This window comes from Pseudomonas palmensis (assembly GCF_049942755.1).
GTDB lineage: Bacteria > Pseudomonadota > Gammaproteobacteria > Pseudomonadales > Pseudomonadaceae > Aquipseudomonas > Aquipseudomonas palmensis.
Genome location: NZ_CP187958.1, coordinates 1941294 through 2053269 on the forward strand (window position 1 = coordinate 1941294; position 111976 = coordinate 2053269).

General features: G+C 65.4%; 104 protein-coding genes and 1 tRNA gene (2 of these 105 only partly in view). 54 read left to right on the plus strand and 51 right to left on the minus strand.

Annotated elements, in window-relative coordinates:
- Positions 1-340, minus strand: partial view of an MFS transporter gene (locus tag ACPRTJ_RS08860; RefSeq protein ID WP_426428620.1) — the start only. It extends 839 nt beyond the left edge of the window; 340 of the gene's 1179 nt are visible here — the first part of the coding sequence; its start codon is at positions 338-340; the stop codon falls past the left edge of the window.
- Between the two features lie 178 nt (positions 341-518).
- The gene (locus ACPRTJ_RS08865) at positions 519-1652 is read right to left on the minus strand and encodes an MFS transporter (protein ID WP_213606717.1); all 1134 of its coding nucleotides are present in this window, start codon (positions 1650-1652) and stop codon (positions 519-521) included.
- Positions 1653-1749: 97 nt separating this feature from the next.
- Here ACPRTJ_RS08865 and ACPRTJ_RS08870 point away from each other — a divergent pair, with 97 nt between their 5' ends.
- On the plus strand, positions 1750-2640 hold the full coding sequence (locus ACPRTJ_RS08870) for a LysR family transcriptional regulator (protein WP_078481583.1): 891 nt from the start codon (positions 1750-1752) through the stop codon (positions 2638-2640).
- A gap of 114 nt (positions 2641-2754) precedes the next feature.
- On the plus strand, positions 2755-4422 hold the full coding sequence (locus tag ACPRTJ_RS08875) for an FMN-binding glutamate synthase family protein (protein ID WP_054915933.1): 1668 nt from the start codon (positions 2755-2757) through the stop codon (positions 4420-4422).
- A gap of 27 nt (positions 4423-4449) precedes the next feature.
- Here ACPRTJ_RS08875 and ACPRTJ_RS08880 read toward each other — a convergent pair whose 3' ends face one another.
- Complete coding sequence (locus ACPRTJ_RS08880; protein WP_123753343.1) at positions 4450-5727, minus strand: OprD family porin; 1278 nt, start codon at positions 5725-5727, stop codon at positions 4450-4452.
- Positions 5728-6122: 395 nt separating this feature from the next.
- Between ACPRTJ_RS08880 and ACPRTJ_RS08885 the strand changes: the two genes are divergently transcribed.
- Positions 6123-8213, plus strand: a complete 2091-nt coding sequence (locus tag ACPRTJ_RS08885) for a TonB-dependent receptor (RefSeq protein ID WP_426428623.1) — start codon at positions 6123-6125, stop codon at positions 8211-8213.
- A 142-nt stretch (positions 8214-8355) separates the two neighbouring features.
- Here the strand turns inward: ACPRTJ_RS08885 and ACPRTJ_RS08890 are convergent, their stop codons facing one another.
- The 4 genes from ACPRTJ_RS08890 to ACPRTJ_RS08905 form a co-directional block, all read right to left on the minus strand.
- On the minus strand, positions 8356-8556 hold the full coding sequence (locus ACPRTJ_RS08890; protein ID WP_078481589.1) for a hypothetical protein: 201 nt from the start codon (positions 8554-8556) through the stop codon (positions 8356-8358).
- Positions 8557-8740: 184 nt separating this feature from the next.
- Positions 8741-9847 (minus strand): agmatine deiminase, encoded by a 1107-nt coding sequence (gene aguA / locus ACPRTJ_RS08895; protein ID WP_426428624.1) that lies wholly within the window; start codon positions 9845-9847, stop codon positions 8741-8743.
- 2 nt (positions 9848-9849) lie between these two features.
- Complete coding sequence (aguB, locus tag ACPRTJ_RS08900; RefSeq protein WP_043861659.1) at positions 9850-10728, minus strand: N-carbamoylputrescine amidase; 879 nt, start codon at positions 10726-10728, stop codon at positions 9850-9852.
- A 198-nt stretch (positions 10729-10926) separates the two neighbouring features.
- The gene (locus tag ACPRTJ_RS08905) at positions 10927-13812 is read right to left on the minus strand and encodes an aminotransferase (RefSeq protein WP_426428626.1); all 2886 of its coding nucleotides are present in this window, start codon (positions 13810-13812) and stop codon (positions 10927-10929) included.
- A gap of 392 nt (positions 13813-14204) precedes the next feature.
- Here ACPRTJ_RS08905 and rfbB point away from each other — a divergent pair, with 392 nt between their 5' ends.
- The 7 genes from rfbB to ACPRTJ_RS08940 all read left to right on the plus strand — a co-directional run bounded on the left by rfbB (position 14205) and on the right by ACPRTJ_RS08940 (position 21377).
- The gene (gene rfbB / locus ACPRTJ_RS08910) at positions 14205-15287 is read left to right on the plus strand and encodes a dTDP-glucose 4,6-dehydratase (protein ID WP_078481595.1); all 1083 of its coding nucleotides are present in this window, start codon (positions 14205-14207) and stop codon (positions 15285-15287) included.
- On the plus strand, positions 15284-16165 hold the full coding sequence (gene rfbA / locus ACPRTJ_RS08915) for a glucose-1-phosphate thymidylyltransferase RfbA (RefSeq protein WP_054915924.1): 882 nt from the start codon (positions 15284-15286) through the stop codon (positions 16163-16165). The genes rfbB and rfbA overlap by 4 nt, the downstream gene beginning before the upstream one ends.
- Positions 16156-16701 carry a dTDP-4-dehydrorhamnose 3,5-epimerase gene (gene rfbC, locus ACPRTJ_RS08920; protein ID WP_426428628.1) on the plus strand — a complete coding sequence of 182 codons (546 nt, stop codon included), beginning with the start codon at positions 16156-16158 and terminating at the stop codon, positions 16699-16701. Before rfbA ends, rfbC begins: the two co-directional genes overlap by 10 nt.
- Positions 16698-17558, plus strand: a complete 861-nt coding sequence (rfbD, locus tag ACPRTJ_RS08925) for a dTDP-4-dehydrorhamnose reductase (protein WP_054915923.1) — start codon at positions 16698-16700, stop codon at positions 17556-17558. The genes rfbC and rfbD overlap by 4 nt, the downstream gene beginning before the upstream one ends.
- A gap of 143 nt (positions 17559-17701) precedes the next feature.
- Entirely contained in the window at positions 17702-19516 is a 1815-nt protein-coding gene (locus ACPRTJ_RS08930; protein WP_081315192.1) for a sensor histidine kinase, read from the plus strand.
- Entirely contained in the window at positions 19513-20925 is a 1413-nt protein-coding gene (locus ACPRTJ_RS08935) for a sigma-54-dependent transcriptional regulator (RefSeq protein WP_043861648.1), read from the plus strand. Before ACPRTJ_RS08930 ends, ACPRTJ_RS08935 begins: the two co-directional genes overlap by 4 nt.
- Entirely contained in the window at positions 20925-21377 is a 453-nt protein-coding gene (locus ACPRTJ_RS08940; protein WP_426428631.1) for a YiiD C-terminal domain-containing protein, read from the plus strand. The genes ACPRTJ_RS08935 and ACPRTJ_RS08940 overlap by 1 nt, the downstream gene beginning before the upstream one ends.
- On the opposite strand, the gene cysQ is transcribed toward ACPRTJ_RS08940, so the two are convergent.
- Both cysQ and nudE read right to left on the minus strand, forming a co-directional pair.
- A complete protein-coding gene (cysQ, locus tag ACPRTJ_RS08945; protein WP_426428633.1) occupies positions 21366-22193 on the minus strand; it encodes a 3'(2'),5'-bisphosphate nucleotidase CysQ in 828 nt (275 codons plus the stop codon). The two genes, ACPRTJ_RS08940 and cysQ, sit on opposite strands and share 12 nt — an antisense overlap.
- A complete protein-coding gene (gene nudE, locus ACPRTJ_RS08950) occupies positions 22190-22756 on the minus strand; it encodes an ADP compounds hydrolase NudE (RefSeq protein ID WP_043861645.1) in 567 nt (188 codons plus the stop codon). The genes cysQ and nudE overlap by 4 nt, the downstream gene beginning before the upstream one ends.
- Before the next feature lie 73 nt (positions 22757-22829).
- On the opposite strand from nudE, the gene yrfG reads away from it, so the two are divergent.
- A complete protein-coding gene (yrfG, locus tag ACPRTJ_RS08955; RefSeq protein WP_058541678.1) occupies positions 22830-23492 on the plus strand; it encodes a GMP/IMP nucleotidase in 663 nt (220 codons plus the stop codon).
- 83 nt (positions 23493-23575) lie between these two features.
- Here the strand turns inward: yrfG and lysM are convergent, their stop codons facing one another.
- Positions 23576-24016, minus strand: coding sequence for a peptidoglycan-binding protein LysM (gene lysM / locus ACPRTJ_RS08960; protein ID WP_058541679.1), 441 nt, complete (start codon positions 24014-24016; stop codon positions 23576-23578).
- An 84-nt stretch (positions 24017-24100) separates the two neighbouring features.
- Between lysM and ACPRTJ_RS08965 the strand changes: the two genes are divergently transcribed.
- The 13 genes from ACPRTJ_RS08965 to ACPRTJ_RS09025 all read left to right on the plus strand — a co-directional run bounded on the left by ACPRTJ_RS08965 (position 24101) and on the right by ACPRTJ_RS09025 (position 37898).
- On the plus strand, positions 24101-24988 hold the full coding sequence (locus ACPRTJ_RS08965) for a LysR family transcriptional regulator (RefSeq protein ID WP_054915921.1): 888 nt from the start codon (positions 24101-24103) through the stop codon (positions 24986-24988).
- 94 nt (positions 24989-25082) lie between these two features.
- Positions 25083-25919, plus strand: coding sequence for a formate dehydrogenase accessory sulfurtransferase FdhD (fdhD, locus tag ACPRTJ_RS08970; RefSeq protein WP_054915920.1), 837 nt, complete (start codon positions 25083-25085; stop codon positions 25917-25919).
- Entirely contained in the window at positions 25916-28252 is a 2337-nt protein-coding gene (locus tag ACPRTJ_RS08975) for an FdhF/YdeP family oxidoreductase (protein WP_054915919.1), read from the plus strand. The genes fdhD and ACPRTJ_RS08975 overlap by 4 nt, the downstream gene beginning before the upstream one ends.
- 304 nt (positions 28253-28556) lie before the next feature.
- The gene (locus tag ACPRTJ_RS08980; RefSeq protein ID WP_043861639.1) at positions 28557-29036 is read left to right on the plus strand and encodes a glycine zipper domain-containing protein; all 480 of its coding nucleotides are present in this window, start codon (positions 28557-28559) and stop codon (positions 29034-29036) included.
- A 331-nt stretch (positions 29037-29367) separates the two neighbouring features.
- Entirely contained in the window at positions 29368-30438 is a 1071-nt protein-coding gene (locus tag ACPRTJ_RS08985) for a methyl-accepting chemotaxis protein (protein ID WP_278929881.1), read from the plus strand.
- Between the two features lie 17 nt (positions 30439-30455).
- Positions 30456-30821, plus strand: a complete 366-nt coding sequence (locus tag ACPRTJ_RS08990; RefSeq protein WP_043861637.1) for a response regulator — start codon at positions 30456-30458, stop codon at positions 30819-30821.
- A gap of 5 nt (positions 30822-30826) precedes the next feature.
- Positions 30827-31153, plus strand: coding sequence for an STAS domain-containing protein (locus ACPRTJ_RS08995; protein ID WP_315406163.1), 327 nt, complete (start codon positions 30827-30829; stop codon positions 31151-31153).
- 2 nt (positions 31154-31155) lie between these two features.
- The gene (locus tag ACPRTJ_RS09000) at positions 31156-33174 is read left to right on the plus strand and encodes a chemotaxis protein CheA (RefSeq protein WP_313326455.1); all 2019 of its coding nucleotides are present in this window, start codon (positions 31156-31158) and stop codon (positions 33172-33174) included.
- 2 nt (positions 33175-33176) lie between these two features.
- Positions 33177-34799, plus strand: coding sequence for a methyl-accepting chemotaxis protein (locus ACPRTJ_RS09005; protein ID WP_043861634.1), 1623 nt, complete (start codon positions 33177-33179; stop codon positions 34797-34799).
- 13 nt (positions 34800-34812) lie between these two features.
- Positions 34813-35325: a chemotaxis protein CheW gene (locus tag ACPRTJ_RS09010; protein ID WP_043861633.1), complete on the plus strand. Its 513-nt coding sequence runs from the start codon at positions 34813-34815 to the stop codon at positions 35323-35325.
- Positions 35326-36138 (plus strand): CheR family methyltransferase, encoded by an 813-nt coding sequence (locus ACPRTJ_RS09015; protein ID WP_088514116.1) that lies wholly within the window; start codon positions 35326-35328, stop codon positions 36136-36138.
- Entirely contained in the window at positions 36135-37202 is a 1068-nt protein-coding gene (locus ACPRTJ_RS09020; RefSeq protein ID WP_054915916.1) for a protein-glutamate methylesterase/protein-glutamine glutaminase, read from the plus strand. The genes ACPRTJ_RS09015 and ACPRTJ_RS09020 overlap by 4 nt, the downstream gene beginning before the upstream one ends.
- 39 nt (positions 37203-37241) lie before the next feature.
- Entirely contained in the window at positions 37242-37898 is a 657-nt protein-coding gene (locus tag ACPRTJ_RS09025) for a response regulator (RefSeq protein WP_043861630.1), read from the plus strand.
- Between the two features lie 12 nt (positions 37899-37910).
- On the opposite strand, the gene ACPRTJ_RS09030 is transcribed toward ACPRTJ_RS09025, so the two are convergent.
- Positions 37911-38165 (minus strand): hypothetical protein, encoded by a 255-nt coding sequence (locus tag ACPRTJ_RS09030; protein WP_426428638.1) that lies wholly within the window; start codon positions 38163-38165, stop codon positions 37911-37913.
- A 179-nt stretch (positions 38166-38344) separates the two neighbouring features.
- Between ACPRTJ_RS09030 and ACPRTJ_RS09035 the strand changes: the two genes are divergently transcribed.
- Together ACPRTJ_RS09035 and ACPRTJ_RS09040 are read left to right on the plus strand one after the other, a co-directional pair.
- Positions 38345-38659, plus strand: coding sequence for a hypothetical protein (locus ACPRTJ_RS09035; protein ID WP_043861628.1), 315 nt, complete (start codon positions 38345-38347; stop codon positions 38657-38659).
- Entirely contained in the window at positions 38659-38946 is a 288-nt protein-coding gene (locus tag ACPRTJ_RS09040) for a helix-turn-helix domain-containing protein (protein WP_058541716.1), read from the plus strand. The genes ACPRTJ_RS09035 and ACPRTJ_RS09040 overlap by 1 nt, the downstream gene beginning before the upstream one ends.
- A 63-nt stretch (positions 38947-39009) precedes the next feature.
- Here ACPRTJ_RS09040 and ACPRTJ_RS09045 read toward each other — a convergent pair whose 3' ends face one another.
- Positions 39010-40551, minus strand: coding sequence for a phosphoenolpyruvate carboxykinase (locus tag ACPRTJ_RS09045; protein ID WP_043861627.1), 1542 nt, complete (start codon positions 40549-40551; stop codon positions 39010-39012).
- A gap of 179 nt (positions 40552-40730) precedes the next feature.
- Positions 40731-41633: an Hsp33 family molecular chaperone HslO gene (gene hslO, locus ACPRTJ_RS09050; protein WP_043861626.1), complete on the minus strand. Its 903-nt coding sequence runs from the start codon at positions 41631-41633 to the stop codon at positions 40731-40733.
- A gap of 105 nt (positions 41634-41738) precedes the next feature.
- On the opposite strand from hslO, the gene ACPRTJ_RS09055 reads away from it, so the two are divergent.
- Positions 41739-42542 carry a phosphatase PAP2 family protein gene (locus ACPRTJ_RS09055; protein ID WP_043861625.1) on the plus strand — a complete coding sequence of 268 codons (804 nt, stop codon included), beginning with the start codon at positions 41739-41741 and terminating at the stop codon, positions 42540-42542.
- Here the strand turns inward: ACPRTJ_RS09055 and ACPRTJ_RS09060 are convergent.
- A complete protein-coding gene (locus ACPRTJ_RS09060; protein WP_043861624.1) occupies positions 42539-42940 on the minus strand; it encodes an RNA-binding S4 domain-containing protein in 402 nt (133 codons plus the stop codon). The two genes, ACPRTJ_RS09055 and ACPRTJ_RS09060, sit on opposite strands and share 4 nt — an antisense overlap.
- 109 nt (positions 42941-43049) lie before the next feature.
- Between ACPRTJ_RS09060 and ACPRTJ_RS09065 the strand changes: the two genes are divergently transcribed.
- Together ACPRTJ_RS09065 and rimK are read left to right on the plus strand one after the other, a co-directional pair.
- Positions 43050-43532, plus strand: a complete 483-nt coding sequence (locus ACPRTJ_RS09065; RefSeq protein WP_054915912.1) for an ATP-dependent zinc protease family protein — start codon at positions 43050-43052, stop codon at positions 43530-43532.
- Entirely contained in the window at positions 43529-44434 is a 906-nt protein-coding gene (rimK, locus tag ACPRTJ_RS09070; RefSeq protein ID WP_043861622.1) for a 30S ribosomal protein S6--L-glutamate ligase, read from the plus strand. The genes ACPRTJ_RS09065 and rimK overlap by 4 nt, the downstream gene beginning before the upstream one ends.
- A 12-nt stretch (positions 44435-44446) precedes the next feature.
- On the opposite strand, the gene ACPRTJ_RS09075 is transcribed toward rimK, so the two are convergent.
- Both ACPRTJ_RS09075 and ompR read right to left on the minus strand, forming a co-directional pair.
- On the minus strand, positions 44447-45760 hold the full coding sequence (locus ACPRTJ_RS09075; RefSeq protein ID WP_043861621.1) for an ATP-binding protein: 1314 nt from the start codon (positions 45758-45760) through the stop codon (positions 44447-44449).
- A 124-nt stretch (positions 45761-45884) separates the two neighbouring features.
- Positions 45885-46625, minus strand: a complete 741-nt coding sequence (ompR, locus tag ACPRTJ_RS09080; RefSeq protein WP_043861620.1) for a two-component system response regulator OmpR — start codon at positions 46623-46625, stop codon at positions 45885-45887.
- Between the two features lie 242 nt (positions 46626-46867).
- On the opposite strand from ompR, the gene ACPRTJ_RS09085 reads away from it, so the two are divergent.
- The 4 genes from ACPRTJ_RS09085 (at position 46868) to ACPRTJ_RS09100 (ending at position 51934) form a co-directional block, all read left to right on the plus strand.
- Positions 46868-49183 carry a Tex family protein gene (locus tag ACPRTJ_RS09085; RefSeq protein WP_058541685.1) on the plus strand — a complete coding sequence of 772 codons (2316 nt, stop codon included), beginning with the start codon at positions 46868-46870 and terminating at the stop codon, positions 49181-49183.
- On the plus strand, positions 49180-49566 hold the full coding sequence (locus ACPRTJ_RS09090) for a PaaI family thioesterase (RefSeq protein ID WP_052504261.1): 387 nt from the start codon (positions 49180-49182) through the stop codon (positions 49564-49566). The genes ACPRTJ_RS09085 and ACPRTJ_RS09090 overlap by 4 nt, the downstream gene beginning before the upstream one ends.
- Before the next feature lie 153 nt (positions 49567-49719).
- Complete coding sequence (gene gshA / locus ACPRTJ_RS09095) at positions 49720-51306, plus strand: glutamate--cysteine ligase (protein WP_426428645.1); 1587 nt, start codon at positions 49720-49722, stop codon at positions 51304-51306.
- Between the two features lies 1 nt (position 51307).
- Positions 51308-51934 carry a TetR/AcrR family transcriptional regulator gene (locus ACPRTJ_RS09100; RefSeq protein ID WP_043861617.1) on the plus strand — a complete coding sequence of 209 codons (627 nt, stop codon included), beginning with the start codon at positions 51308-51310 and terminating at the stop codon, positions 51932-51934.
- A gap of 106 nt (positions 51935-52040) precedes the next feature.
- Here ACPRTJ_RS09100 and ACPRTJ_RS09105 read toward each other — a convergent pair whose 3' ends face one another.
- From ACPRTJ_RS09105 to ACPRTJ_RS09140, 8 genes are all read right to left on the minus strand, one after another.
- On the minus strand, positions 52041-52256 hold the full coding sequence (locus tag ACPRTJ_RS09105; RefSeq protein WP_043861616.1) for a TOBE domain-containing protein: 216 nt from the start codon (positions 52254-52256) through the stop codon (positions 52041-52043).
- Between the two features lie 28 nt (positions 52257-52284).
- The gene (gene ssuB, locus ACPRTJ_RS09110; protein WP_043861615.1) at positions 52285-53097 is read right to left on the minus strand and encodes an aliphatic sulfonates ABC transporter ATP-binding protein; all 813 of its coding nucleotides are present in this window, start codon (positions 53095-53097) and stop codon (positions 52285-52287) included.
- A complete protein-coding gene (gene ssuC / locus ACPRTJ_RS09115) occupies positions 53094-53888 on the minus strand; it encodes an aliphatic sulfonate ABC transporter permease SsuC (protein WP_043861614.1) in 795 nt (264 codons plus the stop codon). The genes ssuB and ssuC overlap by 4 nt, the downstream gene beginning before the upstream one ends.
- Before the next feature lie 10 nt (positions 53889-53898).
- The gene (ssuD, locus tag ACPRTJ_RS09120) at positions 53899-55047 is read right to left on the minus strand and encodes an FMNH2-dependent alkanesulfonate monooxygenase (RefSeq protein WP_078481609.1); all 1149 of its coding nucleotides are present in this window, start codon (positions 55045-55047) and stop codon (positions 53899-53901) included.
- Positions 55048-55105: 58 nt separating this feature from the next.
- Positions 55106-56071: a sulfonate ABC transporter substrate-binding protein gene (locus tag ACPRTJ_RS09125; protein WP_054915910.1), complete on the minus strand. Its 966-nt coding sequence runs from the start codon at positions 56069-56071 to the stop codon at positions 55106-55108.
- 96 nt (positions 56072-56167) lie between these two features.
- A complete protein-coding gene (ssuE, locus tag ACPRTJ_RS09130) occupies positions 56168-56761 on the minus strand; it encodes an NADPH-dependent FMN reductase (protein ID WP_043861611.1) in 594 nt (197 codons plus the stop codon).
- A gap of 277 nt (positions 56762-57038) precedes the next feature.
- On the minus strand, positions 57039-57677 hold the full coding sequence (locus tag ACPRTJ_RS09135) for a peroxiredoxin (RefSeq protein WP_054915909.1): 639 nt from the start codon (positions 57675-57677) through the stop codon (positions 57039-57041).
- A 160-nt stretch (positions 57678-57837) separates the two neighbouring features.
- Positions 57838-59178: an OprD family porin gene (locus ACPRTJ_RS09140; protein WP_426428649.1), complete on the minus strand. Its 1341-nt coding sequence runs from the start codon at positions 59176-59178 to the stop codon at positions 57838-57840.
- Between the two features lie 490 nt (positions 59179-59668).
- Here ACPRTJ_RS09140 and tauA point away from each other — a divergent pair, with 490 nt between their 5' ends.
- The 4 genes from tauA to tauD are packed head-to-tail and all read left to right on the plus strand — an operon-like array spanning position 59669 to position 63147.
- Entirely contained in the window at positions 59669-60646 is a 978-nt protein-coding gene (gene tauA / locus ACPRTJ_RS09145; RefSeq protein WP_043861608.1) for a taurine ABC transporter substrate-binding protein, read from the plus strand.
- A 15-nt stretch (positions 60647-60661) separates the two neighbouring features.
- On the plus strand, positions 60662-61456 hold the full coding sequence (tauB, locus tag ACPRTJ_RS09150; RefSeq protein ID WP_043861607.1) for a taurine ABC transporter ATP-binding subunit: 795 nt from the start codon (positions 60662-60664) through the stop codon (positions 61454-61456).
- Positions 61453-62292, plus strand: a complete 840-nt coding sequence (gene tauC / locus ACPRTJ_RS09155; RefSeq protein ID WP_088514105.1) for a taurine ABC transporter permease TauC — start codon at positions 61453-61455, stop codon at positions 62290-62292. The genes tauB and tauC overlap by 4 nt, the downstream gene beginning before the upstream one ends.
- A gap of 21 nt (positions 62293-62313) precedes the next feature.
- Positions 62314-63147 carry a taurine dioxygenase gene (gene tauD / locus ACPRTJ_RS09160; protein ID WP_054915908.1) on the plus strand — a complete coding sequence of 278 codons (834 nt, stop codon included), beginning with the start codon at positions 62314-62316 and terminating at the stop codon, positions 63145-63147.
- A 150-nt stretch (positions 63148-63297) separates the two neighbouring features.
- Here the strand turns inward: tauD and betT are convergent, their stop codons facing one another.
- A complete protein-coding gene (betT, locus tag ACPRTJ_RS09165; protein ID WP_210014772.1) occupies positions 63298-65256 on the minus strand; it encodes a choline BCCT transporter BetT in 1959 nt (652 codons plus the stop codon).
- A gap of 275 nt (positions 65257-65531) precedes the next feature.
- Positions 65532-66464 (minus strand): serine O-acetyltransferase EpsC, encoded by a 933-nt coding sequence (gene epsC / locus ACPRTJ_RS09170; RefSeq protein WP_043861603.1) that lies wholly within the window; start codon positions 66462-66464, stop codon positions 65532-65534.
- A gap of 193 nt (positions 66465-66657) precedes the next feature.
- On the opposite strand from epsC, the gene ACPRTJ_RS09175 reads away from it, so the two are divergent.
- The 12 genes from ACPRTJ_RS09175 to ACPRTJ_RS09230 all read left to right on the plus strand — a co-directional run bounded on the left by ACPRTJ_RS09175 (position 66658) and on the right by ACPRTJ_RS09230 (position 78041).
- Complete coding sequence (locus tag ACPRTJ_RS09175) at positions 66658-67671, plus strand: D-cysteine desulfhydrase (protein WP_426428653.1); 1014 nt, start codon at positions 66658-66660, stop codon at positions 67669-67671.
- A 21-nt stretch (positions 67672-67692) separates the two neighbouring features.
- Positions 67693-68487 carry a cystine ABC transporter substrate-binding protein gene (gene tcyJ, locus ACPRTJ_RS09180; RefSeq protein ID WP_426428655.1) on the plus strand — a complete coding sequence of 265 codons (795 nt, stop codon included), beginning with the start codon at positions 67693-67695 and terminating at the stop codon, positions 68485-68487.
- Positions 68484-69152: a cystine ABC transporter permease gene (gene tcyL / locus ACPRTJ_RS09185; RefSeq protein WP_088514101.1), complete on the plus strand. Its 669-nt coding sequence runs from the start codon at positions 68484-68486 to the stop codon at positions 69150-69152. Before tcyJ ends, tcyL begins: the two co-directional genes overlap by 4 nt.
- 3 nt (positions 69153-69155) lie before the next feature.
- Positions 69156-69917, plus strand: coding sequence for an L-cystine ABC transporter ATP-binding protein TcyN (gene tcyN / locus ACPRTJ_RS09190; protein WP_058541691.1), 762 nt, complete (start codon positions 69156-69158; stop codon positions 69915-69917).
- A 182-nt stretch (positions 69918-70099) separates the two neighbouring features.
- Entirely contained in the window at positions 70100-70825 is a 726-nt protein-coding gene (locus ACPRTJ_RS09195; protein ID WP_278929040.1) for a hypothetical protein, read from the plus strand.
- A gap of 183 nt (positions 70826-71008) precedes the next feature.
- Positions 71009-72250: an SfnB family sulfur acquisition oxidoreductase gene (locus tag ACPRTJ_RS09200; RefSeq protein WP_426428657.1), complete on the plus strand. Its 1242-nt coding sequence runs from the start codon at positions 71009-71011 to the stop codon at positions 72248-72250.
- Positions 72251-72271: 21 nt separating this feature from the next.
- Positions 72272-73477: an SfnB family sulfur acquisition oxidoreductase gene (locus ACPRTJ_RS09205; RefSeq protein WP_058541693.1), complete on the plus strand. Its 1206-nt coding sequence runs from the start codon at positions 72272-72274 to the stop codon at positions 73475-73477.
- Positions 73477-74859, plus strand: coding sequence for an LLM class flavin-dependent oxidoreductase (locus ACPRTJ_RS09210; RefSeq protein ID WP_054915902.1), 1383 nt, complete (start codon positions 73477-73479; stop codon positions 74857-74859). The genes ACPRTJ_RS09205 and ACPRTJ_RS09210 overlap by 1 nt, the downstream gene beginning before the upstream one ends.
- Positions 74852-75658, plus strand: a complete 807-nt coding sequence (locus ACPRTJ_RS09215; protein WP_426428660.1) for a MetQ/NlpA family ABC transporter substrate-binding protein — start codon at positions 74852-74854, stop codon at positions 75656-75658. The genes ACPRTJ_RS09210 and ACPRTJ_RS09215 overlap by 8 nt, the downstream gene beginning before the upstream one ends.
- 1 nt (position 75659) lies before the next feature.
- Positions 75660-76781, plus strand: coding sequence for a methionine ABC transporter ATP-binding protein (locus tag ACPRTJ_RS09220; RefSeq protein ID WP_426428662.1), 1122 nt, complete (start codon positions 75660-75662; stop codon positions 76779-76781).
- Positions 76771-77415 (plus strand): methionine ABC transporter permease, encoded by a 645-nt coding sequence (locus tag ACPRTJ_RS09225; protein WP_054915900.1) that lies wholly within the window; start codon positions 76771-76773, stop codon positions 77413-77415. The genes ACPRTJ_RS09220 and ACPRTJ_RS09225 overlap by 11 nt, the downstream gene beginning before the upstream one ends.
- Before the next feature lie 170 nt (positions 77416-77585).
- Positions 77586-78041, plus strand: a complete 456-nt coding sequence (locus ACPRTJ_RS09230; protein ID WP_043861589.1) for an REP-associated tyrosine transposase — start codon at positions 77586-77588, stop codon at positions 78039-78041.
- A gap of 85 nt (positions 78042-78126) precedes the next feature.
- Here the strand turns inward: ACPRTJ_RS09230 and ACPRTJ_RS09235 are convergent, their stop codons facing one another.
- The 14 genes from ACPRTJ_RS09235 to ACPRTJ_RS09300 all read right to left on the minus strand — a co-directional run bounded on the left by ACPRTJ_RS09235 (position 78127) and on the right by ACPRTJ_RS09300 (position 94394).
- Positions 78127-81174, minus strand: a complete 3048-nt coding sequence (locus tag ACPRTJ_RS09235) for an efflux RND transporter permease subunit (RefSeq protein WP_043861588.1) — start codon at positions 81172-81174, stop codon at positions 78127-78129.
- Entirely contained in the window at positions 81171-82238 is a 1068-nt protein-coding gene (locus ACPRTJ_RS09240) for an efflux RND transporter periplasmic adaptor subunit (RefSeq protein ID WP_043861587.1), read from the minus strand. Before ACPRTJ_RS09240 ends, ACPRTJ_RS09235 begins: the two co-directional genes overlap by 4 nt.
- The gene (locus ACPRTJ_RS09245) at positions 82235-83323 is read right to left on the minus strand and encodes an efflux RND transporter periplasmic adaptor subunit (RefSeq protein WP_043861586.1); all 1089 of its coding nucleotides are present in this window, start codon (positions 83321-83323) and stop codon (positions 82235-82237) included. Before ACPRTJ_RS09245 ends, ACPRTJ_RS09240 begins: the two co-directional genes overlap by 4 nt.
- A gap of 355 nt (positions 83324-83678) precedes the next feature.
- Complete coding sequence (locus ACPRTJ_RS09250) at positions 83679-84557, minus strand: transporter substrate-binding domain-containing protein (protein WP_054915897.1); 879 nt, start codon at positions 84555-84557, stop codon at positions 83679-83681.
- The gene (locus ACPRTJ_RS09255) at positions 84554-85327 is read right to left on the minus strand and encodes an amino acid ABC transporter ATP-binding protein (protein ID WP_043859913.1); all 774 of its coding nucleotides are present in this window, start codon (positions 85325-85327) and stop codon (positions 84554-84556) included. Before ACPRTJ_RS09255 ends, ACPRTJ_RS09250 begins: the two co-directional genes overlap by 4 nt.
- A complete protein-coding gene (locus ACPRTJ_RS09260) occupies positions 85324-85983 on the minus strand; it encodes an amino acid ABC transporter permease (protein WP_043859912.1) in 660 nt (219 codons plus the stop codon). Before ACPRTJ_RS09260 ends, ACPRTJ_RS09255 begins: the two co-directional genes overlap by 4 nt.
- Positions 85964-86629, minus strand: a complete 666-nt coding sequence (locus tag ACPRTJ_RS09265) for an amino acid ABC transporter permease (RefSeq protein WP_043859911.1) — start codon at positions 86627-86629, stop codon at positions 85964-85966. The genes ACPRTJ_RS09260 and ACPRTJ_RS09265 overlap by 20 nt, the downstream gene beginning before the upstream one ends.
- A gap of 450 nt (positions 86630-87079) precedes the next feature.
- On the minus strand, positions 87080-87865 hold the full coding sequence (locus ACPRTJ_RS09270; RefSeq protein ID WP_043859910.1) for a MetQ/NlpA family ABC transporter substrate-binding protein: 786 nt from the start codon (positions 87863-87865) through the stop codon (positions 87080-87082).
- 162 nt (positions 87866-88027) lie between these two features.
- Positions 88028-88972, minus strand: a complete 945-nt coding sequence (locus ACPRTJ_RS09275; RefSeq protein ID WP_058541698.1) for a sigma 54-interacting transcriptional regulator — start codon at positions 88970-88972, stop codon at positions 88028-88030.
- Between the two features lie 66 nt (positions 88973-89038).
- Complete coding sequence (locus tag ACPRTJ_RS09280; protein WP_043859907.1) at positions 89039-89620, minus strand: alpha/beta hydrolase; 582 nt, start codon at positions 89618-89620, stop codon at positions 89039-89041.
- A gap of 226 nt (positions 89621-89846) precedes the next feature.
- Positions 89847-90248, minus strand: a complete 402-nt coding sequence (locus tag ACPRTJ_RS09285; RefSeq protein WP_043859906.1) for an ExbD/TolR family protein — start codon at positions 90246-90248, stop codon at positions 89847-89849.
- Between the two features lies 1 nt (position 90249).
- Positions 90250-90972, minus strand: coding sequence for a MotA/TolQ/ExbB proton channel family protein (locus tag ACPRTJ_RS09290; RefSeq protein WP_043859905.1), 723 nt, complete (start codon positions 90970-90972; stop codon positions 90250-90252).
- A gap of 29 nt (positions 90973-91001) precedes the next feature.
- Positions 91002-91802: an energy transducer TonB gene (locus tag ACPRTJ_RS09295; protein ID WP_426428668.1), complete on the minus strand. Its 801-nt coding sequence runs from the start codon at positions 91800-91802 to the stop codon at positions 91002-91004.
- Positions 91803-92054: 252 nt separating this feature from the next.
- Positions 92055-94394 (minus strand): TonB-dependent receptor, encoded by a 2340-nt coding sequence (locus ACPRTJ_RS09300; protein ID WP_123753364.1) that lies wholly within the window; start codon positions 94392-94394, stop codon positions 92055-92057.
- Positions 94395-94538: 144 nt separating this feature from the next.
- Between ACPRTJ_RS09300 and ACPRTJ_RS09305 the strand changes: the two genes are divergently transcribed.
- Positions 94539-95483 carry a LysR family transcriptional regulator gene (locus ACPRTJ_RS09305; protein WP_043859902.1) on the plus strand — a complete coding sequence of 315 codons (945 nt, stop codon included), beginning with the start codon at positions 94539-94541 and terminating at the stop codon, positions 95481-95483.
- Positions 95484-95583: 100 nt separating this feature from the next.
- Positions 95584-97182 carry an alkaline phosphatase family protein gene (locus tag ACPRTJ_RS09310; protein WP_426428670.1) on the plus strand — a complete coding sequence of 533 codons (1599 nt, stop codon included), beginning with the start codon at positions 95584-95586 and terminating at the stop codon, positions 97180-97182.
- Between the two features lie 119 nt (positions 97183-97301).
- Here ACPRTJ_RS09310 and ACPRTJ_RS09315 read toward each other — a convergent pair whose 3' ends face one another.
- The 6 genes from ACPRTJ_RS09315 to dibA form a co-directional block, all read right to left on the minus strand.
- Entirely contained in the window at positions 97302-98291 is a 990-nt protein-coding gene (locus tag ACPRTJ_RS09315; protein ID WP_054915893.1) for a sulfate/molybdate ABC transporter ATP-binding protein, read from the minus strand.
- Between the two features lie 3 nt (positions 98292-98294).
- On the minus strand, positions 98295-99167 hold the full coding sequence (cysW, locus tag ACPRTJ_RS09320) for a sulfate ABC transporter permease subunit CysW (RefSeq protein ID WP_043859899.1): 873 nt from the start codon (positions 99165-99167) through the stop codon (positions 98295-98297).
- Positions 99168-99181: 14 nt separating this feature from the next.
- On the minus strand, positions 99182-100000 hold the full coding sequence (gene cysT / locus ACPRTJ_RS09325) for a sulfate ABC transporter permease subunit CysT (RefSeq protein WP_043859898.1): 819 nt from the start codon (positions 99998-100000) through the stop codon (positions 99182-99184).
- An 87-nt stretch (positions 100001-100087) separates the two neighbouring features.
- On the minus strand, positions 100088-101095 hold the full coding sequence (locus ACPRTJ_RS09330; protein WP_043861301.1) for a sulfate ABC transporter substrate-binding protein: 1008 nt from the start codon (positions 101093-101095) through the stop codon (positions 100088-100090).
- Positions 101096-101141: 46 nt separating this feature from the next.
- The gene (gene oscA, locus ACPRTJ_RS09335; RefSeq protein ID WP_007941032.1) at positions 101142-101324 is read right to left on the minus strand and encodes a sulfur starvation response protein OscA; all 183 of its coding nucleotides are present in this window, start codon (positions 101322-101324) and stop codon (positions 101142-101144) included.
- A 236-nt stretch (positions 101325-101560) separates the two neighbouring features.
- Positions 101561-103456 carry a phosphodiesterase DibA gene (dibA, locus tag ACPRTJ_RS09340; RefSeq protein ID WP_043861302.1) on the minus strand — a complete coding sequence of 632 codons (1896 nt, stop codon included), beginning with the start codon at positions 103454-103456 and terminating at the stop codon, positions 101561-101563.
- Between the two features lie 150 nt (positions 103457-103606).
- Between dibA and desA the strand changes: the two genes are divergently transcribed.
- A complete protein-coding gene (gene desA / locus ACPRTJ_RS09345; RefSeq protein ID WP_043861303.1) occupies positions 103607-104791 on the plus strand; it encodes a delta-9 fatty acid desaturase DesA in 1185 nt (394 codons plus the stop codon).
- A gap of 150 nt (positions 104792-104941) precedes the next feature.
- Positions 104942-105931 (plus strand): sensor domain-containing diguanylate cyclase, encoded by a 990-nt coding sequence (locus ACPRTJ_RS09350; protein WP_058541701.1) that lies wholly within the window; start codon positions 104942-104944, stop codon positions 105929-105931.
- 97 nt (positions 105932-106028) lie between these two features.
- On the opposite strand, the gene ACPRTJ_RS09355 is transcribed toward ACPRTJ_RS09350, so the two are convergent.
- From ACPRTJ_RS09355 to gabD, 3 genes are all read right to left on the minus strand, one after another.
- A complete protein-coding gene (locus tag ACPRTJ_RS09355) occupies positions 106029-107231 on the minus strand; it encodes a response regulator (protein ID WP_043861305.1) in 1203 nt (400 codons plus the stop codon).
- A gap of 136 nt (positions 107232-107367) precedes the next feature.
- Complete coding sequence (gabT, locus tag ACPRTJ_RS09360; RefSeq protein ID WP_054915891.1) at positions 107368-108648, minus strand: 4-aminobutyrate--2-oxoglutarate transaminase; 1281 nt, start codon at positions 108646-108648, stop codon at positions 107368-107370.
- Positions 108649-108830: 182 nt separating this feature from the next.
- Entirely contained in the window at positions 108831-110273 is a 1443-nt protein-coding gene (gene gabD, locus ACPRTJ_RS09365) for an NADP-dependent succinate-semialdehyde dehydrogenase (protein WP_043861307.1), read from the minus strand.
- A gap of 262 nt (positions 110274-110535) precedes the next feature.
- On the opposite strand from gabD, the gene ACPRTJ_RS09370 reads away from it, so the two are divergent.
- Positions 110536-110612 (plus strand) — tRNA-Arg (locus tag ACPRTJ_RS09370).
- A 69-nt stretch (positions 110613-110681) separates the two neighbouring features.
- Here ACPRTJ_RS09370 and ACPRTJ_RS09375 read toward each other — a convergent pair.
- A complete protein-coding gene (locus tag ACPRTJ_RS09375) occupies positions 110682-111587 on the minus strand; it encodes a hypothetical protein (RefSeq protein ID WP_043861308.1) in 906 nt (301 codons plus the stop codon).
- Positions 111588-111718: 131 nt separating this feature from the next.
- Positions 111719-111976, minus strand: partial view of a hypothetical protein gene (locus tag ACPRTJ_RS09380; protein WP_213606685.1) — the 3' portion only. The gene runs 360 nt beyond the window's last position; 258 of the gene's 618 nt are visible here — the last part of the coding sequence; its start codon lies beyond the right edge, outside the window — the gene reads right to left on this strand; it ends in the stop codon at positions 111719-111721.

A 111976-nucleotide genomic window follows, 5' to 3' on the forward strand; every position in this document is an offset into this window, starting at 1 on the left:
TGTAGAACGCGCCCCAGCCCAGGCCCAGCAGCAGGCCGCACAGCCACAGGCTGAAGTCGACACCGGGTACCAGGGCAAAGCCCAGGCAGGCGCCGATCAGGCACAGCGCCGACTGCGCGATGGCGCGGGCGGTGCCGAGCCAGTCGGCGAGATGGCCGCTGCCGAGCACGGCGATCACGGTGCTGAGCATGGCGATGGCGATGATGCTGCCGGCGTCCTGTTCGTTGCCACCTCGGGAAGTGACCAGCAGCGAGAGCAGAAAGGTCGAGCCGTAGGACAGCGACAGCAGGTAGCTGGCCAGGCACAGCAGGCCGAAATGCGGGGTGGTTGTTTTTGTCATGGTGGGTCCGCCGATGGGTATGGCTGTTTTAGCATGGGGATTGGCGGTGGCAGTTGTGCATGTACCGGAGTTGGGATCTGTGCCGACCGGACTAACGCATCGCGGGTCAAGCCCGCTCCCACAAGGATCCCCGCTGTCCTTGTGGGAGCGGGCTTGACCCGCGAAGGGGCCGAAGGGTTCAGCGCCAGCCCACCCGCCCGATCAACATGAACACCGCCTGAAACCCCAGAATCAGCACCACGCACCCGGTCCAGCCCCACTGCTGCCACAGCACCGCCGGCAACAGCGCGCCGGCACTCCCGCCCAGGTAATAGCAGGTCAGGTAGCGCCCGATCGCCCCGGCCTTGTTCGCGCCGGCCGTGGTCGCAATGAAGGTGTTGGCCGCCGCCTGCGCCAGGAACACCCCGGTCGAGCTCAACGCCAGCCCCAGCACGATCACCCACAGCGTGGGCACAAGCGTCAGGCCGATGCCCACCGCGCCGACAACGCCCGCCACCATCAGCAGGTGCAACGGCGGGCGAGCCCTGGCCAGGCGGCCGGCAATCGGCGTGACCACCAGCGCCAGCAGAAACACCGCATAGATCGACCCCAGCGCCGCCGCCCCCAGCCCGAACGGCGCCCGGCTCAGGTGCAGCCCCGCATAGGTGAACGACGCCACCTGTGAAAACAGCACGCAGAACCCCACCGCACACGCCGACCACAATGGCCAGCCAAACCGTGGTGGCGCACTGGCCCTGCGCCTGCTCGCCGGCACCGGTTCGAGCACCAGCAGCCAGCGAATCCCCAGCCCCATCAGCAGCACCACCAGCGCCAGCACTTCGAACGCTTCGCGCCAGCCCCAGTACTCGGTCACCCACGCCACCACGAAGCGCCCGGCAAAGCCGCCCAGGATGGTGCCGGTCACGTACAGGCTGGTGACCTCGGTCACGCTCGCGCCCTGCCACCGCTCACCAATCAGCGCCACGCTGCAGGCGAAGATCACCGGTATCAGCAAACCCTGCACCGCCCGCCACAGCAGCAGCTCGGCAAAGCTGCCCACCGTGGCCATCAGCAGCACCGGGGTGGCCAGCAGCAACGCCGCCACCACGATCAGCGTCACCGGCGACCAGCGCCGCGCCAGCCAGCCGACCCAGGGCGCAGTCAACGCCACCATCAGGGTGGTGATGGTCAGGCTCCAGCTCACCTGGCCAATGTCCACGGCAAACTGCCGGGCCAGTTGCGCGAGGATGCCCTGGGTGGCGTACAAGGGGAGGAACGCCGCGCAGCCGCACAACAACATCGCGACCCGCGCAGCCGAAGAAGGCGCCTGCATGGCAAAACTCGTTAAAGTGTGTGGCGCCCTTTATACGGCGCCCCACTCGCCCCGGGCCAATACCGATTTCGGACCGATCGATACCTCAAGGTGCACCATGCTCGACCTCCGCAAACTGCGCTATTTCCTGGCCGTGGCCCAGGCCCTGCATTTCGGCCGCGCCGCCCAGGCCCTGCACCTGGCCCAGCCCGCGCTGACCCGGCAGATCTCGGCGCTGGAAGCCCAGCTGGGGTTCAGCCTGTTCGAGCGCAGCAGCCGCAACGTCAGCCTCACCGTGCAGGGCCAGGCCTTCGTGCCCTATGCACGCAACGTGATCGAGCAACTGGCGCTGGCCGAAACCATGGCCGCCAGGCTCGCCAGCGGCATGGCCGGCCACCTGAGCCTGGGCTATGCCAGCTCCGTAGCCCTGAGCGACCGCTTTACCCAGGCCATCCAGCGCTTCGCCCAGGCCTTCCCCGAGGTGCAGTTGAACCTGATCGAACAGGCGTCGATGAACCAGTGGGCGCAGCTGCGCGACGGCACCCTGGACATCGGCCTGAGCCGCCTGCCGCCCCCCGCCGAGCACAACCTGCACACCGACACCCTGGAGCACGAACCCCTGCTGCTGGCGCTGCCGGTCAGCGACCCGCTCAGTGACCAGGCGCAGGTCAGCCTGGCGCAGTTGCAGCAGCGCCCGGTGATCCTCTACCCCGAGCAGCACGGCACCGGCCTCAACCTGGCCATCGAGACCCTGTTCGCCAACGCCGGCCTGGCGCTGCACCGCGGCCCCAGCGGCCAGCAGACCACCACCATCATCGCCCTGGTCGCCGCCGGCCAGGGCGTGGCGGTGGTGCCGGCCTGCACCAGCGCGCTGGAACGCAAGGGCGTGTGCTACCGCCCGCTCAGCGATGCCGATGCACACATCGCGCTGCATGCCATCAGCCGCCGGCACGGCCGTTCGCGGGCGGCCGAGGCGTTCCTGGCGATCATCAACCAGCCGGGCCCATGAGCCCCGGCGCCTGGCAAGCACGGCGCGGATAAAACTGTTTTACCGAAACCGCGGGTTTTCCGCCGCGGTGCTTTGCCTATCCTAGGCGCGACAAACATCATCAGCGGAAGATTCATGCGCCTCTCGTTTCCCAGCCGTTATGCCTGCCTGGCGGCGTGCCTCACGTTCAGCCTGGCCAGCCTGCCGTTTCTTGCCACTCACGCCTGGCTCTGGCCATTGACCCTGATCGGCACGCTGCTCTCGCTGGTGGGCCTGAACGACCTGCGCCAGCGCCAGCACGCAGTGCGGCGCAACTACCCGATCCTGGGCAACCTGCGCTACCTGATCGAGACCATCCGACCCGAGATCCGCCAGTACCTGCTCGAAGGCGACGACGACAAGCTGCCCTTCTCCCGCGCGCAGCGCTCGCTGGTGTACGCACGGGCCAAGAACGAAAGCGCCGAGAAAGCCTTCGGCACGCTCAATGACGTGTACCGCCCGGGCTTCGAGTTCATCAGCCATTCGATGCTGCCGGTCAACACCCCCGACCCGGCCTCGTTTCGCATCGCCATCGGCGGCCCGCAATGCCGCCAGCCTTACTCGGCGTCGATCTTCAACATTTCGGCCATGAGCTTCGGCGCCCTCAGCGCCAACGCCATCGGCGCGCTGAACAAGGGCGCCAGCCTTGGCCGTTTTGCCCACGACACCGGCGAGGGCAGCATCAGCCCCTACCACCGCGAACATGGCGGCGACCTGATCTGGGAAATCGGCAGCGGCTATTTCGGCTGCCGCGACGCCCACGGCCGCTTCGACCCGCAGCGCTTCGCCGAACAGGCCCGCGACCCGCAGGTGAAGATGATCGAGATCAAGCTCAGCCAGGGCGCCAAGCCCGGCCACGGCGGCATCCTGCCGGGGCACAAGGTGAGCGCCGAGATCGCCGCCACGCGCGGTGTGGCGCCCGGCGAAGACTGCATCTCGCCCGCCGCCCACAGCGCCTTCAGCACGCCGGTGGGGTTGCTCGAGTTCGTGGCGCAGTTGCGCGAGCTGTCCGGCGGCAAACCGGTGGGCTTCAAGTTCTGCCTGGGCCACCCCTGGGAGTTCATGGGCATCGCCAAGGCCATGCTGGCCACCCAGATCGTGCCCGACTTCATCGTGGTCGACGGCAAGGAAGGGGGCACCGGCGCTGCGCCACGCGAATTCAGCGACAACATCGGCGTGCCCATGCGCGAGGGCCTGATGTTCGTGCACAACACCCTGGTGGGCCTGAACCTGCGCCACAAGGTGCGCATCGGCGCCGCCGGCAAGATCGTCAGCGCGTTCGACATCGCCGGCGTGCTGGCCCTGGGCGCCGACTGGGTGAACTCGGCGCGCGGCTTCATGTTCGCCATCGGCTGCATCCAGTCGCAAAGCTGCCACACCAACCAGTGCCCCACCGGCGTGGCCACCCAGGACCCGTTGCGCCAGCGTGCACTGGTGGTGCCCGACAAGGCCGAACGGGTGTTCAGCTTTCATCGCAATACCCTGCATGCGCTGGCCGAGATGCTCGCGGCCGCCGGCCTCGAGCACCCCAGCGAACTCAAGCCCAAGCACCTGGTGCGCCGCGTCAGCGCCAGCGAGATCCGGCTGTTTTCGCAGTTGCACGTGTTCCTCAAGCCCGGCGAATTGCTCAGCGGCTCGATCGACAGCGAATTCTATGCACGGATGTGGCGGATGGCCCGCAGCGACAGCTTCGCGCCGCAATTGCAGGATGCGCCCGTGGCGCCGGCGAATGCGGTACGCCGAAAACAAACAACCCCGGCCTAGGCCGGGGTTGTTTGAAGGTCGAATCGATCAGAGGATGCTGATCGGGTACTCGACGAACACGCGGACTTCGTTGCCGTCGGTGTCCAGATTGGTGCTGCCACGCAGGAACGAACTACGCAGTTTGACGGACAGGTCCTTGGCAGGGCCTTCCTGAACCACGTACTTGAACTGGTTGAAGATTTCGCGCTCTTTGCCTTCACCGGCACCGTGAGTGTTGATGTTGTCACCACGCACGTAGGCCACGTTGTAGGTCAGGCCCGGTACGCCGAAGGCGCTGAAGTCCAGGCCGTAGCCGATCTGCCACGAACGCTCGTCTTCGGCGTTGAAGTCGGACCAGTAGGAGTTGGCCAGGAAGATGGTCGAACCACCGTCACCTACGCCGCCACGACGATTCTGGTACCAGCCGTACTGGTAGCCGGTGTCACCAGTGCTGCGCTGGTGCGCCAGGGTCAGCGAGTGCGGGCCGAAAGCGTAAGTCGCTGCCAGGCTCCAGATGGTGTTGTTGTCGCCCGCCAGGTCTGCACTGTTGACGAACTTCTTGTCGATATCCGACTTGTAGCCGTTGAAGTCCAGGGTCAGCGACTGATCGTCCGCGATGGCGTGAACGTAGTTCAGGCCCAGGTAGTGCTTCTTCATCACATCTTCGATGTCAGAAGTGTACAGCGCTGCGCTGAAGCTCTTGGTGAAGGCGTACTTGCCGCCGAACACGTTGATCGACTTCAGGCCACCGCTATCACGCCCTTCGGCGCTTTTACGTGCTTCCTGGGTGAAACGGCCAGCGGTCAGTTCCAGGCCTTCGATCTCCTTGGAGGTGATCGAGGTGCCGGTGAAGCTTTCTGGCAACAGACGGCCGTCGTCGTAGTTCAGTACCGGCAAGGTCGGCATCTGGTCACCGTAGGTCAGTACGGTATTGGAGACGCGGAACTTGATCGCAGCACCGGCACGCGCCAGGTTGTGCGGGGAGTTGCTCGGTTCGGTATCGCTTGGCTTGAAGAAGTCAATACCCTGGCCGCCGTTACGACCCTTGCCGCCGTCCAGGCGGATGGCGTACAGGCCGAAGGCATCGACGCCCACGCCCACGGTGCCCTGGGTGAAGCCCGACGAGAACTTGCCGATGAAGGCCTGGCCCCACTCGGACTGGTCACTGTTGCCATGCTTCTTGTCACGATTGATGAACGCGTTGCGCAGCAGAACGCTGGCCTTGCTGTCTTCCTGGAAACCGTTCGACGCGGCCTGGTCGTTGGCCATTGCCTGAGTCGCCGCCATAAGCCCCAGCGCGATCAGACTGATCCGTGTTTTCAACATGTTATTTTCCTTATTTCGGAGTGTTTTACGCTCTGCGACCAACGCCAGGAACCACGCCCCCTGCGTGGGTTGACGCTCACGGGTCTGCAAATAAAAAGCCCGCCTGCAACAAGGGTGCAGCGGGCCTTTTCTTGGGACTCTTGGCCGATGGGCCTACAGGCGTTGGGTCCGATCCTAGCCGTGCGTACAAGGCCATGTCAAAAATTCGTGAAAACGACAAGTCATATGGCCATTACGCCGTCTTCAGCGGCGCAGACAAGGCAACCCGCAATCGGTTGCGCCCCGGTGGAAATACCTGGATACGACCGCACCACAAAGGTGCGTAAATAGCGCTAACATTTGGGAATGCAAAGCATTACCATTCGCACCCTTTTCATCACCAAGTACCTTTGCCGATGCGTGCCACGCCTGTCCCTTGCCGTCTTTCCCCTGTGTCTCTGGGGCTTTGCGCCCTGTTCAGCTCCAGCCTGGCGTGTGCTGCCAGCACCACGTTGCCCGAGCTGTCGGTAACCGCCGACAGCGACCGGGATGACCCTCGGGTCAAGGAAGTGACCACCGCCACCCGCACCTCCACCCCGGCGCGCTACGTGCCCCAGGCCATCGATTCGATCAAGACCGCCAGCGTGCACGACTACGGCACCCATGACCTGGGCAAGGCCCTGAGCGGCATCCCCAACGTCAGCAACAGCGCCGACACCCGCTTCGACAGCCTGCGCATCCGAGGCTTCGACGCCAGCAACGACTTCTACCTGGACGGCATCCGCGACGACAGCCAGTACGTGCGCGACCTGTACAACATCGAACGGATCGAGGTGCTCAAGGGGCCGGCGGCGGTGCTGTACGGCCGCGGCAGCCAGGGCGGTATCATCAACCGCGTGAGCAAGGCGCCCGAAGCCGGCCGACACTCCAGCATCGAGGCCCAGGGCGGCAGCGACGACCTGCGCAGCCTGTATGCCGACCTCAGTGCCGACCCCAGCGACACCCTCAGCCTGCGCCTGAACATGGGCAACCGCGACAACAACAGCTTCCGCCACGGCATCGACGGCAGCCGCCAGCTGTTCGCGCCCTCGATGAGCTGGCAGCTCAGCCCGGACCTGAACTGGCTGGTGCAGTACGAATACAGCCGCTACAACCGCACGCCCGACCGCGGTATCCCCGGCGATCCGCGCACCGGTCGCCCGGTGGATGTCAGCCGCAGCACCACCTATGGCGACCCGCAGCGCGACTACATCGACGACACCGCGCAGTCGCTGCGCTCGCGCCTGAACTACCAGCTCAACGATGCCTGGCAACTGCGCCATACCCTGGGCCTGTTCCAGCTCGACAGCGACTTCGACAACACCTACCTCACCGGCTACAACGCCAGCACCGGCCTGGTCGGGCGCCAGCGCTGGCAGCAGGACCTGAACACGCGCAACCTGTTCAACACCGTGGAAATCGAAGGCAACGTGTCGACCTTCGGCCTGGAGCACACCCTGCTCACGGGGCTCGAACTGGGCGAGCAGCGCCGTCACTCGCTGCTGCGCAGCGGCAAGGGCGTGCCGGGCGTCGACCTGTTCAACCCGGACCGCGACCAGCAACACAACGGCGTGCTGGCGGTGTCCAGCAACAACCATACAGACGTGCACAGCCGTGGCCTGTATGTGCAGGACCAGGTCCGCCTGAACGATCAGTGGCAACTGCTCGTCGGCCTGCGCCATGACCGGTTCGAGGTGGACACCACCAGCAAGGTCAGCGGCCTGAGCGAAAAGCAGCAGAGCAACAGCACCAGCCCGCGCCTGGGTGTGGTGTGGACGCCGCTCAGGGACCACGCTTTCTATGCCTCGTGGAGCAAGACCTTTTCCCCGGTGGGTGGCGGCCTGATCGGCATCACCCCGGGGGCGGCGGGCAACGCCAACGAAACCGGGCCTGAACATACCCGGCAGAAGGAGATCGGGGTCAAGAGCGAGTGGCTGGACGAGCGCCTGAGCACCACCCTGGCGGTGTACGAGCTGGAGCTGTACGACCGCCGCAGCCGCGACCCGGACAACGCCGACCGCTACATCCTCACCGGCCTGCAGCGCTCGCGCGGGGTCGAACTGACCGCCACCGGCAAGCTGGGAGGCAACTGGTATGTGCGCGGGGGCATCGGCCTGCAGGACGCCACCATCGTCGAGGACACCGAAGGCAATGCCGGCAACCGCATCAACGACGTGGCGCGGCGCAACGCCAGCCTGTTCGTCACCTGGAAACCGGAAATGGGCTGGTACGCCGAAACGGGTGTGACACTGGTGGGGCAGCGTTATGCCGATACCAAGAACACCATCGTGCTGCCGGGGTATGGCAGCTGGGACGCGCTGGTCGGCTGGCGCACGCAGGATTGGGATGTGCGCGCGGCGCTGAGCAACATTGCCGACAAGACCTACTACAGTTCGGCGACCAGTGCCGGGCAGATCCAGTTCGGTGATCCGCGCAGCCTGGTGGTGACGGGTACCTACAACTTCTAGAACTGCGGTGCTGCCATCGCGGGTCAAGCCCGCTCCCACAAAGACCGCGCCACCCCCTGTGGGAGCGGGCTTGACCCGCGATGAGGCCAGTACAGCCTCCACAAAAAAGGGCACCACCGCAATCGGTGGCGCCCTTTCCAGTTCAGCGGTAGCACACCCCCAGCAGCGCATCGAGCTCTGCCTCGGTGATCAACCCCTGTGGATAACGTTCCACCAGTGCACGTCGTGGATCGGTCTTCCTGACCCGGAGGGTTCCATGGTGTTTCAACCACTGCGCCACTGCCTCAAGCGCCTCGAGGTTCACCACCGACGGGTGCGAAACCGGTTCACTTGTCGCATTCATTTCCACACGTACTCCCCAGAAGTGTGAGCGGCTACCTTAATCAAACTTTGTGACAGAACTGCGCCGTCGTACTTGCTTGAAATACAAGGCAAAACGAATACAAGAGGTGTGCCAGTTGCGTCGCCGGCCATCGCGCAGGCAAAAAAAAGCCCGTCGATGACGGGCTTGATTTGCCAGGCCGCTCTCAGCGCTTGGCAGGGGCGGGTTGCTGCTGGGTCAGGCAATGGATGTTGCCACCGCCCAGCAACAGCTCACGGCCCGGCACCATGACCACTTCGTGATCGGGGAACAGACGCGCCAGGACCGCTCTGGCCTCGGCATCGGCGGGGTCGTCGAAGCTCGGCGCGATGATCCCGCCGTTGACGATCAGGAAGTTCACGTAGGAACCGGCCAGGCGTACCGACGGGTTGCGCTCCTGGCTGCCGGCCACCAGATCGACCCCGGCGCACTCCTCTTCGGTAGCGTACAACGGGCCCGGGATCGGCATCTTGTGCACCACGAATTCACGGCCCCTGGCATCGCGCTGGCTTTGCAGCACCGCCAGGGCGGCGTGGCAGCGGGCGTAGTTGGGGTCTTGCGAATCATCGGTCCAGGCCAGTAACACTTCGCCCGGGCGCACGTAACAACAGAAGTTGTCCACATGCCCGTCGGTTTCGTCGTTGTACAGGCCCTCGGGCAGCCACACGATGGTGTCCACCGCCAGTTGATCGCGCAGGATCGCCTCGATCTGCTCGCGGTTCAGGTGCGGGTTGCGGTTGTGGTTGAGCAGGCACTCCTCGGTGGTGATCAGGGTGCCTTCGCCATCCACGTGAATCGAGCCGCCTTCGAGCACGAAGCCCTCGGTGCGGTAACGCTGGCAGCGCTCCATTTCCAGCACCTTGGCCGCCACCTGTTCGTCGCGGTTCCACGGTGCGTACAGGCCGCCCTCGAAGCCGCCCCAGCTGTTGAAGCCCCAGTGCACGCCGCGCACTTCGCCGCTGTCGTTGATCACGAAGGTCGGGCCGGTGTCACGCACCCAGGCGTCGTCGTTGCTGATTTCCACCACACGGATGTTGGGCATGTCCAGTTGCGCACTGGCGTTTTCGTACTGGCCGGCCGACACACCCACGGTGACCGGCTCGAAACGCGCGATGGCCTTGGCCACCGCCACGTGGGCGGCCTGGGCCGGCTTGCCGCCCAGGCGCCAGTTGTCCGGGCGCTCGGGCCACAGCATCCATACCTGGGTTTGCGGTGCCCACTCGGCAGGCATGTGGAAGCCGTCGGCGCGCGGGGTAGTGTTCAGGGTCTTCATGGTCAGGATTCCAGTGAACCGTCGAGGGTTTTGATCGCACCATACAGGTTCGGACGGCGGTCACGGAAGGTGCCCCAGGCGCTGCGCACGTGTTCCAGTTTGTCCAGGTCGAAGCTGTGCACCAGCACGCCCTCTTCGGTCTGGTCCAGTTCCTCGACCTTTTCGCCGAACTGGTTGGCGATGAACGACGAGCCGTAGAAGGTGATGGCGTAGCCGTCCTGTTCTTCGCGGCCGATGCGGTTGCTGGCCACCAGCGGCATCAGGTTGGCGCCGGCGTGCCCCTGCTGCACACGCTGCCAGTGCTCGCGGGAGAGGATATTGGCATCGTGCGGTTCGCTGCCGATGGCAGTGGGGTAGAACAAAATCTCCGCGCCCAGCAGCGCCATGCTGCGGGCGCACTCGGGGAACCACTGGTCCCAGCAGATGCCCACGCCGATCTTGGCGTAGCGGGTCTGCCACACCTTGAAGCCGGTGTCGCCGGGGTTGAAGTAGTACTTCTCGTGGTAGCCGGGGCCGTCGGGGATGTGGCTCTTGCGGTACACGCCCAGGTTGCTGCCGTCGGCGTCGATGATCGCGATGCTGTTGAAGCGGGCGCGGCCGGCCAGCTCGTAGTAGCTGATGGGCAGCACCACCTGCAGCTCCCTGGCGAGCGTCTGGAAGTGCGCGATGGCGGCGTTGGTTTCGGTGGGCGTAGCCAGTTGCAGGTAGTCGGCGTTGGGCTTCTGGCAGAAGTACGGGGTTTCGAACAATTCCTGGATCAGGATGATCTGCGCGCCCTTGGCGGCGGCTTCGCGCACCAGTTTTTCGGCGGTGGCGAGATTTGCCTGGCGGTCCCAGGAACAAGCCATCTGGGTGGCGGCGACGGTGACGGTACGGCTCATGGGAACCTCCTTGGGAAGGTACAAGGGAAGACGATGAGCACTTTATAGCCGATAAATATCGGCTTTAAAAGCCAAAAATAATTAAACCTCTCAGGTTCGCCCGATTATTAATCGATATTAATCGACGCAAGGGAGGGTTCGTTGACTGCTTCGCTGGCAAGCCAGCGAATGCAGGACAGCGCCCTCCCGACTCCGCCGCTACACCCCCTGCGTCAACACCCGCTCCACACTGTCCACAAAGAAATCCACGCTCGCCCGCGTAGTGCACATGGGCGGCTTGATCTTGAGGATGTTCAGGTAGTCACCGGTCGGCTGCATGAAGATGCCCAGCTCGCGCAGACGCTCGCACAGCGCCGCCGTCTCTTCGGTGGCCGGTTCCAGGCTGACGGCATTGCGCACCAGCTCCAGGCCCAGGTAGAACCCCGACCCATGCACCGCACCCGCCAGCGGATACTTATCGACAAGCGCCTGCAGACGCGCCTTGAAGTACCCACCCACCTCGCGCGCGTTGTCCCACAGGCCCTCCTCTTCCATCACGTCCAGCACTGCCATGCCGATACGGCAGCTCACCGGGCTGCCACCGGCCGACGAGAAGAAGTAACCCTCGGCCTCCAGCGCCTCGGCGATCTCGCGCCGGGTGATCACCGCGCCCAGCGGCTGGCCGTTGCCCATGCCCTTGGCCATGGTGATGATGTCCGGCACCACACCCTGCTGCTCGAAGCCCCAGAAGTACTCGCCCAGCCGCCCATAGCCCACCTGCACCTCGTCGGCGATGCATACCCCGCCCCGCGCGCGCACCCTGGCATACACCTGCTGCAGATACCCCGCCGGCAACGGAATGCCACCGGCATTGCCGTACACCGGCTCGCAGATGAACCCCGCCAGCTGACGCTCGCCGATCTCGGCCAGGCGTTCGTCGACATCGCGCACATAGTCGGCGGTGGTGTCCTGCCCACGGTACTTGCCGCGGTAGGTGTTCGGTGCGGTCACCGGGTGCACCCAGTCGGGCCGGGTGCTCAATGCCTGCGGGTTGTCGGCGATGGAGGTCGAGATGGCATCGGTGGCCACCGACCAGCCGTGGTACGCCTCCAGCACGCTGAGCATGTCGCGCCCGCCGCTGGCCGCCCACGCCAGGCGGATCGCCAGGTCGTTGGCCTCGGTGCCGCTGTTGACCAGGAACACCCGGTCCATCCCCGGCGGCGCCAGCGCCAGCAGGCGCTCGGAAAACTCGGCGATGGCCGCATAGTGAAAGCGCGAGTTGGTGTTGAGCAGCGACCACTGGCGCGCCGACTCGCTCACCATGCGCGGGTGCCCATGGCCCAGCACCGCGACGTTGTTGAGCATGTCCAGGTACGAGCGCCCCTGCATGTCGATCAGGTAGTTGCGCCAGCCGCGCTCGATATGTGGCGGCTGCTGGTAGTAGTGCTTCTGCGAGCGCGCGAAGCTGGCGTCGCGACGCGCCAGCAGGGCATGCGGGTCGGGCAGTGGCGCGGCGTCGCAGTCAAAGCCCAGCAGCGCAGCCGGCGAAGGGCACAGCGCCTGCCACGCCAGCGCACGCGAAGGCGCGACGAAGTTCGGCGGTTGCAGGCCGGCCACGCGGCACAGCTGCACCTCGAGCTCGGTGGCGTGCCCCAGCGGCTCGCCCTGGGCGATGACCGCGCCCGATGCGGGGCTTTGCACCACCCCGCGCAGCCACAGGCTGGAGGCGTCACCTTCAAGGCACGCCCAGCCCTGCTCGCCGTGGCGCCAGGTGCCGGCAAACGGCGCCACCAGCGCACTGTCCACGGGCAGGTGCAGCTCCACGTGCAGCGCACAGGTGTGCGGTTCCAGCGGGTTGTCGATATGAGTCTGCGACAGGCGGTACTGGGCATACAACGTGCTGGCCGGGGCCGCATGGGTACGCAGCAGGTGCTGGTCGATGCCGGGCTGCTCCCAGTTGCCGGCGCTGAAGTGCTCGCTCAGCACGCCAAGATCGACCCGCGCCACAGCCTGGTCGCGCAACCCCGGCAGCAGCATGCCCGTGGCCGGCAGCGGCGCGGGCGCAAGGCCGGCCAGTTGCATGATCGCCGCCTCCATCAATGCGAACGGCACACCGGCTGCCACCTCGAAGATCTCCCACTCATGGGCCAGGTTGTCGCGGCTGTAGCTGTTGCCGGGGTCGACGCCCACCTGCTGCTCGCCACTGAGCACCAGCACCGCCGCGCGCGCCACGATCATCGGCCATAGCGCTCGCAGCTCGGCCTCGTGCAGCGGGTTGAGCGCATGATAGGCAGCGATGGCCGGCAGGATGCGCAGCGGGTCACCGTCGACATGATGCAGCAGCGCCGCGCAGGTCACCGACAGGTCGGCGATGCGCCAGGTGTGCAGCAGGTCGCCGAAATCGATCACCCCCTGCAACTGCCACTCGCGTGCGCCATCGCGCTGCCACACGGCGTTGTCATCGGTAATGTCCAGGTGCACCGCCTGCATCGGCAGCTGCGCCAACAACGGCTCGAGCGCCACGCGGGCCTGCTCGGCAACGGCCTGCACCCGCACCTTGCGCGGCCCGTCGGCCAGCACCGGGAGCAGGTGGGCGATCACCGCCTGGGCATGGCGCGGGTCCCATTGCAGGGTGCGCTCCAGCCCGGGGTGGGTGAAGTCCGCCAGCGCCATGTCGACCCGTGCACACAGCGCCCCCAGCGCGTGCATCAGGCGCGGCGCCATGTACGGCAGGCGGGTCAGGGTCTGGCCCTCGATGTAGGTGAGCACCCGGGCGCGCACCGGCTGGCCGTCGATCGTCAGTGCCAGCAACGGCTCGCCACCGTTGGCACGACGAACGGTCGGTACCGGCACACCCTGACGGTGCAGGTGCTCCAGCGCCGCATGCTGGGCTTCAAGCTCCTGCTGCGCATAGTCGCCATGGCAGACCTTGAGCACGAAGCGCCCGTGGGGCGTATCGACGCGAAAGTTCAGGTCCTGCTGGCTGCCCAGCGGCTGCAGCGTGCCTTGCAGCCCGTAATGCGCCTGCAGCAGCTGCGCCGCCTGGGCCGGGTCGAGATCGGGGCATGGCAGGCTGGCGCGGTGAATGAGGGTGTTCAGCGACATGGAGAAGGCCTCGATTTTTTTTGTCGCTTATATCGCCACCGCTGCTGCCGATAAGCAAGGGGAGTGACGAAGGGAAAGAATTGAACGTATTCTGACCCGCCGTCGATTTCGCCCTCCAACCCCGGGACAGACGCTTGAAGCAGGTTGCCATCCTCCAATCCTGCTCCCGCGCATGCAGCAGGCGATGAGCGACGCCGGGTTCACCGCGTACTTTTCCGACAACCTGCCCCTCGGCGCGCAGATTGGCGGCAGGATCAGCCACTATTAACTACGCGGGCATCCGGCCGATAGCCTGACGTCGGCCAGCGCTGCGTTGCCCTTGCACCGGCCGGCGCCTGGCGACAAGCTACGAGCCACCTGAACACCACCCGCTGCACCAAAGGCCATTCGACATGCGCATACTCATCACCGGCGGTGCCGGCTTCATCGGTTCGGCGCTGGTCCGCCACCTGATCGAGCACACCGACCACCACGTGCTCAACCTGGACAAGCTGACCTACGCCGGCAACCTGGAGTCGCTGCACAGCATCGCCAGCAACACCCGCTACGAGTTCGTGCAGGCCGATATCGTCGACCAGGCCACCGTGAGCGCGGTGCTGGAGCGCTTCCGGCCCCAGGCGATCATGCACCTGGCAGCCGAGTCGCATGTCGACCGCTCCATCGACGGGCCAGCGGCGTTCATCCAGACCAACATCGTCGGCACCTACAGCCTGCTCGAAGCCACCCGCGCCTACTGGGGCACGCTGCCGGCCGCCGAGCGCGAGGCGTTTCGCTTCCATCACGTGTCCACCGACGAGGTGTATGGCGACCTGCATGGGGTCGACGACCTGTTTACCGAAACCACCCCCTACGCACCCAGTTCGCCCTACTCGGCGAGCAAGGCCGCGTCCGACCACCTGGTGCGCGCCTGGCAGCGCACCTACGGGCTGCCGGTGCTGCTGACCAACTGCTCGAACAACTACGGGCCGTACCACTTCCCGGAAAAACTCATCCCGCTGGTGATCCTCAACGCCCTGGCGGGCAAGCCGCTGCCGGTGTACGGCAACGGCCAGCAGGTGCGCGACTGGCTGTTCGTCGAGGACCATGCCCGCGCCCTGCTCAAGGTGGTCACCGCAGGTGAGGTAGGCCAGACCTACAACATCGGCGGGCACAACGAGCAGACCAACCTCGGGGTGGTGCACGCCATCTGCGCACTGCTCGAAGAGCTGGCCCCCGCACACCCGGCGGGCGTGGCGCGCTATGCCGACCTGATCACCTTCGTGCAGGACCGCCCCGGCCACGACCTGCGCTACGCCATCGACGCCGGCAAGATCGAGCGCGAGCTGGGCTGGCGCCCTGAAGAAACCTTCGCCACCGGCCTGCGCAAGACCGTGCAGTGGTACCTGGACAACCTGGAGTGGTGCCGCCATGTGCAGGACGGCAGCTACCAGGGCCAGCGCCTGGGCAACAGCGATTTCAAGGACCTGATTGCATGACCAAAGGCATCGTACTGGCAGGCGGCTCCGGCACGCGCCTGCACCCCATCACCCTGGGCATTTCCAAACAGCTGCTGCCGGTATACGACAAGCCGATGATCTACTACCCGATCTCGGTGCTGATGCTGGCCGGCATCCGCGAAATCCTGATCATCTCCACCCCTCACGACCTGCCACACTTTCGCCAGCTGCTGGGCGACGGCAGCCAGTTCGGGGTGCACTTCGAATATGCCGAGCAGCCCTCGCCCGACGGCCTGGCCCAGGCGTTCCTGATCGGCGAATCGTTCATCGGTGACGACTCGGTGTGCCTGATCCTGGGCGACAACGTGTTCCACGGCCAGCGTTTCACCGAGCAACTGCTGCGCGCCGCCGCCCACTCCAGCGGCGCAACGGTGTTCGGCTACTGGGTCAAGGACCCGGAGCGTTTCGGCGTGATCGAGTTCGACGCGGCAGGCAACGCCCTGTCGATCGAAGAAAAGCCCGCGCAGCCCAGGTCCAGCTACGCGGTCACCGGCCTGTACTTCTACGACAACGACGTGGTGCGCATCGCCCGCGACATCAAGCCTTCGCCGCGTGGGGAGCTTGAGATCACCGATGTCAACAATGCCTACCTGCGCCGTGGCGACCTGCGCGTGGAGCGCTTCGGGCGTGGCTTCGCCTGGCTCGACACCGGCACCCACGACAGCCTGCTGGAGGCCTCGCAGTACGTGCAGACCATCGAGCATCGCCAGGGCCTGAAGGTCGCCTGCCTTGAAGAGATCGCCTTCCAGCAGGGCTGGATCTGCCAGGAGCGTCTGCTGGAGCGGGCCAAGGCCTTCGGCAAGACCGGCTACGGCCAGTACCTGTACGGCCTGACCGGAGACCAGCAATGGAAGTGATCGCCACCGCGCTACCGGACGTGCTGATCCTCGAACCCAGGGTGTTCGGCGATGACCGCGGGTTCTTCTACGAGAGCTTCAACGCCCAGGCCTTCAGGGCCGCAACCGGCATCGATGCACAGTTCGTGCAGGACAATCATTCGCGCTCGCTTCGCGGCGTGCTGCGCGGCCTGCACTATCAGGTGCACAACCCCCAGGGCAAGCTGGTGCGCGTGACCCAGGGCGCGGTGCTGGACGTGGCGGTGGATATCCGCCGCAGCTCGCCGACCTTCGGGCAATGGGTGGCGGTACACCTGTCGGCCGCCAACCACCGGCAGGTGTGGATCCCCCAGGGGTTTGCCCACGGTTTCCGGGTGCTCAGCGACAGCGCCGAGTTCCTGTACAAGACCACCGACTACTACAACCCGAGCGCCGAGCGCTGCATTCGCTGGGACGACCCGCAGCTGGCCATCGACTGGCAACTGGACGCACCGCCGCAGCTGTCGGCCAAGGATCAGGTCGGCCAGTTGCTCAAGGACGCCGACCTGTTCCCATGAAAATCCTCATCACCGGGCGCAATGGCCAGCTCGCCCAGGCCCTGCAGCAGCGCCTGGCCGGGTTGGGCCAGGTGCATGTACTGGGCCGCGAACAGCTCGACCTGGCCGAGCCCGAACGCATCCGCCAGGTAGTACGCGAGCTGAGCCCCGACCTGCTGGTGAACGCCGCCGCCTATACCGCAGTCGACCAGGCCGAAAACGAACCTGCGCTGGCCTTCGCCATCAACGCCACTGCACCCGGCGTACTTGCCGAGGAGGCCGCACGGCTGGGCGTACCGCTGCTGCACTACTCCACCGACTACGTGTTCGACGGCAGCAAGGCCACGCCCTACACCGAAGACGACGCGCCCAACCCCCTGAGCGTGTACGGACGCAGCAAGCTGGCTGGCGAGCAGGCCATCCATGCCGTGGGCGGCGCGCACCTGACACTGCGCACCAGCTGGGTGTACTCGTTGCACGGGCGCAATTTTCTGCTGACCATGCAGCGTCTGCTGCAGGAAAAACCGCAGCTGCGCGTGGTCGCCGACCAGATCGGTGCACCGACCTGGGCCGGTAGCCTGGCCGCCAGCACCCTGGCGTTGATCCAGCGCTGGCAGGCCGGGCAGGCGGGTGCGTGGGGCACCTACCACATGACCGCGCAGGGCCAGACCTCCTGGTTCGGTTTCGCCCAGGCCATCGGCGAGCATCTGAAGGCTCAGGGCAGGCCCTGCGCGCAGCTGCTGCCGATCCCGTCCAGCGAATACCCGACCCCGGCGCAGCGCCCACTGAACTCGCGCCTGGACTGCAGCCGCCTGCGCCAGCAGTGGCAGGTGGAGCAGCCAGACTGGCGTCAAGCGCTGATCGAGTGCCTGAAGTAGCGCATAATGCGCCCAACGTTTCTGCGCCCTTTGCGACGCCATCGCGGGTCAAGCCCGCTCCCACGGGATAATCAGTGGCCTTGTGGGAGCGGGCTTGACCCGCGATGGGCTGCAACGCGCCCCCCACCAAAGCCCGGTTTGCGATGACCATGACCCCGACCCTACCCCGCCGTCCGCGCTGGCGCAGCCTGGCCCTCCTGGCGCTGTGCCTGGCGCCGCTGCTGTGGCCACTGCAACGCCTGGCCGAGCACTACTACCAGGAGGAACTGGCCAGCCAGAACCGCCAGACCCTGGACCTGTACGTGGCCAACCTGCTGGGCACCCTGCACCGCTACGAGACCCTGCCGCAGATCCTCGGTGACCTGCCGGCATTGCGCGCGGTGCTGGCCGACCCGATACGCCTCGAGACCCTGACCAACGCCAACCGCCTGCTCGACGACATCTGCGCGCAGACCGGCGCCGAGGTGATGTACCTGATGGACGTCAACGGCAACACCCTGGCGGCCTCCAACTGGAACAAGCACGACAACTTTGCCGGGCGCAACTTCTCGTTCCGCCCCTACTTCAGCGAAGCCATGCAGGGCCGGCTGGGGCGTTTCTTCGGCCAGGGCACCACCTCGGCCAAGCGCGGCTACTTCTTCGCCGCAGCAGTGCGTGACGGCGACCAGGTGATCGGCGTACTGGTGGCCAAGATCGACCTGGACCACACCGAAACCCTGTGGGGCAAGACCCCCGAGCAACTGCTGGTGACCGACCACAACGGCGTGGTGATCCTCACCTCGCGCCCCGACTGGCGCTTTCGCGCCACGCGCCCGCTCAGCGAGGCCGAGCGCGACGCGATCGTGGCGATCCAGCCCTACCCCACCACCACGCCCAAGCCCCTCAGGCTCAACCCCGATGCCTGGCTGACCCAGACCCAGGCCATCCCCGAGACCGGCTGGCAGGTCAGCATCCTGGCCCCGCGCACCCTGGTCGACCGCTCGGTGAGCACGGTGCTGTTCATCGGCGCCGCCACCCTGCTGGTGGTGATGCTGCTGCTCGGGCTGGTGATGCAGCGCCGGCGCAACTACATGGACCGCCTCGACTTCGAGGCCCGCGCCCGCCAGGAGCTGGAGCTGCGCGTGGCCGAACGCACCGCCGCCCTCGAAGGCCTCAACAGCCGCCTCAAGACCGAAGTGCTTGAGCGCGAGCAGGCCCAGCAGGAACTGGTGCGCGCCCAGGACGAGCTGGTGCAGGCCGGCAAGCTGTCGGTGCTGGGCACCATGTCGGCAAGCATCAGCCATGAGCTCAACCAGCCGCTGGCGGCGATCCGCAGCTACGCCGAGAACGCCGAGATCCTGCTCGACCACCAGCGCACCGACGATGCGCGCAGCAACCTCAAGCTGATCAGCGAACTGACCGGGCGCATGGCCTCGATCATCGCCCACCTGCGCGCCTTCGCCCGGCGTGACCGGCATGCGCCGGAAAGCGTGGCGCTGCAGCCGGCACTCGACGACGCCCTGGCCCTGCTGGCCAAGCGGCGCCGGGCGATGGCGGTGGAACTGGTGCGCGACCTGCCCGAGGCCACTCTGTGGGTGCAGGCCGGCGAAACCCGCCTGCGCCAGGTACTGGGCAACCTGCTGGCCAACGCCCTCGACGCACTGACCGAAAAGGCCAACCCGCGCAAGCTCTGGCTAAGTGCCGAACGCCGCGAAGGCAGCGTCTACCTGACCATTCGCGACAACGGCCCGGGCTTCAGCAGCCAGGCCCTGCTGCGCGCACGCGAGCCGTTCTTCACCACCAAGACCCGCACCCAGGGCCTGGGCCTGGGCCTGGCGATCTGCGATACGCTGATCAACGCGCTGGGCGGTGAGCTGGTGCTGGCCAACCACCCGGAAGGCGGTGCGCTGCTGACCCTGCAACTGCGCGTGGCCACCCCCGGCGCCGCGCTTCAAACCTCGGAGGACTCCTCGGCATGACGACCGACACACTGATCGACAGCCGCACCCAGGTCGTCCTGGTCGATGACGACCCGCACCTGCGTCAGGCCCTGAGCCAGACCCTGGACCTCGCCGGCCTGCGCGTGCTGCCCCTGAGCGACGCCCAGGGCCTGGCCGCGCGCCTGGAAAGCGACTGGCCCGGGGTGGTGGTGAGCGATATCCGCATGCCCGGCATCGACGGCCTGCAACTGCTCGAACAACTGCATGCCCAGGACCCGGACCTGCCGGTGCTGCTGATCACCGGCCACGGCGACGTGCCGCTGGCGGTGCAGGCGATGCGCGCCGGGGCCTACGACTTTCTCGAAAAGCCCTTCGCCAGCGACGCCCTGCTCGACAGCGTGCGCCGCGGCCTGGCGCTGCGCCGCCTGGTGCTGGACAACCGCAGCCTGCGCCTGGCCCTGAGCGACCGCCAGCAACTGAGCACGCGCCTGGTGGGCCAGTCGACCCCAATGGCCCGGCTGCGCGAGCAGATCGGCGCGCTGGCCGGCACCCGCGCCGATGTGCTGATACTGGGCGAGACCGGCGCCGGCAAGGAGGTGGTGGCGCGCGCGCTGCACGACCTGTCGAGCCGGCGCGACGGCCCGTTCGTGGCGATCAACGCCGGTGCCCTGGCCGAATCGGTGGTCGAGAGCGAGCTGTTCGGCCACGAGCCCGGCGCCTTTACCGGGGCGCAGAAGCGGCGCATCGGCAAGTTCGAGTTCGCCAATGGCGGCACGCTGTTTCTCGATGAAATCGAGAGCATGAGCCTGGATGTACAGGTCAAGCTGCTGCGCCTGCTGCAGGAGCGGGTGGTCGAGCGCCTGGGCGGCAACCAGCTGATCCCGCTGGATATCCGCATCATCGCCGCCACCAAGGAAGACCTGCGCCAGGCCGCCGACCAGGGGCGCTTTCGCGCCGACCTGTATTACCGCCTAAACGTCGCGCCGCTGCGCATCCCCCCCCTGCGCGAGCGCGGCGACGATGTGCTGATGCTGTTCCAGCACTTTGCCGACGCCGCCAGCGAACGCCACGGCCTGCCCCCCCACGTGCTGCAACCGGCGCAACGTGCGACGCTGCTGCGCCATGCGTGGCCGGGCAACGTGCGCGAGCTGCAGAACGCCGCCGAGCGCTTCGCCCTGGGCCTGGAGCTGGCCCTGGACGGCGACAGCCCTGGCCCGGTCGATCAGGCGCAGGCAGCGCCGGGCAGCGGCAACCTCAGCGACCAGGTCGAGCAGTTCGAACGCTCGCTGATCGCCGCCGAACTGACCCGCCCGCACAGCTCGATGCGCAGCCTGGCCGAAGCCCTCGGCGTGCCGCGCAAGACCCTGCACGACAAGCTGCGCAAACACGGCCTGAGCTTTGCCGACAGCAATGCCAGTGGCACCGACGACACCGAGGACAACCGCTGATGAACCCGAGCCATTACCTGCAGGACGTGCTGCACGCCGACATCCCGCTGACCCGCGAGATGGGCCTGCAGGTGCTCGACTGGCAGCACCAGCGGCTGCGCCTGCAATTGCCGCTGGCGGCCAACGTCAACCACAAGAGCACCATGTTCGGCGGCAGCCTGTATTGCGCGGCCGTGCTGGCAGGCTGGGGCTGGCTGCACCTGCGCCTGCGCGAGGCGGGCATCGGCGACGGGCATATCGTCATCCAGGAAGGCCAGATCAGCTACCCGCTGCCGATCACCGGCGCCGGCGTGGCGGTGTGCGCGGCGCCCGAGGCCAAGGTCTGGGAGCGCTTCGTGGCCACCTACCAGCGCTACGGCCGCGCGCGCCTGACCCTGCACACCCAGGTGTTCAACGAAGGCAGTGAAACGCCCGCCGTGCAGTTCGGCGGGCAGTACGTGCTACACCGCTGAGGCGAGCGCCAGCAGGCTGGCGCGCCACGGCGCTGCGGCTGGCAGGGCAAGGAAGAAAGGATTGAGCAGGCTTTCGCGGGATGGGTAGGCGAACGGCTGGCCGTCCAGGCCCAGCACTTCGCCGCCGGCGCCTTCGAGCACGCCCTGGGCGGCGGCGGTGTCCCACTGCGAGGTCGGCGCCAGGCGCGGGTAGCAGTCGGCGGCGCCTTCGGCGAGCAGACAGAACTTGAGCGAGCTGCCCACGGAGGTCAGCTCCAGCTCACCCACCGCCGCACTCAGGCCGGCCAGCAAGCGCTCCTGCTCGGGGCTGCTGTGGCGGCGGCTGGCGACCACGGTGAACGGGGTGCCGGCAGGCGGCGCCGCACGCACGCTGATCGGCGCTGCCGGCGCGTGCGGGTCTTCGTGCCAGGCCCCCAGGCCCTGGCCACCGTAGTAGCAACGCCCCGTGGTGGGCACCCCGACCACGCCGAATACCACCCGGCCCTGTTCGATCAGGGCGATGTTGACGGTGAACTCTTCGCTGCCGGCGATGAACTCCTTGGTGCCGTCCAGCGGGTCCACCAGCCACCAGCGCTGCCACTGTTGGCGCTCGGCCAGGCCGATGTCGCAGTCTTCCTCGGACAGCACCGGAATGTGTGGCGCCAGCCGCTGCAGGCCGGCGGCGATCACGTCGTGGGCGGCGATATCGGCTGCGGTCACCGGCGAGGCATCGAGCTTGGTCTGCACGGCCACGTCCGCACGCCAGAACGGCAGGATGGCAGTGCCCGCCTGTCGGGTCAGCTGCACCACCTGCTGCATCAGTTCGCGGTCGTTCATGCGCCGAACACGCCGCGCTGGGTCAGCAGGTCACGCACCAGGTACAGCGCCGCCAGCGCCCGCCCTTCGGAGAACTGCGGATGCTGGGCCAGGGCCGAGAGCTCGCGCAGGTTGACCTTGTCGACACGCATCGGCTCGGGCTCGTCGCCCTCCAGGCGCTCTTCGAACAGGTCGGTGGCCAGCACCACCTGGATCTTCTGGCTCATGTAGCCGGGCGACAGCGACAGCTCGGTCAGGTGTTCCAGCTGCCGGGCGCCGAAGCCGGCTTCTTCCTTGAGTTCACGGTTGGCCGCCGCCAGCACGTCTTCACCGGGCTCGATCAGGCCCTTGGGCAGCGACAGCTCGTACTCGTCGGTGCCGCCGCAGTATTCCTCCACCAGCACCGCGTGCTCGGCATCGAGCATCGCCACGATCATCACCGCGCCATAGCCGTTGCCGCGCCCGACCAGGCGTTCATAGGTACGTTCGGTGCCGTTGCTGAAGCGCAGCTCGACCGCTTCGACACGGAACAGGCGGCTGCTTGCAACAATTTCGCGGCTGAGGACAGTGGGTTTCTGGCGCATGAGGGGGCGGCTCCTTGGCGGTAACGGGGTACTATACCGTCCACCGAGTCTGGATCGAACGAGAATATTTCACATGCCCTCCCTGGCCTGGCACGACATCGATACCGTATTGCTGGATATGGACGGCACCCTGCTGGACCTGCACTACGACAACCACTTCTGGTTGGAGCACCTGCCCCAGCGCTACGCCGAGCTGCATGGCATCAGCCGTGCGATGGCCGAGCTGGAAATGCAGCCACTGTTCGAACGCCACGCCGGCTCGCTGAACTGGTACTGCCTGGATTTCTGGAGTGCCGAGCTGAAGCTGCCGGTGCGCGAGCTGAAACTGGAAACGGCCGACCTGATCGCGCTGCGCCCGGACGCCGACACCTTTCTGCAGGCGATCCGCCAGGCCGGCAAACGGGTGATCCTGATCACCAATGCCCATCGCGATTCGTTGTCGTTGAAGCTGGAGCGGGTGGCGCTGGCGCCCTATTTCGAGCGGCTGATCAGCTCCCATGACTATGGCTTCCCCAAGGAAGACCAGCAGTTCTGGAGCGCATTGCACGCGGATACCGGGTTCGACCCGGCACGCAGCCTGTTCATCGACGACACCCTGGCGATACTGCGCAGCGCGCGCGACTTTGGCGTGGCGCACCTGCTGGCAGTGCGCCAGCCGGACAGCCGCAAGGGGCCGCGGGATACGGCGGAGTTTGCGGCGCAGGAAGATTATCGGGACTTGTTGCTGGGGCTGTAGGCCGCTTCGCCGGCTCCTACACAAGGCACCTTACCTGTAGGAGCCGGCGTTGCCGGCGAAGATCACACCACCAAGCTGGAGCCTTACTCCGGAATACGCAGCGTCTGCCCCGGGTAGATCTTGTCGGGATGGCTCAGCAACGGCTTGTTGGCCTCGAAGATCTTGTTGTACTGGTTGGCATTGCCATACACCGCCAACGAAATCGCACTCAGCGTGTCGCCCTTCTTCACCACCACGAAACGCGCCGCCGCCACGACCGGGCCGGTCACGGTGAGCTGGTCGTCCACCGACGCCACGCCGGCAATGTTGCCCAGCGCCAGCAGGATCTTCTCCTTCTCTTCCTGGCTGCCTACCTCGCCCTTGACCGTGACCTTGTCGCCGTCGACGGTGGTCTGGATGTTCGGGTTGCCCAGGCCGACCTTCTGCACGTGCTCCTTCAACTGGTCGTCAGCCTTGGCGTTGCCGGGGGTGAGCAGGTCGATCAGTTTTTCACCCGCTTCTTTCACGAAACTAAAAATGCTCATCCTGTGCTCCTTAGGTATCAATGACCGGAGCAGGCAGTCTAGGACAAGATAGAATGCTTCGCCTGCCAATGCCCCGGAACGACGATGGATATCAAACAACTCAAATTCCTCATCGCCCTGGATGAAACCCGCCACTTCGGCCAGGCCGCCGCGCGCTGCCACGTGACCCAGCCCACGCTGTCGATGCGCCTGCGCAACCTGGAGCGCGAACTGGGCCTGCCGCTGGTCAACCGCGGCCAGCGTTTCGAGGGCTTCACCGCCCAGGGCGAGCGCGTGCTGGCCTGGGCGCGCTCGGTACTCTCGGCCTACGACGGCCTGTACGCCGAGGCCGCCGCCTGTCGCGGGCACCTGGCCGGCACGTTGCGCCTGGGGGTGGTGCCGCTGTCGAGCTTCGACCCGCTGCCGCTACTGCAGCGCCTGCACCGCCAGCACCCCGAGCTGCGTTTCGAGCTGAGCGCGTTGAGCTCCGAACAGATTCTCGACCAGCTGGCGAGCAACCGCCTGGACCTGGGCGTGTCGTACCTGGAGCGTCTAGACAGCGAGCGCTTCGAGGCCCTGCCCCTGGGCGACACACGCATGGGCCTGCTGTTCGACCCACGTCACTTCGCATTCGCCGAACAGCCGTTGAGCTGGGAGGCCGTGGCCGAGCTGCCGTTGGGCCTGCTGACCGCCGGCATGCACTTTCGCCAGTCCATCGACCACGCCTTCCATACCCGCGGCCTGGCCCCGCAGTTGCTGTTGCAGACCGACGCCGTTCATCAGCTGGTGCAAGCGGTGGAGGGTGGCCTGTGCTGCGCGGTGATGCCGCTGAACGCCGGGCTCGAAGCACTCACCGGGCACCTGCGCCTGCAACCGATAGACCAGGCAACCACGCTGGCGCCCCTGGGGCTGATCATGCGCCGCAGCGCGCCGCGCTCGGCCCTGGCCGAGGCCTGCATCGCCGAGTACCGCCTGTCGCTCGACCCGGCGTGATCGACGCGCTCTATCAATGCATCGGCAGTAGCGATTAGACGATACCCGAGTGCAGGCCTAGGCTTAAGGCTGACCTGCCTGCCGGTACCTGCCGATGACCATCAAACCCCCGGCCTGCGGGGCGTCCACGCCCCTGGCCGCGCCCGCTGCCAGCAACCGCTACGACTACCGCCAGCTTGACGACAACAGCCAGGGTGGCGCCGACCTCGCCGAAGAGGTGGCCCTGGCGATCGCCTACAACGGCATCAGCCAGGCGGTGATGCTGGTGAGCCCTACCGATCTGCACGACTTCATCGTCGGTTTCAGCATCGGCAGCGGCATCATCGCCTCCCCCGACGACATCTATGACGTGAGCTTCACGGCCAGCGGCTCGGCCATCCATGCCGAGGTGCAGATAGCCAGCCGCGCCTTCTGGAACCTCAAGAACCAGCGCCGCCAACTGGCCGGCACCAGCGGCTGCGGCCTGTGTGGCGTCGAGGCGGTGGAGCAGGCGCTGCCCGATCTGCAGGTGCTACCCGGCGCGCCCCTGCCGCCGCCGCACTGGCTGGACGGCCTGCGCCAGCGCATCAGCGCCTTCCAGCCACTGGGCCAGCACTGCGGCGCGGTGCACGCGGCACTGTTCATGAACGATCAGGGCGAACTGCTGCTGGGCCGCGAAGACATCGGCCGGCACAACGCCCTGGACAAGCTGATCGGAGCCCTGGTGCGTCAGCACATCGCCCTCGACGGCGGCCTGGCGGTAGTCACCAGCCGCTGCAGCCTGGAGCTGATCCAGAAGGTGCTGCGCGCCGGCATCCAGACCCTGGTGAGCCTGTCTGCGCCCACCGGCCTGGCGCTGCAATGGGCGCGCCGCCACCAGCTCAACCTTATCCACCTGCCGCACCACAGTGCGCCAAGGGTCTACAGCCCGGCGCAGGAGAGTCGCCCGTGAGCCTGCATCATCAAGCCGACCAGAAGCCGGTCCCCCGCTACAAGCCCTACCACGGCGCCGCCGGCGGCTGGGGCGCGCTGCGCAGTGTGGCGCAGGCCTGGATCGGCAGCGACAACGCGCTGAAGAACATCCGCGCCCTGCTCAAGACCAACCAGAACGGCGGCTTCGACTGCCCGGGCTGCGCCTGGGGCGACTCGCCGGAAAGCGGCATGGTCAAGTTCTGCGAGAACGGCGCCAAGGCGGTCAACTGGGAGGCCACCAAGCGCCGGGTCGATGCGGCCTTCTTCGCCCGCCACAGCGTCACCTCGCTGCTGGGCCAGAGCGACTACTGGCTGGAGTACCAGGGCCGGCTCACCGAGCCGATGGTGTACAACCCCTCCAACGACCGTTACCAGCCGATCAGCTGGGACAACGCCTTCGCCCTGATCGCGCGCCACCTCAACGGCCTTACCAGCCCCGACCAGGCGGAGTTCTATACCTCGGGCAGGGCCAGCAACGAGGCGGCCTACCTCTACCAGCTGTTCGTGCGCGCCTACGGCACCAACAACTTCCCGGACTGTTCGAACATGTGCCACGAGGCCAGCGGCGTGGCCCTGGGCCAGAGCGTCGGGGTCGGCAAGGGTACGGTGACCTTCGACGATTTCGAGCACGCCGACGCGATCTTCGTGTGGGGCCAGAACCCTGGTACCAACCACCCGCGCATGCTTGAACCGCTGCGCGAAGCGGTCAAGCGCGGTGCCCAGGTGGTGTGCGTGAACCCGCTCAAGGAGCGCGGCCTGGAGCGCTTCCAGCACCCGCAGCACCCGCTGGAGATGCTCACCAACGGTGATCGTCCGACCAACACCGCCTATTTTCGCCCCGCCCTGGGCGGCGACATGGCGCTGCTGCGCGGCATGGCCAAGTTCCTCCTGCAGTGGGAGCGCGAGGCGCAGGCAACAGGTGCGCCAGCGGTGTTCGACCATGCCTTCATCGCCGAGCACACTGCGGCCGTGGAGGCCTACCTTGAAGTGGTCGAGGCCAGCAGCTGGGAGCAGATCGTGCAGCAGTCGGGCCTGGGCCTGGCCGATATCGAGCAGGCCGCACGCATGTATGCGCGGGCCGAAAAAGTCATCATGTGCTGGGCCATGGGCATCACCCAGCACCGTCACTCGGTGCCGACCATCCAGGAAATCGCCAACCTGATGCTGCTGCGCGGCAACCTTGGGGTGCCAGGGGCCGGGCTATGCCCCGTGCGCGGCCATAGCAACGTGCAGGGCGACCGTACCATGGGCATCAACGAACGCCCGCCGGTGGCGCTGCTGGATGCACTGGAGCGCCGCTTCGGCTTTGCCGTGCCGCGCCACAACGGCCACAACACGGTGGAGGCGATTCGCGCCATGCTCGATGGCAAGGCGCGGGTGTTCATCGGGCTGGGCGGCAACTTCGCCCAGGCCACCCCCGACACCGAGCGCACTGCACAGGCGCTGCGCAACTGCGAGCTGACGGTGCAGATCAGCACCAAGCTCAACCGCAGCCACCTGATCCACGGGCAGCAGGCGCTGATTCTGCCCTGCCTGGGACGCACCGATATCGACCTGCAGGGCGAAGGCCCGCAGGCAGTGACGGTGGAAGACTCGTTCAGCATGGTGCATGCCTCCAACGGCCAGCTCAAACCGCTGTCGCGCCAGATGCGCTCGGAGCCGGCGGTGATCGCCGGAATCGCTGCCGCCACCCTGGGCAGCAAACCGGTGGACTGGCACTGGCTGGTGGCCGACTATGGGCGCATTCGCGAACTGATCGCCGACACCATTCCAGGGTTCGAAGGGTTCAACCAGCGCCTGCAGCACCCCGGTGGCTTCTACCTGGGCAACAGCGCCGGCCAGCGCCAGTGGAAGACGCCCAGCGGGCGGGCCAACTTCAAGGCCAATGCGTTGCCCGACGACCTGCTGCACGAGAGCGTGCGCGCCAGCGGCCAGGTGCCGGACCTGATCATGCAGTCGATGCGTTCCCACGATCAGTACAACACCACCATCTACGGGTTGGATGACCGTTACCGTGGGGTCAAGGGGCAGCGCGACGTGCTGTTCGCCAACGAGGCGGATATCATCCGGCTGGGTTTCAACCCCGGTGACAAGGCCGATATCGTGTCGTTGTGGGGCGATGGCCGCGAGCGCCGGGTCAAGGGCTTCACCTTGCTGGCGTTCGACATTCCGGCGGGGCAGGCGGCAGCCTACTACCCCGAGGTGAACCCGCTGGTGCCGCTGGAAAGCGTGGGCGATGGCAGCCATACGCCGACGTCGAAGTTCGTGGCGATCAGGATCGAGGCGGCCAGCGCCACGGCCAGGATCATCTAGGCCCCTTCGCCGGCAACGCCGGCTCCCACAGGGTCTTGCGGCGCATGCAGAACGCTGTGGGAGCTGGCTTGCCAGCGAAGAGGCCAGTTCGTTCAGCGCATAACTGCAGGCAAGAAAAAGGCCCTGGCATCACTGCCAGGGCCTTCGTCCCAAGTAAGCTCAGACCCGCAAAAACGCATTAAGTTTCACTGTAAAAACAGTAACTTATAAAATTGTATACACGTCGTGCCAATCGTCGGATTTGCGTTGCCAGCGCGTGTTGCAGAGCCTCAGGATCGCCTCGTCATCCCTTTGAGGCTCCCTTATGAAGTACTCCTCGATTCTGCTGTTGTCTCTCGGCCTGCTCAGTGGCGTTGCCTCGGCAGGTGGCTCCACCGAAGCCGGTATCGGCGGCGCGTTGGGCGGGGTATTGGGTTCGGTGGTTGGCCAGTCGATCGGTGGCAGCACCGGTTCGGCCATCGGCGCCGGCCTGGGCGGTGCAGCCGGTAGCGCGGTAGGTGCCGACAAGCGCAGCCGCGGCGAGGCGGCCATCGGTGGCGCACTGGGTGCGGCCGGCGGCAACGTGGTGGGCCGCAGCGTGGGCGGCAACACCGGCAGCCTGATCGGCGCCGCAGCCGGCGGCGGTGCGGGCGGTGCACTGGGCAACTACATGGGCAACAAGAGCGACGACGAAGACCGCCGCTACAACAATCGCGGCCGCGGCTACGATGACCGCCGCCACTACCGCGATCGCGGCCACCACTACGGCCATCGCAAGCACGACAAACGCTGGCGTCACCGCTGAATTCCATCGACGCTGCCGGCACCGCGCCGGCAGCGCCGCAGTTGTACCCGCAAACGTAGCAATCAAGCCATGTGCTATCACGCCATTGGCTTAAGCCATTCACCTAAGCCTTTCCCCGCCCCGCCCCCTGCGCGAAAACCTTCGAGCCTGTTGTTCGGCCAGCTTTCCAGCCTTTTATATTGACTGTCCGATCAACATCGGCAGGGGCCTGTTTGCGTCGGCTGTTTTGTGACTGACGGGTCGGCTTAAGGGGCGTCCCGATTTTGACGTCAAATAGCAATCGCTATGATCCGCCCCACCTTAAGCGACGCAGTGGGCGCACGGAATGCGGATGTACCTGGGAATATGGATCGGCACGGCCCTCGGCGCCTGCGGCCTGCTGCTCGACCTGCTGCCCCTGGGCCTGGCCGGGCTGTCGCTGGTGCTGCTTGCCAGCACCTTGCTGCGCCCGCGCCCCGTGGCACAGGTGGCTGCGGTCAGCGACGCGCCCATCGTGCTCGAACAGCCGCCACTGCACACCCTGCTGCCGGTGGTGACGCCCAGCTGGATCGACAGCCTCCAACAGAGCCGAACCCTGCTGGGCGACAACATCAGCCAGTTGCTCGAACGCTTCGGCGCCATCAACCAGCGACTGGAACACAGCCTCAACGACGCCGACAACGTGCTGGCCAATGGCGGCGTGGGCGAGAACCTGCGCGAGGCCAACCAGCGTCTGCGCCGGGTCACCGAAAGCTTCGCCGCCAGCAGTCAGCGCCAGCATGAATTTCTGACCACCATCAATCATCTGGGCAGCTACGCCGGCCAGCTCCAGCAGATGGCCAAGCGCGTGCAGGAAGTTGCCAGCCAGACCAACCTGCTGGCGCTCAATGCCGCCATCGAGGCTGCCCGCGCCGGCGAGTTCGGCCGCGGCTTCTCGGTGGTCGCCGACGAGGTGCGCAAGCTCTCCAGCCTGTCGGCCGAGACCGGCCAGTCGATGGACGCCAAGGTGGGCGAGATCAACCAGTCGATCCAGTCCAGCATCGATGCCGCCACCGCGCTGGGCAGCGAAGAGCAGGCCAACCTGCGCGAGCTGGAGCAGGTGCTCGACGAGGTGATCAGCGACCTGGGCGGCAACCTCGACGCCCTCGACGGCGCCTCGCGGGCGCTGCAACAGGATGCCCGCGCCACCCAGGCAGATATCCACGCGATCATGGTCAGCCTGCAGTTCCAGGATCGCGCCGACCAGATGCTCGACCACCTGCAGGCCGACCTGCTGCAACTGCTCGATGCCCTGGCGCACGACGACCCGCGCCTGCACGACCCGCAAGGCTGGCTGCAGCAATTGCGCCAGCGCTTCACCACCAGCGAGGAACGGGCTGGCCACAGCCAGTCGGCATCCAGCAGCGACGTGACCTTTTTCTAACTCCGGAAGCCCTGAACATGGCCAAGACCATCCTGATCGTGGACGACTCCGCCTCGATGCGCCAACTCGTGAAAATCAGCCTGGCCAGCGCCGGCCACCAAGTCATCGAAGCCTGTGACGGGCGCGACGCGCTGAACAAGCTCACCGGGCAGAAGATCAACCTGGTGATCAGCGACGTGAACATGCCCAACCTGGACGGCATCGGCCTGGTCAAGGCGCTCAAGGCGCGCAACGAATACCGCTTCACCCCGATCATGATGCTCACCACCGAAAGCGAGCAGGCCAAGAAGGCCGAGGGCCAGGCCGCCGGAGCGCGGGCCTGGATCGTCAAGCCGTTCCAGCCCCAGCAGTTGCTGGCGGCTGTCGAAAAGCTGATTGGCTGACGCGCATGTTCACACTCGCCGCAGCCACCGCCGACATCCCCGCACGGCTACGCCTGGACGGCGACCTGACCATCTATGAGGTGCGCGCCGCACGCGAGCAGCTGCTGGCCCTGTTGCCCGCTCAGCCAGTGCCCTGGCAACTGGACCTGGGCGGCCTGGGCGAGCTCGACAGTGCCGGCGTGCAACTGCTGCTGAGCCTGCACAAGACCCTCTGCGCAAATGGCCACGACGCCGAGGTGATCGCCCTGCCGGGCAACGCCCGGGCGTTGCTGGAGCTGCTGCGCCTGCCCGCATTGTGCCCGGCCGGTACCCCCGTGCCGTGCGAGGAGTGAGCATGTTCGACGCCGAGCAATGGAGCCAGCTGCTGCAGGGCTTTCTCGAAGAGGCCCGCGACCTGCTCAAGGAAGCCGAAGACAGCCTGCTGCGCCTGGAAACCCGCCCCGATGACGACGCGGCGATCAACGCGCTGTTTCGCGCCGTGCACACGCTCAAGGGCTCGGCGGGGATCTTCTCCCTCGACCCACTGGTGGCGCTGGCGCACCAGCTGGAAAACCTGCTGATGGGGGTACGCGACGGTGCGCGGGTGCTGGACGCTCCGCTCACCTCGTTGATGCTGCAGTGCATGGACGAACTGGGGGTGATGCTCGACAGCATCGACCCGCAGCAGGTCAGCATGCCAGCGCACACGCCACGCCAGGCCGCCCTGCTGGCGGCATTGCAGGCACATCAGGGCGAGCTGCCCGCGTCTGTGGACAACCCGCTGGCAGCCCCGCACGGTGCGCCCCGCTTGCGTACCTGGCACCTGTCGATCCGCTTTGCCAGCGAGCTGCTGAGCAACGGCTTCGACCCGGCGGCGTTCATCCGCTACCTGGCGCGGCTGGGCGACATCCTCAGCCTGCAGACCCTCACCTGGGCCGTGCCGGAGCTCGACAGCCTCGACCCGGAGGCCTGCTACCTGGGCTTCGAAGTGAGCCTGCACAGCGACGCCAGCCGCGAGCAGCTCGAAGACGTGTTCGCCCTGGTGCAGGACTTCTGTACCCTGCGCCTGCAGGCCCAGGAGCCGACCGATACCGCCTTGCCGGCCGAACCCCGCGCACCGGCGCAAACGTTGGCGCCTGCAACCGCCACACCCTTGCCATCGATGCCCGCCGGCGAGCCGCGCACTGCCTCCAGCAGCCAGGTCAAGGTGGCTGCGCAAAAGCTCGACGAGCTGATCAACCTGGTCGGCGAGCTGGTCATCGCCACCGCCGGCGCCCAGATGCAGGCCCTGCGCAGTGCCCACGCCGCCTGCATCGAAAGCGTGCAGGCGGTGCAGCAACATGTGGAGCAGATCCGCGAGCGGGCGCTGAAACTGCGCATGGTCGAAGTGGGCGAGACCTTCAACCGCTTCCACCGCGTGGTGCGCGATGTGAGTCAGGCGCTGGACAAGCAGATTGCGCTGACCATCAGCGGCGGCGACACCGAGCTGGACAAGACCCTGATCGACCGCGTCGCCGACCCGCTGGTGCACCTGGTGCGCAACGCCATCGACCACGGCATCGAGGCCCCTGCCGAGCGCCGTGCCGCCGGCAAGCCCGAGCAGGGTCAGCTGCGCCTGAACGCCTACCACGACTCGGGCATGATCGTGCTCGAGATCCAGGATGACGGGCGCGGCCTGAACACCGCGAAGATTCGCGAGAAGGCCATCGCCCGCGGCATGCTCGACAGCGATTCGCCGATGAGCGAACAGGACATCCACCTGCTGATCTTCGAAGCGGGTTTTTCCACCGCCGAGCAGGTGTCCAACCTGTCCGGACGCGGGGTGGGCATGGACGTGGTGCGCAGCGCCATCGACCAGTTGCGCGGGGTCATCGAGATCGACTCCAGGGCCGGCCATGGCTGCACCTTCCGCATCCGCCTGCCGCTGACCCTGGCGATCATCGACGGGTTTCTGGTGAGCGTGGGCGAGGAGCACTTCGTGATCCCGCTGGACATGGTCACCGAATGCATGGAGGCCCCCGCCAACCAGGCCGAGCAGGGCCACCTGAACCTGCGCGGGCGGCCGCTGCCGTGCATCGACCTGCAACCGCATTTCGGCCTGCCGCGCAGCGCCTGCGTGCGCCGCAACATCGTGGTGGTCAGCCAGGGCCGGCAGCATGCCGGGCTGATCGTCGACCAGTTGCACGGCGAACTGCAGACCGTGATCAAGCCCTTGGGGCAACTGTTCCAACACCTCAGTGGCATCAGCGGCTCGACCATCCTCGGCTCTGGCCAGGTGGCGCTGATACTCGATATCCCCAGCCTGTTCCGCCAGTCGCAGCAACGCGCCGAAGGCGAGACGCCGCACCTGTTGCCAAGCCCTTCCGGAGAATAGACATGCAGTTGATCAGCAATATGAAGATAGGCGTGCGCCTGACCCTGGGCTTTCTGCTGGTGGTGGCGCTGACCGCGCTCATCGGCGTCATCGGCCTGCGCAACCTGGAGCAGGTCAACGGCCTGTCGGACCGCATGTACGAGCTGGACGTGGCCGGCCTGAGCACCTTGCAGCAAGCCAACATCCAGCTGCTGATGGCCAACCGCGCCGTGCGCCAGAGCCTGCTCTCCACCACCGCCCAGGAGCGCGACCAGTCGGCCGCCACCGCCCGTGCGGCGATGGAAAAGACCCGCGAACTGCTGATCAAGGCGCGCGAGCACTTCATCACCAAGGAAGGCCGCGCCCAGGTGGAAAGAATCGACGCGCCGCTGCAGGCCTACATCAGCGTGGCCAACCAGTTGCTGGGGGTGCACCAGCAGTCGGGCGACCTGCAGATTGCTTCCGAAGCGCTGGCGCTGATGCCGCAGAACGTCGCGGCGGCCAACGTGGTCGACCAGTTGCTGGGTGAGGCCAGCGCTGCCAAGCAGGCGCGCGCCGGCGAGGCGAACGCCGAGATCAGCGTCATCTACGAACGCTCGCGGGTGCAGATGATCGCCCTGGTCGCCGCCGCAACCCTGATCGGCATGCTGATCGGCGTGCTGGTCACCCGCAGCATCACCCGGCCGCTGGCAGGCGCAGTGCAGGCCGCCGACCGCATGGCCGCCGGCGATCTGAGCCAGGACCTGGTAGTGACCCACAAGGACGAGACCGGGCAGTTGCTGGGCTCGATGCAGAACATGACCCTGCGCCTGCGCAGCATCCTGGGCGATGTGCGCAGCGCCGCCGATGCGCTGTCGTCGGCCTCCGAACAGGTCAGTTCGACCTCGCAATCGCTGAGCCAGGCGGCCAACGAGCAAGCCGCCAGCGTCGAGCAGACCAGCGCTTCGGTCGAGCAGATGTCGGCCTCGATCGCGCAGAACACCGAAAGCGCCAAGGTCACCGACGGCATCGCCGGCAAGGCGGCCAACGACGCGGTGCAGGGCGGCGGCGCAGTGGGCGACACGGTGCTGGCGATGAAGCAGATCGCCGAGAAGATCGGCATCATCGACGACATTGCCTACCAGACCAACCTGCTGGCGCTCAACGCCGCCATCGAGGCCGCCCGTGCCGGCGATCACGGCAAGGGCTTTGCCGTGGTGGCCGCCGAGGTGCGCAAGCTGGCCGAACGCAGCCAGGTGGCGGCGCAGGAAATCGGCCAGGTGGCCTCCAGCAGCGTGCAACTGGCCGAACAGGCCGGCAGCCTGCTCAGCGAGATCGTGCCCAACATCCAGAAGACCTCCGACCTGGTGCAGGAAATCACCGCCGCCTCGCAGGAGCAGAGCAGCGCCGCCGGGCAGATCAACATCGCCATGGGCCAGATGAACCAGATCACCCAGCAGAACGCCTCGGCTTCCGAAGAGCTGGCCGCCACCGCCGAAGAGATGAACGCCCAGGCCGGCCAGCTGCAGGAGCTGATCGGCTTCTTCCGCTTCGAGGCCGGCAGCACTGCGCGTGCCCTGCCCCGGGTGGGCGAACCGCAAGTCGGCGCCTACAAGCCCACCCACAAGGCGCTGATCGATGAAGGCCAGTTCGTCAGCTTCACTTGACCGAGGCGTCCCCATGCACACCCTAGAGTCTGCGGCGCCCGCGCCGCACCTGCCCACCAGTGTCCAGCACCTGACCTTTCGCGTGCGCGAGGCCGGCTATGCACTGCCCATCGAACTGGTGCGCGAGATCATCGAGTACGCCGAGATCACCCGCGTGCCGATGATGCCCGCCTACATTCACGGCGTGCTCAACCTGCGCGGCAACGTGGTGCCGGTACTGGACCTGGCAGCGCGCTTCGGCATGGAACTGACCGAGGCCGGCAAGCGCACCTGCATCGTGATCATCGCCCTGCCCCTCGAGGACGGCGTGCAGCGCATCGGCCTGGTGGTGGATGCGGTGGACGCGGTACTCGACATCGACCCGCACGGGGTGGTGCCGGCGCCGCCGTTCGGCACCGGCATCCGTGCCGACTTCATTGCCGGCATGGCCCAGCAGGAGCAGGGCTTTTTGATCATCCTGAACATGCCCCAGGTGCTGTCGCTGGAAGATATCCGCTACCTCAGCCAGGCCGCGAAGGGCTCCTGAATGCCCTCGACCTTCAAACTGCCGGTGCTGGGCGAACAGGAGTTCAGCCGCCTGCAGACGCTGATGAGCAGCGCCTCGGGCATCCACCTGGCCAGCAACAAGCGCTCGCTGGTGGCCGGGCGCCTGATGAAACGCCTGCGTCACTACCACCTGGACAACTACCGCGACTACCTGCACCTGATCGAGCGCCCGACCCACAGCCGCGAGCGGCGCCTGGTGATCGACCTGCTGACCACCAACGAGACCTACTTCTTTCGCGAGTTCCCGCACTTCGAATTCCTTGGCCAGTGGCTGGGCCGGCGCAAGGGGCCGCTGCGGCTGTGGAGCGCGGCCTGCTCGTCGGGCGAGGAGCCCTACAGCCTGGCCATGACCGTGGCCGAGCACGCCACCGGCAGCGACTGGTCGATCCTGGCCAGCGACCTCAGCCAGAGCATGCTGGCGCTGGCCGAGCAAGGCATCTACGACATCGCCCAGGCGCGCTACTTTCCCGATGGCTGGATGCAGCGCCACTGCCTGTGCGGGGTTGGCGACATGCACGGGCGCCTGCGCGTGCAGGCGCACCTGCGAGCGCGGGTGAGCCTGCGCGAGATCAACCTGGTGCAGCCGCTGCCCGAGGGCCTGGGGCCGTTCGACGTGATATTCCTGCGCAACATCCTGATCTACTTCGACACCCCGCAGAAACAGCTGATCGTGCAGCGCCTGGTCAACCAGCTGCGCCCCGGCGGGCTGCTGTTCATCGGGCACGCCGAAAGCATCCACGGCTTCGAGCTGCCGCTCAGGCTGGTGCACCCCTCGGTGTTCGAGCGCGTATGACCGAGCGTGCGGCGGCGCCGGTGCGGGTGTTCATCGTCGACGACTCGGCGCTGGTGCGCCAGGTGCTCAACCAGTGCCTGAACGACCACCCGCGCATCCGCGTGATCGGCATGGCCGCCGACCCGCTGTATGCCATCGAGAAGATGCGCCGGGACTGGCCCGATGTGCTGGTGCTGGACATCGAGATGCCGCGCATGGACGGCCTGACCTTTCTGCGCCAGATCATGGCCGAGCGCCCCACGCCGACCATCATCTGCTCGACCCTCACCGAAGCCGGCACCGACCTCAATCTCCAGGCCCTGGCCGCCGGGGCGGTCGGCGTGTTCACCAAGGCCCGGCTGGGCTTGCGCCAGAGCCTGGAGAACCTCGCCAGCGGGCTGATTCGCAGCATCGAGGAAGCAGCCCGCACCCGCCCGGTATTGTTACCTCTGTCGCAGGCGAAAGAAAAAACCAGTGCACTGCCTGCAACCCCAAGCAAAACCACCGAGCGAATCGTTACACTTGGCTGCTCGACCGGCGGCACCCAGGCGCTGGAATTCATCCTGCGTCAGCTGCCGCGCGATTGCCCGGGCATCGTGATCGTGCAGCACATGCCGGCCAGGTTCACTGCCGACTTCGCCAGGCGCCTGAACAGCCTCTGTCAGATCGAGGTGCGCGAGGCCAGGCATCTGGACCGTGTCCACAGCGGCCTGGCACTGCTGGCCCCGGGGGGCCTGCACATGCAGCTCAAACGCAGTGGTGCGCACTACCTGGTGGAGGTGCTCGACGGTCCCGCCGTCAATCGGCACAAACCCTCGGTCGATGTCCTGTTTCGCTCCGCCGCCCGGCATGCCGGGGGCAATGCCCTTGGCATCATCATGACCGGGATGGGCGATGACGGTGCCCGAGGCCTGCTGAGCATGCGTGAGCAAGGCGCCGCCACCGTGGCACAGGACGAGGCCAGTTGCATCGTGTTCGGCATGCCCAAGGAAGCCATACGGCTGGGTGCGGCCCAGGCGGTGGAACCGCTGACACGGTTGCCGGCGCTGATCGCCCAGTTCAGCGACAACCCACGTGCCAGCTGAGCCATACACCGCCCCTTACCTTGCGACACAGGCCTACCTATGCTTTGCCGAATACTCCTTGCAGACGAGTCGCCCCTGTTCAGAGCGGGGCTGCGCGCGCTGCTCGAACAAAAACAAGATTACGCAGTGGTGGGTGAAACCGGTGACGGCGTGAGCGCCGTCGAGCTCGCCGAACAGCTCAAGCCGGACATCATCATGCTGGACATGGCGCTGGATGCGCTGGAGAGCGAAGAGATCCTGCGCGAGCTGTGCCTGCGCGTGCCGGCAAGCATGGTGCTGATGCTGTCGGCGCGCTCGGAGCTGGAGTTCGTGATGAAGTGCCTGCAGCAGGGTGCCCACGGCTTTCTGCTCAAGACCGCCACCGTGCTGGAACTGGAGCTGGCGTTGCAGGCGTTGAAGAACGGCGGCCAGTACCTGTCGTCGGCGGTGTTGCCGCTGGTGATCGGGCAGGCGGTCAAGCACAGCCGCAAGCGCCATGCCGGCAGCAGCACCATGCAACTGACCACCCGCCAGCTGGAGATCCTGCGCCTGATTGCACGAGGCGAGTCGACCCGCTCGATTGCCGATGGCCTGGGCCTGAGCGTGAAGACGGTGGAGGCGCACCGCTCGCAGATCATGCACCGCCTGCAGATACACGACATACCGGGCCTGGTGCTGTTCGCGGTGCGCGAAGGCATCATCCGCATCAACGACTGACCGCGCCGGGTTTCAGCCTTGCAGGGCTACCAGGGCGCCTTGCAGGGCCGTCGGCAAGCTGGCGGGCTGGCCGGTGGCACGCTCGACGAACACCTGCACCATGCGCCCGGCGGCGCAGGGCTGAGCTTCACCGACCTTGAACAGGGCCAGTTGGTACTCCACCGAACTGCCGGCCACCCGCACCGCGCGCAGGCCGTCGTTGTCCTGCCAGCGGGTCGGCAGGGGGTGGACGTGGGGGTAGTGGTGGCGTTCGGGTGTGGCAGACATGAATGACCTGTATGCAGTGAAGGGGGCGGGAAGCATCCCACAACGAATTCAGAAGCACGGTGACAGTAAACCGTAGCAGGGCTGAATAGCATGGGCGCCTACTCGAAACATCCATGCGGTTGCGCCGCTACTGCGCAAGGCATAGACTCTAACTACGCCAATGGCGTACAAAGGTTGGCATGCTCTTCATCGAAACAAGCGTATTTACCAGCGACGTTTCAAGCCATCTCGACGATCACGAGTACCTGTCGCTTCAGGTGTATCTTGCCGAGCACCCTGAAGCAGGTGACCTGATCGAAGATACCGGCGGGCTGCGAAAAATTCGATGGGCAGCAAAAGGCAAAGGAAAAAGCGGCGGGGTTCGAGTGATCTATTACTACGCCGTGTCAGCCAGCCAGATCCGTTTGCTGCTTATCTACCGCAAAGGCATCCACGACACATTGACTAAAAAACAGAAAGCCGTACTTCGAAGCCTCAACCAAGGGTGGAAATGATGGACAGGAATCTTTTCGGTCGTCTCGTTGACAGCATGACCGAGATGGCTGAAATCGATCGTGGGGAGCGCAAACCTTCACGCGAGTTCCAGGTAGACGCCATGCGGGTCAGGGCCATACGCGAGGCAACCGGGCTTACCCAGGAAAGATTTGCGCAGTGTATCGATGTACCGCTGGGTACGTTGCGCAATTGGGAGCAAGGACGCCGTGCTCCAGAAGGGCCAGCACGGGCACTGCTGCGTGCGATTCACAATGACCCGGAACATGTTCTGGCCGCATTGGCCTGAATCACAGCCCAAACGAAAAAGCCGCCCATTCGGGCGGCTTTTTCTCAGCTGGCGAGCAGCAACTTACAGTTGCGGACCCGCTGCCTTGATGGCGTCGGAAACGTCGAACTTCTTGAAGTTCTCGATGAACAGCGAAGCCAGGCCCTTGGCCGCTTCGTCGTAGGCAGCGCTGTCAGCCCAGGTGTTGCGCGGGTTGAGCAGTACGGTTTCAACACCCGGTACCAGTTTCGGCACGTCCAGGTTGATGATGTCCAGGTGCTCGGTTTCAGCACCGACCAGTGCGCCGCTCTGGATGGCCGCGATCACCGCACGGGTGGTCGGGATGTTGAAGCGCTTGCCCACGCCGTAGCCACCACCGGTCCAGCCGGTGTTGACCAGGTACACCTTGGAACCGAAACCACGGATACGCTTGATCAGCAGTTCAGCGTATTCGCCAGCCGGACGCGGGAAGAACGGCGCGCCGAAGCAGGTGGAGAAGGTCGACTTGATGCCGCTGCCCGAACCCATTTCGGTGGAGCCCACCAGCGCGGTGTAACCGGACAGGAAGTGGTAGGCCGCCTGCTCTTCGCTGAGGATCGATACTGGTGGCAGTACGCCGGTCAGGTCGCAGGTCAGGAAGATCACTGCGTTGGGCTCGCCACCCAGGTTCTTCTCGGAACGCTTGGCAACGTGCTCGAGCGGGTAGGCCGCACGGCTGTTCTGGGTCAGGCTGACATCGGAGTAGTCAGCGTGCTTGGCGTCGTCGATGACGACGTTTTCCAGCACGGCACCATGCTTGATGGCTTTCCAGATGACCGGCTCGTTCTTCTCCGACAGGTCGATGCACTTGGCATAGCAACCGCCTTCGATGTTGAACACCACGCCCTCGCCCCAGCCGTGCTCGTCGTCACCGATCAGGTAACGGCTTTCGTCGGCCGACAGGGTGGTCTTGCCGGTGCCCGACAGGCCGAAGAACAGGGTCACGTCGCCTGCTTCGCCGATGTTGGCGGCGCAGTGCATCGGCAGCACGTCGGCAGCCGGCAGCAGGAAGTTCTGCACCGAGAACATGGCTTTCTTCATCTCGCCGGCGTAACGCATGCCAGCGATCAGTACCTTCTTCTGGGCGAAGTTGAGGATCACGCAACCGTCGGAGTTGGTGCCGTCACGCTCGGGCACGCATTCGAAGTTGGCGACATTGAGCACTTGCCACTCATCACGACCGGCCGGGTTGTACTGCGCCGGGTTGATGAACAGGCAACGGCCGAACAGGTTCTGCCAGGCAGTCTGGGTGGTCATGCGTACCGGCAGGTAGTGCTCGGCAGCCGCACCTACGTGCACGTGGGAAACGAAATGATCCTGGGCGTTGTTGAACGCCTCGACGCGGTCCCACAGGGCATCGAACTTGTCGGCCGGGAACTTGCGGTTGATCGGGCCCCAGGCGATGGCAGACGAGGTGGACGGCTCGTCGACGATGAAACGGTCGACCGGCGAACGACCGGTACGGTGACCAGTTTTCACGACCAGCGCGCCCGTATCGGCCAGCTCGCCTTCACCGCGGTTCAGCGCTTCTTTTACCAGTTCATCGACGCTCAGGTCGGTGTACACGGTGTTGTTGGCTTGCGTCATGAGATTCCCCATCCGGCCTGCGGCCGAGTGCTCCGAACGTTTTGTAGTAGAGCTTTTAAAACTACTACAGCGAAAAAAGTGGCGGGATTATGCCAGAAACGCCCAAAAAAAGTAGGGCCCTCCTGTCAGAACGGCGTGTTTCCGGCGTTCGACAGGAGATTTACCTGAGCTTAAACGTTTTAGTGACGAGTATCTGACGGTGCGTCAACACCCCCGCCGGCGAACAATTGTGCGATTTCGGTTTCATCGAACAGGTAGCGCTGGTTGCAGAACTGGCAGTCGATTTCGATCGCCCCGCCATGCTCGGCCGCCAGGGCCAGGGCATCGTCCTGGCCGAGGCTGACCAGCGCGTTGCCCGAGCGCTCACGCGAGCAACTGCAGCGGAACTGCAGCGGCTGGATATCGAACAGGCGCACGGCATCCTCGTGGTACAGACGGTGCAGCACGGTCTCGTTGTCCAGGCCCAGTTGCTCTTCGGCCTTCAGCGTGTTGGCCAGGGCCGTGACGTGCTTCCAGCTGTCTTCGCGGTCGTCCTCGTCCTTCTGGCGGTCGGCCGGCAACTGCTGCAGCAGCAGGCCGCGGGCGCGCTGGCCATCGGCGTTGAGCCAGAAGCGCGTGCCCACCTGCTGGGACATCACGAAGTAGTTGGTGAAGCACTCCGAGAGGTTCTCGCCATCCAGGTCGACAATGCCCTGGTAGCGCTGGCCCTGCGCCGGGTCGATGGTCAGCGCCAGCTGGCCATCGGGCATCAGGTCGCCCAGGGTGGCATCGGGGGCGATCTGCTCGGCGTGGTAGCGAGCCAGGCCACGGATGTCGCGCTCGCTGGAGCACTCGATCATCAGCAGCGGGATCGGCCCTTCGGAGCGTGCCTGCAGGATCAGCAGGCCGTCGAACTTGAGCGCGCCCACCAGCAGCGCCGCCGCGGCCATCAGCTCACCGAGCAGTTGCGCCACCGGCTGCGGGTAGGGGTGCTTGGCCAGGACTTCGGCGTAGCTGCGCTCGAGCGAAACCAGTTCGCCGCGTACGTCGCGCTCGTCGAAGATGAAGCGTTGGGTGAAGTCGGTATCTGGCAAATCGGACATGGTTTCTGGCTTTCTGAAAGATGACAAAATAATTTCAAGGGCCTATAAAGCCCCGTTTAGAGCACCAGAATGGTGCGAACGATAGCGCTGTAAAAGAGGTAGTTTATGGACAATCCACCCCTGTTCCAAGCCAGGTGGGCTTGGGGCCCCCTGTGTCTGGCTACGTTGATTCCCGTTGCACTACTGTGTTTCTGGTTATGGCCCGTTGGCCAGGCCCTTTGCATGGCGCTCGACGAATGGCTGTTCCACGCCCTCAATCGCCCACTGGCCGACAACACCCTGTGGCGCAGCATCTGGACCCTGGGCAGCCTGCGCCCGTTCGACATCGTGGTCGGGCTCATCATGCTGATGCTGCTGATTCGCGGCGACTGGGTATTCAAGGCCGTCGAGGTGCGCCGGGCTTTTTTCGGCTTCCTGGTGACCCTGCTGGTGCTGGTGGTGATCCGCGCCCTGTTCTCCAAGCTGGTACGCCTGATGGGCTGGCAGCACCATAGCCCGTCGATGGTGTTCAGTGACGCCATCATGCTCAGCGACTACTACCCGGCGCTCGAAGCGCGCTGGGAGCTCAAGGACCGTTCCAGCCAGAGCTTCCCCGGCGACCACGCCTCGGTGCTGCTGCTGTGGGCACTGTTCATGAGCCTGTTCAGCCGCCGCCTGATGCAGCATGTGCTGATCTGGGCACTGGCGGTGCTGTTCATGCTGCCACGCCTGGTGGCGGGTGCCCACTGGGGCCAGGACGACTATATCGGCGGCCTGGGCATGGCCATCCTGGCGCTGGGCTGGAGTTACTATACGCCGTTTGCTGCCCGGACCAGCGCCGGCCTGGTGCGTGTCACCGCGCCCTTGTTCGGTTGGCTGGCACGGCTGCCGCTGCTCGGCCGCCTGAGCGTGATCGGCGCGCGGGGCTAACCGGCGCTGTCGTGCAACTGATGTAGCTGGCGGCGCTGCTTCTTGGTGGGCCGCCCGTCGGTGCTTACCCCAAGGGCGCCGGCCTTGCGCAGCGCCGCGGCCTGCTCGCGGCGTGCCAGGCTCTGTGCGGTCTCCTCGTACAGCGCCTGTGCCTCGGGTGCGCCGCGGCGCACCACCGACAGCGCCGTGACCACCACGGTACGCTCGTCGAAACCGGTACGCAGCACGAACTCGTCACCCACCCGCGGCTCCTTGCCCGGCTTGCAACGCTCGCCCCGACAATGCACCTTGCCGCTCTCGATCGCCGCCTTGGCCAGGGCGCGGGTCTTGTAGAAGCGCGCCGCCCACAACCATTTGTCCAGGCGAACCTTGTCGTCCTCTTCCGGCTTTTGTGCCATGGCATTTCCCCGATTCATTTGTTTCATGGAACTGTACTACCGTAACTGGCGGATGCAAAAAATACGCGGCGTGCTTACAGTTCACCGACTTTTACCCAGGTTGTGCATCTTGAAGACATTTGACCATTTGAGCGTGATCGGCCTGCGCGAGTGGGTGGCCTTGCCCGACCTCGGCGTGGCAGGCCTGCGCGCCAAGATCGACACCGGCGCCAGCACCTCCAGCCTGCACGCCACCGAAGTGGAAACCTTCGAACGCGATGGTGAAACCTGGGTCCGCTTCAACGCGCACCTGGGTTCGGTGGTACAACTGCGTCACCGGCGCTGCGAAGCGCCGCTGGTGACGATGAAGACCATCAAGAGCTCCAATGGCCATGCCCAGACCCGCTACGTGATCCGCACGCCCCTGGCGCTCGGCGACCGGGTGTGGGAAGTGGAGTTCACCCTGGCCTGCCGCAAGGCCATGCGCTATCGCCTGCTGCTCGGCTCCAAGGCCCTGGTACACGGCCAGCTGGTGGTCAACCCGGGCCTCAAATACGTACAGGACAAGCCGGCCTCTCCGGCCACCATTACCCCCTCCACAGGTGTTGCATGAAGATCGCTGTGCTGTCGCGGAACCCGCGTCTGTATTCCACTCGTCGTCTGGTCGAAGCCGGTACGCAACGAGGCCATGAAATGGTTGTGATCGATACCCTGCGCGCCTACATGAACATCGCCAGCCACAAGCCGCAGATCCACTATCGCGGCAAGCCGCTGGAAGGGTTCGACGCCGTCATCCCGCGCATCGGCGCGTCGGTGACCTTCTATGGCTGCGCGGTGCTGCGCCAGTTCGAGATGATGGGCGTGTTCCCGCTCAACGAATCGGTGGCCATCGCCCGCTCGCGGGACAAGCTGCGCTCGCTGCAACTGCTGTCGCGCCGTGGCATCGGCCTGCCGGTCACCGGCTTTGCCCATTCGCCCGACGACATTCCCGACCTGATCCAGATGGTCAACGGCGCCCCCCTGGTGATCAAGGTGCTCGAGGGCACCCAGGGCATCGGCGTGGTGCTGTGCGAAACCACCAAGGCGGCCGAGTCGGTGATCGAGGCCTTCATGGGCCTGAAGCAGAACATCATGGTGCAGGAGTACATCAAGGAGGCCGGTGGCGCCGACATTCGCTGCTTTGTGGTGGGCGACAAGGTGATCGCCTCGATGAAGCGCCAGGCCAAGCCCGGCGAGTTCCGTTCCAACCTGCACCGGGGCGGCACCGCCAGCCTGATCAAGGTCACCCCGGAAGAGCGCATGACCGCCATCCGCGCTGCCAAGGTCATGGGCCTGAGCGTGGCCGGCGTGGATATCCTGCGCTCCAATCACGGCCCGCTGGTGATGGAGGTCAACTCCTCGCCGGGCCTGGAAGGCATCGAGGTCACCACCGGCAAGGACGTGGCCGGGATGATCATCGAACACCTGGAGAAGAACGGCGGGCCGAACCTGACCCGCACCAAGGGCAAGGGCTGAGCCCTTGCGTCCCTAGACCGCGTCGCGTGGCAGCAGCAGGCCCAGGGGCAAGCGTACCCGCGCCTCGATGCCGCCACCGGAACGGTTGCGCAGCTCCACATTGCCGCCGTGCTGGGCGGCGATGCGCTTGACGATAGCCAGGCCCAGGCCGGTGCCCTTGCCGCTGCGGGCGCGATCACCGCGAATGAACGGATTGAAGATCGCCTCCAGCTCACCCGGATCGATGCCGGCGCCGCGGTCGAGCACGCTCAGCACCACGTAGGGCGCGCTGGTGTCACCCGAGACATAGGCCGCCACTTCCACGCCCTGCCCGGCGTGATGCAGCGCATTGCCGATCAGGTTGTTGAGCAGGCGCTTGATCGAAACCCGGCGCAGCGGAAACGGCGGTATCGGCTCCAGGCACAGCCGCACCTGCTCTTCGGGCTGGTTGAACGGCGCGACCACCTCGCGAACCAGGTCGCTGAGGTCCACCTCCTCGACCGGCTCGTCGCGGCCATCGCGGATGAACGCCAGGAACTGGTCGAGAATCGCGTCCATGTCCTCGATGTCGCGCACCATGTCGTCGGTCAGGTCGCTTTCGTTGGCCAGCAGCGACAGCGACAGGCGCAGGCGCGTCAGCGGCGTGCGCAGGTCATGGGACACCCCGGCCAGCATCAGCTCACGCTCGCGCCCCGCCTGCTCGACATCCTCTGCCATCTGGTTGAAAGCCCGGTAGACCTCGGTCATCTCGCTGGGCGTGTCGCTGATCGGCAGGCGCACGCTGCGCCCCTGGCCCAGTTGCCGGGCGGCGAACACCAGGCGCTTGAGCGGCTGGTTGAGCTGGCGCACGAAGATCCAGGCCGAAGCCGTGGACAACAGGCCGATGGCCAGGAACCAGCCCAGCACGTTCCAGATCTTCTGGCCGCGCAACGGGTGCGGGTACAGCGGCACCTTCAGCCAGCCATCGCCCAGGCTCGGGGCCTGTACCCACAGCGCCGGCGGCGCATGGATGCGCAGGCGCACCTCGGTGTCCTCGCCCAGTTCGGCCTGCATCTGGCGCTGGTAGATCTCGCTGTAGGGCCAGTGCTGCTCACCCTCGGGCACACCGGTGCCGACCACCCGCTTCAAGCCGGCGGCTTCGGCAATCTTCTCGCGGTTTTCCTCATCGGCCGCCCAGTAGGCGCGCAGCGTCAGTGCGACGCCATGGCTGTACTGGCGGTCCACCAGCACGTCCTCGTTCATCAGCAGGTACACCAGCGTCAGTGCCTTGGAGAACAGCACCACGGCCAGCACCAGCCACAGCGTGCGGGCGAAGAAGCTTTGGGGGAACCACAATGGCGTTTTCATGGGCGACGGCTACACGGTTGGCAGGAGCGAGCGCGGCTCGCAGGCGTTGCGGATTTCGGCACAGGCAAAAACAGGGCAACCCGAGGGGCGCCCTGCCTATGCTGACCTGCTCCTGTACAAGGCTTCACTTGCCGGCATTGCCATCCGGCACGAAGACATAGCCCACACCCCAGACGGTCTGGATATAGCGTGGCTTGGAAGGGTCGGGTTCGATCATGCGGCGCAAACGCGAGATCTGCACATCGATGGAGCGCTCCAGGGCGTCCCACTCGCGACCGCGCGCCAGGTTCATCAGCTTGTCGCGGGTCAGCGGCTCGCGGGCATGCATCACCAGCGCCTTGAGCACCGCGAATTCGCCGGTGGTGAGCATGTGCACTTCGTCGCCGCGCTTGAGTTCGCGGGTGGCCAGCGACAGCGCGTAGTCGCCGAAGGTGACGGTTTCGTCCTCGCTGCCTGGTGCGCCCGGTACCACCGGGGCCTGACGACGCAGCACGGCCTTGACCCGCGCCATCAGTTCGTCGGGGTTGAACGGCTTGGCCAGGTAGTCGTCGGCGCCCAGTTCCAGGCCCTTGATGCGGCTGAGTTCGTCACCCTTGGCGGTGAGCATGATGATCGGCACCTGGTTGTTTGCCCCGCGCAGGCGCTTGCAGGCGGTCAGGCCGTCTTCGCCGGGAAGCATCAGGTCGAGCACGATCAGGTTGAACACTTCACGCGCCAGCAGGCGGTCCATCTGTTCGGTGTTGGGTACGGCGCGGGCACGGTAGCCCTTGCTGGTGAAGAAACGCTCCAGCAGGCTGCTCAGGCCCGGGTCGTCATCGACGATGAGGATTTTCTCGCCTTCGGCGGGTTGTGCAGTGCTGCTCATGGGTAGCTCCTTTAATCTCGGCGGGCATTATGGCTTAGGCGCCATTTGAGCGTGCCGTGTGCATTGTTAGCAGATTTTTCCCAAGTCGCCAGCGGCATGCCCCGACAGGCTGGCGCGCCGCGATCCCCGCAAGCCCGGATCGCTGGGTATAATGCGCCGCTTTGATCCAGCGTCGCCCTGCTCGAGCGCGCCCCGTGGCGCCGGCCTGCGGCCTTTGCATTCACGAATTGTCAGGTGGTTTTATGGACAGCATCAACAGCCGCATCGCCGAGGAACTCGGTGTCCGCCCGCAACAGGTCGAAGCGGCCGTGGCTCTACTTGATGAAGGCTCCACGGTGCCCTTTATCGCCCGTTACCGTAAAGAAGTGACCGGCAGCCTGGACGACACCCAACTGCGCAACCTGGAAGAGCGCCTGCGCTACCTGCGCGAACTCGACGACCGCCGCGCCAGCATCCTGGCCAGCATCGAGGAGCAGGGCAAGCTGACCCCGGAGCTGGCCCGCGAGATCAAGCTGGCCGACACCAAGACCCGCCTCGAAGACCTTTACCTGCCGTACAAGCAGAAGCGCCGCACCAAGGGCCAGATCGCCCTGGAAGCCGGCCTGGGCGAGCTGGCCGACGGCCTGTTCAACGACCCGCAGCTGAACCCGGAAACCGAAGCGGCGCGCTTCGTCGACGCCGAAAAAGGCGTGGCCGACGTCAAGGCGGCCCTCGAAGGCGCCAAGTACATCCTCATGGAGCGCTTCGCCGAAGACGCCAGCCTGCTGGCCAAGCTGCGCAACTTCCTCAAGCAGGAATCGGTGCTCAGCGCTCGCCTGGTGGCCGGCAAGGAAGAGGAAGGGGCAAAGTTTCGCGACTACTTCGAACACGACGAGCCGCTCAAGAGCGCGCCCTCGCACCGCGCCCTGGCGATCTTCCGCGGGCGCAACGAAGGCGTGCTGTCGGCCAGCCTCAAGGTCGGCGAAGAGCTGCCCGGCACCCTGCACCCCTGCGAAATGATGATCGGCGAGCACTTCGGCGTGAAAAACCAGAACCGCCCAGCCGACAAGTGGCTGGGCGAAGTGGTGCGCTGGACCTGGAAGGTCAAGCTCTACACGCACCTGGAAACCGACCTGTTCGGCGAGCTGCGCGACAACGCCGAGAGCGAGGCGATCAACGTGTTCGCCCACAACCTGCATGACCTGCTGCTGGCCGCCCCGGCCGGCCCGCGCACCACCCTGGGCCTGGACCCGGGCCTGCGCACCGGCTGCAAGGTGGCGGTGGTGGATGCCACCGGCAAACTGCTCGACACCGCCACGGTGTACCCGCACGTACCCAAGAACCAGTGGGACCAGACCATCGCCGTGCTCGCCGCCCTGTGCGCCAGGCACAAGGTCGAGCTGATCGCCATCGGCAACGGCACCGCCAGCCGTGAAACCGACAAGCTGGCCGCCGAGCTGATCAAGAAATACCCAGCCTTGAAGATGACCAAGATCATGGTCTCCGAAGCCGGCGCCTCGGTGTACTCGGCCTCCGAGCTGGCGGCCAAGGAATTCCCCGACCTGGACGTGTCGATCCGCGGCGCGGTGTCGATTGCCCGTCGCCTGCAGGACCCGCTGGCCGAACTGGTCAAGATCGACCCCAAATCCATCGGTGTGGGCCAGTACCAGCACGACGTGTCGCAACTCAAGCTGGCCCGTGGCCTGGATGCGGTGGTCGAGGACTGCGTGAACGCCGTGGGCGTGGACGTCAACACCGCCTCGGTGGCGCTGCTGGCACGCATCTCGGGCCTCAACAGCACCCTGGCGCAGAACATCGTGGCACACCGCGATGCCAACGGTGCCTTCAAGACCCGCGCCGCGCTGAAAAAGGTCAGCCGCCTGGGCGAGAAGACCTTCGAGCAGGCCGCAGGCTTCTTGCGCGTGATGAACGGCGACAACCCGCTGGACGCCTCGGCGGTGCACCCTGAAGCCTACCCGCTGGTACAGCGCATCGCCGCCGACACCGACCGCGACATCCGCTCGCTGATCGGCGACAGCGGCTTTCTCAAGCGCCTGGACCCGAAAAAATTCACCGACGAAACCTTCGGCCTGCCGACCGTCACCGACATCCTGCAAGAGCTGGACAAGCCCGGCCGCGACCCGCGCCCCGAGTTCAAGACCGCCGAGTTCCAGGAAGGCGTCGAAGACCTCAAGGACCTGCAACTGGGCATGATCCTCGAAGGCGTGGTCACCAACGTGACCAACTTCGGCGCCTTCGTCGACATCGGCGTGCACCAGGACGGCCTGGTACACATCTCGGCGCTGTCGGAGAAGTTCATCAAGGACCCGCGTGAAGCGGTCAAGGCCGGCGACGTGGTCAAGGTCAAGGTCATGGAAGTGGACATTCCGCGCAAACGCGTGGGCCTGTCGATGCGCATGGGCGACACCCCGGGCGAGAAAATCGACGGCGCCCGCGGCAGCCGCCCGGGCTCGGCACCGCGCCAGCAGCAGCCGGCACGCGCCAAGGAGACCCCGGCCCCGGCCAACAACGCCATGGCCTCGCTGTTCGCCAACGCCAAGCAGTTGAAGAAGAAGTGACCGACCTGCCCGAAGAGCAGGTGCGCAGCGCATTCAGCCAACTGCTCGGCTGTCGCCTGCAACGCCTCGACCAGGGCGTTGCCGAGGTGGCCCTGGCCCTTGAGCCGCACCTGCGCAACCGCGGCGGCAAGCTGCATGGCGGGGCGATCTTCAGCCTGGTCGACATCGCCATGGGCCTGGCCTGCTCCAGCGCCCATGGCTTCGACAAGCAGAGCGTCACCGTGGAATGCAAGATCAACTACCTGCGTCCGGTCAGCGAGGGCGAGGTGCTGTGCGTGGCCCGCGTGCTGCAGGCCGGGCGGCGCATCCTGGTGGTCGATGCCGACGTGCTGCAAGGCGAAAAACTGATGGCCAGGGCCCAGGGCACCTTCACCGTGCTCTAGCCGCAAACGCCCAATGTGCGGTACTTTCGGCAGTGCGCGGGCACTGCCGGAACCCTGCGAAAACCAGGCGACCACGCCAGTTCCTCTGTCCACCCTTGTAGACCGTCGTTTCCACCCCCATATTGGGGCGACTGACGCGTGAAGGAATCCATCTTGAGCGAACTTCTCAACCGCCGCCTGAGCCTGCTCGGCCAGGGCGACAACCTCTCCCTGCTCAAGCAGTGCCTGCACGGCATCGAGCGTGAATGCCTGCGCGTGACCGAGGACGGTCGTCTGGCCCAGACCCCGCACCCCGAAGCCCTGGGCGCGGCCCTGACCCACGAGCAGATCACCACCGACTATTCCGAGTCGCTGCTGGAGTTCATCACCCCTGCCCTGGCCGACCCTGCCCAGACCCTCGAAAGCCTCGAGAACATCCATCGCTTCGCCTACAGCAAGCTCGGTAACGAGTACCTGTGGAGCCCGTCGATGCCCTGCCCGCTGCCGGCCGAGGAAGACATCCCGATCGCCTGGTACGGCACCTCGAACATCGGTCAGCTCAAGTACGTGTACCGCAAGGGCCTGGCCCTGCGCTACGGGCGCACCATGCAGTGCATTGCCGGCATCCACTACAATTTTTCGCTGCCAGAACAGATCTGGCCGCTGCTGCGCCAGGCCGAAGGCCAGGCGGGCGACGACCGCGACAACCAGTCGTCGGCGTACATCGCACTGATCCGCAACTTCCGTCGCTACAGCTGGCTGCTGATGTACCTGTTCGGCGCCTCCCCGGCGCTGGACGCAGGCTTCCTGCGCGGCCGCGCGCACCAGCTCGAACAATTCGATGCCGACACCCTGTACCTGCCCTACGCCACCAGCCTGCGCATGAGCGACCTGGGTTACCAGAGCAACGCCCAGGCCGGCCTGACGCCGTGCTACAACAACCTGGCCAGCTACACCGACAGCCTGCGCAAGGCCGTCGCCACGCCCTATGCGCCGTATGTCGAGATCGGCACGCACAAGGATGGCGAGTGGGTGCAGCTGAACACCAACATCCTGCAGATCGAAAACGAGTACTACTCCAACATCCGCCCCAAGCGCGTGACCTACAGCGGCGAGCGGCCGATCCAGGCGCTGATGGCCCGCGGCATCCAGTACATCGAAGTGCGCTGCCTGGACATCAATCCGTTCCTGCCCACCGGCATCGACCTCACCGAAGCGCGCTTCCTCGACGCCTTCCTGCTGTTCTGCGCACTGGAGCAGAGCCCGCTACTGGACAACGGCGAGTGCGGCCAGTGCACCAGCAACTTCCTCAGCGTGGTCAAGCAGGGCCGCAAGCCTGGCCTGGAGCTGCAACGTGACGGCCAGCCGGTCGCGCTCAAGCAGTGGGCCGACGAGCTGCTGCAACGTATCGCCCCGCTGGCCGAACTGCTCGACCGCAGCCACGCCAGCGACGAGCACGCCAAGGCCCTGGCCGCGCAGGCGGCCAAGGTCAGCGACCCGTCGCTGACGCCGTCGGCCCAGGTGCTGGCGAGCATGACCGAGCACAAGGAGAGCTTCAGCCGCTTCTCCCTGCGCCAGAGCCAGGCGCATGCCGACTACTTGCGCGGCACGCCGCTGAGCAGCGAGGCGCAGCAGCGTTTCGAGGCCCTGGCGCGTGAATCGCTGGAGGCCCAGGCCACCCTGGAGCGCGAAGAGGACGTGGTCGATTTCGACCTGTTCGTGGGCGCCTACCAGGCCAGCATCCTGGCGATCAGCAACTGACATGAGCCGTGCAGCCACGCCCCGCAAACCGCGCGCTGCCAGCCAGGCCCGGATCGACTCGATCCTGGCCGCCGCACGCGACCTGCTGGCCAGCGAAGGCGTGGCCAGCCTGTCGATCTATGCAGTGGCCGAACGCGCACAGATCCCGCCCTCGTCGGTGTACCACTTCTTCGCCAGTGTGCCGGCGCTGCTCGAAGCCTTGACGGCGGATGTGCACAGCGCCTTTCGCGCCTGCCTGCAGGCGCCGATCGAGCCTGGCAGCCTGCAGCACTGGGGCGACCTGTCGCGCCTGGTGGAGCAGCGCATGCTGAGCATCTACAACCAGGATGCGGCGGCGCGCCAGCTGATTCTGGCGCAGCATGGGCTGAGCGAAGTGACCCAGGCCGACCGCCAGCACGACATCGAGCTGGGCGACCTGATGCACAAGCTGTTTGCCGAGCACTTCCGGCTGCCGGCGTTGCCGGACGATGTGGATGTGTTTGCCCTGGCGATGGAGCTGGGAGACCGGGTGTATGCCCGTTCGGTGCAGCTGCACGGGCAGATCACCCCGCGCATGGCGGAGGAAGGAATGCGGGTGTTCGATGCGTACCTGGGGTTGTATCTGCCGCCCTTTCTGCCCAAACGCTGACGGCCTCATCGCTGGTCAAGCCCGCTCCCACAAGGTAATCGCCGTCCTTGAGAACGGCGGGACACCTGTGGGAGCGGGCTTGACCCGCGATGCAGACGGCGCGGTCTCAGAGCTTGGCGATCGACACTTCAGTCGACTTCACGAACGCAATCACCTCACTGCCCACCACCAGTTCCAGCTCCTTGACCGAACGGGTGGTGATCACCGAGGTGACGATGCCCGATGCCGTCTGCACGTCGATTTCCGACAGTACAGGGCCTTCCAGGATTTCTTTCACAGTGCCTTTGAACTGGTTACGTACGTTGATCGCTTTGATGGTCATGTGCAGGTTTCCTTTTAAAGACGAAAGATCAATGGGCCCAGCGCAGTTGCGTGGGCAAAGGTGCTACGGGTTCAGGCTCGGGCGGGGTGCCCGGCACCGACAGGACACGGTTCAGCACTTCGGTTTCCAGCGCCGCCAGGCGATGCGAGCCGCGTGCCCGCGGACGCGGCAGGTCGACCAGCAGGTCCAGGCCGATCTCGCCGTCCTCGATCAGGATCACCCGATCGGCCACGGCCACCGCTTCGCTGACGTCATGGGTCACCAGCAACACGGTGAAGCCGTGCTTGCGCCACAGGTTCTCGATCAGTTGCTGCATCTCGATCCGGGTCAGCGCATCCAGTGCGCCCAGCGGCTCGTCCAGCAGCAGCAGGCGCGGCTGGTGAATCAGCGCACGGGCCAGGGCCACGCGCTGCTTCTGCCCACCGGACAACGCCGCCGGCCACTCGTTGGCCCGGTCTGCCAGGCCCACCGCCTCCAGCGCCTGCAACGCACGCTCACGCCAGTTGCCGGTGAGCCCCAGGCCGACGTTGTCGATGACTTTCTTCCAGGGCAGCAGGCGCGCCTCCTGGAACATAAGCCGGGTGTCCTCGCGGGCATCGCTGAGCGCCGCAGAGCCGGCCAGCAGCTCGCCGGCACTGGGCTGGTCGAGCCCGGCCAGCAGACGCAGCAGGGTGCTCTTGCCGCAGCCGCTACGGCCGACGATGGCAACGAACTGGCCCGCCGGGATGTGCAAGTCGATATCGCGCAGCACCTGACGTTGGCCAAAGGTCTTTTGCAACTTGTGCACGGCCAGCGGTATTCCGCGCAGCAGCCGTGGCGGTTGTTCCTTGAGCACGGTCATGCGCCGTCTCCCTTGCTGACTTGATAGGCCGGGTGCCAGCGCAGCCATACACGCTCCAGGCCACGGGCGGCCAGGTCGGCGAGCTTGCCGAGCACGGCGTACAGCACGATCGCCAGCACCACCACGTCGGTTTGCAGAAATTCGCGGGCGTTCATCGCCAGGTAGCCGATGCCGGCGTTGGCCGAGATGGTTTCGGCCACGATCAGGGTCAGCCACATGAAGCCCAGCGCGAAGCGCACGCCCACCAGGATCGAGGGCAGCGCACCGGGCAGGATCACCTGGCGAAACAGCGCAAAACCGCTCAGGCCATAGCTGCGGGCCATCTCCACCAGCGCCGGATCGACGTTGCGGATGCCGTGGTAGGTGTTCAGGTAGATCGGGAACAGGGTGCCCAGGGCCACCAGGAAGATCTTCGCCGACTCGTCGATGCCGAACCACAGGATCACCAGCGGGATCAGCGCCAGGTGCGGCACGTTGCGGATCATCTGCACCGAGCTGTCGAGCAGGCGTTCGCCCCACTTCGACAGGCCGGTGATGAAGCCCAGCGCCAGGCCGATGCTGCCGCCGATCACGAAGCCGACCGCGGCGCGCCAGCCGCTGATGGCCAGGTGGGTCCAGATTTCGCCGCTGCGCACCAACTCTACGCCGGCACTGAGCACCGCGCTCGGCGCCGGCAGGATGCGCGTCGACAGCCAACCGGCACTGACCGCCAGCTGCCACACCGCCAGCAGCAGCACGGGCAGGGCCCACGGCGCCAGGCGATGCGACAAGGGAATGGAGGATCGTTTCATGCTTCGATCCTCACGCCTTGGCCGCGGCTTTGGGCAGGATGTCGTTGGCGACCATCTCACCGAACGGGCTTACGTAGTTGGCACCGGCCGGGGCCTCGGGGCGCTGGATGTCCAGGTGCGGGAACAGCAGTTCGGCCACGCGGTAGGACTCTTCCAAATGCGGGTAACCGGAAAAGATGAAGGTGTCGATACCCAGGTCGGCGTATTCCTTGACCCGTGCGGCCACGGTCGGGCCATCGCCGACCAGCGCGGTGCCGGCACCGCCACGCACCAGGCCGACCCCGGCCCACAGGTTGGGGCTGACCTCCAGGTTGTCGCGGTTGCCGCCATGCAGCGCAGCCATGCGTTGCTGGCCCACCGAGTCGAAGCGCGCCAGCGAGGCCTGGGCACGGGCAATGGTGTCGTCGTCCAGGTGCGAGATCAGGCGCTCGGCCGCTTGCCAGGCCTCGGCGTTGGTCTCGCGCACGATCACGTGCAGGCGGATACCGAAACGAACGCTACGGCCCTGCTGGGCGGCCTTGGCGCGCACCTGTTCGATTTTCTCGGCCACGGCGGCCGGTGGCTCGCCCCAGGTCAGGTACAGCTCGACCTGTTCGGCGGCGAGGTCTTGCGCCGCTTCCGACGAGCCACCGAAGTACAGCGGCGGGCGTGGCTGTTGCACCGGCGGGTAGAGCAGCTTGGCGCCTTTTACCTTGATGTGCTGGCCATCGTAGTCGACGGTTTCGCCTTCCAGCACGCGGCGCCAGATGCGGGTGAATTCCACCGAGGCCTGGTAGCGCTCTTCGTGACTGAGGAACAGGCCGTCGCCGGACAGCTCTTCCGGGTCGCCACCGGTCACCAGGTTGAACAGCGCACGGCCATTGGACAGGCGGTCGAGGGTCGCGGCCTGGCGTGCCGCCACGGTCGGCGAGATGATTCCCGGGCGCAGGGCCACCAGGAACTTCAGGCGCTGGGTCACCGGAATCAGCGACGCGGCCACCAGCCACGAGTCTTCGCACGAGCGGCCGGTAGGGATCAGCACGCCACCGAAGCCCAGACGGTCGGCGGCCTGGGCGATCTGTTGCAGGTAACCATGATCGACAGCGCGAGCACCTTCGGCGGTGCCAAGGTAATGACCGTCGCCGTGGGTTGGCAGAAACCAGAAAACATTGAGGCTCATTGGAGTTGTCTCCTAAGGGGTGGCGCAAGCCGGGGCGGCGCCCCGGTGCGGTCGAACGTCAAGGCGCGGTGGCGACCTTGGCCGGTGGCGTCCAGATCACATCCTTGATGCTCAGCGGCTTGGGAATCAGCTTCAGGGTATGGAAGGTGTCGGCGATCTTCTGCTGGGCGGTGACCACGTCCGGGGTCAGGAAATGCGCACCGTAGCCCTGGCGCTTGACCGAGGTCAGGGTGATGTCGGCCGGCAGGCCCAGCAGCGGCGCCACCTGGTCGGTGACCTCCTGCGGGTTGGCCTTGGACCACTCGCCCACCGCGCGCACCTCGTCCACCAGCGCGGCAATCACTTCAGGGTGCTGCTGCGCATAGGGCCGGGTGGCCAGATAGAACTGGTGGTTGTCGACGATGCCACTGCCATCGCGCAGGGTGCGTGCCTGCAACTGCTGCTCGGCGGCGGCCTGGTACGGGTCCCAGATGACCCAGGCGTCGACGCTGCCACGCTCGAACGCGGCGCGGGCATCGGCTGGCGGAAGGAATACCGGCGTGATGTCGGTGTACTTGAGGCCGGCGTCTTCCAGGGCGCGCACCAGCAGGTAGTGCACGTTGGAGCCCTTGTTCAGGGCGACCTTCTTGCCCTTGAGTTCCTTCACCGACTGGATCGGAGAACCCTTGGGCACCAGGATCGCCTCGCTGGTGGGGGCCGGTGGCTCGTAGGCCACGTAGAGCAGGTCGGCACCGGCGGCCTGGGCAAACACGGGCGGGGTTTCGCCGGTCACGCCAAAGTCGATGGAGCCCACGTTGAGGCCCTCGAGCAGCTGCGGGCCGCCGGGGAATTCAGTCCACTGCACCTGCACGCCCTGGGCAGCCAGGCGCTTTTCAAGGGAGCCCTTGGCCTTGAGCAGCACCAGGGTGCCGTACTTCTGGTAACCGATGCGCAGGCTCTCGGCCTGGGCTTGAGTGATGGCGCCGAAGGACACAGCCGCAGCAAACAGAGCGACCAGACCGCGACGCAAAACGACAGTGCGCATAGCGCTCTCCTTTTTGCTGTGGGGGTTCAGGCTGCACCTGCTTGCCCGTTGGCGGGCGAGTAAGGTGGGGTAAGACGGTAAAGCCGGTGTAGCGCTTCAGATGCTCCAGCGAGCACTGAGCAGACGTTCGTTGAGCAGGCCCGGGGCCACCGGCTTGGGGCGGCGCGCCAGGGCGCTGTGAAACAGCTCCAGCGATTCGTTGAGACGCTGCTCAAGCACCGGCGCCAATTGGGCGGCGGCGCTGCCTTCGCCGTAGGCGATCTGGCTGTCGTCGGCGAAGATCCCCTGCAGGGTCTCCTGGGCCTTGAGCGCCGAGAGCACCGGCTTGAGCGCGTAGTCCACCGCCAGCATGTGGGCGATGCTGCCACCGGTGGCGATGGGCAGAACCACCTTGTGTTCCAGCGCACGCTCGGGCAGCAGGTCGAGCAGGGTCTTCAGCGCACCGGCGAAAGACGCCTTGTATACCGGGGTGGCAACCACCAGGCCGTCGGCCTGGGCTACCAGTTGCAGGAAGTGCTGCACCGTGGGGCTGTCGAAACGTGCGTGCAGCAGGTCTTCGGCGGGGAAATCACGCACCTGGAAGCTCACCACTTCCACGCCCTGGCTGTTCAGCCATTGCCGCGCGCGGTCGAGCAGGACGCCGGAGCGCGAACGCAGACTGGGACTACCGCCGAGAGAAACAACCAGCATTGGAGCACTTCCTTGATCGTGTTCTAGAGGGCCGCGAGATTGGATCTCGCTGGAGTGGAGTGACCATAACAGCTCGGCATATATACCAATAAATCATATTTTTTCATTTGTTTATTCTATCTGGAACTATAAGAGCTTCGCCGGCAAGGCCGGCTCCTACAGGGGGCAGTGCAACCTTGCAGGAGCCGGCCCTGCCGGCGAAAGAGGCCCGCGCGGACATAAAAAAAGGGCCGTCGAAACGGCCCCGAAATGCCCTGCTGTGGCTACATCAAAACATTCAACGGTTAGGCTGCGGGGTCAGGCGCAGGTACGGCTTGACCGCCCGGTAGCCCTTCGGAAAGCGCCGCTTGATTTCCTCTTCGTCCTTGAGCGACGGCACGATCACCACCTCGTCACCGTCCTGCCAGTTGGCCGGGGTGGCGACCTTGTGGTTGTCGGTGAGCTGCAACGAATCGATCACCCGCAAAATCTCGTTGAAGTTGCGGCCGGTGCTGGCCGGGTAGGTGATGGTCAGGCGGATCTTCTTGTTCGGGTCGATCACGAACAGGGAGCGTACCGTCAGGGTGTCGCTGGCGTTGGGGTGGATCAGGTCGTACAGGTCCGACACCTTGCGGTCGGCGTCGGCCAGGATCGGGAAGTTGACGAGGGTGTTCTGGGTTTCATTGATGTCTTCGATCCAGCGGTGGTGCGAGTCCACCGGGTCGACCGACAGCGCGATGGCCTTGACCCCGCGCTCGGCGAACTGGTCCTTGAGCTTGGCGGTGAAGCCCAGTTCCGTGGTGCACACCGGGGTGAAGTCGGCGGGGTGCGAGAACAGCACGCCCCAGCTGTCGCCCAGCCACTCGTGGAAGCGGATCTTGCCCGCGCTGGAATCCTGTTCGAAATCGGGGGCGATATCGCCGAGTCTGAGGCTCATGGTGCGGCTCCTTGGCTGGGTTGTTTATGACCTCACTGTAGCCTGCCTGTGCATAAGGTTAAAAAGAATAAATATCGATTTATTTATAACTGAAACAACTATCAATTTGTGCGCAAAAAAAACCCGCGCAGCGCAAGACTGAGCGGGCTGTTCTCGATTCTTACAGCAGCGGGATCGAGTAACTCAGGATCAGGCGATTCTCATCCTGATCGCGCTGGCCTTCGATATCGTTACGCCACATCGCGTTTTTCCACATGATACCCAAGCCCTTCAGCGTACCTTCTGGCACAACGTAAGCTAGGGTTATATCGCGTTCCCACTCGGTGCGATCACCGTTAGCAGTATCGATGTTGTCGCCTTTCAGGTAAGTCACGCCGGCAGTCGCGCCTGGCAGACCAACCTTGGCGAAATCGTAGGAGTATCGCGCTTGCCAGGTACGTTCGCCGGCGCGGGCAAACTTCTGGATTTGAGAGTCAGTAATGGTGTAGTTCGACGAACCATCACCTTGGTTCAGCCAAGGAAAGTCACTGCTGCCCTGACTAACCTGATAACCACCACCGAAGGTGTGACCGGCAACCGAGTAAAGGAACAGGGCACTGTACAGGTCATTGTCAACCTTCCCCCTGGTGACGCCGCTGCCGTAGTAGCCAGAGCTGAAATAGTCGGAGTCGTTCGAGTTGGCACCGTCGTCGGTGCTGTGGAAGTAGCGCAGATCAGTCTTCAGTACGCCTGGGCCAATCGACCAGTTGTGTACAGCGCCCAAGAAGTGCTGCTTGTAAAAGTCAGACAGGTTGCCGTAGTAGTACTGCAGCAACAGATCCTTGTTCACCTTGTAGTCAGCACCAGCGTAGATGAACTTGTTGCTGAATTGGCCGGTGCGAGCGCTGCTGGAGCCTCCGTTGGCACCGCCAATGGACATCCCTTCATTGTTGCTTGAGTTACGACCCTTGACATGCTCGATCTGCCCACCGATCAAAGTCAGGTCTTTGATCTCATTGGACGTGATCTGGCCACCCTCGAAGGTTTGTGGCAGCAAGCGACCATCGTTGTAAGAAATGACAGGCAACTTCGGCATCAGGGTGCCGTACCGCAACTCTGTCTGGGAAACTTTGGCTTTGGCGGTCAAGCCAACGCTGGAATAATCATTTACTGCGCGGCCGTCGTTGTCGGTTGGAAACACTGTGCCACCGAAGGCACCACTGCTGCGGTTGCCATGACGCCCCTTGCCGGAGTCCAGTCGAATACCCATCAGGCCGATAGCATCGACACCGAAACCAACAGTCCCTTCGGTGAAGCCCGAAGCGAAATCAAGCTGGAAGCCTTGGCCCCATTCCTCTTGGTAGCTGGCGTTTTTAGGTGCACTGGAATCACGGTTATCTGTGTTGATGTAAAAATTGCGCAGCTTGAGAGTTGCCTTGCTGTCTTCCACAAAACCGGCTGCACCCGCTTGCTGGGCCAGTACCCCTACGGCCACGGCAAGTGCCAGGCTGGACTTGTTCATGCATCACTCCTTTCGATTCTAATTTTTGTGTGTCGCTTGATGGGCAGACTCTGTCGTTCCGCTCCAAAGACGATTGGCGATTAGCACCAAAGCGTGACTGATAAGTCAATCGTAACCAGTCGTTTCACTACTTTGGTCTAAGGCGCCGGCCTTGGGTGCGAAGGATAATGACAATCCTATAAATCAAAAAAGACAATTTTGTGAATTTTTCAGATTATTACGGAATATAGTCCGATTATTTCAGCGTTTTGCAGGATAGCCCATAAGCTAATTCCCATATCTTCTTAAAAAGATATTTTTTATACCGATCATCTTCCTCATTGCCCCGGCAGCCCGCGATTGTTCACCACCCTGGCAGCGACCACCTTGACCCGGGTCATCCAGCCAATGACTCCTAAGCTAATGCCAAAAAGTTATTTATTTCGGCATTCTTAGATCAACTAGTCTTCTCGTCATCCACACCGCCTACCCGCCTGACGAGGAGTTTTCCATGACCCTGCCTGCCCCGCTGCGCCTGTTCACCGCCCTGGCCCTGGCCGGTGCCGCCTTCTTCGTCCAGGCCGCCGACCTGACCGTGGCCTACCAGACCACCGTCGATCCGGCCAAGGTGGCCCAGGTCGATGGCACCTATGAAAAGACCAGCAAGGCCAGCATCGACTGGCGCAAGTTCGACAGCGGCGCCGACGTGATCACCGCCGTCGCCTCCGGTGACGTACAGATCGGCTACCTGGGCTCCAGCCCCCTGGCCGCCGCCGCCACCCGCAAGCTGCCGGTGGAAACCTTCCTGATCGCCACCCAGATCGGCGCCGCCGAGGCACTGGTGGCTCGCGAGGGCAGCGGCATCAACTCGCCGCAGGACCTGATCGGCAAGAAGATCGCCGTACCGTTCGTGTCCACCGGCCACTACAGCCTGCTGGCCGCACTCAAACAGTGGAACATCGACCCGTCCAAGGTGCAGATCCTCAACCTCGCGCCACCGGCGATCATCGCCGCCTGGAAGCGCGGCGACATCGACGCCACCTACGTATGGGACCCAGCCCTGGGCGTGGCCAAGGAAAACGGCAAGGTGCTGATCACCTCCGGCGAGCTGGCCGAAAAAGGCGCACCGACCTTCGACGCCTGGATCGTGCGCAAGGACTTCGCCGCCAAGCACCCCGAGATCGTCAAGGCCTTCGCCAAGGTCACCCTCGACGCCTACGCCGACTACCGCAAAAACCCGCAAGCCTGGCTGGCCGACAAGGCCAACGTCGACAAGCTGGTCAAGCTTTCCGGCGCCAAAGCCGCGGACATTCCGGGCCTGCTGCAGGGCAACGTGTTCCCGCTGGCCGCCGACCAGGTCGCGGCCCTGGGCGCACCGACCACCAAGGCCATCACCGACACCGCCACCTTCCTCAAGGAACAAGGCAAGGTCGACGCGGTACTGCCCGACTACGCGCCCTATGTCAGCGCCCAGTTCATCACCAACTGACACCGGAGCCCCTTCATGGCCCTGCTACAACTGGAGCGCATCAGCGCACAGTACCCCGGCGCTGCCGAACCCGTACTGGCCGACATCTCACTGAGCCTGGGCCCGCAGCAGCTGCTGGTGGCCCTGGGCCCTTCCGGCAGCGGCAAGACTTCGCTGCTCAACCTGATCGCCGGCTTCGTCACCCCCAGCGCCGGGCGCATCACCCTCGATGGCCAAGCGGTGCAGGGCCCCGGCGCCGACCGTGGCGTGGTGTTCCAGGACGACGCCCTGCTGCCCTGGCAGGACGTACTGGCCAACGTCGGCTTCGGCCTGGAACTGGCCGGCGTACCCCGTGCACAACGTGAAGCCAGGGCCCGCGAAATGCTCGCCCTGGTGGACCTGGCCGACTTCGGCAGCCGGCGTATCTGGCAGTTGTCGGGCGGGCAGAAGCAGCGTGTGGGCCTGGCCCGTGCACTGGCTGCCGACCCGCGCATCCTGCTGATGGACGAGCCGTTCGGCGCCCTGGATGCATTCACCCGCGAACAGATGCAGGAACTGCTGCTGCAGGTGTGGCAACGCACCGCCAAACCGGTGTTCCTGATTACCCACGACATCGAGGAGGCGGTGTTCCTGGCCACCGAACTGGTGCTGCTGGCGCCCAACCCGGGGCAGATCGTCGAGCGCCTGCAACTGGACTTCGGCCAGCGCTACGCCGCAGGCGAATCGGCACGCGCGATCAAGTCCGACCCACGCTTCATCGAAACCCGCGAGCACGTACTGTCGCGGGTGTTCTCCCAACGCAGCGCCACCCCGCGCAAGGAGCTCGCATGAGCAGCCTCGACCTGCCGGTAACGGCCAAACCTGCCGCTGCTGCAGCGGTGCCCGTGAAGGCGCGGCGCAGCCTGAGCACACGCTGGATCAGCGTACTGACCCTGGCCACGCTGCTGCTGGCCTGGTGGGCGGTGACCGCCGCCGAATGGATCGAGCCGCTGTTTCTGCCCTCGCCCGAGGCGGTGCTGGGCAAGGCCTGGCTACTGATGACCCAGGGCTACATGGAATCGACCCTGTGGCAGCACCTGGGCGCGAGCCTGCAGCGTATCGGCCTGGCCCTGGGCGCGGCGATCCTGACCGCGATCCCGATCGGCATCGCCATCGGCCACAACCGTATTGCCCGCGGCATCTTCGACCCGCTGATCGAGTTCTACCGGCCGATCCCGCCGCTGGCCTACCTGCCGTTGATCGTGATCTGGTGCGGCATCGGCGAGTTGTCCAAGGTGCTGCTGATCTACCTGGCGATATTCGCCCCGATCGCCATCGCCACTGCCACCGGCGTGCGCACCGTCGACCCGGCCAGGCTGCGCGCCGCGCAGTCGCTGGGGGCCACCCGGGCACAACTGATTCGCCACGTGATCCTGCCCAGCGCACTGCCCGACATTCTTACCGGCGTGCGCATCGGCCTGGGCGTGGGCTGGTCGACCCTGGTGGCCGCCGAACTGATTGCCGCCACCAGCGGGCTGGGCTTCATGGTGCAGTCAGCCGCGCAGTTCCTGGTGACCGACGTGGTGGTGCTGGGCATTCTGGTGATTGCCCTGATCGCCTTCGCATTGGAAATGAGCTTGCGCGCCCTGCAGCGCAAGCTGGTGCCCTGGCATGGCCAGAGCCATTGAGACTTGCACAAAGAGACCGACATGAGCCTGACCATTACCCCGCTGAGCCCCGCGCTCGGCGCCCAGATCAGCGGCATCGACCTGACCCGCGAGATCAGCCGTGAACACCGTGACGCCGTGGAGCAGGCGCTGCTCCAGCACCAGGTGCTGTTCTTTCGCGAGCAGCCGCTGACCCCGCAGCAGCAGGCCAGTTTTGCCGCGCGTTTCGGCGATCTGCACATTCACCCCATCTACCCCAACGTGCCCGAAACGCCACAGGTACTAGTGCTCGACACGGCCGTCACCGATGTACGCGACAACGCCATCTGGCATACCGACGTGACCTTTCTGCCCACCCCGGCGCTGGGTGCGGTGCTCAGCGCCAAGCAGTTGCCGGCCTATGGTGGCGACACCCTGTGGGCCAGCGGCATTGCCGCCTATGAGGCACTGTCGGCGCCGCTGCGCCAGCTGCTCGACGGGCTGACCGCCACCCACGACTTCACCAAGTCGTTTCCGCTGGAGCGCTTTGGCAACACCGCCGAAGACCTGGCGCGCTGGGAAGCGGCGCGGCGCAACAACCCGCCGCTGTCGCACCCGGTGATCCGCACGCACCCGGTGAGCGGGCGCAAATCGCTGTTCGTGAGCGAAGGCTTCACTACCCGCATCAACGAACTGGGCGAGGCCGAGAGCGAAGCGATCCTGAAACTGCTGTTCGCCCACGCCACGCGCCCGGAGTTCACCATCCGCTGGCGTTGGCAGGAAAACGACGTGGCGTTCTGGGACAACCGCGTAACGCAGCATTACGCGGTGGACGATTACCGACCGCAGCGGCGGGTAATGCATCGGGCGACTATTCTGGGCGACAAGCCGTTTTGAGGCGGTGCGCCGCGGCCATTGATTACGTACTACGTGGTACGAATCAAGGTATGAAAACACCCCGTTGGGCGTAGCTGGCAAGAGGGAGGCATTCGCCGGCAAATCCGGCTCCTGTAGGAGCCGGCCTTGCCGGCGAAGGGGCCGGCAGCCCTAACGCACCATGTGCAAAAACTGCAGGTGACGCTCGTACTGGTCGAGGATGTCGTTGATGATCTGCTCCTTGCTGTAGCCCACCAGGTCGTAATCCTGGCTGCCTTCACTCAGGTGCACCTCGGCGCGGTAGTAGCGCCGGTTCTTCAACTCCTGCGTGCCCAGCCCGGCCAGTGCGAACGATGGCGTGAAGTAGCCGCGCATCTGCACCTGGTAGATGAACGGCTGCTCTTCGCCATGGCCGATCTTCAGGCTCACGTTGTCGTGGCTCGGGTCTTCCTGGGTGATGACATTCAGGCCCTTCTCGGCAAACACGTCGGTCACCTCGGCAATCGCCGGGCGCACCACGTCATCCATGAACCGGTACACCTCGTCCCGCGAGGGGAAGTGCACCGCCTGGCTCAGGCGATGCCGCCAGCCGCCACGCCCGCGCCGCGAGTTGGCGAACGGTGCCAGCGAGTGCATCTGCGCGATCTGACGCTGCGACTCCAGGTAGAACGCCTTGTGCAGGCCCCACATCATCGCCAGCAGGATCACCGAGAACGGCAGCGAGGTCAGCACCACCGCCGACTTGAGCGAGTCGATGCTGCCGGCAAACAGCAGCCCGCTGGTCACCAGCGCCGTCATCGCACCCCAGAACACCCGCAGCCAGTTGGGGCCGTCCTCGTCCGGGCTGCCGTCACGGGCCGACAGGGTCGAGAGCACCACCGTGCCCGAATCGGCCGAAGTGACGAAGAACACGAAGCTGATGAACACCGTGACCGCGATCACCACCTTGCTCCACGGGTAGGTTTCCAGCAGCAGGTACAGGCTCATCGAGGGGTTTTCCAGCGCCGACTGCCCCAGCGCCGTAGCGCCATTGAGCACCTGCAGGATCGCGCTGTTACCGAAGATGGACATCCACGCCAGGGTGAAGCCCAGCGGAATCAGCAGCACGCCGAACACGAACTCGCGGATGGTGCGCCCGCGGGAAATCCGTGCGATGAACAACCCGACGAACGGCGCCCAGGCAATCCACCAGGCCCAGTAGAACACCGTCCAGCCGCCCAGCCAGTCGCTCGGTTCGTTGTAGGCGTACACGTCGAAACTCTTGCGCGGCAGCGCGCCCAGGTAGTCGCCCAGGTTCTGGATCAGGGTGTTGAACAGGTGCTGGGTAGGCCCGGCGAACAGTACGAACAGCAGCAGTGCGCAGGCCAGCACCATGTTGATGTCGGACATCACCCGCACGCCCTTGTCGACCCCGGCGATGGCCACCACCACCGCGGCCCCCATCATCAGGCTGATCAGGATCACCTGCACCCACTGGGTGTGCGGGATGCCGAACAGGTAGTCCAGGCCCGAGTTCAGGTGCAGCACGCCAAAGCCCATGTCGGCGCCCAGGCCGAACACCGTGGCGATGATGCCGAAGCCGTCCACCGCGTAGCCGATGGGGCCGTTGATGCGCTTGCCGATCAGCGGGTACAGCGCCGAACGCAGCGCCAGCGGCAGGTTGTGGCGGTAGGCGAAGTAGGCCAGCGCCATGCCCACGAAGGCGAACACGCCCCAGCCATGCAGGCCCCAGTGCAGAAACAGCAGCTGCATCGCCTGGCGCCCGGCCTCGGCGGTGCCGGCTTCGCCCTGGGGCGGCTGCAGCAGGTGGGTCAGGGGTTCGGAGACGCAGAAGAAGAACAGCGTGATGCTGATGCCGGCGGCGAACAGCATGCCGGCCCACGACAGGTAGCTGAACTCGGGTTCGTCGTGGTCGGCACCGAGCTTGATCTTGCCGTAGCCGGACAAGGCGGTGACCACCACGAAGACCAGGTACAGGGTCATCGCCAGCATGTAGTACCAGCCCACGGTGTTGGCGGCCCAGTTCTGCGCCGCCAGCAGCCATTCACCGGCCACCTGCGGGTTGCTGATCACGGCCAGGCCGAACAGCAGGATGAAGCTGGCGGCAAAATAGAACACCGGGGGGTTCATGCGGATAGTGCTGGGGGTATTCGAAGACGGTGCACTCATTGCGTGTGCACCTCGCGGGGGTGTGTGAGGGTTGAGTTGTACGGGTTCAGCAAAGGGTTTCCTCCTGTTGAACACCGGCAGCGGACCACCGTTTAAGTTGAACGAGCGTTCAAGTTAAACATGGATGGGGGTTACGGTGCGACCCATCGCGGGTCAAGCCCGCTCCCACAAGAACAGCTGTGATCGTTGTGGGAGCGGGCTCGGCCCGCGATGAGGCCTTCAAAAACACTGAAGATCTACTTCTGCGTCCCATCATCATGCTGCAGATTGGCCTGGGTCAGGTTGCTGCCTGCCGCCACACTGCGGGTCAGCCACACATTGCCGCCGATGGTCGAGCCCTTGCCGATGGTGATACGCCCCAGAATAGTCGCGCCGGCGTAAATCACCACGTCGTCCTCGACGATCGGGTGGCGCGGCTGGCCCTTCTGCAACTGCCCCGACTCGTCCGCCGGGAACCGCTTGGCGCCCAGGGTCACCGCCTGGTAGATACGCACCCGCTCGCCAATGATCGCCGTCTCGCCGATCACCACACCGGTGCCATGGTCGATGAAGAAGCTCGGGCCGATCTGCGCGCCGGGGTGAATGTCGATGCCGGTGGCCGAATGCGCCAGCTCCGAACTGATGCGCGCCAGCAGCGGCAGCCCGGCGCGGTACAGGTGATGCGCCAGGCGGTGGTGGATCACTGCCAGCACGCCGGGGTAGCACAGCAGCACCTCGTCCACGCTGCGCGCCGCCGGGTCGCCGTGATAGGCCGCCAGTACATCGGTATCGAGCAACGTGCGCAGGCCCGGCAGGGCGGCGGCGAAATCCTGGATCAGGCGCAGCGCCTGGGCGTCAATCTCCAGCGACTCGGCCTTGCCCTGGCGCGCGGCGTAGCGCAGCTCAAGGCGCGCCTGGGCCAGCAATGCGGTCAGCGCCGCGTCCAGGGTGTTGCCCACATAGAAGTCTTCGCTCTCTTCGCGCAGGTCCACCGGGCCCAGGCGCATGGGGAACAGCGCGCCGCACAGCTGCTCGAGAATCTGGCGCATCGCCTCGCGCGAGGGCAGCTCGCGCCCGCCCTGCTCGCCACTGCTGCGGCCATTGCGGCTGCGCCATTGGTCACGGGCTGAACGCAGCTGGCTGACGAGGGTTTGCAACTGCCAATGGCCTGTTTGCGCGTTGTCGCTCACGGTTGTCTCTCCTGACGCGGCGGCGGCTTGTGGAGGGGGTGGCCGCCTTGTTGCGGATCACTTTACGGCAAATGGCCACGGCGGAAAAAATATCCCTTTATGCGCTTTGGCTATAAATCCGGCATAAGCCGGCCCAGTGGAAGAGACGCCCACGGCTGCCTATAGTCGAAGTTTCCCCAGTCAGCCCGATGCCATGATCGAACACCAGCTCGAACGCTTCAAACGCCTGCCCTTGCTCGATGCACCCACCCCGCTGCACCGGCTCGAACGCCTGTCGGCCTGGGCCGGGCGCGACATCTACATCAAGCGCGACGACCTCACCCCGCTGGCCCTGGGCGGCAACAAGCTGCGCAAGCTCGAGTACCTGGCCGCCGACGCGCTGGCCAGCGGTGCCGATACGCTGATCACCGCCGGCGCCATCCAGTCCAACCACGTGCGCCAGACCGCAGCACTGGCCGCACAACTGGGCCTGTGCTGCGTGGCCCTGCTGGAAAACCCCATCGGCACCGACTCCCCCGCCTACCAGCACAACGGCAACCGCCTGCTGCTGGAACTGTTCGACGCCAGGGTCGAGCTTGTGGATAACCTCGACGATGCCGATGACCAGTTGCAGGCGCTGGCCGTGCGCCTGCATGCCAGCGGACGCAAGCCCTACATCGTGCCGATTGGCGGTTCCAATGCGCGTGGCGCCCTGGGCTATGTGCGCGCCGGGCTGGAGCTGGCCGAGCAGATCACCCGCAGCGGGCAGACCTTCGCCGGGGTGGTGCTGGCCTCCGGCAGTGCGGGCACCCACAGCGGCCTGGGCCTGGCGCTGGCCCAAGCGCTGCCGCAACTGCCGCTGATCGGCGTGACCGTGTCGCGCAGCGACGAGGCCCAGCGCCCCAAGGTGCAGGGCCTGGCCGAACGCACCGCCGAGCTGCTGGGCATCGACCTGCCTGACGCCTTCAAGGTCGAACTGTGGGACGAGTACTTCGCGCCGCGCTACGGCGAACCGAATGCCGGCACCCTGGCCGCGATCCGCCTGCTGGCCAGCCACGAGGGCCTGCTGCTGGACCCGGTGTACACCGGCAAGGCCATGGCCGGGCTGCTCGACGGCATCGCGCGCCAGCGTTTCGACGAAGGCCCGCTGATTTTTCTGCATACCGGTGGGGCACCTGCATTATTCGCCTACCCTGAGGTCTGGAGCAGTCAACCAATAACGGCTTAATTGATATCAGCGGGGCCAGTCATGACGATTTCCGTATTCGGTAAACAGTTGCTGGGCACAGGGGCTGCCCTGGTACTTGGCCTGGGCCTGCTTGGCCAGGCGGTCGCCGGCGAGCAATTGCAGAAGATCAAGGACAGCGGCAGCATCAGTGTCGGCCTGGAGGGCACCTACCCGCCGTTCAGCTTCGTCGACACCGACGGCAAGCTGACCGGCTTCGAGGTCGAGCTGTCCGAGGCCCTGGCCAAGGAGCTGGGGGTCAAGGCCAGGCTGCAGCCGACCAAGTGGGACGGCATCCTCGCCGCCCTTGAATCCAAGCGTCTGGACATCGTGGTCAACCAGGTGACCATCTCCGACGAGCGCAAGAAGAAATACGACTTCTCCGAGCCCTACACCGTTTCCGGCATCCAGGCCCTGGTGCTGACCAAGAACAAGGACACCATCAAGACCGCACAGGACCTGGCCGGCAAGAAGGTGGGCGTGGGCCTGGGCACCAACTACGAGCAATGGCTCAAGGACAACGTGCCCAAGGCCATCATCAAGACCTACGACGATGACCCGAGCAAGTTCCAGGACCTGCGCGTGGGCCGCATCGACGCCATACTGATCGACCGCCTGGCGGCACTGGAATACGCCAGAAAAGCCAAGGACACCATCGCCGCCGGCGACGCCTTCTCGCGCCAGGAAGCCGGCGTGGCCCTGCGCAAGGGCGAGCCGGAACTGCTCGACGCGATCAACAAGGCCCTCGGCAAACTGCGCGCCGACGGCACGCTGAAAAAGCTTTCCGAGAAGTATTTCAGTGCTGACGTGACGCAATGATCGAAGAGAGCCTGCAGCTGGCCCTGGACAGCGCGCCCTTTCTGCTCAAGGGCGCCTACTTCACGGTGTTCCTGAGCCTGGGCGGGATGTTCTTCGGCCTGTTGATCGGCTTCGGCCTGGCGCTGATGCGCCTGTCTGCGATCAAGCTGCTGAGCTGGACGGCGCGGGTCTATGTGTCGTTCTTTCGCGGCACGCCGCTGCTGGTGCAGCTGTTCATGATCTATTACGGCCTGCCGCAGCTGGGCATCGAGCTGGACCCGCTGCCTGCGGCGCTGATCGGGTTTTCCCTGAACATGGCCGCCTATGCCTGTGAAATCCTGCGCGCCGCGATCAGCTCCATCGACCGCGGCCAGTGGGAGGCCGCCGCCAGCATCGGCATGACCCGCGGCCAGGCGATGCGCCGCGCGATCCTGCCGCAGGCAGCGCGCACCGCCCTGCCGCCGCTGGGCAACAGTTTCATCTCGCTGGTCAAGGACACCGCGCTGGCCGCCACCATCCAGGTGCCGGAGCTGTTCCGCCAGGCCCAGCTGATCACCGCACGCACCTTCGAGATCTTCACCATGTACCTGGCCGCCGCCCTGATCTACTGGGTGCTGGCCAGCGCGCTGGCCCACCTGCAGAACCGTCTGGAAGCGCGGGTCAACCGCCATGACCTGGAGCCCTGAGGCATGATCGAAGTCACCCGCCTGAGCAAGCAGTTCAACGGCCTGACCGTGCTCGACGACATCAGCCTGACGGTCGAGGCCGGTGAAGTGATCGCCATCATCGGCCCCAGCGGCTCGGGCAAGACCACCTTCCTGCGCTGCCTGAACCTGCTGGAGACCCCCAGCAGCGGACGCATTCGTGTGGCCGACATCGAGATCGACGGCGACCGTCCGCTGGCCAAGCAGGCCACGTTGATTCGCCACCTGCGCCAGCAGGTCGGTTTCGTGTTCCAGAACTTCAACCTGTTCCCGCACCGCACCGCCCTGGAGAACGTCATCGAGGGGCCGTTGGTGGTCAAGAAGGCCCCCCGCGAAAAGGCCCTGGCCCTGGGCCGTGCGCTGCTGGCCAAGGTCGGCCTGGCGGGCAAGGAGGATGCCTACCCGCGGCGCCTGTCCGGTGGCCAGCAACAGCGCGTGGCCATTGCCCGGGCATTGGCCATGGAGCCGCAGGTGATCCTGTTCGACGAACCCACCTCGGCGCTGGACCCCGAGCTGGTGGGCGAGGTGCTGGCGACCATTCGCGGCCTGGCCCAGGAAAACCGCACCATGATCATCGTCACCCACGAAATGAACTTCGCCCGCGACGTGGCCAACCGGGTGATCTTTTTCGACAAGGGCGTGATCGTCGAACAGGGCGAGGCCAAGGCCCTGTTCGCCGCGCCGAAGGAAGAACGCACACGCCAGTTTCTGGGCAAGTTTCTCGGCGCGCAGGGCCACGCCCACTGACCCGGATGCACCGCCCGAGCACAGACAAATCCGAGTTTATCCACAGCCCCCATGCCGCTTCGGGTAGGACCGCTCTGAAGCGCTGCCGACTGCCCGGTCACGGCCATCGGGCACCTTGACTCACCTGCCGATCCAGCCAATAACCAAAGCCTCGTGCCACCACCCGCACAAGGAAACGGACCATGCACCGCGCAGCCAAAGGATCTGAACTGCCGCCCCCCGCCCTGCTCCATATCGCGCCCCATGGCATTGGCGTGCACACCGCCAGCCACCTGCAAGCCAGCATCCAGACCACACCGACCCAGCAGGCCGGCGACCTGCTGGAGCTGTTCTGGGGCAACCGCTACGTGGCCGCGCATCTACTGCGCGCCGGCGAGCCCGGCACCTTGATCGCCCTCGCCGTGCCCAGGCAGATGCTCTACCCGGGGCTCAACACCCTGCACTACCGCCTGCTCCAGCCCGGCCAGCACCCGCGACGCTCCGCGCCATTGCAGGTAGCGGTCAAGCTGAACTGCCCCGGCGGCTACGTGACCACCCCGGAGAACCCGCACCTGACGCCCTTGCACCTGCCTGGCCGGCTGCTGCGCCAAGGGCTGGATCTGAGCCGCTGCGGGCAGGGTGTACCGTTCAACATCGCGCCGTACCGGCACATGGCCGAAGGCGATGCGATCACCCTGCGCTGGGCCGACCTGCGCATCGACCTGGCGCCACTGCCCAGCGACGGTATCGGCTGCCCGATACAAGGCCTGATCCCGCCCCAAGTGCTGCTGGAAGCCGGCAACGACGAGCACCTGGACGCCAGCTACTGCATTCTGGACAAGGTCGGCAACTGCTCGCAGTGGGCCCCGGCCGTGCGCCTGCGGGTGTTCGGCCAAGGGCCGCGGAGGCACTTCTATGCATATTCCTAAAGGTTAGTTTATTTAATTTTTATACACGCTTAGGGTATATAGACCGGACCACCGGACCAGCGCATTTCTGTCGCCCATATCGATCACGGCGACGTTTCCAATACGTGAGGTAGGTATGGTCAGGAACACAATCACCCCAGTGCGCAACGCCAGGGCATTGAGTGCAGCCAAGGAGCGGTACTGATGTCCAGCTTGGTACACGACGCAGTCCACAGCGATCTGGACAACGCCCCATTACTGCTGCCGGCCAAGGTCCTGCGCAATGACGCAGAGGCCCTGGAGGCCGCCCATGAACTGGCCGCCGCCGCGCGCCTGCAGGCCGCCCGCCGCGACCAGCAGCGCAAGCTGCCGTGGGCCGAGATCGAGCAGTTCACCCGCAGCGGCCTGGGCAGCATCAGCATCCCGCGCGAGCACGGCGGGCCGGACGTTTCCTTCGCCACCATCGCTGAGGTCTTCCGCATCATCAGTGCGGCCGACCCGGCCCTGGGGCAGATCCCGCAGAACCAGTTCGGCATCCTCCAGCAGGTCAAGAACACCGGCAACGAACGCCAGAAGCACCTGCTGTTCAAGTCGGTGCTCGACGGCTGGCGCATCGGCAATGCCGGCCCCGAGCGCGGCAGCAAGAACACCCTCGAACTCAAGGCCCGCGCCGTGCGCCAGGGCGATCACTTTCTGCTCACCGGGCAGAAGTTCTATTCCACCGGCGCGCTGTTCGCCCACTGGGTGGCAGTAAAGGCCCTGAACGACGACGGGCGCCAGGTCATGGTCTTCGTGCGCCGTGGCAGCCCGGGCCTGCGTATCGTCGACGACTGGTCCGGCTTCGGTCAGCGCACCACCGCCAGCGGCACGGTGCTGCTCAACGAAGTGCCGGTGGACGCGGAGCTGGTGCTCGACAACTGGCGCCAGGCCGACAGCCCCAACATCCAGGGCGCCGCCTCGCAGCTGGTGCAGGCCGCCATCGACGCCGGCATCGCCGAGGCCGCAGTGGCCGATGCGATCAGCTTCGTGCGCGAACGCGCGCGGCCGTGGGTCGACGCCAAGGTCGATCGCGCCAGTGACGACCCCTATGTGATTGCCGACATCGGCCGCCTGACCCTCGAACTGCATGCCGCCCAGGCGCTGCTCGGCCGCGCCGCGCGCGTGCTCGACGAGGTCAACGCCGCGCCCATCGACGCCGCCGCTGCCGCACGTGCCTCGATTGCCGTGGCCGAAGCCAAGGTGCTGACCACCGAGATTGCCCTGCAGGCCAGCGAGAAGCTGTTCGAGCTGTCGGGCAGCCGCGCCACCCTGGCCGAGTTCAACCTCGACCGGCACTGGCGCAACGCCCGCGTGCACACCCTTCACGACCCGGTGCGCTGGAAGTACCACGCCGTGGGCGCCTACCACCTCAACGCGACCCTGCCTGCCCGGCATTCCTGGATCTGACCAGACCACTGGAGCCCTCTCATGAGCCTATTGCCGCAACCGCACGATCTCGTGGCGGTCATCTCTTCTGATGCCCAGGCGTTGGAAACTGCCGAACAGATTGCCGAACAACTGCGCCGCGACAGCATCGAGCGCGACCGCGAACGCCGCCTGCCGCACCCGGAACTGGCGCTGTTCTCGCGCTCGGGCCTGTGGGGCATCAGCGTGCCGAAAGCCTTCGGTGGCGCGGGCGTGTCCAACGTCACCCTGGCCAAGGTCATCGCCCGTATCGCCCAGGCCGACGCCTCGCTGGGGCAGATCCCGCAGAACCATTTCTACGCCCTTGAAGTGCTGCGCGTGAACGGCAGCCCGCAGCAGCAGGCACGCCTGTACGCCGAGGTGCTGGCCGGCAGGCGCTTCGGCAACGCCCTGGCCGAACTGGGCACCAAGACCGCCCACGACCGCACCACCGCCCTCACCCGTGACGGTGACGGCTACCGCATCAACGGCCGCAAGTTCTACGCCACTGGCGCGCTGTACGCGCAGCGCATCCCCACCTCGGTGATCGACGAACAGGGCGTGCAACAGCTGGCCTTCGTGCCCGCCGACAGCGCCGGGCTCGACGTGATCGACGACTGGAGCGGCTTCGGTCAGCGCACCACCGGCAGTGGCTCGGTGGTGTTCGACAACGTGCGTGTCGAGGCCGACGATGTGGTGCCGTTCCAGAGCGCCTTCGAGCGCCCGACCCCGGTCGGCCCGCTGGCGCAGATTCTGCACGCCGCCATCGACACCGGCATCGCCCGCGCCGCCTATGAAGATGCCCTGCATTTTGTGCGCACGCGCACCCGGCCATGGATCGACTCGGGCATCGACAAGGCAGTCGACGACCCGTTGACGCTCAAGTCCTTCGGTCACCTGGCGATCCGCCTGCATGCCACCGAAGCCTTGCTCGAACGCGCCGGCGAATACCTCGACCGAGCCCAGGCCGAGACCAATGCCGACACCGTCGCGGCGGCCTCCATCGCCGTGGCCGAGGCACGCGCCATCAGTACCGAGATCTCCCTGGCCGCCGGCAGCACGCTGTTCGAACTGGCCGGCAGCCAGGCCACCCTGGCCGAACACGGCCTGGACCGCCACTGGCGCAACGCCCGCGTGCACACCCTGCACGACCCGGTGCGCTGGAAGTACCACGCCATCGGCAACTTCTACCTCAACGATGAAAACCCACCGTTGCGGGGCACCATCTGATGGCGAAAAAGAAGATCCTGCTCAACGCCTTCAACATGAACTGCGTGGGGCATATCAACCACGGCCTGTGGACGCACCCGCGCGACACCTCGACCCGGTACAAGACCCTCGAGTACTGGACCGACCTGGCGCGGTTGCTCGAGCGCGGGCTGTTCGACGGCCTGTTCATCGCCGACATCGTCGGGGTGTACGACGTGTACCAGCAGTCGGTCGATGTGCCACTCAAGGAGTCCATCCAGCTGCCGGTCAACGACCCGCTGCTGCTGGTTTCGGCGATGGCCGCAGTCACCCGCCACCTGGGTTTCGGCCTCACCGCCAACCTCACCTACGAGCCGCCGTACCTGTTCGCACGCAGGCTCTCGACCCTCGACCACCTGAGCAATGGTCGGGTGGGCTGGAACATCGTCACCGGCTACCTCGACAGCGCGGCCAAGGCCATGGGCCTGGACGCGCAGCCCGAGCATGACCGGCGCTACGACCAGGCCGACGAGTACCTGCAGGTGCTGTACAAGCTGCTCGAAGGCAGCTGGGAAAACGACGCCGTGCGCAATGACCGCGAACAGCGCGTGTACGCCGACCCGGCCAAGGTGCACAAGGTGCAGCACCACGGCGAATTCTACCGGGTGGAGGGTTATCACCTGTGCGAACCGTCGCCACAGCGCACCCCGGTGCTGTTCCAGGCCGGCGCCTCCGAGCGTGGCCTGGCGTTTGCCGGGCAGCATGCCGAATGCGTGTTCATCAGTGGCCAGAACAAGGCCGCGACCCGCGCCCAGGTCGACAAGGTGCGCGCCGCGGCCACGGCGGCCGGGCGTGATGGCGACGCGGTGAAGGTGTTCATGGGCCTCACCGTGATCGTGGCCCGCACCGAGGAGCAGGCCCGCGCCAAGCACGCCGAGTACCTGCGCCATGCCAGCCCCGAGGCCGGCGTGGCGCACTTTGCCAGCTCCACCGGCATCGACTTTGCCGAATACGACCTGGACGAGCCGATCCAGTACGTCAAGAGCAACGCCATCCAGTCCGCCACCAAGCACCTGCAGAACAACGACTGGACCCGGCGCAAGCTGCTCGACCAGCACGCCCTGGGCGGGCGCTACATCACCCTGGTCGGCTCGCCGACCCAGGTTGCCGACGAACTGGAGCGCTGGATCGAGGAGACCGGCCTGGACGGCTTCAACCTGGCCCGCACCGTCACCCCGGAAAGCTATGAGGACTTCATCGATTTGGTGATCCCCGAGCTGCAACGTCGCGGTTCGTACAAGACCGCCTACACCGATGGCAGCCTGCGCGAAAAACTCTTCGCCGCCGGCCCGCACCTGCCCGCCGACCATACCGGCGCGGGCTATCGCACCCTCAACCCGACTGGAGCGCAACCGCATGCTTAAGACATTTCTGGCCCGCCCTGTCGCGGCCCTGGCCCTGGCCCTCGGCCTGATCGGTGGCGCCCATGCCAACGATGCACCGCTCAAGGTCGGCACCACCGCAGCCTTCGCCCCGGCCCTGGAAGCGGCCGTGGACGAGGCCAAGAAGCAGGGCCTCAAGGTGGAACTGGTGGAGTTCAGCGACTGGATCGCGCCCAACGTCAGCCTCGCCGCCGGCGACCTCGACGTGAACTACTTCCAGCACATCCCGTTCCTGGAAAACGCCAACGTCGCGGCGGGCTCGACGCTGGTGCCATATGCACCGGGCATCATCAACAACGTCGGGCTGTACTCGAAAAAGTACAAAAGCTTCGACGAGCTGCCCCAGGGCGCCACCGCCGCCATCGCCAACGACCCGATCAACGGCGGACGCGGCCTGCAACTGCTGGCCAAGGCCGGCCTGATCACGCTCAAGCCGGGGGTGGGCTACAAGGCCACCGAGGACGACATCGTCGCCAACCCGAAAAAGCTCAAAATCCTGCAGGTCGAGGCCGTGCAACTGGTACGTGCCTATGACGACGCCGACCTGGTGCAGGGCTACCCGCACTACATCCGCCTGGCCAACACCTTCGATGCAGGTTCGGCGCTGATGTTCGACGGCGTGGAGCACAAGGAATACGTGATCCAGTTCGTGATCCGCCCGCAGAGCAAGGACGACCCGCGCCTGGCCAGGTTCGTGGATATCTACCAGCACTCGCCGGTGGTGCGCGCAGCCCTCGACAAAGCCTACGGCAAGCTCTACCAGCCGGGCTGGGAGAGCTGAGATGAGTGCTGCCACCGCCCGCCAGACGGCGCACCCCAGCCCACCTGCGCAGCCCGCGCCACAGCACGCGCTGCACCCTGAGTTGAGCAGCGCGCAAGTGCGCCTGATCGGCGTCAACAAGACCTACCCCGGGCAGGCCACGGCGGCGCTGGCGGACATCGACCTGAACATCCAGCGCGGCGAGATCTTCGGCATCATCGGCCGCAGCGGCGCGGGCAAATCGTCGCTGATCCGCACCCTCAACCGCCTGGAGCAACCCAGCAGCGGCCGGGTGCTGATCGACCAGGTCGATATCGGCGAGCATAACGAGGACCACTTGGTGGCGTTGCGCCGACGCATCGGCATGATCTTCCAGCACTTCAACCTGATGTCGGCCAAGACCGTGTGGCAGAACGTCGAGCTGCCGCTGAAGGTGGCCGGCGTGCCCAAGGCCCAGCGCCAGCGCAAGGTGGCCGAACTGCTGGAGCTGGTGGGCCTGCAGGACAAGCACGGGGTGTACCCGGCGCAGTTGTCGGGCGGGCAGAAGCAGCGCGTGGGGATTGCCCGCGCGCTGGTGCACGACCCGCAGATACTGCTGTGCGACGAGGCCACTTCGGCGCTGGACCCGGAGACCACCGGCTCGATCCTGGCGCTGCTGCGCGACATCAACCAGCGCCTGGGCCTGACCATCATCCTGATTACCCACGAGATGGCGGTGATCCGCGATATCTGCCATCGCGTGGTGGTGCTCGAGCGCGGGCGCATCGTCGAGCAGGGGGCGGTGTGGCAGGTGTTCGGCGACCCGCAGCACGCGGTCAGCAAGACCTTGCTGGCCCCGCTGCAGCCAGCCTTGCCGCAGCACCTGCAGGCCCGCCTGCTGCCCGAGGCGCCGAATGCGCAGGCCGCGCTGGTACTGCGCCTGCGCGTCAGCGGGCGCGACCGCGAGGCACCGGAACTGTCGACGCTGTTCGCGTTGCTGGGCGGCCAGGTGAGCCTGCTGCAGGGCGGTATCGAACCGATCCAGGAACGTGCGCTGGGGCAGTTGGTGGTGTCGGTGGCCAACTCGGCGCACGGGCATGCGCAGGTGATCGAACGGGCGCGCCAGTGGGCGGCGCAGGTGGAGGTGCTGGGCTATGTGGTTTGATCGATTGTTGCAGGGAGTGCTCGACACCCTGCTGATGGTGGGCGTGTCGTCGCTGATCGCGTTGCTGGCGGGCATTCCGCTGGCGGTGATCCTGGTAACCAGCGGCAAGGGCGGCATCTACGAGGCGCCGCTGGTTAACCGCGTGCTGGGGGCGTTCGTCAACCTGTTTCGCTCGATACCGTTTCTGATCCTGATGGTGGCGTTGATCCCGTTCACGCGGCTGATCGTGGGCACCACGTATGGCGTGTGGGCGGCGGTGGTGCCGCTGACGATTGCGGCCACACCGTTTTTTGCGCGCATTGCCGAGGTGAGCCTGCGCGAGGTGGATCATGGGCTGATCGAGGCGGCGCAGGCGATGGGGTGCCGGCGCTGGCACATCGTCTGGCATGTGCTGTTACCCGAGGCGCTGCCGGGCATCGTGGGCGGCTTCACCATCACCCTGGTGACCATGATCAATTCGTCGGCGATGGCTGGTGCGATTGGTGCCGGTGGGTTGGGGGACATCGCGTACCGGTACGGGTACCAGCGCTTCGACAGCCAGATCATGCTGACGGTGATCGTGATGCTGGTGGTGCTGGTGGCGTTGATCCAGCTGGGCGGGGACCGGTTGGCGCGGGGGTTGAACAAAAGATAGACCGCAGCGTCCGTATCGCGGGTCAAGCCCGCTCCCACAGGTCCGCTGAAGTCCTTGGGGGAGCGGGCTTGACCCGCGATTGGCCAGCCCGGACACATCCGGAGTCAATGACACCCTTCATGCAGGTGCACACCTGACTACCTTGAGATTTCAACCTCAAGGAGATCGACATGGACTGTCCAAGCTCTCGTTTCCTGCGCCGCGGCCGTTTCTCGGAACCTGGCCGGCTTTACCTGCTTACCAGCATCATCGAACACCGCAAACCTCTTCTTCAGGACTTCCACATCGCGCGCCTGGTGGTAGCCCAGTTCATGCAGGCGCAGCGAGAAGGCAGTGCACACTCGCTGGCCTGGGTCGTCATGCCTGACCACGTTCACTGGTTGATCGAGTTGCAGAACCTGACACTCGCGACACTCATGCGACGTTTCAAGTCGCGCACGGGTTGTGCCGTACTCAAGGCTTGCAGGCATCAGGGGCGCATCTGGCAGCCCGGGTTTCATGATCGTGCGTTAAGACGGGAAGACGATGTGCGCGCAGTCGCCCGCTACATCGTTGCCAATCCTTTGCGGGCGGGGCTGGTAAAGCGGCTCGGCGACTATCCGCATTGGGACGCCGTATGGCTCTAGAGCCGGTAACGGCCATCGCGGGTCGAGCCCGCTCCCACAGGGACAACTCCGGACCTGTAGAAACGGGCTCGACCCGCGATGGCCATCACTCGCGCTGCGGCTCCTTGATCTTGTACCAGGCCACATACAGCGCCGGCAAAAACAGCAAGGTCAGCAACGTGGCGACAATGATGCCGCCAATCATCGCGTAGGCCATCGGCCCCCAGAACACTTCCCGCGCAATCGGAATCATGCCCAGGCTCGCCGCCGCCGCCGTCAGCAGAATCGGCCGGCGACGATGGTCCGTGGCCTCCACCACCGCATCCCACGGCGCATACCCATCGGCCTCGTACGCATCGATCTGCGTCACCAGGATCACCGAGTTGCGGATGATGATCCCCGCCAGCGCCAGAATGCCCAGTATCGCCACGAACCCCATCGGCGTACCCGTGGGGATCAGCGCCAGCACCACGCCAATCAACCCCAGCGGCGCCACGCTCGCCACCAGGAACAGCTTCTGCACACTGTGCAGCTGAATCATCAGGAACGTCGCCATCAGAAACAGCATCAACGGCACCACCTTGGCAATCGGCCCCTGGGCCTTGCCGCTCTCCTCCACCGTGCCCCCCGTCGCCACCTGATAACCGGCCGGCAACTTACGCGCAAACTCGTCGATCTGCGGCTTGAGCTGCGCCACCAGGTCAGTCGGCTGGATCTCGTCACGCACCGCCGCCTTGACCGTGATGGTCGGCTTGCGGTCACGCCGCCACACCAGCGGCTGCTCCAGCTCGTAACGCACCGTGGCAAACGCCAACAAAGGAATCGAGGTGCCGCTGGGCGTCACGATCTGCAGGTTCTGCAGGGTCTGCGGCGAGTCACGCTCGCTGTCCACCGCGCGCCCGATCACGTCGATCAGGTAGATGTCATCGTTCACCTGGGTCACCGGCGAGCCGCTGACGATGCCGTTCATCAGGTTGGCCACGTCCTCGGACGACAGCCCAAGCTGGCGCGCCTTGTCCTGGGCAATGTCGATGCGCAGCACCTTGCCCGGCTCGTTCCAGTCGTAAATGATCTCGCCCACATGGGAGTTGCCATCGAGCAGCGCCGCCAGTTCGATCGCATGCTTGCGCACCTGGTCGATGTCCTTGCCGCTGACCCGATACTGGATCGGCCGCCCCACCGGCGGGCCCATCTCCAGCGACTGCACGTAGCTGCCGATGCCGACAAAGTCCTTGCGCAGGCGCTCCTTCAGGCGCGCCGTGAGCGCCTCGCGCGACTCCAGGCCCTTGCTCACGATCACCAGCTGGGCGTAGTACGGGTTCTCCAGCTGCTGGTCCAGCGGCAGGTAGAAACGGATCGCGCCCTGACCGATGTAGGTACTCCAGCGCACGATGTCCGGGTCGTCCTTGAGGGTCGCCTCCAGCTTGTCCACCGCCTTGCGCGTCTCGTCGATGGAGGCGTTCTGCGGCAGGTTGAGGTCCACCAGGATCTCCGGACGGTCCGAGGACGGGAAGAACTGGTTCTGCACGAAGCGCATGCTGAACACCGCCAGGGCGAACAGCACCACGGTGCCGATGATGGTGATCCAGCGGTGGCGCATGCACCACAGCAGGCCATGGTTGAAACCGCGACCGATGCGCCCGGGCTCGGCGTCGTGGGCCTTGACCTTGGCGCTGAGCAGGTGCACCCCCAGCACCGGCGCGAACAGCACCGCCACCACCCACGACACCAGCAGCGCCACGGCGATCACCGCAAACAGGGTGAAGGTGTACTCGCCCGCGGAGCTGGCGTTCAGGCCGATGGGCACGAAACCCGCCACCGTCACCAGGGTGCCGGTGAGCATCGGGAACGCAGTGGAGGTGTAGGCGAACGTGGCCGCCTGCTCCTTGCTCTCGCCCTTCTCCAGCCGCGTGACCATCACCTCCACGGTGATCATCGCATCATCCACCAGCAGGCCCAGCGCGATGATCAGCGCGCCGAGGGAGATCCGCTGCATGGTAATGCCGCTGTACTCCATGAACACGAACACCATGGCCAGCACCAAAGGAATCGAGCAGGCCACCACCAGCCCGGCACGCACTCCGAGGCTGATGAAACTGACCACCAGCACGATCACCACCGCCTCGAACAGCGCACTGGTAAAGCCGCCCACGGCCTCCTCGACCACCACCGCCTGGTCCGACACGGTGTGCACGCCCACGCCCACCGGCAGGTCGGCGGTGGCGGCCTCCATGCGCTCGTGCAACTGCTTGCCGAAGGCCTGGATGTTGCCGCCCTTCTTCATGCCGATGGCCAGGCCGATGGCAGGCTTGCCGTCGTAGCGGAACATCGGCGTGGGCGGGTCGGCGTAGCCGCGGCTGATCTCGGCAATATCGGCCAGGCGATAGAAGCGGTCGTCCAGGCGCAGGTTGACCTGCTCCAGGTCTTTTTCCGAGGCGAACTGGCCAGTGGTGCGCACCGAGATACGCTCGGGGCCGGCCTCCATCACCCCGGCCGGGGTCACCGCGTTCTGCGCCTGCAACGCCTGCACCACCTGGCGCTGGTCGATGCCCAGGGCCGCCAGCTTGCGGGTGGAGAAGTTCAGGTACAGCACCTCGTCCTGCTGGCCGATCATCTCGACCTTGCCCAGCCCGGGCACCTCGCGGATTTCTGCACGTACCTGCTCGACGTAATCGCGCAGCTGGCGCATCGAGATGCCGTCGGCGGTGAACGCATACACCGAGCCGAACACATCGCCGAACTCGTCGTTGAAGCCGGGGCCCTGGATGCCCTGGGGGAACTCGCCGCGGATGTCCTGGATCTTCTTGCGCACCTGGTACCAGATCTGCGGGATGTCGCCAGCCTTGGTGGTGTCGAGCAGGTTGACGAACACCGTCGACTCGCCGGGCCGGGTGTAGCTTTTCACGTAGTCGAGCGAGTCCAGTTCCTCGAGTTTCTTCTCGATGCGGTCGGTGACCTGCAGCAGGGTCTCGTCCTGGGTGGCGCCGGGCCAGCGGGTCTGGATGACCATGGTCTTGATGGTGAACGAGGGGTCCTCCTCACGGCCCAGGTTGAAATAGGAAAACACCCCCATCAGCAACGCGACGAACATCAGGTACCAGACGAAGGATTGGTGCTTGAGTGCCCATTCCGACAGGTTGAAGCTTCCTTTCATCGCGGGCCTTCCTCATCGATTTTTACCTTCTGGCCAGGCTTGAGGCTGTTGACCCCCGCCGTGACCACACGCTCGCCCGGCTGCAGGCCGGCACTGAGCACCACGCTGTTGTCCAGCCGCTCGCTGACCTTCACGTCACGCAATGAAACCGTATGCTGCTGCGGGTCGACGACCCATACCCGGGTGTGCCCGTCGACCTCCTGCAGGGCGCTCAACGGCAGCTCGCTGCGCGGTTGGATCGCCGAGCTCAGGGTGACGCTGATGGCCGTGCCCAGGCGAAAGGCCTCGGGGGTGTCGGCCAGGGTCAGGCGCGCGCGCCGGGTACGCGTGGCCGCGTCGGCCTGGGGCTCGATCTCGCGCAGCACGGCACTGGTGTTCACGCTGGGGTCGAGCTGCGCGGCCACCAGGAACTTCACCTCGCCCGACAGTTCGTCGGCCAGGCCTGCGGGCAGGTCGATCACCGCCTCCTTGACGTCCGGGCGCGCCAGCGTGACCACGCCCTGGCCGGCGGTGACCACCTGCCCGGCCTCGGCCTGCCAGGCAGTGACCACGGCGGGGTGGTCGGCCTGCAAGGTGCTGTAGCCGAGCTGGTCGCGGGCCTGGTTGACCGCCGCCTTGGCCTGTTCGAGCGAGGCGCCGGTAGTCTTCAGGTCGGTCTGGGCGATGTCCAGCTGGGCCTGGGCCCCCACGCCCCGGTCGAACAGCTGCTGCTGACGACGGGCGTTGGCCTGGGCGTTGATCCACTGCGCCTGCACCTTGGCCAGGTCGCCTTCGGCGGCACGCAACTGGTTCTGCTGGTCGGTGGGGTCGAGGGTGGCCAGGGTGTCGCCGGCCTTCACCGTGGCGCCCACATCCACCCAGCGCCGGGCGATGCGCCCGCCCACGCGAAAGCCCAGGGTGCTTTCGTAGCGCGCCTGGATAGAGCCGGCAAAGCGCCCCAGGCGCGCCTGGTCCTGCGCCTGCACCACCTGGGACAGCACCGGGCGCACCGGCTCGGGCGGCGGCTCGTCATCGGCGCAGGCGGCCAGCAACACACAAGCGAACATCAGCCACAGGGTTCTCATTGCGTCACCCCGATATCGGCTGGGTCTGCCACTTCCACCTGCATGTCCGGGTGCAGCAACTGCCCACCCGCGATCACCACGGTTTCGCCGCCCTTGAGGCCGTCGCCCACCACCACCTTGCCGGTGAGGTAGCGCAGCACCTTGACCTTGCGCAGGTTGACCTTGTTGTCCTGGCCCACCAGCCACACCGCCGGGTCATGCACATCCTTGGTCAACGCCGACCACGGCAGCTCGATGCTCGGGGTGCCCTCAGCCCTGGCCGTGGCACTCACCACCGAGCCCAGCTGCATGGCCGGCGGCACCTCGCTCAGGCCGACCTTGACCTGCACCGTGCCGCTTTGCGCCGAGACCGTCGGGGTGATTTCACGCACGTGCCCCTTGGCTTGCACCTTGGGGTCGTCGAGCAGGCTGACGATGATCGCCTGCTGGGTGGGTGGCGCCATCAGCAGCGATTCGTAGACGTTGAACACCGCGTCGCGCTCGCCGTCGCGGGCCAGGGTGAAGATCGGCACGGTGGCCTGCACCACCTGCCCCACCTCGGCCTGGCGCGCGGTGATCACCCCGGGCGCCTCGGCGATCAGCGCGGTGTAGCTCAGTTGTTCGCGGGCGTTGGCCAGTTGCGCCTGGGCGGCCTTGAGCGCGCTCTGGCTGCTTCGCAGGGCGGCCTGGGCCGCGTCGTATTCGCTCTGGCTGGTGTAGCCCTTGGGCAGCAGCTTCTGCTGGCGCACGAAGGCGGCGGAAGTCTGGGTCACGCGAGCCTGTTCGGCGAAGACCTCGGCCTTGGCCGAGTCGACATTGGTTTGCAGGTCCTTGGGGTCCAGGCGCGCCAGCACCTGATTGGCGCTGACGTGATCGCCCACGTCGACGTTGCGCTCGATGATCTTGCCGCCCACGCGAAACGACAGGTCGGCCTGTACCCGTGCCTGAACATCGCCGGTGAGGGTCACGGAGGCTGCAAAGTCGCCGGCCTTGACCTGTTGCACCGCCACCCTGGGCAGGTCGGGTGCGGCGGCTTTCTTCTCGCCGCAGCCAAGCAGCAGCGCAAGCCCCAGGCAGACGATCAGGTTGGGGGGCGACACCGTCATGCGGGCTCCTTGCGTGGGTTCTGGGCAGTTGCTAGATGCGACTGTTAGCGTAGATCAGGGTTCCGCGTGCCGCTTGCCCTGGGGGCAATTGAGCACAGCGGCGACGTTGCGAGGGGTGGATGCTGTCGCCTGCATCGCGTTTGATCGCGGCGCTGGAGCAGGATGTGCAGAGCAACTGCATCGTGCTGGAGAAGGCGTTGGGGCAGACGCGGGGGGGGGGGGCAAGGGCGGTGGCCGGAGAGAAGGCAGGGCCGCGGGGCGGCCCGTCGCGGGTCAAGCCCGCTCCCACACAGACAGCGACGGTCCTTGTGGGAGCGGGCTTGACCCGCGATAAGAGCGACGCGGTGTCAGGGCCTCAGCCCTGCCATTTGCCGCCCTCGACGATCACGCTCTCCGGCTTGGTGTCGTCGCTAAGCTCCTTGCGCACGTACTGGTCATACAGCTTGAGCAGGTACTTCTGCTCGCCCAGACGCGCCAGCTCGCTGTTGACCCAGTCACGCAGCTCGATGTTGCCCTTCTTCACCGCCGGCGCAATCGGCGCTTCCTCGCCCAGCTTCTCGTCCAGCACACGGTAGCCCGGGTTCTGCTTGGACCAGCTGAACAGGATCAGGTTGTCCTGCGCATACGCATCGCCACGGCCATTGGCCAACGCCTGCAACGACTCGGAGTTCTTCTCGAACTTGAGCAGTTTCCAGTCCGGGTGGTTCTTGGTCAGCCAGATGTCCGCCGTGGTGCCGGTGGTGACGATGGTGGTCTTGGCCGCCAGGTCGTCGAGCTTCTTCACCTCGCTGCCCTCGGGCACCAGCGCCTGTACCGCCACGCGCAGGTTGGGGTTGGTGAACTCCACCGCTTCCTTGCGCTCCGGGGTCACGGTCATGTTGGCCAGAATCAGGTCGACCTTGTCGCTCTGCAGGAAGGGAATGCGGCTGGCCGGCTCCACGGCCACGAACTCGACCTTGTTCTCGTCGCCCAGCAGCGACTTGGCCAGCTCGCGACCGATGTCGGTGTCAAAACCCACATAACGCCCGCTTTCATCCACATAGCCGAATGGCGGCTTGTCGGTGAACACGCCGACGATCAGTTTGTCGCGGGCCTTGATGGTTTCCAGGTAGCTGGTGGCCGGCGCTGCGGCATTGGCGGCAGGCTTGCTCGGCGCTTCGGATTTGTTGCACCCGGCCAGTACGGCCAGGGTGAACAGCGACAGCAGCAGTTTTGAAGCGTGGGCAGTCTTCATGACAGTTCCTTGTGTGGTGTCTTGGGCAGGCTTTCGACAAAGGAGAATTTCTCCAGGAACTGCTGCGCGCGTGCGGTCTGCGGGTTCGTAAAGAAGCTCTCGGGGGGGCTCTGTTCAAGGATCCTGCCGGCCTCCATGAACACGATGCGGTCGGCCACCGCGCGAGCGAAGGCCATTTCATGGGTCACGATCAACAGGGTCATGCCGTCGCGGGCCAGGCCCTGGATCACCTGCAGCACTTCCTTGACCATCTCCGGGTCGAGGGCGGCGGTCACCTCGTCGAACAGCATTACCTGCGGGTTCATGCACAGCGAACGCACAATGGCGATACGTTGCTGCTGGCCACCGGAAAGCTGGCGCGGATAGGCGTCGCGCTTGTCCAGCAGGCCCACCCGCGCCAGCAGTGCTTCGGCCTGGGCCTGGGCCTCGAGGCGTTCGCGCTTCTGCACCTTGAGCGGCCCGAGCAGCAGGTTTTCCATCACGCTCATGTGGCCGAACAGGTGGTAGCTCTGGAACACCATGCCCACCTGCTGGCGCACCTGGCGCCAGTCGGTGGCCTTGCTCAGCAGCTCTTTACCGGCCAGTGTCAGGCTGCCGCCGTGGGCCACTTCCAGGCCATTGAGGCAGCGCAGCAGGGTGCTCTTGCCGCAGCCGCTGGGGCCCAGGATCACCACCACTTCGCCGCTGCGCACCTGCAGGTCGATGCCCTTGAGCACCTGGTGCTCACCGAAGAACTTGTTGAAACCCTTGAACTCGATCAATGCGCTCATGCGTGTGTCCAGCGCCGCTCCAGCGCCCGCGAGGCGGCCGACAGCGGGTAGCAGATGAAAAAGAAGAACAGGAACAGCGCGCCGTAGATCAGCACCGACTCATAGGTGCGCTCGATGATCTGCTGGCCCACCTTGATCACGTCCACCACGCCGATCAGCACTGCCAGCGAACTGGTCTTGATGATGCGCGTGTAGATGTTGATGGTCGGCGGGGTCATGCGCTTGAGTGCCTGGGGCAGCAGCACGTAGCCATACAGCTGCCAGCCATCCAGGCCGATCGACAGCCCCGCCTCGCGTTGCCCGCGCGGCAGCGAATGCAGTGCACCGCGCACCACCTCGCCCACCTCGCTGGCACCCCACAGCGACAGCACCAGCACCGCGCACCAGAAGCTGGGAATGCTCACGGCAAAGAAGATCGGCAGGCCGAAGAACAGCAGGTACAGCCACACCAGTACCGGTATCGCCCGAAACAGCTCCAGGTACACCCGCAGCACCAGGTTCACGCTGCGCTTGCCGAGGGTGGCGAGCACGCCGTAGAGCACCCCGCCCAGGGTGCTGAAAGCGATGCCCAGGGCCGAGATCGACAGGGTTTGCGCGGCGCCCTGGGCCAGTTGCGGCAGCGACACCAGCAGCAGTTCAAGACCCGAACTGGCCATGTTGCAACCTCCTTTCCAGGCGGCTCAGCAGCAGCGACAACGGCAAGAACAGCAGCACGCAGATCAGCGTCAGCACCGCGAGCATTTCGTAGGTCTTGTAGTAAAGGGCGATGTAGCTCTTGGTGGTGTAGAGAATCTCGGGCACCGCCACCGCCGACACCACGGTGGTTTCCTTGAGCAGGAAGATGAAGTTGGCGAACAGCGCCGGCAGGCTGAGGATGCCGGCCTGGGGCAGGATCACGTGGCGCAGCAGCTGGCCTTCGGACAACCCGATGGAGCGCCCGGACTCCAGCTGTGCGGCGGGCACCGCCTCGACACCGGCGCGCAGCACCTCGGTCAGGTAGGCCCCGCCGAGAAACGTCATGGTGATGATCGCGGCGGCGAAGCCGGAAATCTTCAGGCCCAGGCTGGGCAGCGCGAAGTACACGAAAAACAGCTGGATCAGCAGCGGCGTGTTGCGTGCCAGCTCCACGTACAGGCCCACGGCACGCTGCAGGTAGGGCGTGCGGTAGACCAGGATCGCGGTGTTGATCACGGCCACCACCAGCGAGGTGGCGATGGCGATCAGGCCGACCTGCAGGGTGACCCCGACGGCCTTGAGAAACGCGGGCAATGTGCTGAGGATGAATGCGACGTCGAAGCTCATCGGCGTGGCCTCGGCGTCCGAAACAGGGTGCGCTGCATGGGGGTGGTCTCGAACCGGCCCGAGGGTAGACGGGCGGTGGCGGCTAGGGTTGGGCGTGCCGGTAAGCACTTTGGTAATACTCTAAAGCTATAAAAATATTTATTTAAATATCGTTATTGCATATTGATATCACGCAAAAAACTAACCGCAAATTTCCTCGTGGCAGGCGGGATCTTTCCCGCGCGCGCGCCATCAAACAGCTGTCGTGCGCGGCCCCGTGGGCCGTTCAACCCACAAGGAAAACAACACCATGAACAGCGACCAGCCGACCCTCGACCCCAGCGAACTGATCAAATGGCTGACGGCCCTGCGCCGCGCGGTCAACACACCACGCTGAAACCCCATTCAAAAAAAACGCCGACCCGGTAACCGGAGTCGGCGTTTTGCATCGTGCGGTCTACAGCGGGCGAATCAGAACGCCGGCAGTACCGCGCCTTTGTATTTCTGCTCGATGAAGGCTTTCACTTCAGGGCTGGTCAGGGCCTTGGCCAGCTTCTGGATGGCGTCGCTGTCCTTGTTGTCGGGGCGCGCCACCAGGAAGTTCACGTAAGGCGAGTCGGAACCCTCGATCACCAGGGCATCCTTGGCCGGGTTCAGGCCGGCTTCCAGCGCATAGTTGGTGTTGATCATGTCCAGGTCGACCTGGTCCAGCACGCGTGGCAGCAGGGCCGACTCAAGCTCCTTGAACTTGAAGTTGTGCGGGTTCTTGGCGATGTCCTTGGGCGTGGCCAGGGCGTTTTTCGGATCTTTGAGTTCGATCAGCCCGGCCTTCTGCAGCAGGATCAGCGCACGGCCACTGTTGGAGCCTTCGTTGGGGATGGCGATGGTGGCGCCGTCCTTGAGCTCGGCCAGGCTCTTGACCTTCTTCGAGTAGCCACCGAACGGTTCGACGTGTACGCCGATCACGGTTTCCAGGTGGGTGCCTTTACCTTCGTTGAAGCTCTTGAGGTAGGGCAGGGTCTGGAAGTAGTTGGCGTCCAGACGCTTCTGATCGACCTGCACGTTGGGCTGCACGTAGTCGGTGAACACCTTGATTTCCAGGTCCACGCCTTCCTTGGCCAGGGTTGGCTTGATCAGCTCGAGGATCTCGGCGTGGGGCACCGGGGTGGCGGCAACCACCAGCTTCTGGCCGGCGTGGGCGAAGCCTGCAACCGACAGAGCGGCTGCCAATGCAGTCAACAACAAAGCCTTTTTCATGCGCAGTCCTTATTCGAATCACAGCCATCGTCGACGGCGGAAGAGAGGGTGCCAGTATTGTGCTAGCTGGCGTGAAGGCGACAATACCGAGATTTTTTATTCCTTAACAATATCTTTTGCTTAGCTGCTTATTCCATTTTTTGTTGCGCGCCCCGCATGACCTCAGGCGGCCGATTGCGCCAGACGCAACGACACCTGCTGCAGCAAGGCCTGCAACGCACTGCGCTCACCCGGCTGGCCCAGGCGGCAGAGCTGGTCGAGCTGCGTGGCCAGCGCCTGCAGCGGAGTGGGCAGGTTCAGATGCTCGGGCAGTATTTCCTCCCCGCTGCTGACCAGCAGGGCGAAGTGAATGACGTTTTCCAGTTCGCGGGTGTTGCCCGGCCAGCTGTGCAGTTCCAGCACCCGCTGCGCGGCCTCGCTGAGCAGCGGCGGCACGGCCAGGTTCAGGCGCGGGCTGTAGATGCCCACGAAGTACTCGGCCAGCGGCAGGATATCGCCCACCCGCTCGCGCAACGCGGGCAGCTCGAGGCGGCCTTCGTGCAGGTAGTGGTAGAGACGGTCGTGGAACTTGCCGGCGGCCACGGCCTGGGCCAGGTCGATGCTGGAGGCGGCCACCAGGCGCACGTCCACCGGGTTGGGTTGCTGGGCGCCAACGCGGGTGACTTCGCGGTTTTCCAGGGCAGCCAGCAGCTTGACCTGGATCGGCAGCGGCAGGTCGGCGATTTCATCCAGGTACAGCGTGCCGCCGTTGGCCGAGCCGAACCAGCCGGCGCGGCTGCTGGCGGTACCACTGTGGGCGCCGGCGCTGTAGCCGAACAGTTCGGCGTCGGCGTAGGTGGGGCTGATGGCGCCGCAGTTGACCGAGACGAACAGCCCGCCGCGGTCGCTGGCGCGGTGGATCTGCCGGGCCAGCAGCTCCTTGCCGGTGCCGCTTTCGCCGCGGATCAGCACGGGCAAGGCCAGCGGCGCCAGCAGCTCCAGCTCTTCGCGCAGCTGGCGCGAGCGCGGGTCGACGAACACCAGCGCCTTGGCGCGGATGCTCAACGGGCTCTTGTCGCTCTCGGGGAAGGTCAGCAGTGGCTGGCCGTAGGTGTCGTGAAGGCTCATGGCAAACTCCCGCCCGAGCGACTCACGGCGCGGACGTCTTGATGAAAAAGAGGGTAGCGCCCGGGGTCAGGCGCGACGCAGTGCGTGCTGTTCCAGGCGGCTCTGCAGGCGATAGAGGTAGGCAAAGCCCTGCTCCCAGCGCCGGTGTCCGGACTTGACGTTGATATGCCCGGCGCCGCCGAGCACACCGGCTTCTGCGCCCCAGGCGCGGGCCAGTTGCATCGCCCGTGGCGCACTGACCGCCGGATCGTTGTCGGAGGTGACCACCTGGCTGGGAAACGGCAGCAGGTTCTGCGGAATCGGCGCGAAGTTGCGCAGGGCCGGTGCACAGGCCGGGCGTTCGACGTCGGCCGGGGCCACCAGCAGTGCGCCACGTACCTGCTGCAGCAGGGTTTCGCTGGCGTGGGCGGCCCAATGCGCGACGGTGATGCAGCCCAGGCTGTGGGCGATCAGGATCACCGGCGAGGTGTCGGCGGCGATGGCATGTTCGAGCGCGGCAACCCAGTCTTCACGACGCGGGGTGATCCAGTCGGCCTGTTCGACGCGGGCACTGTTGGGCAGGCTGTTCTGCCAGTGGGTTTGCCAGTGATCGTCTGGCGATCCTTGCCAGCCCGGCACAATCAGGTAACGAATCGACTCATTGCGCATGAGATGCCTCCTGCTGGGTTTGCATTGCATGAGGGCAAGTATAGGGCGGGGGTTATATTCGTAAAGGAATAAGAAGCTATTTATTAATAACTAAAACTGCTTTCCGAATGCTGTGTGCAACCCTGTGGGAGCTGGTATCGGCGCCCTCGGAACGGGCATAAAAAAAGGGGCCGTCCCCTGCCAGGATACGGCCCCCGAATGCGTTGCCCTTACCGTTGCATCGTGTTCAACGCGCGGTGATCACCGAAAGCTTGGTGATCCCCGCCCGCTCGATCGAGGCCATGGCGCGCGCCACTTCCCCATAATTCACACCGTCGTCCGCCTGCAGTTGCACGCGTACCTCCGGGTCCTTGGCCTTGGCCGCCTGCAAGCTGGTCTCCAGCAAGTCCGGCTGGATCTCGTCCTTGTTGATGAACAACTTGCCGCCCCCATCGATGCTCACCACCAGCGGGTCCTTCTGCTCCACCGGGGCCACGGCCTCGGTCTTGGGCAGGCTGATCGGGATCGCGTTGGTCAACAACGGCGCGGTCACGATGAACACCACCAGCAGCACCAGCATCACGTCCACCAGCGGCGTCACGTTGATCTCGCTGAGTACCTCGTCACTGTCCTGGGTAGAAAAGGCCATGTCAGGACGCCTCTTTCACAGGTTGGCCGCTCACTGTTGCAGCTTTGTGAAGCGCAGGGTGCACCAGCACGCGGAAGGCACTCTTCTGCGCCAGGCTGTAGAAGTCGTGGGCAAAGTCGTCGAGGTCGGCCGCCGTGAGTTTCAGGCGACGCAGGAAGTAGTTGTAAACCAGCACCGCCGGCACCGCGACCGCGATCCCCACACCCGTGGCCACCAGCGCCGCACCAATCGGCCCGGCCACGGTTTCCAGGCTCGCCGAGCCCGCCGCACTGATGCCCTTGAGCGCTTCCATGATGCCCCACACGGTACCGAACAGGCCGATGAACGGCGACGTGCTGCCGATACTGGCCACCACCGCGAGGCCGGTTTCCAGCGAGCGGCGCTCACGCACGATCTGCTGGCGCAGGGCGCGTTCGAGGCGGTCCTGGTGGTTGATCGCCTGGCTCAGGTCATTGGCCTGGCCGGGCTCGCCCACCGCGATGGCGGCGTAGCCGGCCTGGGCCACGCGGGCGGCGGCGCCGGGCTGGGTCTGGGTGAGTTCGGCGGCCGAATCAAGGCTTGAGGCCGCCCAGAACTGCTTGTGGAAGCGCTTGTCCTGGTTCTTAAGACGGGCGAACTGCAAGCCCTTGACCAGGGCCAGGCCCCAGGTCGCGACGGAAAACACCACCAGCAGCCAGATCACCGCGCTTTCGATGGATTCAAGGGGGGATGCCAATACACTCATGATGGTTTCTCTCTGTTAGCGCGAAATTTTTAGCGAATCTTGAAATCGATCGGCACGCTGACCCAGCCCGCCTGAGCCACGTCGCCCTGCTTGGCCGGCACGAAGCTCCAGCGCTTTACCGCCGCCAGCGCGGCGTCGTCGAGCTGCTGGCGACCACTGCTCTTCTGCAACTGGATCTCGCCAGGCTTGCCGCTGGGCAACACATGCACCCGCAGCAGCACGGTGCCTTCCCAGCCGCGACGCTGGGCCAGCGACGGGTATTCCGGCGCCGGGTTCTTCAGGTACGCCGCGCTGGCCGAAGCCGGGGTCACCGGCGCCGGGGCAGGTGGCGCAGGCGGGGCGGCAGGTTGTGGCGGTGCCGGCGGCGGCTCGACCGGTTTGGGCGCAGGCTTGGGCTCGGGCTTGGGCACCGGCTTTGGCTTGGGCTTGGGTATCGGCTTGGGCGGTGGCGGCGGCTTGACGGCCAACTCGTCGACCACCGGCGGTGGCGGCTCCACCACAGGCTCGGCCGGCGCCGGGGGCGGCGGCTCGACAACCGGTGGCGCCGGCTGGGAAAACTCGATGGTCATCGGCGGGATTTCCGGTGGAACCACCGGCAACACCGGGGCCGGTGCCTGGCTGACCCAGTAGGCCACGGCACCATGCAGCACCAGCGCGAAAACCCCGAGCAGCACCTTCTCGCGGCCCTTCAAGGCACTACGCGGGGTGCGCTGCAAGCGCTGTTGCGCCAGCGGCAACCGGTGCGGCCGACCGAGGTCGACCAGCTCGCCGCCCGGCGCCTGGCGCCAAAGCACATCGAGAGCACTGGCGGCGGTCTGGACATTACCCATTGATCAACTCCTGGGAGGTTCGGTGCATGTGCATCGAAGGCCGCCCGGTCTGGCCGGCCTTCGCTGAGGTGGATGATCGACGCGTGCTGCTTATCTCTTAAAGTAATCTTTAAAGTTATGGATAGAACCTGATCGCATATACAAAACCGCTGAACCGCTCTAGCCCGCGCCAATCAAGGGCTGGAGGGCATTGCTGATCTGGCAATGCCTTTGCGGCATCGAAAATATTCGCCAAAGGCATCGAAAAACCCCTCAGAAGTCATAGCGACCGGTCACGCCCAGGGTCCGCGGGGTGCCGAGCAGCCCTTCGTAGCCGCCGTTGGCGGCGCTCCACAGGGTGGTGTAGTAGGTCTTGTCGAAGGCGTTCTTCAGCCATAGCGACACGTCCCACTGCCCGCCCCCGGCATCGCCGCGCAGGCCGGTACTGAGGTTGACCACGGCGTAGCTGGGGATCTGCGCGAAGTCCGAGTCCTCGACTGTGCCCACCGCCCTGGAACGGAACGCATAGCTGGCGGTGACATAGGGCTGCAGGCCGTTGTCCAGGTCCCACTGGTACTGCCCGTTGGCGTTGGCGATCCATTTGGAGGCGCCGACCACCTGATGCCCGCTGAGGTCGCAGGCGGCCGGGGCACCCGGTTGCAGAGCCACCTCCGGCGCGCACGGGGCGTCCTTGTAGGCGAGGTAGCGCACGTCGTTGAACGAGCCGTTGAGGTTCAGCGTAAGGCCGCGCAGCGGCACCAGGGTGCTGTCGAACTCGACCCCGCGTGAGCGCACCGAGCCTGCGTTGGTCAGGTACTGCACGCGGTTGGCGTCGTCGTAGGCGTTGGTCTGGTAGCCGTTGACCTGGGTCCAGAACAGGTTGGCGTTCAGTTGCAGGCGGCGGTCCCACAGGGTGCTCTTGAAGCCCAGTTCGGCGTTGTTGGCGCGCTCGGTGCCGATCAGCAACGAGTCGGCGCCAGCCACCGGTGCGGTGCCCACCGCCAGGTTGACCCCGCCGGACTTCTCGCCGTGGGACAGCGTGGCGTAGCCCAGCAGGTCGTCGGTGAAGCGGTAACTGAGGTTGAGCAGGCCCGAGGGGCTGGTGCTGTACTGGTTGAGGTCGCCCGAGTCATACGCACCGGCCCGTCCCTGGCGTACCGCTGCCGCCGCCCCGCTGACCGCAGCGCCGCCCACCGGGGCGCTGCGGTTGACCCAGGCGCTTTTCTCTTCGTAGGTGCCGCGTATCCCGGCGGTGAAGTCCAGGCGCGGGGTGAGGTGCCAGGTGCCCTGACCGAACAGGGCGAAGCTGTCGGTCTTGATGTGCCCCTTGCCCACCGAGCTGACGTTGGCCAGCGCACCGGTCGGCGTGCCGTTCCATACGTCGGCCTGGGGGCCGTAGAAGGCGAAGGACTTGTTGTCCAGGTTGGAGCCGAAGTAGTACGCGCCCAGTACGTAGTCGAAGAAGCCGCCCGTGGGCGAGGCCAGGCGAAATTCCTGGGAGTACTGCTTGTCTTGCACCGACACCCCGGCGTTGTAGGTCGCCGGCACATCCAGGCCGTCGTCGTTGCGCGGGGTGAAGTCCCACCAGCGGTAGCTGCTGATGGAGGTCAGGGTGAAGTCGTTGTCCAGGGTCCAGTTGGCCTCCAGCGAGGTGCCGCCCTGGAACACCGTTACCTTCTGGTCGTCGTCCAGGTTGACCTTGCGGTGGCGGCCGTCGACCAGCGTGGCGCCGGCCGCCGCCGCACGGTTTTCATAGCGGTTGACGCCGTTGATGGTCGGCCCGGTGCTGTACAGCACGCGGGTGCCGGCGCTGGAGTCTTCCTCGTTGTAGTCGCCGATCCAGCGCAGGTTGAACTGCTCGCTGGGCTTGTACAGCAGTTGCCCGCGAAAGCCCTGGCGCGCGCCACCGTTGAGGGTGTGGCCGTCGTGCTCGTTGCTGATGTCGCCGTCGCTGCGCGTGCGGTAGGCCGAGAAGCGACCGGCCAGGGTCTCGGTGAGCGGGCCGGAAAGCGTGCCCTTGGTCTGGAAGTAGCCGTCCTCGCCCACCGAGGCCTCGATGCTGCGCTCGGGGGTGAAGCTGGGCGCACGGGTGCTGATGTTGATGACCCCCGCAGTGGTGTTCTTGCCGAACAGGGTGCCCTGGGGGCCGCGCAGCACTTCGAGCTGCTCGATGTCCATGAGGTCGAACACCGCCATGCCGGGGCGGCCGAGGTAGACGTTGTCCAGGTACAGCCCCACGCTGCCTTCCAGGCCGTCGCTGGCCGGGTTGTTGCCCAGGCCGCGGATCGACACGCTGGACTGGCGCGCATGCATGTAGGCCACGTTGACGCTGGGCACCAACTGCTGAAGGTCCTGGATGCGGTACACGCGCTGGCTTTCCAGGGCCTGGCCGTCGAGCACGCTCATCGGCGTGGGCACGTCCTGGGCGCTCTCTTCACGTCGGCGCGCAGTCACGGTGACGGCCTTGAGCTGGCTGTCGGGCTTGACCTCGGGCGTCGCGTCGGTGGCCGCCTGGGCCGGCAGCCAATGCGCGCTGCCGGCCAGCAGCAAGGCCAGCGGCAGGCGCTTGAGCCGTCGGGAAGACAAGGGTGCGGCGGGGGAAGACGGGCACATGGGCGGCTCCTGGGCAAGGAATTGATATTCCTTAAAGTTATTTATTTATGATTTCACATATGTTTACTGCATAAGAGATTGCCTTTATAAGGAGTGCAGCCGAGGCAGAGCAAATGCATTTGCCCGATACTTTTCATGTGAAAAATGCATATCGACCTACGCCAGCTTCGCCACCTGATCGCGCTTGCCGAGCACCGCAGCTTCGTGGCGGCGGCGAACGCGGTGAGCCTTTCGCAATCGGCCTTCAGCCGCAGCATCCAGGCCCTGGAACACAGCGCCGGGTGCCTGCTGGTGGACCGGTCGAGCAAGGAGCTGGCGCCGACCAAGCAGGGCCTGGTGGTGCTCGAACATGCACGCCGGCTGGTCAGCGGCGCGCATCAGTTGAGCAACGAGATCAGCCAGTTCAACGGCCTGGAGGCCGGCGAGCTGCGCTTTGGCTGCGGCCCGGCGCCGGCCGCCGGGCTGGTGCCGCGTGCCATCGGCACGTTCATCGGGCGCTACCCCAGGGCACGGGTGCGCTTTCAGGTGGATGACTGGCAGAACCTGGACAAGCGCCTGCTGGCCGAGGAGTTCGAGTTCTTCGTGGCCGACACCCGCCGCTTCGAGGCCGACCCGGCCTACCACACCGTGCGCCTGCGCCCGCGCCGCTGGCACTTCTGCTGCCGCGCCGCGCACCCGCTGGCGCAACTGCCGAGCGTCAGCGCCGAGCAACTGCTGGCCTACCCCCTGGCGGTGACCCTGCGCCCGCCCAACCTGCGCAAGGTGATCAGCGACCTGAGCGGGCGCCCGGACTTCACCGCCAGCGTCGAGTGCGAGAACGGCTACAGCCTGCTGGGGGTGGTGCTGAACTCCGACGCGATCGGCATCTGCAGCGCCAACAGCGATGCGCTGCACAGCGCAGCCCAGCAACTGGTGCGCCTGAACATCGACGGCCTGCACGACGACTGCGAGGAGCTGTACACCCGCTACGGCATCGTCAGCCGTGCGCGCCAGCGCCTGTCGCCGCTGGCCGAGGCAATGATCGCGCAGATCGTCGCCACCGATCAGGCCGACCAGGACCTGTGCAACCTGGAGCGCCTGGCCATCTGAGGTGTTGCGCCGGGCGCATCGAAGGTATTCGGCAAATGCGCTTGTGGTCGCGTGGCGTGCAGGGCGAAATCACCCACCAGACTTTCAACCGGTGAGCGCCATGACCCAACCTGCCCCCGTGCGCAACGTGCTGTACATCATGTGCGACCAGCTGCGTCGCGATTACCTGTCGTGCTACGGCCACCCGCACCTGCACACGCCCAACATCGACCGCCTGGCCGCTGCCGGGGTGCGCTTCAGCCGCGCCTATACCCAAGGCACCATCTGCGGGCCGTCGCGCATGTCGGCGTACACCGGGCGCTATGTGAGCAGCCACCAGGTGGCCTGGAACAGCGTGCCGCTGCCGCTGGAGGAGCTGACCCTGGGCGACTACCTGCGCCCGGCCGGCATCCGCACAGCGCTGGTGGGCAAGACCCACGCCACGCCGAACCTTCAGGCGCAGCAGCAGCTGGGCATCGACGCCGACATGGCCAGGCAGCTCGATGAAGTGGGTTTCGAAGCCTATGTGCGCCATGACGGTATCTACCCCGACGACCCGCAGTTCGCCGAAAAGCGCGAGAGCGCGCCATACACCCGTTACCTGCGCGAACACGGCTATGGCGGCGACAACCCCTGGCACGACTGGGCCAATGCAGCGCAGGGCGAAGACGGCGAGGTGCTCAGCGGCTGGCACATGCGCCACGCCGACCGCCCCACGCGCCTGCCCGAGCAGCATTCGGAGACGGTGTACACCACCGACCGCGCCATCGACTTCATCACCGAACAGGGCGAGCAGCCGTGGTGCCTGCACCTGTCGTACATCAAGCCGCACTGGCCGTACATCGCGCCGGCGCCGTACCACGCGCTGTATGGCGCGGCGCAGGTGCTGCCGGCGGTGCCGGGCGGGCGCAGCGATCACCCGGTGTATGGCGCGTTCCGCCAGCATCAGGAGAGCGTGAACTTCTCCCGCGAGGAGGTGCGCCTGAAGGTGATCCCCACCTACATGGGGCTTATCAGGCAGGTGGACGACCAGCTCGGACGGCTGTTCGAAGTGCTTCGACGCACCGGGCGCTGGGACGACACGCTGATCGTGTTCACCAGCGACCACGGTGATTTTCTGGGCGACCACGGGCTGGGGGAGAAGGAGTTTCTGCTGGAGCAGGCGGTGGGTGTGCCGTTGATCGTGCGCGACCCGCGTGGGGCGGCAGATGCCACCCGCGGCACGGTGGATGCGCGGCTGGTGGAGACCATCGATGCGCTGCCGACGTTTCTGGACGCAATGGGATTGCCAGGGGCCGAGCATCGGCTGGAGGGGCGGTCACTGGTACCGTTGCTGCACGGTACGGCGCAGGGATGGCGCGAATACGCGATTGCCGAGTACGACTATGCGTTCCAGACCCCGGCGCGGGAGCGGCTGGGTCAGCCGATCGACCGTTGCCGCATGACCATGGTGCGCAGCGAGCGCTTCAAGTACATCGCGTATGACGGCTTCAGGGCGCAGCTGTTCGACCTGCAGGAAGACCCGCAGGAGCGGCACGACCTGGGCGATGATCCGGCGCATGCCGGCGTGCGCGAGGTGCATCAGGGATACCTGTTGCAGTGGCTGCGCGGGCTCAAACGCCGCACCACGATCAGCCATGCGGAGATCGAGCGGCGGGGGGAGCGGTTCCGCTACGGGGAGCCGCAGGCGGACAGCGTGGTGAAGATCGGGGTGTGGTGAGGCGGGCCGCTTCGCGGCCCGTCGCGGGTCAAGCCCGCTCCCACAGGGATATCACTGATCCAAGGTGCAGTGGAGTACCTGTGGGAGCGGGCTTGACCCGCGATGAGGCCCGTGAGGCCTCAGATATTGCCGACCTTCTGCCACACCTTCGGCTTGAAGAACAACGTCTCGCCACGGGCCAACCCGGTCAGGCTGTCGTGGTCCTTGACCACCTCGGCCTCGATCAGCTCGCTCTGCCCTTCCACCTTCAGCGTCACCCGCGTGGTCGCGCCCAACGGGCGGATGTCACGCACTTCAGCTGCGTGGTGGCCTTCCACCTCCTGTCGCGACAGCGACACTTCGTGCGGACGGAACAGCACGTGCTGGTCCTCGCTCAGGTGCAGGCGGTTGGAGTCGCCCAGAAAGTGGTAGACGAAGTCGCTGGCCGGGTTCTCGTATACCTCGCCCGGCGAGCCGATCTGCTCGATCACGCCCTTGTTCATCACCACGATACGGTCGGCCACTTCCATGGCTTCTTCCTGGTCGTGGGTCACGAACACCGAGGTCAGGTTGATGTCTTCGTGCAACCGCGCCAGCCAGCGACGCAGCTCCTTGCGCACCTTGGCGTCCAGCGCACCGAACGGCTCGTCCAGCAGCAGCACCTTGGGCTCTACCGCCAGCGCCCGCGCCAGGGCGATACGCTGGCGCTGGCCACCGGACAGTTGCTCGGGGTAGCGGTCGCTGAGCCAGTCCAGCTGCACCATGTTCAGCAGCTCGTGGACCTTCTCGGCAATGCGCGTCTCGTTCGGGCGCTCGCCCTTGGGCTTCATGCGCAGGCCGAAGGCGACGTTGTCGAACACGCTCATGTGGCGAAACAGCGCGTAGTGCTGGAACACGAAGCCGACGTTGCGATCACGCACGTCGTGCCCCGACACGTCCTCGCCATGGAACACGATGCTGCCCTGGTCCGGCGTCTCGAGCCCGGCGATGATGCGCAGCAGGGTGGTCTTGCCGCAGCCGGACGGGCCCAGCAGCGCTACCAGCTCGCCGCTGTGGATATCCAGGTTGATGCTGTCCAGGGCCTGGAAAGCGTTGAAGCGCTTGCTGACGTTACGAACTTCGATCGACATGAATTATTCCTCCGCGGCGCTGTGGCGCAGGCGGTTAATGCGGGACTCGCTCCACTGCTTGAGCAGCAGGATGAAGAGCGCCAGGATCAGCAGCAGGCTGGCCACGCTGAAGGCCGCGACATGGTTGTATTCGTTGTAGAGGATCTCGACATGCAGCGGCAAGGTGTTGGTCACCCCGCGAATATGCCCGGACACCACCGACACCGCACCGAACTCGCCCATCGCGCGCGCCGTGCACAGCACCACGCCATAGATCAGGCCCCATTTGATGTTGGGTACGGTGACGTGCCAGAACATCTGCCAGCCGTTGGCCCCGAGCAGGCGTGCAGCCTCCTCTTCCTGGGTGCCCTGCTCCTGCATCAGTGGGATCAGCTCGCGCGCCACGAACGGCACGGTGACGAAGATGGTCGCCAGCACGATGCCGGGCAGGGCGAACACGATCTGGATGTCATGGTCCTGCAGCCACGGGCCGAAGAAGCCCTGGGCACCGAACATCAGCACGTAGACAAGACCGGCGATCACCGGCGACACCGAGAACGGCAGGTCGATCAGGGTCACCAGGATGCTCTTGCCGGGGAAGCTGTACTTGCTCACGCACCACGCCGCGCTGACCCCGAACACCAGGTTCAGCGGCACCGAGATGGCCACCGCGATCAGGGTGAGCTTGAGCGCCGACAGCGCGTCGGGCTCGAAGATCGCCTCGAAGAAGGTGCCCAGGCCCATCTTCAGGCCCTGGGACACCACGATGAACAGCGGCAGCAGCAGAAACAGCGCGAAGATCAGCCAGCCGAGGCCGATCAGCACGCGCCGTGAAATCGCGCTGCCACGGCGGGCAGCGTTGGCCGAAGCGGCCACACCAACAGATGATGCAGACATGGGTCAGGCCTCCTTCACGGGGTTTCGATGCGCCGCTGCAACAGGTTGATCAGCAGCAGCAGGATGAAGGAAACCACCAGCATCATCACGCCGATGGCGGTGGCGCCGGTGTAGTCGTACTGGTCGAGCTTGACCATGATCAACAACGGCAGGATCTCGGTCTTCATCGGCATGTTGCCGGCGATGAAGATCACCGAACCGTACTCGCCCACACCCCGTGCGAAGGCCAGCGCGAAGCCGGTCAGCCAGGCCGGCAGCAGCGCCGGCGCCAGCACGTAGCGGAACACCTGCAGCGGCTTGGCCCCCAGGCACGCGGCGGCCTCTTCGACCTCGCGCGGGATGTCGGCCAGCACCGGCTGCACCGTGCGCACCACGAACGGCAGGGTCACGAAGGTCAGCGCCAGGGTGATGCCCAGCGGCGTGTAGGCGATCTTGAAGCCCAGGTCGGTGGCGAACTGGCCCACCAGACCGGACGGCGCATACAGCGCGGTCAGGGCGATGCCGGCCACCGCGGTGGGCAGGGCGAACGGCAGGTCGATCATCGCATCGATGACCTTGCGCCCTGGGAAGGTGTAGCGCACCAGCACCCAGGCCAGCAGCGTGCCGATCACGCCGTTGATCAGCGCCGCATAGAACGCGGTGCTGAAGCTGAGCTTGAGCGCGGCCAGCACCCGGGGTGCGGTGACGATGGTCCAGAACTGGTCCCAGGTGAGCTGGGCGGCATGGATGAACATGGCCGCCAGCGGTATGAGCACTATCAGGCTGAGGTACACCAAGGTGTAGCCCAGCGTCAGCCCGAAGCCGGGTATGACGGGGGAGATACGACGCGACATAGAAGTCCCTGGTTTAACGCACGAAGCCCGAGACGAATCCCGGGCCCATGCTGGCTACTGAATGGCGATTATCCTAACGGCCACGCATCACTGCGCCGTGTAGATCTGGTCGAACACACCACCATCGTTGAAGAACTTGGGCTGCGCAGTTTTCCAGCCACCGAAGTCTTTGTCGATAGTCACCAGTTCGAGTTTAGGGAACTGCTTGGCGTATTCGGCAGCGACCTTCTCGTCACGCGGGCGGTAGAAGTTCTCGGCGGCGATCTTCTGGCCGGCCGGGCTGTACAGGTACTTGAGGTATTCGGTGGCGATCGCGGTATTGCCCTTTTTCTCGGCGTTCTTGTCCACCACCGCCACCGGCGGCTCGGCCAGGATCGACAGCGACGGCACGACGATGTCGAACTTGTCGGCGCCACCGTCTTCCTTGAGGGCCAGGAAGGCTTCGTTTTCCCAGGCCAGCAGCACGTCGCCCTGACCGTTGTTGACGAAGGTGATGGTCGAGCCGCGGGCGCCGGTGTCCAGTACCGGCACGTGCTTGAACAGCTCCTGCACGTATTCCTGGGCCTTGGCTTCGCTGCCGCCGGCCTTCAGGCCGTAGGCCCAGGCGGCGAGGAAGTTCCAGCGCGCGCCACCGGAGGTTTTCGGGTTGGGCGTGATCACCGACACGTCCTTCTTGATCAGGTCGCCCCAGTCCTTGATGCCCTTGGGGTTGCCCTTGCGCACCAGGAACACGATGGTCGAGGTGTACGGGGTGCTGGCGTCGGGCAGGCGGGTCTGCCAGTTCTCCGGCAGGGTCTTGCCGAGCTTGGCGATTTCGTCGATGTCGCCGGCCAGGGCCAGGGTCACCACGTCGGCGCGCAGGCCGTCGATCACCGCACGGCCCTGCTTGCCCGAGCCACCGTGGGACTGCTGGATCTTGACCTTGTCGTCCGGGTGCGCCTGCTGCCAGTGCTTGATGAATTCGGCGTTGTACTGCTGATACAGCTCGCGGGTGGGGTCATAGGACACGTTCAACAGCTCGTAGTCCTTGGCGATGGCGGAACCGGCAAACACAGCACTGGCCAGTGCGGCCAGGGCATAACGGCGGATGGACATGGTGAAGCTCCCGATTGGCGTATTTTTTTCTAATTAGAGGGCTGAATCAGCTGGGCTTGTTGCCTGGATTCTGCAGGCGGAATTTTTCCTTGCGTTCGATCTGCACGACCTGGGCGTTGTGCACGGTGATTTCCACCGCGCCGAAACGCAGGTCGCGCAATGCGCTCTGGATCTCGCGCAGAATGGTGGCTTCGTCCTGTCCGTCAACGCTACGCAGAGATGCGCTCATGCTCGTGCTCCTGGAAATAAGGGGTGCCGTGCAGCTGCATCTGAAGGGGACGACTGCGCCTGGCTTGAGGGCAATCTTAGAGAGGGTGGAATATTCTTAAAAATACTATTTAAGAATTTTTATATAACTAAAAAGTGTAGAGGCGGGCTGCTTTGCAGCCCATCGCGGGTCAAGCCCGCTCCCACAAGGTTCTCCACCGGCCCCTGTGGGAGCGGGCTTGCCCCGCGAAAGGGCCCTCAGGACCAGCGCAGTTGCTGCGCAGGCACCGGTCGACCGTACCAGTAGCCCTGGCCCATGTCGCACTGCTGTTCCAGCAGGAAGCGCGCCTGCTCGGCCTCTTCGATGCCCTCGGCCTGGATCTGCATGCCCATGCTGCGCGCCAGGGCGATGATCACCCGCACGATGGCGACGTCATCATCGTCGTGGGGCAGGCCCGCCACGAAGCCCTGGTCGATCTTGAGCTTCTGCACCGGCAGGCGCTTGAGCCGCAGCAGCGAGGAGTAACCGGTACCGAAATCGTCGATGGCCAGTTGCAGGCCCAGCTCGCGCAGGCGGTGCAACTGCTCCAGCGCCACCTCGGGGTCTTCCATCACCGCGCTTTCGGTCACCTCGACCTCCAGCCGCGCCGGGTCCAGCCCGGTGTCGTGCAGCACCTGGGCCACCAGCTGGTACAGGCTGCGCTTGCCGAACAGGCGGCTGGACACGTTGACCGCGACAAACCTCAGGGCCTTGCCCTCGGCCTGCCACTGCACCATCTGCTGGCAGGCCTGGCGCATCACCCAGGTGTCGATCTCGGCAATCAGCCCGGTGCGTTCGGCAATCGGAATGAACTCGCCCGGCGGCACCAGCCCGCGCTCGGGGTGCTGCCAGCGCACCAGTGCCTCGACGCCGATCATGGCACCGGTGAGCAGGTCGTGCACCGGCTGGTAGTACACCCGCAGCTCCTGCTGCTCCAGGGCCCGGCGCAACTCGCCGGCCGTCTCGACCCGCTGCTGGGCATGGGCGGTCAGCTCCTCGGTGTACAGGGCGTACCCCGAGCGGCCATTGCCCTTGGCCTTGAACAGCGCCGAGTCGGCGTTGCGCAGCAATTGCTCGGCGCTCAGCGCATCGCTGGGGAACAGGCTGATGCCGATGCTGACGCTGGTGAACAGGCGATGGTGGTCGAGCTCGAACGGCTCCTTGAGGCAATCGATGATGCCTTGCGCCAGGGCAGCGGCCTGGCCGACCTGGGCGCAGTTCTCGGACAGCACGGCAAACTCGTCGCCGCCCAGCCGCGCCAGGGTCATGCCGGTGCCCAGCTGGGCCAGCAGGCGTTCGCTCACGGCCTTGAGCAACTGGTCGCCGGTGTTGTGGCCGAGGCTGTCGTTGATGCTCTGGAAGTGGTCCAGGTCCAGCAGCAACAGGGCACAGCCGCGCTTGTTGGCCTGGGCCGCAGCCAGGGTCTGCTTGACCCGGTCGTTGAACAGCAGGCGGTTGGGCAGGTCGGTGAGCGGGTCGTGGTGCACCAGGTGCGCCAGCTCGCGCTCGGTGTGCTTGATCGCGCTGATGTCGCTGAACACCGCCACGTAGTGGGTCAGCTGGCCGCTGTCGTCGTGAATGGCGCAGATGGTCTGCCACTGCGGGTAGATCTCGCCATTCTTGCGCCGGTTCCAGATTTCGCCGCTCCATTCGCCCTTCTCGGCCAGGGTGGCGAATATCTGCTGGTAGAACGCGGTGTCGTGGCGGCCCGACTTGAACTTGCTCGGGCGCTGGCCCAGCACCTCATCCTTCTGGTAGCCGGTGATCTGCATGAACGCCCGGTTGACGTGCACGATCAGGCCGTCGCGGTCGCTCACCAGCACCCCTTCGAGGGTGCTGTCGAACACCGCTGCGGCCATGCGCAGGCGCTCGCGGTCCTCGCGGCGCAGGCGCGCGCCCACGCCGATGAAATTGAGCAGGCGCCAGCGCGACACGAAGATCAGCGCAGCGCTGCAGCCCATCCACGCGTAGGCGTTGATCAGCTCCCAGCGTGCCAACTGGGCGGGATCATCGAAAAGATTGCTCAGTATTTGATCAGACAGCACCAACCACATGACCGACAGCACCAGATACAGCGCGGACATACGCAGGGCGTCTCGAACGGATACAGACATAGAGTCGCTGGAACCCAGGGCAAAATGATGGCCATTATAGAGGTAGAAATATCCCGTGACCTCCTATCTAAAACGCCGACTGGTTTTATTTAGTAGGGTAGGGATAATACTTTGCGCTGTTTCTTTCGCTTTACGAGGGCCCACCCGCCTATGTGGTACAACGGTTTTCTCGACCTGTCAGCCTGGCAACTGCTGGCCGTCACCCTGCTGATGACCCACGTGACGATCGTCGCGGTCACGGTTTATCTGCACCGCTATTCCGCGCACCGCTCCCTGGAGCTCAATGCCGGGCTCAAGCACTTCTTCCGCTTCTGGCTGTGGCTGACCACGGCGCAGAACACCCGCGAATGGACCGCCATCCACCGCAAGCACCACGCCAAGTGCGAAACCGTCGACGACCCGCACAGCCCGGTCATCAAGGGCCTGTCCACGGTGCTGCGCAAGGGTGCCGAGCTGTACCGCGAAGAGGCGCAGAACCCCGAGACCCTGCGCATCTACGGCAAGAACTGCCCCGAGGACTGGATCGAACGCAACCTGTACTCGCGCTACAAGCTGGGCGGCATCGCGCTGATGGCGCTGATCGACGTGCTGCTGTTCGGCACCATCGGCATCACCATCTGGGCAGTGCAGATGATGTGGATTCCGTTCTGGGCCGCCGGCGTGGTCAACGGCCTGGGTCACGCGGTGGGCTACCGCAACTTCGAATGCCGCGATGCCGCCACCAACCTGGTGCCGTGGGGCATCATCATCGGCGGCGAAGAGCTGCACAACAACCACCACACCTACCCCAACTCGGCCAAGCTTTCGGTCAGGCGATGGGAGTTCGACATGGGCTGGGCGTGGATCAAGCTGTTCACCTGGCTGCGCCTGGCCAAGGTGCAGCGCGTGGCACCCATCGCGCACCGCGTCGAGGGCAAGGGCCAGCTCGACATGGACACCGCCATGGCGATCCTCAACAACCGCTTCCAGATCATGGCGCAGTACCGCAAGCTGGTGATCGCGCCGCTGGTCAAGCAGGAGCTGATGCGCGTGGACGACTCGGTGCGCCACCAGTTCCGCCGCGCCAAGCGCCTGCTTTCGCGTGAGCCGAGCCTGCTCGAAGACCGCCACCACCAGCGCATCGAGTCGATGCTGGCGCACAGCCAGGCACTCAAGACCATCTACGAGAAGCGCCTGGCCCTGCAGCAGATCTGGGCACGCACCAGCGCCAACGGCCACGACATGCTGGCCGCGATGAAGGACTGGGTACACGAGGCCGAGGCCAGCGGTATCCAGTCGCTGCGCGACTTCGCCGCACAGCTCAAGACCTATTCGCTGCGCCCTGCCCTGGCCTGACGCCGTTGATCGGCGCGCCCCGTCCTGGGGCGCGCCTGAGGAACTCTCCCTTCGATTTTCACTCTGACTGGCATATCGCCCGCGTGGCGGGCCGTGTCAGGCCGCACGCCCTTCGCCTTTCGATTCCGCTTTTCGAGACGCTTCGTGCACATGGTCAACAAGAACCCGCCGTCCCCGTCGTTCAGCCCACCGTCGCATCCCGCGCACACCTTGCTGGCCCTGCTGCATGCCCAGGGTGAAGTCGCGCGCCTGAGCGAGCGCGAGCAGCTGTTCAGCTCGCTGCTGGACAGTGTCAACGCGGTGCTCTGGGCCATGGATTGGGAAACCCGGCGCGTGCTGTACGTGAGCCCGGCCTACGAGCGGATTTTCGGGCGCTCGGCCGGTCTGCTGCTGGCCGATCACAACGAGTGGCGCGACAGCATCTACCCCGACGACCTGGAGTACGCCGAACGCAGCCTGGCCGAGGTGCTGGTCAAGGGCGCGGTGGAAGACCGCGAGTACCGCATCATCGCCGCCGACGGGCAGGTGCGCTGGCTCAGCGACAAGTGCTTCATCAACCAGCAGGCCGATAGCGCACAGGGCGTGATCGTGGTCGGCATGGCCGAGGACATCACCGAAAAGAAGCAGCTCGAAGGCGAGTTGCAGCGCCTGGCCACCACCGACGTGCTGACCCAGAGCAGCAACCGCCGGCACTTTTTCGAATGCGCGCACCACACCTTCGAAAAGGCACGCCAGGAGCAGGCGCCGATGGCGTTCCTGCTGCTGGACATCGATGACTTCAAGCAGGTCAACGACACCTACGGGCACCAGACGGGTGATCAGGTGCTGCAACGCATCGCCGACAGCGGCAAGGCGGTGCTGCGCCGTGGCGACCTGTTCGGGCGCATTGGCGGCGAAGAGTTCGCGGCGGTGTTTCCCGGGTGCACGCCGGAGCTGGCGCTGCAGGTGGCGCAGCGTCTGCAGCGCGAGATCCAGCGCCTTAGCTTCAGCCAGGACGAACAAGTGTTCGGGGTGACGGTGAGCCAGGGGCTGACCGGCATCGATGAGGAGGATGAAGTGCTCGACAGCCTGTTCGCACGGGCGGATGCGGCGATGTATCAGGCCAAGCGGCAGGGCAAGAACCAGATTGTCAGGGGCTGAAACATCCGGCGCCTGAGCCGGCCCCATCGCGGGCCAAGCCCGCTCCCACAGGTTTACCAGGGCCCTGTGGGAGCGGGCTTGACCCGCGATTGCGGTCTCAGGCCTTGCGCAGCAGCTCCAGCTGCGCCAACCCCACCCTCAGCAGGCGCGCCGTCTTGCTCTCGGCCAGTTGCTCCAGGCCCTGCTCGGCCGGCAGCCGCGCCAGCTGCCCGGCCAGGTTCAAGATCAGGTTCTCCCGCGAGTACACCCCGCCCCCCAACTGATACACCGAGGCAATCAGTTCGCGCAGCTCCAGCGGCAAGCGCCAGCGGGTACGCAGCGCCGAGCCGTACGCAGCGCCATACTCGTTCAACGACAACTGCACCGCGTCCTCGTCCAGCTCGCCCCCGGCCAGGCTCCACTCCTGCAGGCAGCGCAGCAACGCCAGGTCGCCCAGGCAATGCAGCAAGCCGGCACAGTAGCAACGCTCCTGGTCCAGCTCCATCGACCGCGCCAGGCTGGCGGCATACTCGGCCGTGTGCAGCGACAGGCCCCAGAAATGCTCGGCATGGCGTGACAGCAACGGGTCGCTGAGCCTGGCGCTGCGCTTGAGTGCCAGGCCCATGATCAGGTTCATGCTCTGGGTGGTGCCCAGCTTGTTCAACGCCTGCAGCAGGGTCTGCACCGCACCGTCACGATGCAGCGCCGCGCTGTTGGCCGCAGCGATCAGCACCGCGGTGATCTGCGGGTCGTTGCGGATCTCTTCTTCCAGTGCCTTGAGGTTGAGCCCCTCGGGGTTGAGTGCGTGCTTGATCGCCTGCTTCACATCAGCCAGCAACGGCCCGCCATCGGCGGTGCTGCGGTGGTCTTCGAGAAACCGCGACAAGGTGATGCCCGGGCGCAATGCCGGCACCGGGCAGGCCACCGCCTCGCCGGCACCAAGCAGTTGCTCCTCCAGGCGCTGGCGCAGCAGCTCGGCATTGAGCGGCTTGCTCAGGTACGCCGTGGGCGCCAGCGGCAGCGCCTCGCGCACGCTGGCCACATCGCTGCGGCTGCTGATCAGGATGAACGGCAAGCTGCGGCGCTTGGCGCGCACGCTGCGCAGCAGGTCCAGGCCGTCGATGCCGGGCAGCTCGCGGGCGGCGATGATCAGATCGGGTTGGCTGGCCAGCGCGGACAGCGCCTCGTGGCCATTGGCACAGACGTGCAGGCGGGCATCGCAGCGCACGCTGAGCAGCATGTCCTTGAGCATGTCACGCACCCACGGGTCGCCTTCGGCAATCAGCACACAGGGTGCGGTGGGTGGGTTTGAAACGGTCATCGGGCTTCTCCTGACATCTCGATGCACGCCATCCAGGGCGTCTTCCAAGGTAGCTCCTGTGCAAACCTTAGCGCCCTTGTCGGGCTTTGGGCGAAAAAAAACCCGCCGAGGCGGGTTTTTTCCTATCGCGTCACACTTACGCCAGTTCGGCGAAGCACTCTTCGATGATGGCCAGACCCTTGTCCAGCTGCTCGTCAGGCGAGGTCAGTGGAACCAGGATACGCAGCACGTTGCCGTAGGTACCGCACGACAGCAGAATCAGGCCCTTGTCACGCGCCTTGGCCACGACGGCTGCAACGGCAGTCGGGTTAGGGGTGTGGGAACCGGCCTTGTCGAACACCTCGACCGCGATCATCGAGCCCAGGGCACGCACGTCACCGATGATCGGGTGCTTGTCCTGGATCTTGCGCAGGCCAGTGACCAGACGCTCGCCGACTGCCTTGCTGCGGTCCAGCAGTTTTTCTTCTTCGAACACTTCCATCACGGCCAGGGCCGCGGCGCAGGCGATCGGGCTACCGGCGTAGGTGCCGCCCAGGCCGCCTGGAGCGATGGCGTCCATGTACTCGGCCTTGCCGCACACACCGGCCAGCGGGAAGCCGCCAGCGATGGATTTGGCGAAGGTGGTCAGGTCAGGCGCGACGCCCATCTGTTCCATGGCGAAGAAGGTACCGGTACGGCCAGCGCCGGTCTGTACTTCGTCGGCGATCAGCAGGATGCCGTGCTGGTCGCACAGGGCGCGCAGACGCTTCATGAACTCTTTAGGCGCGACGTAGAAACCGCCTTCGCCCTGGACCGGCTCCAGGATGATCGCAGCGATATCCTTGGCTTCGGCGTCGTTCTTGAAGATGCGTTCGATCGAAGCGATCGAGTCGTCGATGCTCACACCGTGCAGTTCGTTCGGGTAGATGGCGCGGAAGATGCCGCCTGGCATCAGGCCCATGCCGGCCGAGTACGGTACGACCTTGCCGGTCAGGCCCAGGGTCATCATGGTGCGACCGTGGTAGGCGCCGGTGAAGGCGATCACGCCGGCACGGCCGGTGGCGGCACGGGCGATCTTGATGGCGTTTTCAACGGCTTCGGAACCGGTGGTGACCAGCAGGGTTTTCTTGGCGAAATCACCCGGGATCAGCGCGTTGATCTTTTCGCACACTTCGACATACGGCTCGTAGGCCAGTACCTGGAAGCAGGTGTGGGTCAGCTTGTGCAGTTGAGCTTCAACGGCAGCGATGATTTTCGGATGCACGTGACCGGTGTTGAGTACCGCGATACCGCCGGCGAAGTCGATGAACTCGCGGCCTTCGACGTCAGTCACGGTGGCGTTCTTGGCCGACTCGGCGAAGATCGGGTGGATCTGGCCGACGCCACGTGGGACGGCGGCTACACGGCGTTGCATCAGGGATTCGTTGGTCTTGCTCATAATGTCCTCATTTCGCCACACGCAGGTGGCGCGATTCGATCGGGGCGGCCGGTATTCGACTGCAGCAGCATGCGTTGATCGACTGCTGCAGGGGCCCAGGCGGCCGGATGTCACGGTGTAAAAAAGGCCAGCGGGACGGCGCTCTCGCGCCCCGCTGGCAGAGGTAAAGCCTTACGCTGCGATCAGACGCTGATGCACAGGTATTTGATTTCGAGGTAGTCCTCGATGCCGTACTTGGAGCCTTCGCGGCCCAGGCCCGAGGCCTTGATACCACCGAACGGCGCGACCTCGTTGGAGATCAGGCCGGTGTTGATGCCGACCATGCCGTATTCCAGGGCTTCGGCGACACGGAACACACGGCTCATGTCGCGGGCATAGAAGTACGAGGCCAGGCCGAATTCGGTGTCGTTGGACATGGCGATGACTTCGGCCTCGTCCTTGAAACGGAACAGCGGAGCCAGTGGGCCGAAGGTTTCTTCCTTGGCCACGGCAGCGCTTTTCGGCACGTCGACGAGGATGGTCGGCTCGAAGAAGTTGCCTTCGATCAGCTTGCCGCCGCTCAGTACCTTGGCGCCCTTGCTCACCGCGTCAGCGATGTGCTCCTGCACCTTGGCCACGGCCTTGCCGTCGATCAGCGGGCCGGTGGTGGTGCCGTCTTCCAGGCCGTTGCCGATCTTGAGCTTGGCGACTGCCGCCTTGAGCTTCTCGGCGAACACGTCGTAGACGCCGTCCTGCACGTAGATACGGTTGGCGCAGACGCAGGTCTGGCCGTTGTTGCGGTACTTGGAGATGATCGCGCCCTCGACGGCCTTGTCCAGGTCGGCGTCGTCGAACACGATGAACGGAGCGTTGCCGCCCAGCTCCAGGGAAACTTTCTTGATGTCCTTGGCGCATTCGGCCATCAGCTGGCGACCGATTTCGGTCGAGCCGGTGAAGGACAGCTTGCGCACGATCGGGTTGCCGGTCAGTTCGCTGCCGATGTCGCCGGCGCTGCCGGTGACCACGCTCAGCACGCCAGCCGGGATGCCGGCACGGGTGGCCAGCTCGACCAGGGCCAGGGCCGAGTACGGGGTCTGCGAAGCGGGCTTGAGCACCATGGTGCAGCCAGCGGCCAGGGCCGGGCCGGCCTTGCGGGTGATCATCGCAGCCGGGAAGTTCCACGGGGTGATGGCCGCGGTAACGCCGATCGGCTGCTTGATCACGATCAGGCGCTTGTCGGGCTGGTGGCCCGGGATGGTGTCGCCATAGACACGCTTGGCTTCTTCGGCGAACCACTCGATGAACGAGGCGGCATAGGCGATTTCGCCCTTGGCTTCGGCCAGTGGCTTGCCCTGCTCGGAGGTCATCAGGCGGGCCAGGTCGTCCTGGTGCTCGATCATCAGTTCGAACCAGCGGCGCAGCTTGCCAGCACGCTCCTTGGCGGTCAGTGCGCGCCAGGCCGGCAGAGCCTTGTCGGCGGCCTCGATGGCGCGACGGGTTTCGGCGGCGCCCATTTTAGGCACGGTGCCGAGCACTTCACCGGTGGCCGGGTTGGTCACCTGGATCGTCTGACCGTTGTCCGCGTCCAGCCACTCTCCGTTGACGAAGGCTTGCTGGCGGAACAACTGGGCGTCTTTGAGCTGCATGTCGGGCTTCCTTAACTGCACCGTGCGAACACAGGGCGAATTATTGATTTGTAGAAAAAGGAGAGCGTTTGAAATCTCAAACGAATCCTAGGATCAACGGGAACAAAGGACAATAGGGTGTTCGAAAAAAAGAACAAAAAGCCTAGCAGACCCTGAAATTTCAGATCAACGTCACTTTTGCACCAGCGAGTGTTCGGAATCGAACACAACATTACTGGCGATGGACGCCAAGGGTGCAGATGGGTATCATGGCGCCCGCGTTGCACTCGTAGCTCAGCTGGATAGAGTACTGCCCTCCGAAGGCAGGGGTCGTGGGTTCGAATCCCGCCGAGTGCGCCATCTACGACAAAAGGCCCAGGTGAAAACCCGGGCCTTTTTTCATGGGCGCGCAAAAGGGACAGGCCGGGCTCAGACCGTGCGCTCGCCCTCTATCAGCTGCCCCTGGCTGTTGCCATGCAATGCCGAGTACCTGGCCAACTGCCCCAGCCGCCGATCCAGCTCCTGCAGCAGGCGGTTGCGCCGGGTGGTCACCTCATTGCCGTTGAACAGCCCGGGCTCGACGGTATACAGGTTGAATATCTGGTTGATCGCGGCCGGCCCGGCGATCACATGGTTTTCCTGCGAGCTGTGGTTGTACAGCGCCACCATCTGTCCGGTCTGGGTGTCGGCAGGGCGCGCGAACAGCATGCTCACTGTCTGCCCGGTGCGGATGCGCACGGCGCTGTCGGCGAACTGGAAACACGCTTCCCTGCCATCGCGCAGCTTCACCCAGAACTCATGCTCCTGGATGTTGTGGCTGCTCACGTGCATCGACGACGAACTGCCGCCGATGGAGCCGTAGCCGTCGATCATGTAGCCGCCGCCGGAATGGTGCGAGTGGCTGGCGCTGAGGTGGGTCTGGTTGCGCTTCTGGGTGTCGAGAATCTCGCCGGTGACCACGAAGAAATGCAACTGGCGATCGTAGTGGTTGAACGGCTCGTCGATGAAGTTGGGGTCGTCGGGCGACAGGCTGATGTCATACATGGTGCGCACCATTTCCTCGCGCGCGGCCTTGTCGTGCCTGGCGCGCTCCTTGAGCTCGGCGCGGCGCACCTTGGCGTCGTCGATGGCCTTGAGCGCCTGGGCCTTGAGGATCGGGGTTTTCTCCTGGGCGTAGGCAGCGGCCTTTTCGCTGGCCTCCTTGAGCACCGGCGCGGCCTTCTGTCCGGCCTCCACGGCCAGTTCCCTGGCCTTGGTCAGCGCCTGGGCCGCCTTGGCGGCAAGCTCGGGGTTGGCGTCGACGGCTTTCTTTTTCAGGTCATCCCAGAGACTCATTCTCTATCCTCTCAACGCTTGATCGATCAACCGCACAGGTGCGGGGCGCTGGAGAGTCTACAGGCAGTGCCGGAGGTTTTGGCAGGCGGTGCGGGCCTGTTCGCCGTCGATGCCGGCTCTGCTGATACCTGTCAACCGGCCACCAGCAGCCGGTCCTGCAGCACCACGCTCATGCCCCCCAGCCGCCACAGCTCGAAATAACGCGCAAAATCCACCTCCAGCGCCAGCAGCGGCGCCGCGATGTACCACGCCAGGTAATAGTCAGCGGCAATCCCGTACAACGCTTCGAGCAGCGCGTACATCGGCAGTTGGCTGTCACGCACGCCCTCGATGACCGTGTCGGCGAAATGCTCGAACACCCAGGCATTCGGCGCATCGCTCTGCAACGC

What these genes read in the sequence shown, in the direction of transcription:
- ACPRTJ_RS08865 (WP_213606717.1), bottom strand. Translation starts at nt 1,652, where the DNA reads ATGCAGGCGCCTTCTTCGGCTGCGCGGGTCGCGATGTTGTTGTGCGGC.
- ACPRTJ_RS08870 (WP_078481583.1), top strand. Translation starts at nt 1,750, where the DNA reads ATGCTCGACCTCCGCAAACTGCGCTATTTCCTGGCCGTGGCCCAGGCC.
- ACPRTJ_RS08875 (WP_054915933.1), top strand. Translation starts at nt 2,755, where the DNA reads ATGCGCCTCTCGTTTCCCAGCCGTTATGCCTGCCTGGCGGCGTGCCTC.
- ACPRTJ_RS08880 (WP_123753343.1), bottom strand. Translation starts at nt 5,727, where the DNA reads ATGTTGAAAACACGGATCAGTCTGATCGCGCTGGGGCTTATGGCGGCG.
- ACPRTJ_RS08885 (WP_426428623.1), top strand. Translation starts at nt 6,123, where the DNA reads ATGCGTGCCACGCCTGTCCCTTGCCGTCTTTCCCCTGTGTCTCTGGGG.
- ACPRTJ_RS08890 (WP_078481589.1), bottom strand. Translation starts at nt 8,556, where the DNA reads ATGAATGCGACAAGTGAACCGGTTTCGCACCCGTCGGTGGTGAACCTC.
- aguA (WP_426428624.1), bottom strand. Translation starts at nt 9,847, where the DNA reads ATGAAGACCCTGAACACTACCCCGCGCGCCGACGGCTTCCACATGCCT.
- aguB (WP_043861659.1), bottom strand. Translation starts at nt 10,728, where the DNA reads ATGAGCCGTACCGTCACCGTCGCCGCCACCCAGATGGCTTGTTCCTGG.
- ACPRTJ_RS08905 (WP_426428626.1), bottom strand. Translation starts at nt 13,812, where the DNA reads ATGTCGCTGAACACCCTCATTCACCGCGCCAGCCTGCCATGCCCCGAT.
- rfbB (WP_078481595.1), top strand. Translation starts at nt 14,205, where the DNA reads ATGCGCATACTCATCACCGGCGGTGCCGGCTTCATCGGTTCGGCGCTG.
- rfbA (WP_054915924.1), top strand. Translation starts at nt 15,284, where the DNA reads ATGACCAAAGGCATCGTACTGGCAGGCGGCTCCGGCACGCGCCTGCAC.
- rfbC (WP_426428628.1), top strand. Translation starts at nt 16,156, where the DNA reads ATGGAAGTGATCGCCACCGCGCTACCGGACGTGCTGATCCTCGAACCC.
- rfbD (WP_054915923.1), top strand. Translation starts at nt 16,698, where the DNA reads ATGAAAATCCTCATCACCGGGCGCAATGGCCAGCTCGCCCAGGCCCTG.
- ACPRTJ_RS08930 (WP_081315192.1), top strand. Translation starts at nt 17,702, where the DNA reads ATGACCATGACCCCGACCCTACCCCGCCGTCCGCGCTGGCGCAGCCTG.
- ACPRTJ_RS08935 (WP_043861648.1), top strand. Translation starts at nt 19,513, where the DNA reads ATGACGACCGACACACTGATCGACAGCCGCACCCAGGTCGTCCTGGTC.
- ACPRTJ_RS08940 (WP_426428631.1), top strand. Translation starts at nt 20,925, where the DNA reads ATGAACCCGAGCCATTACCTGCAGGACGTGCTGCACGCCGACATCCCG.
- cysQ (WP_426428633.1), bottom strand. Translation starts at nt 22,193, where the DNA reads ATGAACGACCGCGAACTGATGCAGCAGGTGGTGCAGCTGACCCGACAG.
- nudE (WP_043861645.1), bottom strand. Translation starts at nt 22,756, where the DNA reads ATGCGCCAGAAACCCACTGTCCTCAGCCGCGAAATTGTTGCAAGCAGC.
- yrfG (WP_058541678.1), top strand. Translation starts at nt 22,830, where the DNA reads ATGCCCTCCCTGGCCTGGCACGACATCGATACCGTATTGCTGGATATG.
- lysM (WP_058541679.1), bottom strand. Translation starts at nt 24,016, where the DNA reads ATGAGCATTTTTAGTTTCGTGAAAGAAGCGGGTGAAAAACTGATCGAC.
- ACPRTJ_RS08965 (WP_054915921.1), top strand. Translation starts at nt 24,101, where the DNA reads ATGGATATCAAACAACTCAAATTCCTCATCGCCCTGGATGAAACCCGC.
- fdhD (WP_054915920.1), top strand. Translation starts at nt 25,083, where the DNA reads ATGACCATCAAACCCCCGGCCTGCGGGGCGTCCACGCCCCTGGCCGCG.
- ACPRTJ_RS08980 (WP_043861639.1), top strand. Translation starts at nt 28,557, where the DNA reads ATGAAGTACTCCTCGATTCTGCTGTTGTCTCTCGGCCTGCTCAGTGGC.
- ACPRTJ_RS08985 (WP_278929881.1), top strand. Translation starts at nt 29,368, where the DNA reads ATGTACCTGGGAATATGGATCGGCACGGCCCTCGGCGCCTGCGGCCTG.
- ACPRTJ_RS08990 (WP_043861637.1), top strand. Translation starts at nt 30,456, where the DNA reads ATGGCCAAGACCATCCTGATCGTGGACGACTCCGCCTCGATGCGCCAA.
- ACPRTJ_RS08995 (WP_315406163.1), top strand. Translation starts at nt 30,827, where the DNA reads ATGTTCACACTCGCCGCAGCCACCGCCGACATCCCCGCACGGCTACGC.
- ACPRTJ_RS09000 (WP_313326455.1), top strand. Translation starts at nt 31,156, where the DNA reads ATGTTCGACGCCGAGCAATGGAGCCAGCTGCTGCAGGGCTTTCTCGAA.
- ACPRTJ_RS09005 (WP_043861634.1), top strand. Translation starts at nt 33,177, where the DNA reads ATGCAGTTGATCAGCAATATGAAGATAGGCGTGCGCCTGACCCTGGGC.
- ACPRTJ_RS09010 (WP_043861633.1), top strand. Translation starts at nt 34,813, where the DNA reads ATGCACACCCTAGAGTCTGCGGCGCCCGCGCCGCACCTGCCCACCAGT.
- ACPRTJ_RS09015 (WP_088514116.1), top strand. Translation starts at nt 35,326, where the DNA reads ATGCCCTCGACCTTCAAACTGCCGGTGCTGGGCGAACAGGAGTTCAGC.
- ACPRTJ_RS09020 (WP_054915916.1), top strand. Translation starts at nt 36,135, where the DNA reads ATGACCGAGCGTGCGGCGGCGCCGGTGCGGGTGTTCATCGTCGACGAC.
- ACPRTJ_RS09025 (WP_043861630.1), top strand. Translation starts at nt 37,242, where the DNA reads ATGCTTTGCCGAATACTCCTTGCAGACGAGTCGCCCCTGTTCAGAGCG.
- ACPRTJ_RS09030 (WP_426428638.1), bottom strand. Translation starts at nt 38,165, where the DNA reads ATGTCTGCCACACCCGAACGCCACCACTACCCCCACGTCCACCCCCTG.
- ACPRTJ_RS09035 (WP_043861628.1), top strand. Translation starts at nt 38,345, where the DNA reads ATGCTCTTCATCGAAACAAGCGTATTTACCAGCGACGTTTCAAGCCAT.
- ACPRTJ_RS09040 (WP_058541716.1), top strand. Translation starts at nt 38,659, where the DNA reads ATGGACAGGAATCTTTTCGGTCGTCTCGTTGACAGCATGACCGAGATG.
- ACPRTJ_RS09045 (WP_043861627.1), bottom strand. Translation starts at nt 40,551, where the DNA reads ATGACGCAAGCCAACAACACCGTGTACACCGACCTGAGCGTCGATGAA.
- hslO (WP_043861626.1), bottom strand. Translation starts at nt 41,633, where the DNA reads ATGTCCGATTTGCCAGATACCGACTTCACCCAACGCTTCATCTTCGAC.
- ACPRTJ_RS09055 (WP_043861625.1), top strand. Translation starts at nt 41,739, where the DNA reads ATGGACAATCCACCCCTGTTCCAAGCCAGGTGGGCTTGGGGCCCCCTG.
- ACPRTJ_RS09060 (WP_043861624.1), bottom strand. Translation starts at nt 42,940, where the DNA reads ATGGCACAAAAGCCGGAAGAGGACGACAAGGTTCGCCTGGACAAATGG.
- rimK (WP_043861622.1), top strand. Translation starts at nt 43,529, where the DNA reads ATGAAGATCGCTGTGCTGTCGCGGAACCCGCGTCTGTATTCCACTCGT.
- ACPRTJ_RS09075 (WP_043861621.1), bottom strand. Translation starts at nt 45,760, where the DNA reads ATGAAAACGCCATTGTGGTTCCCCCAAAGCTTCTTCGCCCGCACGCTG.
- ompR (WP_043861620.1), bottom strand. Translation starts at nt 46,625, where the DNA reads ATGAGCAGCACTGCACAACCCGCCGAAGGCGAGAAAATCCTCATCGTC.
- ACPRTJ_RS09085 (WP_058541685.1), top strand. Translation starts at nt 46,868, where the DNA reads ATGGACAGCATCAACAGCCGCATCGCCGAGGAACTCGGTGTCCGCCCG.
- ACPRTJ_RS09100 (WP_043861617.1), top strand. Translation starts at nt 51,308, where the DNA reads ATGAGCCGTGCAGCCACGCCCCGCAAACCGCGCGCTGCCAGCCAGGCC.
- ACPRTJ_RS09105 (WP_043861616.1), bottom strand. Translation starts at nt 52,256, where the DNA reads ATGACCATCAAAGCGATCAACGTACGTAACCAGTTCAAAGGCACTGTG.
- ssuB (WP_043861615.1), bottom strand. Translation starts at nt 53,097, where the DNA reads ATGACCGTGCTCAAGGAACAACCGCCACGGCTGCTGCGCGGAATACCG.
- ssuC (WP_043861614.1), bottom strand. Translation starts at nt 53,888, where the DNA reads ATGAAACGATCCTCCATTCCCTTGTCGCATCGCCTGGCGCCGTGGGCC.
- ssuD (WP_078481609.1), bottom strand. Translation starts at nt 55,047, where the DNA reads ATGAGCCTCAATGTTTTCTGGTTTCTGCCAACCCACGGCGACGGTCAT.
- ACPRTJ_RS09125 (WP_054915910.1), bottom strand. Translation starts at nt 56,071, where the DNA reads ATGCGCACTGTCGTTTTGCGTCGCGGTCTGGTCGCTCTGTTTGCTGCG.
- ssuE (WP_043861611.1), bottom strand. Translation starts at nt 56,761, where the DNA reads ATGCTGGTTGTTTCTCTCGGCGGTAGTCCCAGTCTGCGTTCGCGCTCC.
- ACPRTJ_RS09135 (WP_054915909.1), bottom strand. Translation starts at nt 57,677, where the DNA reads ATGAGCCTCAGACTCGGCGATATCGCCCCCGATTTCGAACAGGATTCC.
- ACPRTJ_RS09140 (WP_426428649.1), bottom strand. Translation starts at nt 59,178, where the DNA reads ATGAACAAGTCCAGCCTGGCACTTGCCGTGGCCGTAGGGGTACTGGCC.
- tauA (WP_043861608.1), top strand. Translation starts at nt 59,669, where the DNA reads ATGACCCTGCCTGCCCCGCTGCGCCTGTTCACCGCCCTGGCCCTGGCC.
- tauB (WP_043861607.1), top strand. Translation starts at nt 60,662, where the DNA reads ATGGCCCTGCTACAACTGGAGCGCATCAGCGCACAGTACCCCGGCGCT.
- tauC (WP_088514105.1), top strand. Translation starts at nt 61,453, where the DNA reads ATGAGCAGCCTCGACCTGCCGGTAACGGCCAAACCTGCCGCTGCTGCA.
- tauD (WP_054915908.1), top strand. Translation starts at nt 62,314, where the DNA reads ATGAGCCTGACCATTACCCCGCTGAGCCCCGCGCTCGGCGCCCAGATC.
- betT (WP_210014772.1), bottom strand. Translation starts at nt 65,256, where the DNA reads ATGAACCCCCCGGTGTTCTATTTTGCCGCCAGCTTCATCCTGCTGTTC.
- ACPRTJ_RS09175 (WP_426428653.1), top strand. Translation starts at nt 66,658, where the DNA reads ATGATCGAACACCAGCTCGAACGCTTCAAACGCCTGCCCTTGCTCGAT.
- tcyJ (WP_426428655.1), top strand. Translation starts at nt 67,693, where the DNA reads ATGACGATTTCCGTATTCGGTAAACAGTTGCTGGGCACAGGGGCTGCC.
- tcyL (WP_088514101.1), top strand. Translation starts at nt 68,484, where the DNA reads ATGATCGAAGAGAGCCTGCAGCTGGCCCTGGACAGCGCGCCCTTTCTG.
- tcyN (WP_058541691.1), top strand. Translation starts at nt 69,156, where the DNA reads ATGATCGAAGTCACCCGCCTGAGCAAGCAGTTCAACGGCCTGACCGTG.
- ACPRTJ_RS09195 (WP_278929040.1), top strand. Translation starts at nt 70,100, where the DNA reads ATGCACCGCGCAGCCAAAGGATCTGAACTGCCGCCCCCCGCCCTGCTC.
- ACPRTJ_RS09200 (WP_426428657.1), top strand. Translation starts at nt 71,009, where the DNA reads ATGTCCAGCTTGGTACACGACGCAGTCCACAGCGATCTGGACAACGCC.
- ACPRTJ_RS09205 (WP_058541693.1), top strand. Translation starts at nt 72,272, where the DNA reads ATGAGCCTATTGCCGCAACCGCACGATCTCGTGGCGGTCATCTCTTCT.
- ACPRTJ_RS09210 (WP_054915902.1), top strand. Translation starts at nt 73,477, where the DNA reads ATGGCGAAAAAGAAGATCCTGCTCAACGCCTTCAACATGAACTGCGTG.
- ACPRTJ_RS09215 (WP_426428660.1), top strand. Translation starts at nt 74,852, where the DNA reads ATGCTTAAGACATTTCTGGCCCGCCCTGTCGCGGCCCTGGCCCTGGCC.
- ACPRTJ_RS09220 (WP_426428662.1), top strand. Translation starts at nt 75,660, where the DNA reads ATGAGTGCTGCCACCGCCCGCCAGACGGCGCACCCCAGCCCACCTGCG.
- ACPRTJ_RS09225 (WP_054915900.1), top strand. Translation starts at nt 76,771, where the DNA reads ATGTGGTTTGATCGATTGTTGCAGGGAGTGCTCGACACCCTGCTGATG.
- ACPRTJ_RS09230 (WP_043861589.1), top strand. Translation starts at nt 77,586, where the DNA reads ATGGACTGTCCAAGCTCTCGTTTCCTGCGCCGCGGCCGTTTCTCGGAA.
- ACPRTJ_RS09235 (WP_043861588.1), bottom strand. Translation starts at nt 81,174, where the DNA reads ATGAAAGGAAGCTTCAACCTGTCGGAATGGGCACTCAAGCACCAATCC.
- ACPRTJ_RS09240 (WP_043861587.1), bottom strand. Translation starts at nt 82,238, where the DNA reads ATGAGAACCCTGTGGCTGATGTTCGCTTGTGTGTTGCTGGCCGCCTGC.
- ACPRTJ_RS09245 (WP_043861586.1), bottom strand. Translation starts at nt 83,323, where the DNA reads ATGACGGTGTCGCCCCCCAACCTGATCGTCTGCCTGGGGCTTGCGCTG.
- ACPRTJ_RS09250 (WP_054915897.1), bottom strand. Translation starts at nt 84,557, where the DNA reads ATGAAGACTGCCCACGCTTCAAAACTGCTGCTGTCGCTGTTCACCCTG.
- ACPRTJ_RS09255 (WP_043859913.1), bottom strand. Translation starts at nt 85,327, where the DNA reads ATGAGCGCATTGATCGAGTTCAAGGGTTTCAACAAGTTCTTCGGTGAG.
- ACPRTJ_RS09260 (WP_043859912.1), bottom strand. Translation starts at nt 85,983, where the DNA reads ATGGCCAGTTCGGGTCTTGAACTGCTGCTGGTGTCGCTGCCGCAACTG.
- ACPRTJ_RS09265 (WP_043859911.1), bottom strand. Translation starts at nt 86,629, where the DNA reads ATGAGCTTCGACGTCGCATTCATCCTCAGCACATTGCCCGCGTTTCTC.
- ACPRTJ_RS09270 (WP_043859910.1), bottom strand. Translation starts at nt 87,865, where the DNA reads ATGAAAAAGGCTTTGTTGTTGACTGCATTGGCAGCCGCTCTGTCGGTT.
- ACPRTJ_RS09275 (WP_058541698.1), bottom strand. Translation starts at nt 88,972, where the DNA reads ATGAGCCTTCACGACACCTACGGCCAGCCACTGCTGACCTTCCCCGAG.
- ACPRTJ_RS09280 (WP_043859907.1), bottom strand. Translation starts at nt 89,620, where the DNA reads ATGCGCAATGAGTCGATTCGTTACCTGATTGTGCCGGGCTGGCAAGGA.
- ACPRTJ_RS09285 (WP_043859906.1), bottom strand. Translation starts at nt 90,248, where the DNA reads ATGGCCTTTTCTACCCAGGACAGTGACGAGGTACTCAGCGAGATCAAC.
- ACPRTJ_RS09290 (WP_043859905.1), bottom strand. Translation starts at nt 90,972, where the DNA reads ATGAGTGTATTGGCATCCCCCCTTGAATCCATCGAAAGCGCGGTGATC.
- ACPRTJ_RS09295 (WP_426428668.1), bottom strand. Translation starts at nt 91,802, where the DNA reads ATGGGTAATGTCCAGACCGCCGCCAGTGCTCTCGATGTGCTTTGGCGC.
- ACPRTJ_RS09300 (WP_123753364.1), bottom strand. Translation starts at nt 94,394, where the DNA reads ATGTGCCCGTCTTCCCCCGCCGCACCCTTGTCTTCCCGACGGCTCAAG.
- ACPRTJ_RS09305 (WP_043859902.1), top strand. Translation starts at nt 94,539, where the DNA reads ATGCATATCGACCTACGCCAGCTTCGCCACCTGATCGCGCTTGCCGAG.
- ACPRTJ_RS09310 (WP_426428670.1), top strand. Translation starts at nt 95,584, where the DNA reads ATGACCCAACCTGCCCCCGTGCGCAACGTGCTGTACATCATGTGCGAC.
- ACPRTJ_RS09315 (WP_054915893.1), bottom strand. Translation starts at nt 98,291, where the DNA reads ATGTCGATCGAAGTTCGTAACGTCAGCAAGCGCTTCAACGCTTTCCAG.
- cysW (WP_043859899.1), bottom strand. Translation starts at nt 99,167, where the DNA reads ATGTCTGCATCATCTGTTGGTGTGGCCGCTTCGGCCAACGCTGCCCGC.
- cysT (WP_043859898.1), bottom strand. Translation starts at nt 100,000, where the DNA reads ATGTCGCGTCGTATCTCCCCCGTCATACCCGGCTTCGGGCTGACGCTG.
- ACPRTJ_RS09330 (WP_043861301.1), bottom strand. Translation starts at nt 101,095, where the DNA reads ATGTCCATCCGCCGTTATGCCCTGGCCGCACTGGCCAGTGCTGTGTTT.
- oscA (WP_007941032.1), bottom strand. Translation starts at nt 101,324, where the DNA reads ATGAGCGCATCTCTGCGTAGCGTTGACGGACAGGACGAAGCCACCATT.
- dibA (WP_043861302.1), bottom strand. Translation starts at nt 103,456, where the DNA reads ATGTCTGTATCCGTTCGAGACGCCCTGCGTATGTCCGCGCTGTATCTG.
- desA (WP_043861303.1), top strand. Translation starts at nt 103,607, where the DNA reads ATGTGGTACAACGGTTTTCTCGACCTGTCAGCCTGGCAACTGCTGGCC.
- ACPRTJ_RS09350 (WP_058541701.1), top strand. Translation starts at nt 104,942, where the DNA reads ATGGTCAACAAGAACCCGCCGTCCCCGTCGTTCAGCCCACCGTCGCAT.
- ACPRTJ_RS09355 (WP_043861305.1), bottom strand. Translation starts at nt 107,231, where the DNA reads ATGACCGTTTCAAACCCACCCACCGCACCCTGTGTGCTGATTGCCGAA.
- gabT (WP_054915891.1), bottom strand. Translation starts at nt 108,648, where the DNA reads ATGAGCAAGACCAACGAATCCCTGATGCAACGCCGTGTAGCCGCCGTC.
- gabD (WP_043861307.1), bottom strand. Translation starts at nt 110,273, where the DNA reads ATGCAGCTCAAAGACGCCCAGTTGTTCCGCCAGCAAGCCTTCGTCAAC.
- ACPRTJ_RS09375 (WP_043861308.1), bottom strand. Translation starts at nt 111,587, where the DNA reads ATGAGTCTCTGGGATGACCTGAAAAAGAAAGCCGTCGACGCCAACCCC.